109 protein-coding genes and 1 tRNA gene (2 of these 110 running past the window's edge) are annotated in these 111038 nt (G+C 70.5%); 54 read left to right on the top strand and 56 right to left on the bottom strand.

Features of this window, described 5'->3' with window-relative positions:
* The 10 genes from ehuR to doeB all read left to right on the top strand — a co-directional run.
* Positions 1–1231, top strand: partial view of a MocR-like ectoine utilization transcription factor EhuR gene (gene ehuR / locus IEX89_RS02865; RefSeq protein ID WP_188909371.1) — the 3' portion only. Its footprint begins 155 nt before the window's first position; only the last 1231 of its 1386 coding nucleotides appear in the window; its start codon lies beyond the left edge, outside the window; it ends in the stop codon at positions 1229–1231.
* 123 nt (positions 1232–1354) lie between these two features.
* Positions 1355–2155 (top strand): ectoine/hydroxyectoine ABC transporter ATP-binding protein EhuA, encoded by an 801-nt coding sequence (ehuA, locus tag IEX89_RS02870; protein ID WP_280513903.1) that lies wholly within the window; start codon positions 1355–1357, stop codon positions 2153–2155.
* 77 nt (positions 2156–2232) lie between these two features.
* Complete coding sequence (gene ehuB, locus IEX89_RS02875) at positions 2233–3090, top strand: ectoine/hydroxyectoine ABC transporter substrate-binding protein EhuB (RefSeq protein ID WP_188909373.1); 858 nt, start codon at positions 2233–2235, stop codon at positions 3088–3090.
* A gap of 81 nt (positions 3091–3171) precedes the next feature.
* A complete protein-coding gene (gene ehuC / locus IEX89_RS02880) occupies positions 3172–3828 on the top strand; it encodes an ectoine/hydroxyectoine ABC transporter permease subunit EhuC (RefSeq protein WP_188909376.1) in 657 nt (218 codons plus the stop codon).
* A 14-nt stretch (positions 3829–3842) separates the two neighbouring features.
* Complete coding sequence (gene ehuD, locus IEX89_RS02885; protein WP_188909378.1) at positions 3843–4502, top strand: ectoine/hydroxyectoine ABC transporter permease subunit EhuD; 660 nt, start codon at positions 3843–3845, stop codon at positions 4500–4502.
* Complete coding sequence (gene eutA, locus IEX89_RS02890) at positions 4499–5287, top strand: ectoine utilization protein EutA (protein WP_244645073.1); 789 nt, start codon at positions 4499–4501, stop codon at positions 5285–5287. The genes ehuD and eutA overlap by 4 nt, the downstream gene beginning before the upstream one ends.
* The gene (gene eutB, locus IEX89_RS02895) at positions 5284–6273 is read left to right on the top strand and encodes a hydroxyectoine utilization dehydratase EutB (protein ID WP_188909380.1); all 990 of its coding nucleotides are present in this window, start codon (positions 5284–5286) and stop codon (positions 6271–6273) included. The genes eutA and eutB overlap by 4 nt, the downstream gene beginning before the upstream one ends.
* Positions 6273–7265: a cyclodeaminase gene (locus tag IEX89_RS02900; RefSeq protein ID WP_188909382.1), complete on the top strand. Its 993-nt coding sequence runs from the start codon at positions 6273–6275 to the stop codon at positions 7263–7265. The genes eutB and IEX89_RS02900 overlap by 1 nt, the downstream gene beginning before the upstream one ends.
* Positions 7266–7300: 35 nt before the next feature.
* Positions 7301–8482: an ectoine hydrolase DoeA gene (doeA, locus tag IEX89_RS02905; protein ID WP_188909384.1), complete on the top strand. Its 1182-nt coding sequence runs from the start codon at positions 7301–7303 to the stop codon at positions 8480–8482.
* An 8-nt stretch (positions 8483–8490) separates the two neighbouring features.
* Positions 8491–9504 carry a N(2)-acetyl-L-2,4-diaminobutanoate deacetylase DoeB gene (gene doeB / locus IEX89_RS02910; RefSeq protein ID WP_188909386.1) on the top strand — a complete coding sequence of 338 codons (1014 nt, stop codon included), beginning with the start codon at positions 8491–8493 and terminating at the stop codon, positions 9502–9504.
* A 7-nt stretch (positions 9505–9511) separates the two neighbouring features.
* Here the strand turns inward: doeB and argC are convergent, their stop codons facing one another.
* Positions 9512–10432: an N-acetyl-gamma-glutamyl-phosphate reductase gene (gene argC, locus IEX89_RS02915; RefSeq protein ID WP_188909388.1), complete on the bottom strand. Its 921-nt coding sequence runs from the start codon at positions 10430–10432 to the stop codon at positions 9512–9514.
* Between the two features lie 280 nt (positions 10433–10712).
* Here argC and IEX89_RS02920 point away from each other — a divergent pair, with 280 nt between their 5' ends.
* From IEX89_RS02920 to IEX89_RS02930, 3 genes are all read left to right on the top strand, one after another.
* On the top strand, positions 10713–11264 hold the full coding sequence (locus tag IEX89_RS02920) for a hypothetical protein (RefSeq protein WP_188909390.1): 552 nt from the start codon (positions 10713–10715) through the stop codon (positions 11262–11264).
* Between the two features lie 84 nt (positions 11265–11348).
* On the top strand, positions 11349–11624 hold the full coding sequence (locus IEX89_RS02925) for a sulfurtransferase TusA family protein (RefSeq protein WP_188909392.1): 276 nt from the start codon (positions 11349–11351) through the stop codon (positions 11622–11624).
* On the top strand, positions 11621–12154 hold the full coding sequence (locus tag IEX89_RS02930; protein ID WP_188909394.1) for a DUF2478 domain-containing protein: 534 nt from the start codon (positions 11621–11623) through the stop codon (positions 12152–12154). The genes IEX89_RS02925 and IEX89_RS02930 overlap by 4 nt, the downstream gene beginning before the upstream one ends.
* Here the strand turns inward: IEX89_RS02930 and IEX89_RS02935 are convergent.
* On the bottom strand, positions 12151–12828 hold the full coding sequence (locus IEX89_RS02935; protein WP_188909396.1) for a DUF1028 domain-containing protein: 678 nt from the start codon (positions 12826–12828) through the stop codon (positions 12151–12153). The genes IEX89_RS02930 and IEX89_RS02935 overlap by 4 nt on opposite strands.
* Positions 12829–13029: 201 nt before the next feature.
* Here IEX89_RS02935 and IEX89_RS02940 point away from each other — a divergent pair, with 201 nt between their 5' ends.
* The 5 genes from IEX89_RS02940 to IEX89_RS02960 all read left to right on the top strand — a co-directional run bounded on the left by IEX89_RS02940 (position 13030) and on the right by IEX89_RS02960 (position 19571).
* Positions 13030–14607 (top strand): ABC transporter substrate-binding protein, encoded by a 1578-nt coding sequence (locus tag IEX89_RS02940; RefSeq protein ID WP_188909398.1) that lies wholly within the window; start codon positions 13030–13032, stop codon positions 14605–14607.
* Positions 14608–14853: 246 nt separating this feature from the next.
* Positions 14854–15801, top strand: a complete 948-nt coding sequence (locus IEX89_RS02945; RefSeq protein ID WP_188910038.1) for an ABC transporter permease — start codon at positions 14854–14856, stop codon at positions 15799–15801.
* A complete protein-coding gene (locus tag IEX89_RS02950) occupies positions 15798–17768 on the top strand; it encodes a dipeptide/oligopeptide/nickel ABC transporter permease/ATP-binding protein (RefSeq protein WP_188909400.1) in 1971 nt (656 codons plus the stop codon). Before IEX89_RS02945 ends, IEX89_RS02950 begins: the two co-directional genes overlap by 4 nt.
* Complete coding sequence (locus IEX89_RS02955; protein WP_188909409.1) at positions 17765–18766, top strand: ABC transporter ATP-binding protein; 1002 nt, start codon at positions 17765–17767, stop codon at positions 18764–18766. The genes IEX89_RS02950 and IEX89_RS02955 overlap by 4 nt, the downstream gene beginning before the upstream one ends.
* Positions 18753–19571, top strand: a complete 819-nt coding sequence (locus IEX89_RS02960; protein WP_210317569.1) for a FadR/GntR family transcriptional regulator — start codon at positions 18753–18755, stop codon at positions 19569–19571. The genes IEX89_RS02955 and IEX89_RS02960 overlap by 14 nt, the downstream gene beginning before the upstream one ends.
* A 4-nt stretch (positions 19572–19575) precedes the next feature.
* Here IEX89_RS02960 and cysQ read toward each other — a convergent pair whose 3' ends face one another.
* Positions 19576–20370, bottom strand: a complete 795-nt coding sequence (gene cysQ / locus IEX89_RS02965; protein WP_188909411.1) for a 3'(2'),5'-bisphosphate nucleotidase CysQ — start codon at positions 20368–20370, stop codon at positions 19576–19578.
* An 81-nt stretch (positions 20371–20451) separates the two neighbouring features.
* Entirely contained in the window at positions 20452–21756 is a 1305-nt protein-coding gene (locus tag IEX89_RS02970) for a UDP-glucose dehydrogenase family protein (RefSeq protein ID WP_188909413.1), read from the bottom strand.
* A gap of 280 nt (positions 21757–22036) precedes the next feature.
* On the opposite strand from IEX89_RS02970, the gene IEX89_RS02975 reads away from it, so the two are divergent.
* The gene (locus tag IEX89_RS02975; RefSeq protein WP_188909415.1) at positions 22037–23947 is read left to right on the top strand and encodes a PhoX family protein; all 1911 of its coding nucleotides are present in this window, start codon (positions 22037–22039) and stop codon (positions 23945–23947) included.
* Between the two features lie 169 nt (positions 23948–24116).
* Positions 24117–24911: a thymidylate synthase gene (locus IEX89_RS02980; RefSeq protein ID WP_188909417.1), complete on the top strand. Its 795-nt coding sequence runs from the start codon at positions 24117–24119 to the stop codon at positions 24909–24911.
* A 51-nt stretch (positions 24912–24962) separates the two neighbouring features.
* On the opposite strand, the gene hisS is transcribed toward IEX89_RS02980, so the two are convergent.
* Positions 24963–26462 (bottom strand): histidine--tRNA ligase, encoded by a 1500-nt coding sequence (gene hisS, locus IEX89_RS02985; RefSeq protein WP_188909419.1) that lies wholly within the window; start codon positions 26460–26462, stop codon positions 24963–24965.
* Positions 26463–26680: 218 nt separating this feature from the next.
* Positions 26681–31051, bottom strand: a complete 4371-nt coding sequence (locus IEX89_RS02990) for a carbohydrate-binding protein (protein ID WP_188909421.1) — start codon at positions 31049–31051, stop codon at positions 26681–26683.
* A gap of 186 nt (positions 31052–31237) precedes the next feature.
* Between IEX89_RS02990 and IEX89_RS02995 the strand changes: the two genes are divergently transcribed.
* Entirely contained in the window at positions 31238–32044 is an 807-nt protein-coding gene (locus IEX89_RS02995) for an AraC family transcriptional regulator (RefSeq protein ID WP_188909423.1), read from the top strand.
* A gap of 237 nt (positions 32045–32281) precedes the next feature.
* On the opposite strand, the gene IEX89_RS03000 is transcribed toward IEX89_RS02995, so the two are convergent.
* Positions 32282–33466: an MFS transporter gene (locus IEX89_RS03000; RefSeq protein WP_188909425.1), complete on the bottom strand. Its 1185-nt coding sequence runs from the start codon at positions 33464–33466 to the stop codon at positions 32282–32284.
* A gap of 126 nt (positions 33467–33592) precedes the next feature.
* Here IEX89_RS03000 and IEX89_RS03005 point away from each other — a divergent pair, with 126 nt between their 5' ends.
* Complete coding sequence (locus tag IEX89_RS03005) at positions 33593–34138, top strand: TetR/AcrR family transcriptional regulator (RefSeq protein WP_244645087.1); 546 nt, start codon at positions 33593–33595, stop codon at positions 34136–34138.
* A gap of 43 nt (positions 34139–34181) precedes the next feature.
* Here IEX89_RS03005 and serB read toward each other — a convergent pair whose 3' ends face one another.
* A complete protein-coding gene (serB, locus tag IEX89_RS03010; protein WP_188909429.1) occupies positions 34182–35114 on the bottom strand; it encodes a phosphoserine phosphatase SerB in 933 nt (310 codons plus the stop codon).
* Positions 35115–35122: 8 nt separating this feature from the next.
* On the opposite strand from serB, the gene miaA reads away from it, so the two are divergent.
* From miaA to ilvN, 7 genes are all read left to right on the top strand, one after another.
* The gene (gene miaA, locus IEX89_RS03015) at positions 35123–36082 is read left to right on the top strand and encodes a tRNA (adenosine(37)-N6)-dimethylallyltransferase MiaA (protein ID WP_188910042.1); all 960 of its coding nucleotides are present in this window, start codon (positions 35123–35125) and stop codon (positions 36080–36082) included.
* An 82-nt stretch (positions 36083–36164) separates the two neighbouring features.
* On the top strand, positions 36165–37430 hold the full coding sequence (locus IEX89_RS03020; protein ID WP_188909431.1) for a S8 family peptidase: 1266 nt from the start codon (positions 36165–36167) through the stop codon (positions 37428–37430).
* A 10-nt stretch (positions 37431–37440) separates the two neighbouring features.
* A complete protein-coding gene (locus IEX89_RS03025; protein ID WP_188909433.1) occupies positions 37441–37713 on the top strand; it encodes a hypothetical protein in 273 nt (90 codons plus the stop codon).
* 303 nt (positions 37714–38016) lie between these two features.
* Positions 38017–39795 carry an acetolactate synthase 3 large subunit gene (locus IEX89_RS03030; RefSeq protein ID WP_188909436.1) on the top strand — a complete coding sequence of 593 codons (1779 nt, stop codon included), beginning with the start codon at positions 38017–38019 and terminating at the stop codon, positions 39793–39795.
* Positions 39796–39966: 171 nt separating this feature from the next.
* The gene (locus IEX89_RS03035; RefSeq protein WP_188909438.1) at positions 39967–40323 is read left to right on the top strand and encodes an endonuclease domain-containing protein; all 357 of its coding nucleotides are present in this window, start codon (positions 39967–39969) and stop codon (positions 40321–40323) included.
* A 136-nt stretch (positions 40324–40459) separates the two neighbouring features.
* Positions 40460–41146 (top strand): glutathione S-transferase family protein, encoded by a 687-nt coding sequence (locus tag IEX89_RS03040; protein WP_188909439.1) that lies wholly within the window; start codon positions 40460–40462, stop codon positions 41144–41146.
* Positions 41147–41158: 12 nt separating this feature from the next.
* Positions 41159–41698: an acetolactate synthase small subunit gene (ilvN, locus tag IEX89_RS03045; RefSeq protein ID WP_188909448.1), complete on the top strand. Its 540-nt coding sequence runs from the start codon at positions 41159–41161 to the stop codon at positions 41696–41698.
* A gap of 52 nt (positions 41699–41750) precedes the next feature.
* On the opposite strand, the gene map is transcribed toward ilvN, so the two are convergent.
* Complete coding sequence (gene map, locus IEX89_RS03050; RefSeq protein ID WP_188909450.1) at positions 41751–42578, bottom strand: type I methionyl aminopeptidase; 828 nt, start codon at positions 42576–42578, stop codon at positions 41751–41753.
* A gap of 244 nt (positions 42579–42822) precedes the next feature.
* Between map and IEX89_RS03055 the strand changes: the two genes are divergently transcribed.
* Positions 42823–43605, top strand: coding sequence for an FkbM family methyltransferase (locus IEX89_RS03055; RefSeq protein ID WP_244645088.1), 783 nt, complete (start codon positions 42823–42825; stop codon positions 43603–43605).
* Positions 43606–43620: 15 nt separating this feature from the next.
* Here IEX89_RS03055 and IEX89_RS03060 read toward each other — a convergent pair whose 3' ends face one another.
* The gene (locus IEX89_RS03060) at positions 43621–44985 is read right to left on the bottom strand and encodes a TIGR03808 family TAT-translocated repetitive protein (protein WP_188909454.1); all 1365 of its coding nucleotides are present in this window, start codon (positions 44983–44985) and stop codon (positions 43621–43623) included.
* A gap of 102 nt (positions 44986–45087) precedes the next feature.
* Here IEX89_RS03060 and crcB point away from each other — a divergent pair, with 102 nt between their 5' ends.
* The gene (gene crcB / locus IEX89_RS03065) at positions 45088–45462 is read left to right on the top strand and encodes a fluoride efflux transporter CrcB (RefSeq protein WP_188909455.1); all 375 of its coding nucleotides are present in this window, start codon (positions 45088–45090) and stop codon (positions 45460–45462) included.
* 4 nt (positions 45463–45466) lie between these two features.
* Here the strand turns inward: crcB and IEX89_RS03070 are convergent, their stop codons facing one another.
* Together IEX89_RS03070 and IEX89_RS03075 are read right to left on the bottom strand one after the other, a co-directional pair.
* The gene (locus IEX89_RS03070; protein ID WP_188909457.1) at positions 45467–46885 is read right to left on the bottom strand and encodes a histidine kinase; all 1419 of its coding nucleotides are present in this window, start codon (positions 46883–46885) and stop codon (positions 45467–45469) included.
* A 34-nt stretch (positions 46886–46919) separates the two neighbouring features.
* Positions 46920–48212 (bottom strand): adenylosuccinate synthase, encoded by a 1293-nt coding sequence (locus tag IEX89_RS03075; protein ID WP_188909459.1) that lies wholly within the window; start codon positions 48210–48212, stop codon positions 46920–46922.
* Between the two features lie 432 nt (positions 48213–48644).
* On the opposite strand from IEX89_RS03075, the gene IEX89_RS03080 reads away from it, so the two are divergent.
* From IEX89_RS03080 to IEX89_RS03100, 5 genes are all read left to right on the top strand, one after another.
* Positions 48645–50087 carry an FAD-dependent protein gene (locus IEX89_RS03080; RefSeq protein WP_188909461.1) on the top strand — a complete coding sequence of 481 codons (1443 nt, stop codon included), beginning with the start codon at positions 48645–48647 and terminating at the stop codon, positions 50085–50087.
* Entirely contained in the window at positions 50084–51253 is a 1170-nt protein-coding gene (locus IEX89_RS03085) for an MFS transporter (protein WP_188909463.1), read from the top strand. Before IEX89_RS03080 ends, IEX89_RS03085 begins: the two co-directional genes overlap by 4 nt.
* Complete coding sequence (locus IEX89_RS03090) at positions 51243–51899, top strand: HAD family hydrolase (protein WP_188909465.1); 657 nt, start codon at positions 51243–51245, stop codon at positions 51897–51899. Before IEX89_RS03085 ends, IEX89_RS03090 begins: the two co-directional genes overlap by 11 nt.
* Positions 51896–52792, top strand: coding sequence for a phosphoribosyltransferase family protein (locus IEX89_RS03095; RefSeq protein ID WP_210317570.1), 897 nt, complete (start codon positions 51896–51898; stop codon positions 52790–52792). The genes IEX89_RS03090 and IEX89_RS03095 overlap by 4 nt, the downstream gene beginning before the upstream one ends.
* Positions 52793–52865: 73 nt before the next feature.
* Positions 52866–54719 carry an adenine deaminase gene (locus IEX89_RS03100; RefSeq protein WP_188909473.1) on the top strand — a complete coding sequence of 618 codons (1854 nt, stop codon included), beginning with the start codon at positions 52866–52868 and terminating at the stop codon, positions 54717–54719.
* A gap of 102 nt (positions 54720–54821) precedes the next feature.
* Here IEX89_RS03100 and IEX89_RS03105 read toward each other — a convergent pair whose 3' ends face one another.
* Together IEX89_RS03105 and IEX89_RS03110 are read right to left on the bottom strand one after the other, a co-directional pair.
* A complete protein-coding gene (locus IEX89_RS03105) occupies positions 54822–55526 on the bottom strand; it encodes a cold-shock protein (RefSeq protein WP_188909482.1) in 705 nt (234 codons plus the stop codon).
* Between the two features lie 465 nt (positions 55527–55991).
* On the bottom strand, positions 55992–56327 hold the full coding sequence (locus IEX89_RS03110) for a hypothetical protein (protein WP_188909484.1): 336 nt from the start codon (positions 56325–56327) through the stop codon (positions 55992–55994).
* 111 nt (positions 56328–56438) lie between these two features.
* Here IEX89_RS03110 and IEX89_RS03115 point away from each other — a divergent pair, with 111 nt between their 5' ends.
* A complete protein-coding gene (locus IEX89_RS03115; protein ID WP_188909486.1) occupies positions 56439–56957 on the top strand; it encodes a cupredoxin domain-containing protein in 519 nt (172 codons plus the stop codon).
* A gap of 12 nt (positions 56958–56969) precedes the next feature.
* Here IEX89_RS03115 and IEX89_RS03120 read toward each other — a convergent pair whose 3' ends face one another.
* The gene (locus IEX89_RS03120; protein WP_188909488.1) at positions 56970–57404 is read right to left on the bottom strand and encodes a GlcG/HbpS family heme-binding protein; all 435 of its coding nucleotides are present in this window, start codon (positions 57402–57404) and stop codon (positions 56970–56972) included.
* Between the two features lie 207 nt (positions 57405–57611).
* On the opposite strand from IEX89_RS03120, the gene ettA reads away from it, so the two are divergent.
* Positions 57612–59264, top strand: coding sequence for an energy-dependent translational throttle protein EttA (ettA, locus tag IEX89_RS03125; RefSeq protein ID WP_188909490.1), 1653 nt, complete (start codon positions 57612–57614; stop codon positions 59262–59264).
* A 36-nt stretch (positions 59265–59300) separates the two neighbouring features.
* Here ettA and IEX89_RS03130 read toward each other — a convergent pair whose 3' ends face one another.
* Entirely contained in the window at positions 59301–59705 is a 405-nt protein-coding gene (locus tag IEX89_RS03130) for a hypothetical protein (protein WP_188909492.1), read from the bottom strand.
* Positions 59706–59732: 27 nt separating this feature from the next.
* Complete coding sequence (locus IEX89_RS03135) at positions 59733–60029, bottom strand: hypothetical protein (RefSeq protein ID WP_188909494.1); 297 nt, start codon at positions 60027–60029, stop codon at positions 59733–59735.
* A 217-nt stretch (positions 60030–60246) separates the two neighbouring features.
* On the opposite strand from IEX89_RS03135, the gene IEX89_RS03140 reads away from it, so the two are divergent.
* On the top strand, positions 60247–60951 hold the full coding sequence (locus tag IEX89_RS03140) for an SDR family oxidoreductase (protein WP_188909496.1): 705 nt from the start codon (positions 60247–60249) through the stop codon (positions 60949–60951).
* A 24-nt stretch (positions 60952–60975) separates the two neighbouring features.
* On the opposite strand, the gene IEX89_RS03145 is transcribed toward IEX89_RS03140, so the two are convergent.
* On the bottom strand, positions 60976–61359 hold the full coding sequence (locus IEX89_RS03145) for a YraN family protein (protein WP_188909498.1): 384 nt from the start codon (positions 61357–61359) through the stop codon (positions 60976–60978).
* 175 nt (positions 61360–61534) lie between these two features.
* Between IEX89_RS03145 and IEX89_RS03150 the strand changes: the two genes are divergently transcribed.
* From IEX89_RS03150 to IEX89_RS03160, 3 genes are all read left to right on the top strand, one after another.
* A complete protein-coding gene (locus IEX89_RS03150; RefSeq protein ID WP_188909500.1) occupies positions 61535–61990 on the top strand; it encodes a (2Fe-2S)-binding protein in 456 nt (151 codons plus the stop codon).
* Positions 61991–62003: 13 nt separating this feature from the next.
* A complete protein-coding gene (locus tag IEX89_RS03155; RefSeq protein ID WP_188909502.1) occupies positions 62004–64205 on the top strand; it encodes a xanthine dehydrogenase family protein molybdopterin-binding subunit in 2202 nt (733 codons plus the stop codon).
* A gap of 275 nt (positions 64206–64480) precedes the next feature.
* Positions 64481–65878 (top strand): M20/M25/M40 family metallo-hydrolase, encoded by a 1398-nt coding sequence (locus IEX89_RS03160; RefSeq protein WP_188909504.1) that lies wholly within the window; start codon positions 64481–64483, stop codon positions 65876–65878.
* 15 nt (positions 65879–65893) lie between these two features.
* On the opposite strand, the gene IEX89_RS03165 is transcribed toward IEX89_RS03160, so the two are convergent.
* The 6 genes from IEX89_RS03165 to gatC all read right to left on the bottom strand — a co-directional run bounded on the left by IEX89_RS03165 (position 65894) and on the right by gatC (position 70693).
* Positions 65894–66358 (bottom strand): tRNA (cytidine(34)-2'-O)-methyltransferase, encoded by a 465-nt coding sequence (locus tag IEX89_RS03165; protein ID WP_188909506.1) that lies wholly within the window; start codon positions 66356–66358, stop codon positions 65894–65896.
* A gap of 196 nt (positions 66359–66554) precedes the next feature.
* Positions 66555–67934: an outer membrane beta-barrel protein gene (locus IEX89_RS03170; RefSeq protein WP_188909508.1), complete on the bottom strand. Its 1380-nt coding sequence runs from the start codon at positions 67932–67934 to the stop codon at positions 66555–66557.
* Positions 67935–68027: 93 nt separating this feature from the next.
* Positions 68028–68324, bottom strand: coding sequence for a hypothetical protein (locus IEX89_RS03175; RefSeq protein WP_244645074.1), 297 nt, complete (start codon positions 68322–68324; stop codon positions 68028–68030).
* 68 nt (positions 68325–68392) lie between these two features.
* A complete protein-coding gene (locus IEX89_RS03180; RefSeq protein WP_188909510.1) occupies positions 68393–68824 on the bottom strand; it encodes a phosphatidylglycerophosphatase A family protein in 432 nt (143 codons plus the stop codon).
* Positions 68825–68873: 49 nt separating this feature from the next.
* Entirely contained in the window at positions 68874–70355 is a 1482-nt protein-coding gene (gatA, locus tag IEX89_RS03185) for an Asp-tRNA(Asn)/Glu-tRNA(Gln) amidotransferase subunit GatA (RefSeq protein WP_188909512.1), read from the bottom strand.
* A 50-nt stretch (positions 70356–70405) separates the two neighbouring features.
* Entirely contained in the window at positions 70406–70693 is a 288-nt protein-coding gene (gene gatC, locus IEX89_RS03190; RefSeq protein WP_188909514.1) for an Asp-tRNA(Asn)/Glu-tRNA(Gln) amidotransferase subunit GatC, read from the bottom strand.
* 71 nt (positions 70694–70764) lie between these two features.
* Here gatC and IEX89_RS03195 point away from each other — a divergent pair, with 71 nt between their 5' ends.
* Positions 70765–71412 (top strand): helix-turn-helix domain-containing protein, encoded by a 648-nt coding sequence (locus IEX89_RS03195; RefSeq protein ID WP_188909516.1) that lies wholly within the window; start codon positions 70765–70767, stop codon positions 71410–71412.
* A 54-nt stretch (positions 71413–71466) separates the two neighbouring features.
* Here IEX89_RS03195 and IEX89_RS03200 read toward each other — a convergent pair whose 3' ends face one another.
* The 4 genes from IEX89_RS03200 to IEX89_RS03215 form a co-directional block, all read right to left on the bottom strand.
* A complete protein-coding gene (locus tag IEX89_RS03200; RefSeq protein WP_188909519.1) occupies positions 71467–71721 on the bottom strand; it encodes a hypothetical protein in 255 nt (84 codons plus the stop codon).
* 179 nt (positions 71722–71900) lie between these two features.
* Positions 71901–72290 (bottom strand): VOC family protein, encoded by a 390-nt coding sequence (locus tag IEX89_RS03205; protein ID WP_188909521.1) that lies wholly within the window; start codon positions 72288–72290, stop codon positions 71901–71903.
* Between the two features lie 79 nt (positions 72291–72369).
* Positions 72370–72816: a hypothetical protein gene (locus IEX89_RS03210; protein ID WP_188909523.1), complete on the bottom strand. Its 447-nt coding sequence runs from the start codon at positions 72814–72816 to the stop codon at positions 72370–72372.
* A 98-nt stretch (positions 72817–72914) separates the two neighbouring features.
* Positions 72915–73622 carry a metal-dependent hydrolase gene (locus IEX89_RS03215; RefSeq protein ID WP_188909525.1) on the bottom strand — a complete coding sequence of 236 codons (708 nt, stop codon included), beginning with the start codon at positions 73620–73622 and terminating at the stop codon, positions 72915–72917.
* Positions 73623–73759: 137 nt separating this feature from the next.
* Between IEX89_RS03215 and ruvX the strand changes: the two genes are divergently transcribed.
* A complete protein-coding gene (ruvX, locus tag IEX89_RS03220) occupies positions 73760–74266 on the top strand; it encodes a Holliday junction resolvase RuvX (protein WP_188909527.1) in 507 nt (168 codons plus the stop codon).
* Here the strand turns inward: ruvX and IEX89_RS03225 are convergent.
* Positions 74263–74808 carry a flavodoxin domain-containing protein gene (locus IEX89_RS03225; protein WP_188909529.1) on the bottom strand — a complete coding sequence of 182 codons (546 nt, stop codon included), beginning with the start codon at positions 74806–74808 and terminating at the stop codon, positions 74263–74265. The genes ruvX and IEX89_RS03225 overlap by 4 nt on opposite strands.
* Before the next feature lie 148 nt (positions 74809–74956).
* On the opposite strand from IEX89_RS03225, the gene IEX89_RS03230 reads away from it, so the two are divergent.
* On the top strand, positions 74957–75838 hold the full coding sequence (locus IEX89_RS03230) for a MurR/RpiR family transcriptional regulator (RefSeq protein WP_188909531.1): 882 nt from the start codon (positions 74957–74959) through the stop codon (positions 75836–75838).
* Positions 75839–76009: 171 nt separating this feature from the next.
* Entirely contained in the window at positions 76010–76231 is a 222-nt protein-coding gene (locus IEX89_RS03235; protein WP_188909533.1) for a hypothetical protein, read from the top strand.
* A gap of 9 nt (positions 76232–76240) precedes the next feature.
* Here IEX89_RS03235 and IEX89_RS03240 read toward each other — a convergent pair whose 3' ends face one another.
* Positions 76241–77536 (bottom strand): oligosaccharide flippase family protein, encoded by a 1296-nt coding sequence (locus tag IEX89_RS03240; RefSeq protein ID WP_188909535.1) that lies wholly within the window; start codon positions 77534–77536, stop codon positions 76241–76243.
* Between the two features lie 35 nt (positions 77537–77571).
* Positions 77572–78462, bottom strand: a complete 891-nt coding sequence (locus IEX89_RS03245) for an alpha/beta fold hydrolase (RefSeq protein ID WP_188909537.1) — start codon at positions 78460–78462, stop codon at positions 77572–77574.
* A gap of 313 nt (positions 78463–78775) precedes the next feature.
* Between IEX89_RS03245 and IEX89_RS03250 the strand changes: the two genes are divergently transcribed.
* The 5 genes from IEX89_RS03250 (at position 78776) to IEX89_RS03270 (ending at position 83405) form a co-directional block, all read left to right on the top strand.
* On the top strand, positions 78776–79420 hold the full coding sequence (locus tag IEX89_RS03250) for an exopolysaccharide biosynthesis protein (RefSeq protein ID WP_188909539.1): 645 nt from the start codon (positions 78776–78778) through the stop codon (positions 79418–79420).
* A gap of 138 nt (positions 79421–79558) precedes the next feature.
* Positions 79559–79633 (top strand) — tRNA-Asn (locus tag IEX89_RS03255).
* Between the two features lie 125 nt (positions 79634–79758).
* Positions 79759–81216 carry a cryptochrome/photolyase family protein gene (locus tag IEX89_RS03260; RefSeq protein WP_210317571.1) on the top strand — a complete coding sequence of 486 codons (1458 nt, stop codon included), beginning with the start codon at positions 79759–79761 and terminating at the stop codon, positions 81214–81216.
* 12 nt (positions 81217–81228) lie between these two features.
* Positions 81229–82575 (top strand): NAD(P)/FAD-dependent oxidoreductase, encoded by a 1347-nt coding sequence (locus IEX89_RS03265; protein WP_244645075.1) that lies wholly within the window; start codon positions 81229–81231, stop codon positions 82573–82575.
* Positions 82572–83405, top strand: a complete 834-nt coding sequence (locus tag IEX89_RS03270) for a DUF1365 domain-containing protein (RefSeq protein WP_188909542.1) — start codon at positions 82572–82574, stop codon at positions 83403–83405. The genes IEX89_RS03265 and IEX89_RS03270 overlap by 4 nt, the downstream gene beginning before the upstream one ends.
* Here the strand turns inward: IEX89_RS03270 and IEX89_RS03275 are convergent.
* From IEX89_RS03275 to IEX89_RS03365, 19 genes are all read right to left on the bottom strand, one after another.
* Positions 83324–84685 (bottom strand): lyase family protein, encoded by a 1362-nt coding sequence (locus IEX89_RS03275; RefSeq protein WP_188909545.1) that lies wholly within the window; start codon positions 84683–84685, stop codon positions 83324–83326. The two genes, IEX89_RS03270 and IEX89_RS03275, sit on opposite strands and share 82 nt — an antisense overlap.
* Positions 84682–85875: a 4-hydroxybenzoate 3-monooxygenase gene (gene pobA, locus IEX89_RS03280; protein WP_188909547.1), complete on the bottom strand. Its 1194-nt coding sequence runs from the start codon at positions 85873–85875 to the stop codon at positions 84682–84684. Before pobA ends, IEX89_RS03275 begins: the two co-directional genes overlap by 4 nt.
* An 11-nt stretch (positions 85876–85886) precedes the next feature.
* A complete protein-coding gene (gene pcaG / locus IEX89_RS03285) occupies positions 85887–86456 on the bottom strand; it encodes a protocatechuate 3,4-dioxygenase subunit alpha (protein WP_188910053.1) in 570 nt (189 codons plus the stop codon).
* Complete coding sequence (pcaH, locus tag IEX89_RS03290) at positions 86449–87183, bottom strand: protocatechuate 3,4-dioxygenase subunit beta (protein WP_188909549.1); 735 nt, start codon at positions 87181–87183, stop codon at positions 86449–86451. The genes pcaG and pcaH overlap by 8 nt, the downstream gene beginning before the upstream one ends.
* 296 nt (positions 87184–87479) lie before the next feature.
* Complete coding sequence (gene ndk / locus IEX89_RS03295; RefSeq protein WP_188909551.1) at positions 87480–87902, bottom strand: nucleoside-diphosphate kinase; 423 nt, start codon at positions 87900–87902, stop codon at positions 87480–87482.
* A gap of 79 nt (positions 87903–87981) precedes the next feature.
* Entirely contained in the window at positions 87982–88251 is a 270-nt protein-coding gene (locus IEX89_RS03300; RefSeq protein ID WP_188909553.1) for an SEL1-like repeat protein, read from the bottom strand.
* A 278-nt stretch (positions 88252–88529) separates the two neighbouring features.
* Positions 88530–89327, bottom strand: coding sequence for an ABC transporter permease (locus IEX89_RS03305; RefSeq protein WP_188909555.1), 798 nt, complete (start codon positions 89325–89327; stop codon positions 88530–88532).
* 13 nt (positions 89328–89340) lie between these two features.
* Entirely contained in the window at positions 89341–90276 is a 936-nt protein-coding gene (locus tag IEX89_RS03310) for an ABC transporter permease subunit (protein WP_188909558.1), read from the bottom strand.
* A 12-nt stretch (positions 90277–90288) separates the two neighbouring features.
* Positions 90289–91449, bottom strand: a complete 1161-nt coding sequence (locus tag IEX89_RS03315; RefSeq protein ID WP_188909559.1) for an ABC transporter ATP-binding protein — start codon at positions 91447–91449, stop codon at positions 90289–90291.
* Between the two features lie 96 nt (positions 91450–91545).
* Positions 91546–92493 (bottom strand): 4-hydroxy-3-methylbut-2-enyl diphosphate reductase, encoded by a 948-nt coding sequence (gene ispH, locus IEX89_RS03320; protein ID WP_188909570.1) that lies wholly within the window; start codon positions 92491–92493, stop codon positions 91546–91548.
* A complete protein-coding gene (locus IEX89_RS03325; RefSeq protein ID WP_188909572.1) occupies positions 92490–93797 on the bottom strand; it encodes a hydroxysqualene dehydroxylase in 1308 nt (435 codons plus the stop codon). Before IEX89_RS03325 ends, ispH begins: the two co-directional genes overlap by 4 nt.
* Positions 93794–95491: a squalene/phytoene synthase family protein gene (locus tag IEX89_RS03330; RefSeq protein WP_188909574.1), complete on the bottom strand. Its 1698-nt coding sequence runs from the start codon at positions 95489–95491 to the stop codon at positions 93794–93796. Before IEX89_RS03330 ends, IEX89_RS03325 begins: the two co-directional genes overlap by 4 nt.
* Before the next feature lie 4 nt (positions 95492–95495).
* Positions 95496–96614: a glycosyltransferase family 2 protein gene (locus IEX89_RS03335; RefSeq protein WP_244645076.1), complete on the bottom strand. Its 1119-nt coding sequence runs from the start codon at positions 96612–96614 to the stop codon at positions 95496–95498.
* A complete protein-coding gene (locus IEX89_RS03340; protein WP_244645077.1) occupies positions 96611–97471 on the bottom strand; it encodes a lysophospholipid acyltransferase family protein in 861 nt (286 codons plus the stop codon). Before IEX89_RS03340 ends, IEX89_RS03335 begins: the two co-directional genes overlap by 4 nt.
* Positions 97472–97673: 202 nt before the next feature.
* Positions 97674–99209 (bottom strand): phytoene desaturase family protein, encoded by a 1536-nt coding sequence (locus IEX89_RS03345; protein ID WP_244645078.1) that lies wholly within the window; start codon positions 99207–99209, stop codon positions 97674–97676.
* A 48-nt stretch (positions 99210–99257) separates the two neighbouring features.
* Positions 99258–99737 carry a DUF2141 domain-containing protein gene (locus IEX89_RS03350; RefSeq protein WP_244645079.1) on the bottom strand — a complete coding sequence of 160 codons (480 nt, stop codon included), beginning with the start codon at positions 99735–99737 and terminating at the stop codon, positions 99258–99260.
* Between the two features lie 17 nt (positions 99738–99754).
* A complete protein-coding gene (gene crtI / locus IEX89_RS03355; protein ID WP_188910059.1) occupies positions 99755–101302 on the bottom strand; it encodes a phytoene desaturase family protein in 1548 nt (515 codons plus the stop codon).
* Positions 101303–101480: 178 nt separating this feature from the next.
* Entirely contained in the window at positions 101481–102494 is a 1014-nt protein-coding gene (locus tag IEX89_RS03360; protein ID WP_188909580.1) for an alpha/beta fold hydrolase, read from the bottom strand.
* Positions 102495–102612: 118 nt separating this feature from the next.
* Positions 102613–104307 carry an alkaline phosphatase family protein gene (locus tag IEX89_RS03365; RefSeq protein ID WP_188909582.1) on the bottom strand — a complete coding sequence of 565 codons (1695 nt, stop codon included), beginning with the start codon at positions 104305–104307 and terminating at the stop codon, positions 102613–102615.
* Positions 104308–104470: 163 nt separating this feature from the next.
* On the opposite strand from IEX89_RS03365, the gene IEX89_RS03370 reads away from it, so the two are divergent.
* Positions 104471–105151: a 3-oxoacid CoA-transferase subunit A gene (locus tag IEX89_RS03370; protein ID WP_210317575.1), complete on the top strand. Its 681-nt coding sequence runs from the start codon at positions 104471–104473 to the stop codon at positions 105149–105151.
* An 11-nt stretch (positions 105152–105162) separates the two neighbouring features.
* Positions 105163–105801 carry a 3-oxoacid CoA-transferase subunit B gene (locus tag IEX89_RS03375; protein WP_188909586.1) on the top strand — a complete coding sequence of 213 codons (639 nt, stop codon included), beginning with the start codon at positions 105163–105165 and terminating at the stop codon, positions 105799–105801.
* A gap of 10 nt (positions 105802–105811) precedes the next feature.
* Here the strand turns inward: IEX89_RS03375 and IEX89_RS03380 are convergent, their stop codons facing one another.
* Both IEX89_RS03380 and IEX89_RS03385 read right to left on the bottom strand, forming a co-directional pair.
* Entirely contained in the window at positions 105812–106204 is a 393-nt protein-coding gene (locus IEX89_RS03380) for a PIN domain-containing protein (RefSeq protein WP_188909588.1), read from the bottom strand.
* Entirely contained in the window at positions 106201–106434 is a 234-nt protein-coding gene (locus tag IEX89_RS03385; RefSeq protein ID WP_308423806.1) for an AbrB/MazE/SpoVT family DNA-binding domain-containing protein, read from the bottom strand. The genes IEX89_RS03380 and IEX89_RS03385 overlap by 4 nt, the downstream gene beginning before the upstream one ends.
* A gap of 183 nt (positions 106435–106617) precedes the next feature.
* Here IEX89_RS03385 and IEX89_RS03390 point away from each other — a divergent pair, with 183 nt between their 5' ends.
* Positions 106618–107661 (top strand): GMP reductase, encoded by a 1044-nt coding sequence (locus IEX89_RS03390; RefSeq protein WP_188909590.1) that lies wholly within the window; start codon positions 106618–106620, stop codon positions 107659–107661.
* A 52-nt stretch (positions 107662–107713) separates the two neighbouring features.
* Here IEX89_RS03390 and IEX89_RS03395 read toward each other — a convergent pair whose 3' ends face one another.
* The 4 genes from IEX89_RS03395 to IEX89_RS03410 form a co-directional block, all read right to left on the bottom strand.
* Entirely contained in the window at positions 107714–108817 is a 1104-nt protein-coding gene (locus IEX89_RS03395; RefSeq protein WP_188909592.1) for an ABC transporter ATP-binding protein, read from the bottom strand.
* Between the two features lie 135 nt (positions 108818–108952).
* Complete coding sequence (locus IEX89_RS03400) at positions 108953–109783, bottom strand: carbohydrate ABC transporter permease (protein WP_188909594.1); 831 nt, start codon at positions 109781–109783, stop codon at positions 108953–108955.
* On the bottom strand, positions 109780–110712 hold the full coding sequence (locus IEX89_RS03405) for a carbohydrate ABC transporter permease (protein ID WP_188909596.1): 933 nt from the start codon (positions 110710–110712) through the stop codon (positions 109780–109782). Before IEX89_RS03405 ends, IEX89_RS03400 begins: the two co-directional genes overlap by 4 nt.
* A gap of 162 nt (positions 110713–110874) precedes the next feature.
* Positions 110875–111038, bottom strand: partial view of an ABC transporter substrate-binding protein gene (locus IEX89_RS03410; RefSeq protein ID WP_188909598.1) — the final stretch only. It continues 1114 nt past the right edge of the window; only the last 164 of its 1278 coding nucleotides appear in the window; the start codon falls outside the window, past its right edge; the stop codon is at positions 110875–110877.

The following is a 111038-nucleotide window of genomic DNA, read 5'->3' on the forward strand; positions in this document are numbered from 1 at the left end:
TCAGACCGTGAGCCGGGCCTACGAGGACCTCGCCCGGCGCGGGCTCATCGCCGGCGAGACCGGACGCGGCACCTTCGTGCGCAGCCTGCGCCGCGAGCCGGAGCCGCCCTACCTGCCGGAGCGGCTGAACGAGCTCATCGATCTCTCCATCCTCAAGCCCGTCTGCGAGCCGATCCACCTCGAGCGCATGAAGCAGGCGCTCGGGCGCCTCGCGCAGGACGTTCCGGCGAGCGCGCTGCTCTCGTTCCGGCCCAACGTCGTCTTCCCGCGCCACCGCGCCGCCGGCGCCGAATGGCTGCGCGGCTGCGGGCTCGAGATCTCGCCGCTCAACGTCACCGTGACGAACGGTGCCACCGCGGCCCAGACGATCGCGCTGATGAGCACGGCGCCTCCCGGATCGACGATCGCGACGGAGGCGATCGGGCACCACACGCTCACGCCGCTCGCGACGTATCTGGGGCTCAATCTCGTGGGCATCCCCGTCGACGAGGACGGGATGGTGCCCGATGCGCTCGAGCGCGCCTGCGCCGAGCACGACCTGCGCGCCGCCTTCGTCCAGCCCAACGTCATCAACCCCTGCGCCATCCTCATGAGCGAGGCGCGGCGCGCCGAGATCGTCGCCGTGGCCCGCCGGCGCGACATCGCGCTCGTCGAGAACGACGTGCTCGGCCCCTTCGTCGAGCGCCGCCCGCCGCCGCTCGCGCGCCTCGCGCCCGAGCGCACGCTCTACGTCACGAGCTTCACCAAGATCGTCATGCCGGGCCTGCGCATCGGCTACCTCGCGGTGCCCGACCGCTACGTGGCCGCGGCGGCGAACCGGCATCTCGTCACCATGTGGATGGCGACCCCACTGATGGCGGAGATCGCGTCCGACTGGGTCACCGACGGCACGGCCCTCGATCTCGTGCGCTGGCAGCGGCGCACGATCCATGCGAGGCATCGCGTGGTGTCCGAGGCGCTCTCGGGCATCGCCTACCGCTCCCATCCCGAGAGCCTGCACGTCTGGGTGCCGCTGCCGGAGACCCATTCCGAAGCCGCCTTCGTCGCGCATGCGCGGGCGCAGGGCGTCGCCATCGCGCCGGGGCAGAGCTTCCGCATCGGCGAGGCGCCGATCCCGCCCAGCGTGCGCATCTCGCTCGGCTCCACCGACGCGGCGCAATTGCGCACGGGTCTCGCCCAGGTGGCCCACCTGATCCACGCGGCGCCGGAGCCCGCTCTGCTCGCGATCTGAGCGGCGGGCCCGGTTTCTGCGCAGTTCCGACTATATTGTCATGATTTTATTTTGCTGATTGACATGACTTTGCCCGACCGCCACCGTTGAAGCGTCCCATCGCATCTCAGCGAGGCGCCCCCGGTGACCGCACACGCCGCCGTTCCCCCGATCATCGAGGTCGATCGCGTCTCGAAGAGCTTCGGCGACTTCAAGGTGCTCGACGAGCTCTCGTTCTCCGTCGCGCCCGCCGAGAAGCTCGCGCTCATCGGGCCTTCGGGCTCTGGCAAGACGACGATCCTGCGCATCCTGATGACGCTCGAGAGCATCGATTCCGGGCACATCCGCATCGAGGGCGAGGAACTCTACCACATGGAGAAGGGCGGGCGGCTCGTGCCGGCCGACGAGGCGCACCTTCACCGGATGCGCGCGAAGATCGGCATGGTCTTCCAGCTCTTCAACCTGTTCCCGCACATGTGCGTGCTCGACAACGTCACCCTCGCGCCGGTCCTGACCAAGGGCGTCGCCAAGGAGGCGGCGAAGCGCAGGGCGATGGAGCTCCTCGACATGGTGGGCCTCGCCGACAAGGCGAAGGCGATGCCCGCCCAGCTCTCGGGCGGGCAGAAGCAGCGCGTCGCCATCGCCCGGGCGCTCGCGCTCGAGCCGCGCATCATGCTCTTCGACGAGGTCACCTCGGCGCTCGATCCGGAGCTCGTCGAGGAGGTGCTCGCCGTCATGCATCGCCTCGCCCGCGAGACCGACATGACCATGCTCCTCGTCACCCACGAGATGGGCTTCGCGCACGATTTCGCGGACCGGGTGATGTTCTTCGACCGCGGGCGGATCGTCGAGCAGGGCCCGCCCTCCGAGATCTTCACGAACCCGCGCGAGGAGCGCACGCAGGGCTTCCTGCGCAAGATCATCGCCGCCGGGCATCGCATCTGAGGCGCGCGCCGCCGCGTCACGACCGAGCCACCACCACCAAGAAGCAAGCCACCACCAAGAAGAAAGGGAACATCGAGATGACCATCGCCACCCTCACCCGCCGCGCCGCGGCGATCGCGCTGCTGGGCGCGGCCGCGGCCTTCGCGGGCCCCGCGCTCGCGCAGGACGACCCGCGCATCCAGGAGCTGCGCGACCAGGGCTTCGCCCGCATCGCCATCGCCAACGAGCCGCCCTTCACCCAGGTGAACCCGGACGGCACCGTCACCGGCGCCGCGCCCGACGTGGCTCGCGAGATCTTCAAGCGCATGGGCGTCGACGACGTCGTCGCCTCGATCTCGGAATACGGCGCCATGATCCCGGGCTTGCAGGCCGGGCGGTTCGACGCCGTCACGGCGGGCCTGTTCATGCGTCCCGAGCGTTGCGCGGCGGTCGCCTATTCCGAGCCGATCCTGTGCGACGCCGAGGCCTTCGCCGTGAAGGCGGGCAATCCGCTGAACCTCCAGACCTTCGCCGACATCGCGGCGCATCCGAGCGCCACGATCGGCGCGCCGGGCGGCGGCACCGAGGAGCGCCTCGCGCTCGAGGCCGGCGTGCCGCGCGACCGCGTCATCGTCGTGCCCGACGGGCAGAGCGGCATCAACATGCTCCAGGACGGGCGCATCGACGTCTACTCGCTGCCGGTGCTCTCGATCTCGGACCTGCTCAAGCGCGCCGAGGACGAAAACCTCGCCATGGTCGCGCCGGTGGCCGACGCGCCGGTCTATTGCGACGGCGCCGCCTTCCGCCGCCAGGACACGGCTCTGCGCGACGAGTACGACCGCATCCTCGCCGAGATGAAGGAATCGGGCGAGTTCGCCGCGATCATCGAGCCCTACGGCTTCTCCGCCGCAGCCGCCATGAGCACGAGCCGCGAGCAGCTCTGCGCCGGCGGCTGATCCCGCCTCCGTCGCGGCGCGCCTTTTCGTGGCGCGCCGCACACCCGCTCGCGCACCCGTCACCTCGTCGAGACGCCCGCCATGGACTATTCCGGCTACATAGCGCTCATCCTGCAAGGCGCCGTCGTGACGGCTCAGCTGACGGTGATGGGCTGCGCGCTGGCGCTCGTCATGGCCTTCGTCGCGGGGCTGGGGAGGCTGTCGCGGTTCGGCGCCGTCCGGGCGCTGGCGACGGCCTATATCGAGTTCTTCCGCGGCACGTCGGTCTTCGTGCAGCTGTTCTGGGCGTATTTCGTGCTCCCGCTTCTCGGCGTCGAGCTGACCCCGCTCCAGGCGGGCGTCCTCGCGCTCGGTCTCAACGTCGGCGCCTACGGGGCCGAGGTGGTGCGCGGCGCGGTCCAGTCCATCGGCAAGGAGCAGCGCGAGGCCTGCGTCGCCCTGAACCTCACCCGGTTCCAAGCCATGCGCCACGTGGTGCTGCCGCAGGCGATCGTCCCGATGCTGCCGACCTTCGGCAACAACGCCATCGAGCTCTTGAAGGCCACGGCCATCGTCTCGCTGATCTCGATCTCGGACATGACCTTCCAGGCCCAGGTGATGCGCGCCCAGACCGGGAGCACGCTCGTGCCCTTCGCCACCATCATGGTGATCTACTTCCTGTTCGCGCTCGCGATATCCGGCGCGATCAGGGCGCTCGAGCGCCGCCTCACCCGCGGTCTCGACGGCGTGCGGGCCTGAAGGAGGAACGCGCCATGCTCTGGGACTGGTCCTTCGCGATCTCCATCATCCCGACCCTCTGGGAGGGCGTGAAGATCACGATCCTCGCGACGCTGCTCGGCTCGGTGGTCGCCGCGGTGGCGGGCCTCGCCATCGCCCTCCTGCGCCGCTCGACGAGTCTCCTCGTCTGCAAGCCGGTGGCCTTCCTCGCGGAGTTCTTCCGCGGCACGCCGCTCCTCGTGCAGCTCTACGTGCTCTTCTACGTGCTGCCCGACATCGGCATCACGCTCTCGCCGCTGGTCGCGGGCGTGATCGGGCTCGGCGTGCATTACGCCACCTACACGGCGGAGGTCTATCGCGCGGGCATCGACAACGTCGCGCGCGGCCAATGGGAGGCGGCGAAGGCGGTGAACCTCACGGCCTCCCAGACCTGGACGCGCATCATCCTGCCCCAGGCCGTGCCACCGATGATCCCGGCGCTCGCCAACTACTTCATCGCCATGTTCAAGGAGACGCCGCTCCTCTCCGCCATCACGATCCTCGAGCTGATGAATCAGGCGCGCTCCATCGCCAACTTCAACTACCGCTACATCGAGCCGATGACGATGGTGGGCGTGTTCTTCCTCGTGATCAGCCTGATCTCGGTCTTCGGCCTGCGCTGGCTCGAGCGGCGCTACGGGCGGGTCGGCTCGTGAGCGAGACGCCTCCCCCGCCCCGCTTGCTCGACCTGCCGCTCGGCTTCGACGCCGAGCCCGTCGAGAAGCGCATCGGCCTCGTCATCCTAGCGACGGACCATACGACGGAGCCGGACTTCGCGCGCATGGTGGGCGGGCCCGATGTCGGGCTCTACGTGGCGCGCATCGCCTACGCCAACCCGACGACGCCCGCGAACCTGCGGGCCATGCAGCCCGACCTCGCGCGCGCGGCGGCACTCCTCCTGCCCGACGAGCGGCTCGACGCGATCTGCTATTCCTGCACCTCCGCCTCCATCGTCATCGGCGACGAGGCCATCGCGGCCGCGATCCGCGAGGGCAAGCCGGGCGTGCCCGTCGTCACGCCGACGCGCGCGGCGGTGGAGGCGTTGCGGGCGCACGGCGCGCGGCGGATCTCGATCCTCACGCCCTACACGCAGGAGACCTCCGCATCGGTCGCGCCCTATTTCGAGGCCCACGGCTTCACGGTCGAGGCGCTTTCCTGCCTGGGCCTCGACGACGATCGGCGCATGGCGCGGCTCGACGCCGCGACGCTGCGGGAAGCCGCCGCCGCGGCGCTGGCGCCGGGCTCGGACGCGCTCTTCGTCTCGTGCACCGCCTTGCGCTCGGCGGCCGTCGCCGACGAGATCGAGCGTGCGCTGGGCCGGCCGGTCGTCACCTCGAACCTCGCCACCGCCTGGGCCTGCGCCAGGCTCGTCGGCGAGCGCCCGCGCAGCGAGGCGCGGCTCGCGGACCTTCCCCTCCCCGACCCCGCGGCCTTCGCATGAGGGCGCATCCCGGCCTCGCCGAGATCGAGCGCGCCCGCGCGGCCATCGCCGGGCGCGTGCGCCGCACGCCGGCGCGCCTCTCGCCGCGTCTCGCGGAGCGGCTCGGCGTGCCGGTGGTGCTCAAGCACGAGCACGAGCAGATCACCGGCGCCTTCAAGCTGCGCGGGGCGACGAACGCGCTCGCGAACCTCTCCGAGGACGAGCGCGCCCGGGGCGTGGTGACCGTCTCCACCGGCAATCACGGCCGGGCGCTCGCGCATGCCGCCCGCGAGGCGGGCGTGCGCTGCGTCGTCGCCATGTCGCGCCTCGTGCCGGGAAACAAGCGCGACGCCATCGCGGCGCTGGGCGCCGAGATCGCCATCCACGGCGCCTCGCAGGACGAGGCGCAAGAGGAGGTCGACCGGCGCGTGGCCGAGGGGGGCCTCGTCGAGATCCCGCCCTTCGACCATCCGGACGTCATCGCCGGCCAGGGCACGCTCGGGCTCGAGATCGTGGAGGACGTGCCCGACCTCGCGCAGGTGCTGATCCCGCTCTCCGGCGGCGGCCTCGCGGCGGGCGTCGCCGCCGCGGTCAAGGCGAAGCGCCCGCACGCCCGCATCGTCGGCATCACCATGGAGCGTGGCGCCGCCATGCATGCGAGCCTCGCCGCCGGCCGCCCCGTCCTCGTCGAGGAGGCGCCGAGCCTCGCGGATTCGCTGGGCGGCGGCATCGGGCTCGCGAACCGCCACACCTTCCCCATGCTGCGCGACCTCATGGACGAGGTCGTGCTCCTCACCGAGGACGAGATCACGCTCGGCATGGCCTTCTGCCACGTCGCCGAGGGCGTGATGGTGGAAGGCGGCGGCGCCGTCGGGCCAGGAGCGATCCTCGCCGGCAAGGTCCGCCCGATCGGCCCGACGGTGGCGCTGCTCACGGGTGCCAACGTCGATCCAGCGCAGCACGCCCGCATCGTCTCCGATCCCGAGATCCTCGAGAGGCTCGCCTGATGCCCAAGGTCGTCCTCGTCGGCGAGCGCGAGCTGCGCGATCTCGTCCCCCTCGACCGCGCCGCCCTCGACGCCGTGAGGGGCGCCTTCCTCGCGCTGGCCTCGGGCCGCGTGATCATGCCCCCGATCCTGTCCATGGCGATGCCGGAGGTGCACGGCGAGGTCGACGTGAAGACCGCCTTCGTGCCGGGGCTCGACGGCTTCGCCGTGAAGATCTCGCCGGGCTTCTTCGACAATCCGGCGCGGGGACTGCCCTCCGTCAACGGGCTGATGGTCGTCCTCTCCGCGACGACCGGCCTCGTCGAGGCGGTGTTCCTCGACAACGGCTGGCTCACGGACGTGCGCACCGCCGCCGCCGGCGCCGTCGCCGCCGATGCGCTGGCGCGCCCGGACGCGCGGATCGCCACCGTCTTCGGCGCGGGCACCCAGGCGCGCCTCCAGATGCAGGCCCTCGCCCTCGTGCGCGACCTCGACGAGATCCGCGTCTGGGCGCGCGACAGCGTCAAGGCCGCCGCCTGCGCCGCCGACATCGAGGCCGCGACCGGCGTGCGGACCCGCGCCGTGGGCGAGCCGCGTGCGGCGGTGAGCGGCGCGGACATCGTCGTCACGACGACGCCGTCGAGCGCCCCGATCCTCTTCGCCGGCTGGCTCGCGCCGGGCCAGCACGTCACCGCGATGGGCTCGGACGCCGATACGAAGTGCGAGCTCGACCCCGCGATCCTCGCCCGCGCCGACCGGCTCGTCGTCGACAGCCTCGCCCAGAGCCGCCGCCTCGGCGAGCTGCGCGCGGGCGTCGCAGCAGGCGCGATCGCGGCGGACGCAGCCGTCGACGAGCTCGGCTCCGTCCTCGCCGGCACCGCGCCCGGACGCCCCGGCCCGGATGCGGTCACGGTCTGCGACCTCACCGGCACCGGCGCGCAGGACACCGCCATCGCCGCCCTCGCCCGCGCCCGAGCCGATGCGGCGGGCGCGGGCCTCGCCACCGACCTCTGACGAGCCCTCGAGACACGAAACGCCGAGACGAGATCATGACCGACGTCGCCCTGAAGTTCTCCCGCGCCGAATACGCCGCGCGCCTCGCCAAGACCCGCAAGGCGATGGCCGCGCGCGGGCTCGATGCGCTCATCGTCACCGACCCGTCCAACATGGCCTGGCTGACGGGCTACGACGGCTGGTCCTTCTACGTGCACCAATGCGTCGTCGTCGGCCCGGAGGGCGAGCCCGTCTGGTTCGGCCGCGGGCAGGACGCGAACGGGGCGCGGCGCACCGCCTATCTCGCCCACGAGAACATCGTCGGCTACGCGGACCATTACGTGCAGTCCACCGAGCGCCATCCGATGGACTACCTGTGCACCGTGCTCGCGGAGCGCGGCTGGGGCCAGGGCACGATCGGCGTCGAGATGGACAATTACTACTTTTCGGCCCAGGCCTACGTGCGCCTGATGCTCGGCCTGCACGACGTGAAGTTCACCGACGCCACCGCGCTCGTGAACTGGCAGCGGGCGGTCAAGAGCGAGCAGGAGCTGACCTACATGCGCCAGGCGGCGCGGATCGTCGAGCGCATGCACCAGCGCATCCTCGACGTGGTCGAGCCGGGCATGCGCAAGTGCGACCTCGTCGCGGAAATCTGGGACGCCGGCATCCGCGGCACGCCCGAGACCGGCGGCGACTATCCGGCCATCGTGCCGCTGCTGCCGTCGGGCGCGGACGCGTCCGCTCCGCACCTCACCTGGGACGACAAGCCGATGCGGCGCGGCGAGGGCACGTTCTTCGAGATCGCGGGCTGCGTGAACCGCTACCATTGCCCGCTCTCGCGCACGGTGTTCCTGGGCGAGCCGAGCCGCGCCTTCCGCGAGGCGGAGGAGGCGACGCTCGAGGGCATGGAGGCGGGCCTCGCGGCGGCGAAGCCCGGCAACACCTGCGAGGACATCGCCAACGCCTTCTACGCGGTGCTCAAGAAGCACGGCATCGTCAAGGACAACCGCACCGGCTACCCGATCGGCCTGTCCTATCCGCCGGATTGGGGCGAGCGCACGATGAGCCTGCGCCCCGGCGACAAGACGGTGCTCGAGCCCGGCATGACCTTCCATTTCATGACGGGTCTCTGGCTCGAGGACATGGGCCTCGAGATCACCGAGAGCATCGTGATCACGGACAGCGGCGTCGACTGCCTCGCCGACGTCCCCCGCGAGCTGTTCGTGAAGGCCTGAGGCGCGCCATGGCGATCCCCGCTCCCGACCTGCCCCCCTCGCCGATCGTGCCCTCCATCGACCTTCAGGCCGACGGCGTGCGGCACGGGCACCTGCGCCTGCCCTACAGCCGGGACGATTCCGCCTGGGGCTCGGTGATGATCCCGATCTGCGTCATCGCCAACGGCGAGGGCCCCACCGCCCTCCTCACCGGCGCCAATCACGGCGACGAATACGAGGGGCCGATCGCGCTATACGAGCTCGCCCGCACGCTGCGGCCTCAGGACGTGACCGGGCGCGTGATCATCCTGCCGGCGATGAACTACCCCGCCTTCGAGGCGGGCACGCGCACCTCGCCGATCGACAAGGGCAACCTCAACCGCTCCTTCCCCGGCCGGCCCGACGGGACGCCGACGCAGAAGATCGCGGACTACGTCACGCGCGCGCTGGTGCCGCTCGCCGACGTGGTGCTCGACTTCCACTCGGGGGGCAAGACGCTCGACTTCGTCCCCTTCGCCGCGGCCCACCGCCTGCCCGACGGCCGCCAGGAAGCCGCGTGCAAGGCGGCGGTGGAGGCGTTCGGGGCGCCCTATTCCATGACCATGCTGGAGATCGACGCGGTCGGCATGTTCGACACCACCGTCGAGGAGATGGGCAAGGTCTTCGTGACGACCGAGCTCGCCGGCGGCGGCACGGCCTCGGCGCGCACGGTGGAGATCGCGCGCCGCGGCGTCAACGATCTCCTCGTCCATGCCGGCGTGATGCGCGGTGCGGTCGAGCGCCGCGAGACGCGCTGGCTCGACATGCCGTCTGGCGACTGCTTCGCCTTCTCCGAGGAGGCGGGGCTCGTGGCGTTCCGGGTCGATCTCGGCGAGCCGGTACGGGAGGGCGACGTCCTGGCGGAGATATCGCCCATCTCCCGCACCGGTGCCGCGCCGTTCACGGTGCGCGCGGCGATGGACGGCATCCTCGCCGCGCGTCATTTCCCCGGCCTCGTCAAGCCCGGGGACTGCGTCGCCGTGACCGCGCAGATCGTCGGCTGAGACGGCCTCAGGCGAGGCCGAGCATCAGGCGGATGTTCTGCACGGCGGCGCCGGACGCGCCCTTGCCGAGATTGTCGAGGCGCGCGACGAGGAGGGCGTGGCGCATGGCCTCGTTGGCGAAGACGCGCAGCTCCAGCGCGTCCGTGCCGTTGAGCGCCTGCGGCTCGATCCGGGTCTCGCCCGCCGTCGGCAGCACGCTCACGAGCCCGCCTTGCGGATAATAGGCCGAGAGCGCCGCCTCGAGCTCGGCGGCCTTGGGGGCGCCGGGCAGCGCATCGAGGTGGAGCGGCACCGAGACCAGCATGCCCTGCCGGAAATTGCCCACCGACGGCACGAAGATCGGCCGGCGCGAAAGGCCGCTATAGCCCTGCACCTCCGGCACGTGCTTGTGCTCCAGCGTCAGCCCGTAGAGCTCGAAAGCGGGCGCGGTGCCGGCCTCGTAGGCCTCGATCATCTGGCGCCCGCCGCCGGAATACCCGGAGACGGCGTTGATGGTCACGGGGAAGTCCCGCGGCACGAGCCCCGCCTCGACGAGCGGGCGAAGCAGCGCGATGGCGCCCGTGGGGTAGCAACCGGGGTTGGACACCCGTGCCGCGCCCGCGATCGCCTGCGCCTGCCCCGGCGCCATCTCGGCGAAGCCGTAGGTCCAGGCGGGATCGACGCGATAGGCCGTCGAGGCGTCGAGGATCTTGGGCGCGTCGGCCCCCAGCTCGGAGGCGAGCGCGACGGATTCCTTCGCGGCCGCGTCGGGCAGGCAGAGCACGACGAGATCGACGGAGGCCATCATGTCGCGGCGCGCCGCGGGGTCCTTGCGCAGCGCCGGATCGATGGAGCGGACCTCGATCCCGGGCACGTCCGCGAGCTTCTCGCGGATCTCGAGCCCGGTCGTTCCGGCTTCGCCGTCGATGAAGAGCGTGGGTGCGGGCATGGCTGGAACCCCGTTGGCGATGGTCGCAGAAGACGCTGGTCGATGGTGGGTGGAGACACGAAAAAGGCCGCGCATCGGGCGCGGCCTCGCGGGCGTCGGGCACGGCGTGAGCGCGCGCCTATCGCCGCAGCGAGGCGGTGAGCGGACGTCGGGCGCGGGCGCGGATCGTGATCATGGCGCCCTCATGCGCCCGGACGTCGCGCCTGTCAACCTTGGCGGAACCCCGCCGGCCAGCCTCCGTTCCGTTCGCCGAGGATGGAACCGCGAAAGGAGGCCCCGCATGTCCGGGACCGCGAAGAAGACCGACCCGAAGCTCTGGGAGAAGGTGAAGAAGGACGTCACCAAGTCCGACAAGGGCGGGCGCCCCGGCCAGTGGTCGGCGCGCAAGGCGCAGATGGCGACGCAGGAATACAAGTCCCGCGGCGGCGGCTACGAGGGCGAGAAGTCCTCGGACAACCACCTCAAGCAGTGGACCGACGAGGATTGGGGCACGAAGTCCGGCAAGAAGAGCGAGGACACGGGCGAGCGCTACCTGCCGAAGAAGGCGCGCAAGAACCTCTCCAAGGAGGAGTACCAGCGCACCACCCGCAAGAAGCGCGCGGACACGCGCCGTGGCAAGCAGTACTCCGATCAGCCCAAGGACGTGGCGAAGAAGACCGCGCGCCACCGCGACACGGGGCATGCCTCCTCGAAGTCCTCGTCGCGCTCCTCCGCCCGCGGCCGCTCCGGTGGCGAGCCGAGCAAGGCCGAGCTCTACGAGAAGGCGAAGAAGCAGGACATCGCCGGCCGCTCGAAGATGTCGAAGGCCGAGCTGATGAAGGCGGTGGGCTGAGGTTCGGCCTCGGGTCTCGCTCAGGCCCCGCCCGCGTCACCAGCGTGCTTGCGCAGTCGCGGGCGGCGGCTTACCCATCTTTGCATGACCGAGACAGAACTCGACCTGCGCGGCCTGAAATGCCCGCTTCCTGCGCTCAAGACGCGCAAGGCGCTCTCGCGCGCCGAGGCCGGCGCGCTCCTCGTCGTCACCTGCACGGACCCGATGGCGGCGATCGACATCCCGCATCTCCTGAACCAGACCGGGGACGAGCTCCTCGACCGCGAGGCCCGCGCGGGGGAGAACGGGGCACAGCTTCTCGTCTTCCGCATCCGAAAAGCCGCGTCCGCGAGCACCGCATCGACCAAGGCCGGCGCATGAGCGAGCCGACGCCCCGCATCGCCGCCCTCGTCTACGGCCGCAAGGAGCCGGTCTCCGCGCTGATGGAGGGCTTCGCGGCGCGGCTGCGGGCGCGCGGGCTTCGCGTCGCGGGGCTCGTGGAAGCCGATCTCGAGGCGGACGCGTGCCTGCGCGGCGAGATGGCGCTGCGCGATCTCGGCTCGGGCGACGTCGTCTCGATCTGCCAGGACCTGGGGTCCGGCGCCACCGGCTGTCGCGTCGATCCGCGCGGGCTCGCCGAAGCGGGCGCGCGCCTCGCCGCCGGCCTCGCGGCTGCGCCCGATTGCGTCGTCGTCAACAAGTTCGGCAAGCTCGAAGCCGACGGCGAGGGGCTCGCCGACGAGATCGGGCAATGCGTGGCGCAGGGCGTCCCGCTCGTCATCGGCGTGCCCGCGCGCTTCCGCGCGGCGTGGGACGCCTTCGCCGGCGGCCTCGACACGCCGCTGCCCGCGACGGCGTCCGCGCTCGACGCCTGGTGGGCGACGCTCGCGCGCGAGCCGGCTTCGGCTTAAGCATCGCGCGGCCGCTCCGCCCGCTTCTCCGGCTCGGCCAGGGTCGGAATCCCCGACAGGAAGCGCTGAAAGTCCGGCTCCAGCGTCGCGGCGCGGATCGTGCGCAGGCGCGCGATCGGGTCCGCGTCGTCGTCGGCGCGCAGGTCGACGGGCGGGCGGGTTCGCGAGACGATGCGCAGCGCCGCCGAACGGTCTCCCCGCGCGTCGCCGCCCGCGACCGCCCCTTCCGCAAGCGCCGCGAGGAGGCGCTCGGCGAGATCGCCCGTCGCCCGCCGGTAAGCGTCCGCCACCCGCTCCGCCAGATCCACCGTCGCGACCCAGTTCGCCACGACGACGAGCCCCGGCTCGGCCAGCGCGCAGCGGGCCGCGAGGTTGTCGGCGCCGGTGAAATGGGCGACCCTGCCCTCCCGATCGAGCACGGCGAGCTGCCGCGCGGCCGAGCCCGCATCCTCGTGCGCGAGGCGCGCCACGACATCCTCCGGCGTCTCACCGCGCGCGAGCGCCCGCAGGGCGGCCCCGCCCCAGAGCGTCGAGGTGCTCAGACCTTGCGTCGCGACCATGCCGAGGTCGGGCTCGGCATGGAGCACGAAGCCGCCGACGACGGGCGTTCCCGTGGCGACGGCGCCGCCGAGATCGCCGGTCGCCGGATCGCGCGCGAGGATCGAGTAGGTCATGCGATCGCCTCCCTCGTCGATCCGCGAGCCGTGCTTCTGCTCCGATGCCCGCAAATCGATCATGACGCATGCTTGATCGGGCCGAATTTATCAGGATAAATTCAGCCATCAATGCGCGCGCCCGGCAATCGGGGAACGCAGCGCATCCACGGGGGACGTGATCCGGCCGGAGCGAGGCCGCATTCGAAAAGGACGACGACCATGCATCTTCGCCGCACAGGCCTTCTCGCGAGCGCGGCCATCGCCGCGACGCTCATCCTGGCGCCCGCCGCACCGCCGGCCCTCGCCCAGACGCCGCCCGGCGTCCTCGCCATCGGGCAGATCGCGGAGCCGAAGTCCCTCGACCCCGCGGCGGTCACCGCAGCCAACGACTTCCGCATCGTCGTCAATCTCTACGACGGCCTCGTGCGCTACGCCGACGGCTCCTTCGAGATCGAGCCGGCGCTCGCCGAAAGCTGGGAGGTGTCCGAGGACGGCACGGTCTACACCTTCACGCTGCGCGAGGGCGTCACCTTCCACGACGGCACACCGGTGGACGCCGAGGCGATCGTGTTCAATTTCGATCGCATGCTCGACGAGGAGCACCCCTACCACGACACGGGGCCCTTCCCGCTCTCGTTCTTCTTCTCCGCGATCGAGGAGGTCGAGGCGGTGGACGCGCGCACGGTGCGCTTCACGCTCAACGAGCCCTACGCGCCCTTCCTGTCGAACCTCGCCTATCCCACGGGACTGATCGTCTCGCCGACCGCGGTGGCCGAGCACGGCGCCGATTTCGGGCGCAACCCGGTGGGCACCGGCCCCTTCCGCTTCGAGAGCTGGGACGCGAACACCGCCGTCGTCGTGGTTCGCAACGAGGAGTACTGGGACGGCGCGCCGCCGCTCGAAGCCGCGATCTTCCGCCCGATCACGGATGCCAACACCCGCGTCGCGGAGATGCTGTCGGGCGGCATCGACGTGATGGTGGAGGTGCCGCCGGATTCGGTCTCGCGCTTTGCCGAGAGCGAGGATTTCGAGCTCTACGAGCAGGCCGGGCCGCATCTGTGGTTCCTCATCCTCAACGCCAAGGAGCCGCCCTTCGACGACGTGCGCGTGCGCCAGGCGGTGAACTACGCCATCGACAAGGAGACGCTGGTCGAGAACGTGCTGCAGGGCACCGCCGAGGTGGCGTCCGGTCCGATTCCGCCCGCTTTCGCATGGGCTTACAACGAGGAGCTCGAGCCGTATCCGCACGACCCCGAGCGCGCGCGCCAGCTCATCGAGGAGGCCGGCGCCACCGGCTCGACCGTGACGATGTTCGTCACCGAGGGCGGCTCCGGCATGCTCGACCCGGTGCCCATGGGCACGGCCATCCAGGCGGATCTCGAGGAGGTGGGGCTCGACGTCGAGATCGAGACCTACGAGTGGAACACCTTCCTCGCGCAGGTGAACCCGGGCCTCGAGGGCAAGGCCAACATGGCGCAGATGGCCTGGATGACGAACGATCCCGACACCCTGCCCTATCTCGCGCTTCGCTCCGAGGCGATGCCCGACAACGGCGGCTTCAACTCGGGCTACTACTCGAACCCCGAGGTCGACCGCCTGCTCCAGGAGGCGCGCACCGCCACCGACCAGGAGGAGCGCGCGCGCCTCTACAAGGAGATGCAGGAGATCGTCCACGAGGACGCGCCCTGGGCCTTCGTCGCCAACTGGAAGCAGAACGCGGTGACCTCCGCCGCCGTGGACGACTTCGCCCTGCAGCCGTCGTTCTTCCTGCTGCTGCACGACGTGACGAAGGAGTGAGGCGTCACGTTCGCGACGCACGAGACGGACGCCGCCCTCCTCCTTCCCTGTAGGGGAAGGTGGCGCCGGCGTAAGCCGGTGACGGATGGGGCACGCCGCAAGGCGTGTTCCGCGCAGCGGAAGTTCCGGCATCCGCTGCCGCCGTCGCTCTTCGGCTTCGCCGAACGCGCGTCCCGCGCGCCCCATCCGTCTCGGCGCTGCGCGCCGATCCACCTTCCCCTACAGGGAAGGAAAAGGACCGTGGCCATGCACCTCTACATCGCAAAGCGCCTCGCGGCCCTGGTGCCGATCCTGTTCGGGCTCACGCTCGTCGTGTTCTTCATCATGGCGCTGATCCCCGGCGATCCGGCGCTCGCGATCCTGGGCGCCTACGCCACGCCCGAGAACGTGGCGCGGCTCAATGCTCAGCTCGGCCTCGACGAGTCGTTGCCCGTCCAATATCTCACCTGGCTCGGCAACCTGCTCCAGGGCGATCTCGGCCGCTCGTACTCGCTCAACCGCCCGGTGCTCGACGAGGTGCTGGAGCGCTTCTCGGCGACGCTGATCCTCGCGGGGGCGGCGCTCGTCCTGTGCACGATCTTCGGCCTTCTCGCCGGCATCGTCTCCGCCGTGCGCCAATACGGGCTCGCCGACAAGGCGGTGACGCTCCTCGTGCTGGTGGGCATCTCCATGCCCTCCTTCTGGCTGGGCCTCCTGCTCATCCTGTTCTTTGCGGTGGAGCTGCGCTGGCTGCCGGCGTCCGGCATGTACGCGATTTACGGCGGCGGCGACCTGCCCGATCTCCTCTCGCACCTGATCCTCCCCGCCGCGACGCTGGCGGCGGTGGCGACGGGCGTCGTCGCACGGCTCACCCGCTCGGCGATGCTGGAAGTGCTGCGACAGGACTTCATCCGCACCGCCCGCGCCAAGGGCCTGCCGGAGCGGCGCGTGATCTACGTCCACGCCTTCAAGGCGGCGCTCGTCTCGATCATCCCCGTCATCGGCATCCAGGCGGGGTTCGTGCTCGGGGGCGCCGTCTATATCGAGACCGTGTTCCAATGGCCCGGCATCGGGCGCATGCTCGTCCAGGCGATCTCGACGCGCGACATCCTCCTCGTGCAGGGCGGCGTGCTCGTGGTCGCCGCCTCCTACGTCCTCATCAACCTCCTCGTCGACGTGCTCCAGAGCCTGGTCGACCCGCGGGTGAAGGCATGAGCGCGATCTCCACCTCCTCCTCCGCCGGGGACGCGGCGCGCACGCCCGAGAGGCCGAAGCGCCGCTCGTTCCTGCGCCTTCTCCTGCGCAACCGGCTCGCCGGGCTCGGCCTCGTCGTGCTCGCGGCAATCGTCGCAATCGCGATCCTCGCGCCGATCCTGCCGCTCGCCGACCCGAACGCCACGGCACCGGCGAACCGGCTCCTCCCGCCTCTCTCGGAGGGGCACCTGCTCGGCACCGACGAGCTCGGCCGCGACCTCCTCTCGCGGCTCGTCTGGGGCACGCGGCTGTCGCTCTTCATGGGCGTCGCGGCGACCCTCGTCGCGGCCCTTCTCGGCTCGACGATCGGCCTCGTCGCCGGCTATTTCGGCGGGCGGCTCGACAATGCGCTCATGCGCTCGATCGACATGCTGATGGCGTTTCCCTACATCCTGCTCGCGCTCGCCATCGTCGCGGTGCTCGGGCCGGGGCTGCTCAACGCCCTCTACGCCGTCGCCATCGTCAACATCCCCTTCTTCGCCCGCAACATACGCGGCGTGACGGTGGGGCTGTCGCACAAGGACTTCGTGGAGGCCGCGCGCCTGTCCGGCATGGGCCACGGCCGCATCCTCGTCTCCGAGGTCCTGCCCAACGTCATGCCCGTGATCGTCATCACCATGTCGACCACGGTCGGCTGGATGATCCTCGAGACGGCGGGCCTCTCGTTCCTCGGGCTCGGCTCGCAGCCGCCCCAGGCGGATCTCGGCTCGATCCTGGGCGAGGGACGCAAGGTGATGCTCACCGCGCCGCACGTCACGACGATCGCCGGCATCACCATCTTCCTGCTCGTGATGAGCATCAACCTCGTCGGCGACGGCGTGCGCGACGCCCTCGATCCGCGCCTCTCCGCGGGTGCTCTCGCCCGCCCCGCGCCCGTGACGCGCATCGCCCGTGCGAAGAACGCCGACGACGCCGCGCCGCCTGAGGGCTCCCCCGCGCTCGCGGTTCGCCGGCTCTCCACCCGCTTCGAGGTGGGCGAGCGCATCTATCGCGCGGTCAACGACGTCTCCTTCACGATCAGGCGGGGCGAATGCCTCGGGCTCGTGGGCGAGAGCGGCTCGGGCAAGTCCGTCACCGCCCTCTCGCTGCTCGGCCTCGTCCCCTCCCCGCCCGGCGTGATCCGCGCGGGGCGCGTCTGGCGCGAGGGCGAGGACGTGCTCTCGCTCTCGCGCGAAAAGCTGCGCGCGCTGCGCGGCGGGCGCGTCTCCTACATCTTCCAGGACCCGCTCACCACGCTCCACCCGCTCTTCACCGTGGGCGACCAGCTCGTCGAGGCGATCCGCGCCCACCGCCCCGCCTCGCATGCAGAGGCGTGGACGCAAGCCGTGGCGCTCCTCGACCGGGTGCGCATCCCCGCCGCGGCGGACCGCGCCGAGGCGCTGCCGCACGAGCTCTCGGGCGGCATGCGCCAGCGCGTCGCCATCGCCATGGCGCTCGCCAACGAGCCGGACCTGATCATCGCCGACGAGCCCACGACGGCGCTCGACGTCACGGTCCAGGCGCAGATCCTGGCGTTGCTCGACGAGCTGCGCCGGGAGAGCGGGCTCGCCCTCCTGTTCATCACCCACGATTTCGGCGTCGTCTCCCAGCTCTGCGACCGGGTGGCGGTGATGTATGCCGGCAAGATCGTCGAGGAGGGCCCGACGCAGGCCGTCCTGGAGGCGCCGGCGCACCCCTACACGCGCCTGCTGATCGCCTGCGTGCCGATCCTCGGCTCGGGCAAGCGCGCGCTCGACGCCATTCCCGGCCTGCCGCCCGCGGTGGACCGGCTGCCCGACGGCTGCGCCTTCGCCCCGCGCTGCCCGCGCGCGACGGCGGCCTGCAAGGAGGGCGAGATCCCGCCGGTCTCGGTCGCGGACCGCCGCTCCGCGCGCTGCCTCTATGCCGGCGAGGTGATGCGCGCCGCCACCGAAGGGAGCGCGGCATGAACGCGTCGACCGCACCGATCCTGGAAACGAGCGGGCTCGGCAAGACCTTCGGCGGCGGGCGCACGCTGCTGGGCGCCCGCAAGCCGCAGGTCCATGCCGTGCGGGACGTGACGCTCGCCGTCGCGCCGGGCGAGACGCTCGGCGTCGTCGGCGAATCGGGCTGCGGCAAGTCCACCCTCGCGCGCATGCTGGTGGGCCTCGTGCCGCCGACGAGCGGGACCATCGCCCTCGACGGCCAGGCCCTGACGGATGCCGCGAAGGCCGGCCCGCGCGCCTTCGGGCGCACGATCCAATACGTCTTCCAGGATCCGACGAGCGCGCTCAACCCGCGCAAGACCATCCGCCAGATCCTGGAGGCGCCGCTGATCCACCTCATCGAGGCGGACGCGCCCGCGCGCGAGCGGCGCGTCGCCGAGCTGATGGACATCGTCTCGCTGCGCCCGGAATTCCTGGAGCGCTATCCGCACGAATTCTCCGGCGGGCAGGCCCAGCGCATCGGCATCGCCCGCGCGCTCGCCGCCGAGCCGCGGATCGTGGTGCTCGACGAGCCGGTCTCCGCGCTCGACGTGTCGGTGCAGGCGCAGGTGCTGAACCTGCTCTCCGACCTGCGCACGCGGCTGGGGCTCACCTACCTCTTCATCAGTCACGACCTCGCGGTGGTCGAGGCGATCGCGGAGCGGGTGGCCGTGATGTATTTCGGGCGTGTGGTCGAGACCGGACCGGTCGACGAAGTGTTCCGCGCCCCGCGTCACCCCTATACGCGCCTCCTCCTGTCGTCGGCGCCGGCGATCGGCGCGCGTGCCGAGGCCTCGGACGCGCCGCAGGCGGAATTGCCGGACCCGACACGCCCGCCGCCGGGCTGCGCCTTCGCCGGGCGCTGCCCCAACGTCCGGGACGATTGCCGTACGGCGCCTCCGCCGCTCGTCCCGATGGGCCGTGGTCGCGCCGCCGCCTGCCTGCATCCGCTCCCCGCCGAGGGCGCCGATGGCCCCGCCTGACGAGACGCCAGCTCCCCTCGGCCCTCCTCCCCTCGCCCGGCCGCGCGGGCGCACCCGCACCATGCAGGTCGCGGAGACGCTCAAGGACTGGATCCACGAGCGCGGGCTGGAGCCCGGCGATCGCCTGCCGCAGGAGCGCGAGCTCATCGCGCTCTTCAAGGTCAGCCGCGGCACCATGCGCGAGGCGCTCAAGCTGCTCGAGGCGCAAGGCCTGGTGCGCGTGCGCACCGGCCCCTCCGGCGGCGCGCAGGTCGCGGAGCCCTCCGTGGAGCAGGCGGCCGAGCTGCTCGGCAACTACTTCTTCTTCAAAGACCTGACGATCCGCGACATCTACGCGATTCGAAAGCGGCTGGAGCCCGATCTCGCGGCCTCCGTCGCCGAGATCGCGACCGAGGCGGACGTGCGGCACCTGCTCGCGGCGATGACGCTCTACGAAGCGCCCGCCTTCGGGGCGCAGGAGGAGCGCCGGCAATGGATCGCCGAGCTCGAGTTCCACGACGTGCTCGTCTCCCTCGCGCCCGACCCGCTCCTCGCCTTCGTCTGCGGCTTCGCCATCCGGCTCCTCAAGGATCTCGCCGTGTGCCGGACGATCTACGAGCGCCCCTCGCCGGAGCTGCGCCATCGCGGGCGGCTCTACCAGCTCGAGCTCGTCGACGCCTTGCGCGCCCGCGACCCGGAGGCCGCGCGGCGGACCATGAGCGCGCACATGGCCTTCGCGGAGGAGGTGATGGTGGCCGAGGAGGCCGTGGTGCGCCGCGCCTTCCTGCGCGCGCGTCGCGACGCGGCGCCGCCGCGCCTTCCCTGAAGGCTCAGGCGGAGCGTGCGCCCCAGGCGACGAAATCCGGGTTCGCCCACGGCTTCGCGCCGGCCGCCCACGGCCCACCATAGGTGAGCGGCGTGCCGTCGAGACGCTCCACGCGCCCGCCCGCCGCCTCCAGGATCGCGTGGCCGGCGGCCGTGTCCCATTCCATGGTGGGCGCGAGGCGCGGATAGACGTCGGCTTCGCCCGCGGCGAGGAGGCAGAATTTCAACGAGGACCCGCGCGAGGCCCGCTCGCACACGCCCAGCGACGCGAGGAACTCCTCCGTGCGCGGTCCCGCGTGCCGGCGGCTCGCCACCGCGACGGGCGCGGATGCCGGCGTCGTGCGCGCGCGGATCGTGCGCCACGGACCGGGCGCGCCGTCGACGACCTCCGCCTCGCGCGCCCCCTCGCCGACCACGCCCGCGCAGATCCGCCCGAGCGCCGGCGTGTGGATCACGCCGGCGACGGCGCGGCCCTTGTCGACGAGGGCGATGTTGACCGTGTACTCGCCGGTGCCGGCGACGAATTCCTTCGTGCCGTCGAGGGGGTCGATCAGGAAGAAGAGCCCGCTCTGCGCCGGCGCGCGCTCGCCGGCGCTCTCCTCGGAGACGATGGCGATCTCAGGGAAGGCGCGCCCGAGCACGGCGGCGATGGCGGCGTCCGCCGCCTCGTCGGCGGCGGTGACGGGGGACCGATCGGCCTTGAGCCGCACGTCCGTCTCCCCGGAGCTCGCCACGGCGAGGATCGCTCGCCCGCCGGCGAGCGCCGCCTCGATCATCGCCTGCGTCAGCGCCTCGTCCATCCGCTCGACCTCGCAACTCGCTCGCGCATCTGGAACCCTAGCGCCACGAGCCCGGGTTGCAAGGCCGAATCGCCGCGATCCTCAGACGCGCCCGACGCTCGTATAGGAGAAGCCCGCCTCGCGCACCTCCTCGGGGCGGTAGACGTTGCGCAGGTCGACGAAGACCGGCGCGGCCATGATGCGCTTGAGCCGCTCGAGATCGAGCGCACGGAACGCGTCCCACTCCGTCACGAGCACGAGCGCGTCCGCGCCCTCGGCGCAGGAATAGGCGTCGTCTGCGTAGGCGATGCCGTCGAGCACCTTCTTCGCCTGCTCCATCCCCTCGGGATCGTAGGCGACGACGTCCGCCCCGCCGTCCTGCAGCGCCTGCGCGATGGCGATGGAGGGCGCGTCGCGCATGTCGTCGGTGTTGGGCTTGAAGGTGAGGCCGAGCAGCGCCACGCGCTTGCCGCGCACGGCACCGCCGCAGGCGGCGACCACCTTGCGGCCCATGGCGCGCTTGCGCTGGTCGTTCACCGCCGCCACGGTCTCGACGATGCGCACGGGGCACTCGGCGTCCTGGGCGGTCTTGATGAGGGCGAGCGTGTCCTTGGGGAAGCACGAGCCGCCGTAGCCGGGGCCGGCATGCAGGAATTTCGGGCCGATGCGGTTGTCGAGGCCGATGCCGCGCGCGACGTCCTGGACGTTGGCACCCACCTTCTCGCAGAGATCCGCCATCTCGTTGATGAAGGTGATCTTGGTCGCGAGGAAGGCGTTGGCGGCATACTTGGTCAGCTCGGCCGTGCGGCGTGAGGTGACGAGGATGGGCGAATGGTTGAGGTAGAGCGGGCGATAGACCTCGCGCATGACCTCGGCGGCGCGCTCCTCCTCGGCGCCGACCACGATCCGGTCGGGGCGCTTGAAGTCGGTGATGGCCGCGCCCTCGCGCAGGAATTCGGGGTTCGAGACCACCGCGAAATCCGCGTCGGGCCGCTCCTCGCGGATGATGCGCTCGACCTCGTCGCCCGTGCCCACCGGCACCGTCGACTTCGTCACCACGACCGTGAAGCCGCGCATGGCGTGGGCGATCTCGCGGGCGGCGCCGGTGACGTAGGAGAGGTCCGCGTGCCCGTCGCCGCGGCGCGAAGGCGTGCCCACCGCGATGAACACGGCGTCCGCCCGCGCAACCGCCTCGCCGAGGTCGGTCGCGAAGGTAAGTCGGCGCTGCGCCACGTTGCGGCGGACGAGATCCTCGAGGCCCGGCTCGTAGATCGGCATCCGGCCCGCCTCGAGCGCCTCGATCTTCGAGGGGTCCTTGTCGACGCAGCACACCTCGTGGCCGAAATCGGCGAAGCAGGCCCCGGAGACGAGGCCGACATAGCCCGACCCGATCATGGCGACGCGCATGGCGAGATCATCCTTCTCGTGGAGGCGCCCCGCCGGCGCGAGCCGCGGGGCGCGAACGGTGGTAGAAGCGCAAGCGAACCCTGACAAGCCTCCCGGCGCGCAAAGGTTCACCGCTCCTTCGGATCGACCGCGCGAGCCTATCCGTTGCCGGCGACGGAACCGTGACGCGTCCTCGGCTCACGCGCGCGACGAGCCGGCGGGCCGCACCACCCTCGCGAGCGTCATCCAAGCTTCACACGGGCCTCCTACGAAGGGTTCCAACCTGGATGGGAGGTACACCATGACCGATATCGACAAGTCGAAGCTGAGCTGGGACGAGTGGGACGAGCTGCACTTCCCGCGGCCCGCCGAGAGCGGCTTCGACCGCGTCGTCGAGCGCGCGATCTCGCGCCGCGGCTTCCTCGGCGGCGTGCTCGCCTTCGGCTCCGGCGCGGCCGCGATGGCGACGGGTCTCCTCTCGTCCACGTCGGTGCTCGCGCAGGCGGCCTCGCGCTTCGCGTTCACGCCGATCCAGGCGCAGACCGACGGCACCGTGCACGTGCCGGACGGCTATTCCTGGCGCGTCCTCGCGGCCTGGGGCGACCCGCTCGTCTCCGCGGCCGACGGCTACGACGTCACGCAGGGCGGCGGCTCGGTCGAGCATTCCGACCAGGTGTTCGGCGAGAACACGGACGGCATGGAGACCTTCTCCTACCAGGGCCGTCAGCTGATCGCGATCAACCATGAATACGTCAACCCGGACCTGAACCTGCCCGCGCAGAACGAGGGCGTGGCGCAGACGGCGGACGAGGTGATCAAGCTGCAGAACCTGCAGGGCGTCACCGTCATGGAGATCGCCGAGGGCGCGGACGGCTGGGCCGTGGTGAAGGACAGCCCCTTCAACCGCCGCATCCATCATCGCACGCAGATGCGCCTCGCCGGCCCCGCCGCCGGGCACGACCTCCTCAAGACCGAGGCGGACCCGACCGGGACCGTGGTTCTCGGCACGCTCAACAATTGCGGCTCGGGCAAGACCCCCTGGGGCACCTACCTGACCTGCGAGGAGAACTTCAACGGCTATTTCGGCGCCACCGAAGCGCTTTCCGCCGACGAGAAGGTGATCGCCGGCTACCGCCGCTACGGCGTCGGCGACGAGGGCCGCTACCAGTACGAGCTCTTCGACGCGCGCTTCGACACGGCGAAGAACCCCAACGAGCCGCACCGTCACGGCTGGGTCGTCGAGATCGACCCCACCGACCCGACGAGCACGCCCGTGAAGCACACCGGCCTCGGCCGCTTCAAGCACGAGAACGCCGAGGTCGTGCTCGCCCCCGACGGCCGCGTGGTCGTCTACATGGGTGACGACGAGCGCGGCGAGTTCCTCTACAAGTTCGTCTCGAACGGCATCTACACGCCGGGCGGCTCCACCGAGGGTCTCCTCGACGACGGCACGCTCTACGCCGCGCGCTTCGAGGACGACCAGACCGGCGAATGGGTGGCGCTCACCCCCGAGACGACCGGCATGGAGATGGCGGAGATCCTGATCTTCACCCGCATGGCCGCCTCGGCCGTCGGCGCCACGACCATGGACCGCCCGGAATGGATCGCGACGAACCCCGTCGCGGCGGAGGCCTATTGCTGCCTCACCAACAATTCGCGCCGCGGCGTGAAGACCGACGACGGCTCCATCCGCACCAATGCGGGCGGCGACGTGATGGCGGTGAACGCGCCCAACCCGCGCGAGACCAACGAGTACGGGCAGATCGTCCGTTGGCGCCCGGAGGGCGACGACCACGCCTCCGACCGCTTCACGTGGGACCTCTACGTGATGGCCGGCAATCCCACCGTCCATTCCGACGCCTATGCCGGCTCGGCGAACATGAACGCGGGCAACCTGTTCAACTCGCCCGACGGCATGGCGATCGACTCGACCGGGCTCGTCTGGATCCAGACGGACGGCGACGACGACAACGAGGGCGACTTCGCCGGCATGGGCAACAACCAGATGCTCGCGGGCGACCCCGTCACCGGCGAGATCGTGCGCTTCCTCACCGGCCCGAAGGGCTGCGAGGTGACCGGCCTCGCCTGGTCGGCGGACCTGCGCACGATGTTCGTGGGCATCCAGCACCCCGGCAGCGGCTGGCCGAACGGCTCGCCGGAGCGCTCGGCGGTCATCGCGATCAAGCGCGACGACAACGGCCTCGTCGGCTGACGCCGCCGCGAGGGACGAGACGAGGAAAGGGCCGCGGCGGATGCGCTGCGGCTCTTTCTCGTTGGGATGGGGGGAGCCGGTCCGAGCCTGTGAATCACGAGTGGCGCGGGCGTGCGCCGGGCGGGCCGCGGGGTTATGGTCGGCGCCCAGGCCCGCGACGGATCCCGCCATGCACCAGTACCACGACCTCCTCCAGCGCATCCTCGACCACGGCGTCGAGAAGTCCGATCGGACGGGGGTCGGGACGCGGTCCGTGTTCGGGCACCAGATGCGCTTCGATCTCGCCGCGGGCTTTCCGCTGCTCACCACGAAGAAGCTGCACATCCGCTCCATCGTGCACGAGCTGCTCTGGTTTCTCGCCGGCGACACCAACGTGCGCACGCTCCAGGAGAACGGCGTCAGCATCTGGGACGAATGGGCGGACGCCGACGGCGAGCTGGGGCCGGTCTACGGCAAGCAATGGCGCTCCTGGGAGAAGCCCGATGGCGGCACCATCGACCAGATCGCCTGGCTGCTCGGCGAGATCCGCCGCAACCCCGATTCGCGCCGGCTCGTCGTCTCCGCCTGGAACCCGGCCGACCTCGACCGCATGGCGCTCGCGCCCTGTCATTGCCTGTTCCAATTCTACGTGGCGGACGGCAAGCTCTCCTGCCAGCTCTACCAGCGCTCCGCGGACGTGTTCCTGGGCGTGCCCTTCAACATCGCGAGCTACGCGCTCCTCACCCACATGATCGCGCAGGCGACCGGGCTAGGCGTGGGCGATTTCGTCCACACGTTGGGCGACGCGCACCTCTACTCCAACCATCTCGAGCAAGCCCGCACGCAGCTCGAACGAGAGCCGCGCCCCCTCCCCCGCCTCGTGCTGAACCCGAACGTGACGGACCTCTTCGCCTTTCGCTTCGAGGACATCGCCATCGAGGGCTACGACCCCCACCCGGCCATCAAGGCGCCGATCGCGGTGTGACACGGATGTCATCCCGGGTTCGCGTTCGCGGCCCGGGATGACGTCTCTCGCTCAGCGATGCCGCGCGAGGATTTCCCGCACGGCGTCCACCATCGTCGCCTCCGGCACGGACACCTGGGCCGGGCGCGCCGCCTTCCATTCGGCGTTGGTCTCGATCTCGGCGGCGGCCTTGGCGCCCTCGATCAGGTCCTTGATCTGCACCTCGCCGCGCTCGCGCTCGTCCGAGCCCTGGATGACGACGCAGGGGCTCTTGCGGCGATCGGCGTATTTCATCTGCGCCTTCATGCCGGCCGAGCCGAGATACATCTCGGCGCGGATGCCGGCCTCGCGCAGCTGGGCCACGAGGCGCTGGTAGTCGGCGATGCGCTCGCGATCCATGACCATCACCACGACCGGCGCCTGCGGCTGCGCGCTCGCGACGATGGGGCTGCCGACGAGGCGAAGCGCCGAGAGGAGCCGCGAGACGCCGATGGAGAAGCCCGTCGCCGGCACCGGCTCCGAGCGGAAGCGGCCGACGAGCCCGTCGTAGCGCCCTCCCCCGCCGATGGAGCCGAAGCGCACCGGCACGCCGTCCTCGTTCGTCACGGGGAAGGTCAGCTCCGCCTCGAAGACGGGGCCGGTGTAATATTCGAGGCCGCGCACGACGGAGGGGTCGATCTCGACCCGCGTGTCGTAGCCGCCGGCGGCGACGAGCATCGCGATCTCGCGCAGCTCGGCGACGCCCTCGGCGCCCCGCGCCGAGCCGGCGACCACCGCCTCGAGCGCGCCGAAGGTTTCCTCGAGCGTCGCGCGCTTGGCCTCGGAGAACGCGATCACGCGCTCCGCCTGCTCCGGCGCGAGGCCGGCGCCCTTGGTGTAGTCGCCGCTCGGATCCATGCGGCCCGCGCCCAAGAGATCGCGCACGCCGTCCACGCCCACCTTGTCGAGCTTGTCGATGGCGCGCAGCACGACCAGCCGTCGCGCAGCCTCCTCGTCGCCGGCGAGCCCGATCGCCTCCATCACGCCGTCGAGGACCTTGCGATTGTTGACCTTCACCACGTACTGCCCGGCCAGCCCCAGCCGGTCGAGCGTGTCGGCGGCCATCATGCACATCTCGGCATCGGCCGCGACGGAAGCCGAGCCGACCGTGTCCGCGTCGAACTGCATGAACTGACGAAAGCGCCCCGGCCCCGGCTTCTCGTTGCGGAACACCCAGCCCACCCGATACGAGCGGTAGGGCTTCGCCAGCGCCTCGAAATTCTCCGACACGTAGCGCGCGAGCGGCGCGGTGAGGTCGTAGCGCAAGGAGAGCCATTGCTCGTCCTCGTCCTGGAACGAGAACACGCCCTCGTTCGGGCGGTCCTGGTCGGGCAGGAACTTGCCGAGCGCGTCCGTGTACTCGACGAGCGGCGTCTCCACCGCCTCGAAGCCGTAGAGCTCGTAGGCGGCGCGGATCTCGGCGAGCATCCGCTCGGCGGCGGCGAGCTCCCCCGCGCCCCGATCCACGAAGCCCCGCGGCACGCGCGCCTTCAGCCGGTTCGTCTTCGGGTCTGCGCCCTCGCGCTTGGCCATGGTGTCGCTATCCGTGCTCGCATGTGAATTGGCCGCTTGGCGATACCCCGCACGGGGAGCGGGGGCAAGCCGCGAAGGATCGGGCGTGAGCCGCGTGCGCAGAGACACCGAGACAGTGGATAGAGCCATCCGTGCAGCGGCCGCCGCCCGCCGCCAGCGGAACCATGCTGGTCGGCGAGGCGGCGGCCGCATTACGTCACGCTCCTGTCGAACGTCCCTCAGATCATCCCGACATCGGTCGCGGGCGACGTCTCGCCCAACCCGACGATCCTCGTGAAGAGGATGGCGTCGGCGACCACGTGCTCGCCTCCCGCGCCCTCGGTACCGATCGTGACGCGGGCCAGATCGGTTCCGAAGCCGAAGACGCCGAGAGAGTGCCAGTCGTTGAAATTTCGTGTCTGGTCGAGGCTCAGCACGGTCGTCCCGTTCTCGTGCACGATCTCCACGGGCGCGTTGGTCGCATGCTCGCGATCGGGCTGGCCGCCGTTGGTGCGGTTGAACCTGATCGAGACCTCCCACAGACCCGGATCGAGGTCGGCTTCGTAAATGAAACGGACGCCGCTGTCGGTGTCGGCGAAGACGATATCGTCACCGATGATGCCGCCCTGAAACGGCGTCAGCGTCTCGATCGGCACCACGATTCCGTCGACCACGTTCTCGACGGTGAAGCCGAGATCGTCGTTGTCCACCATCACGCGATGGGGGGCCAACGTCTCCGGGCGGATCGCGGAGTAGAGATCGCCGACGATCTGCCCTTCGACCGCGACCCCGTCTCGGATCTCGAGAACCGAACCGAAATTCGGATTGCTCTGGAAGCCGTTCTTCAGGACGGCGATGGAGAAATCGGAGTCGATCGTGACGTATTGGGGGACGAGAGCGCCGTCCGGACCGGTCAGCTGGCCGGACTGGTGCCATGCGCCGAAAATCTCGGTCCTGCCACCGTCACGGGTGATGACATGGGTGCCTTCCTGCTCGGTCTTGAAGCCCAGCACCCAGAGCGTGCCGCCGTTGTTGACGATCTTCGCCTCGAAGGGCGCGTCGGCGAACGAGGGGTGATCGAAGCTGTCGAAATCGCCCTCGATGTTGAGCTGACGGGCCCAGACGTTCTGGCCCTCCTCGACGACCAGTCGCGAGGTGACGACGTTGCGCAGGTAGAGATCGCCAGCCAGGGTCTCGCCCGTGACGGGATCGGTCTCCGCCGTATAGCGCCAGCCGCTGGTGTCCTGCACGGCCAGCGCACGGTCCGACGCATGAGAGACCTCGATCTGCGCCTGCGGCTGGTTGGTGAGCCGACCCCGTAGCCCCTGGATGTGAACCACGTCACCGTCGCCCTCGCCGATGATGATGCGGCCATTGCCCCAGATTTCGCCGCCCAGGCCGATCAGCGTCGTGACCGACCCGTGCAGCGTGACGTCCCCGTTCAGGACGAACACGCCTTCTGGAATGTAGACCGTGCTGGCGCCCGCGGCCGCGGCCGCGTCGATCGCGGCTTGGATGGCGAGGGTATCGTCGTCCGCCGAGAGGTCGCCGAGCGGATTGCCGGTGATGCCGGCCGTCGCGCCGCGCGCTGCGATGGAGACCCAGTCGGACAGGTTTTGCGGCAGGGGCGTGTCGGGGTGCTCCCTCACCTCGAGCCCGAGAGAGGTTTCCGGCGTGCCCTCGAAGAGCGTGTACGCGCCGCCGACATTCTGGATGCCGGTACCGTCACGCCCATGAGCGCCGACCTGCCAGAACTCGTCGATCCGACCGTCGGCCTGGCGCTCCACGATTTGATTGTGGACGAAGGAATTACGATTGAAATGGTACGACAAATCGAAGCCGTCGGAGATCGCGACGTCACGCAGGAAGGTCGAGCCGGAATTCAGGATTGCCGAAGACCGGCCGTTGGCGTCGGTCGTCGGATTGTCGGACGCTTCGATCCTGCTGTCCAGCAGCACGAGGTCTCCGTCCTGGTTGAAACCATTCAGCACGGCACGCGGCGCGTTCAAGAACTCGACTCCACGTGCCGTTATCACCTGCGAATTCAGATTATGAATTCCCACCACCGACTGGTTCGCAAGCGTGATGTCCTCGAAGACATGGCTTCCGGTGCCGCTCGAGAGGAAGATACCGGTGTCGAACCCGTCCACCGTCACGTCCCGGATCAGGTGCGGCCCGTTGTTGACGATCTGCGCGAGATCGATGCCGTATCGCCCGGTTCCATCCTCCGAGCGGATCGTGACGTTGGCGACGGTACCGGTGTTGCTGCTGCTCCAGACGAGCCCCGTCGCCTGGGCATTGCCGGCGCCCAGCGTGATCGTCAGATCGCGCAAGTTGTTGTGGAAGGCGTCGGCGGATCTGTTCGCATTGCCGAAATCGACCACCGCCCCGGTGAAGCCCAGCCCTTCGGCGAAGCGCAGCTCCGTCAGGCCTTCTCCGGCGCCCTGGACGCTGGTCTTGGAGATGAAGCCCTCCCGCTCGCCCGACGGCAGCCGCGATCGGGCCGGGCCGATCGTATCGCTGATGTCGTACACACCGGCGCCGAAGACGACGAAAGTCTGCTCGAAGCCATTGTCCTCTGCATATTCGAACGCCGCCCGGATCGCCGCGGTGTCGTCGATACCGTCGTTCGCGACGGCACCGAAATCCTCCACCCGGACGGCTCCGCTTCCGGCGGGCAGACGTATCTCACCGGGTGCCGGCATCGTGTCGCCGGCGAAGACGCTCGGATCGGACAGCGCCTCGGGTGAAAGCGCCGTGTCGTAGAGCCTGACCGCGTCGATGCTACCGGTGAAGGCGCCCGTCAGATCGTCGGCAGTCCCCGCCGACGAGCGCCACTGGTTCGCCCCGATGACCACCGGCTCCTCGTTCCCGAGGAGGCCGGCGGTGGTGTCGCGATCCTCCGCGATCATCTCGCCGTCTACGTAGAGCCGCAGGCCGGTCGGCCCGAACGTGACGGCGATCTCGTGCTGCGTACCGACGGTCAGCTCGCCGCCGCGAAGGACGGTCTCGGCGTCGGTCGTCTGCAGTCGAACCTCCACGACGCCGTCGACGAGGAAGACGGAGAAGTGACCGCCGTCACCGAAATGCACGGCGTCTTTCGTGAAGATGCCTTGCCGCCCCGCGCCGCTCTCGGAGGTGACGGTCAGCATCAAGGTGCCCGTCTCCAGCGCGAGCGCCTCGTCGTGCGGCAGGATCACGGCATCGGACACGCCGTCGATATCGACGGGGCCGTGCTCGAGGATCAGCGTCCGGTCACCGGCCCGAGCGAAATCCAAAGGCGGCAGGCCGGACAGGAAAGCGACGTCTTCTGGGGGCAGGACGCCGGCCCGGAGCGCAACGTCCCCGATTAGGCCGTGGAACGGCTCGACGACGTCGTCGGCCGCGCCCTGACCCGACGCCCATTGGCTGGCTCCGATCACCAGTGGTTCCAGATTGGTGGCGAGCCCCCCGGTCCAGCCCGATTCGTATGCATGCAGCTCGCCGTCGACGTAGAGCCGGACGCCGTCGTCCCCGAAGCCGATCGTGACATCGTGAGCTTCGCCCAGCGCGAGCTCACGGCTGTGCAGAAAATAGGACGTGTCTCGATCCTGAACCCGCAAGACGACGGTGCCGTTCTGCCACCATGCGGTCAGGTGACCGCCGTCGCCGAAGAAGGAAGCGTCCTTCGAGACGAGCCCCTCGCGCCGCACGACGCTGTCGGCTTGGAAGGTGAACGACAGCGCGCCAGCGCTCAGCGCCATGGCAGGATCGTGCGCGATCACGTCGACACCATCGACGTGCTCGACTTCCAGCACGATCGGATTCGGTGTCGTGGTCTCGATCCGGAAGCGGTCGACGTCGCCGATGCTGGAGGCGTTGCCGTCGAAGACGAAATAGAGATCGTGCTCGCCGCTCAGGCGGCCGAGGTCGACGGTGATGTCGCGGAAGCTGGTCCAACCACCGGTGTTCTCTATTTCCGCGATGGCCAGCAATTCACCGTCCGGCCCGCCGGAGCGGATCTGCACGGTGCCACCCTGGGTGCCAGCGGCGACCGTCAGTGTCAGGCTGTGCTCGGCGAGCGGATCGGCGCCGAAGGACACGGTGTCGTACCGTACCCAGTCGCCGTCCTGCGTGTCGCCGATCTTCCAGCCCATGCCTTGCCGGAAGACGCCCACGCCGCTCGTGGCATCGTAATCCTCGGCCTCGAAGCGCTGCACCGCAGGGTCCGCTACGATCCCGGACTCGATCGAGAAGCGATCGAGATCGGCGATGGAGGTCGCGCTGCCGCGAAACACGACATGGAGGTCGTGGATCCCGGAGATCGCCCCGAGCTCGACGGAGACGTCGAAATACGAGGCGAAGCCGCCCGTGTTGAAGACGTTCTTGTCCGCGATCAATTCGCCGTCGGGGCTGCCCAGACGAAACTCGAGCACTCCGCCCTGAGTGCCGGACGAGACGCGTGCGGTCAGGACATGCAGCGCGCCGGAGGCGCTACCGAAGTCGATCCCTTCGTACGCGACCCAGTCGCCGTTCTGCGTGTTGCCGACCTTGGTGGTGGCACCTTGCGTGAACACGCCGACGCCGAACGCAAGGTCGAATTCCTCAGCCTCGAAATGCTGCGTGACCATATCCAGGACCCATGGTGGTGAGAAGGGGCGGGAATGCCCGTTTGAGCCCTGCACGTTATCAGGAGGCGATCGATGCGACTTGAACAGGATTTACATTTTTAACAATGAGCACTGAAATCGGGAGCACGCCTCTGGACCTCGTCGCCACCTGTACGACATCTGCTGATGGCATCGCGAGGACGGCGGATGAGAGAGACGAAGATCGAATTCTGGAACGCTGGCGAGGCGGGTGCGCTGTTTTGCCATGCCGCTGCGGCACCGCACCAGCACGACAAGCACTTCCACGGCATGGCCAGCGTCATCTCCTTGGTCGAAGGGGAAAAGACGTTTCATATCGGCCGGCGTTCGGTGCACCTCCGCGCTGGTCAGATGGTCGTCGTCAACCCCGGCGAGGTCCACGGCTGTGAGGCGCTCAACGGTGCGCCGTGGGCGCATCGCACCGTCTATGTCGACCCGACACTCCTGCGAGCCGCACGCGGCGTGGCCGAGGAAGCGACCGGACCCGTGCATTTTCCCGAGACGGTGATCGACGATCCGGCGATCTTCTCGGCCTTCCAGGCGATGCACCGCATGGCGGAGGCGGGGAATGACGCCAGAGACTCGATGCTGCTCACGCTCGGTGGCTTCGCCCGGCAAGTCACCGTCGGTCCGCCGCCGGTGCGGCCGACCGGGGCGTCGCGGCGGGTCGCCCTGTGCCAGGAATACATGCACGATATGGTGCGGTCCGGTCTGGGGGCGGAACTCGCCGATTTGGCAGCGCTCGCGGGGGTGACACGGTTCTGCCTGCTGCGGGACTTCAAGGCGGTGTTGCACATGACGCCCGGCGACTACATGCGCAGCCTGCGCGTGGACGCGGCCCGCAGCCTGCTGAACCGACGGCGACGCGCGGCACAGGTCGCGGCTGAGACCGGCTTCGCGGATCAGGCCCACTTGACCCGAGAATTCAAGCGCATCTTCGGCATCACGCCGGGCCGGTACAGCCGCGCTCTCTGACCGTCGTCGGCCGGCATGCCCTCGCCCGAATGCCTGGCAGTGCGATATCCGGGGTCTTCGCGCCGATGAGACGCGACGCGACCGCACCGATTCTGAAAACCTGACGGGGCAGGCCGATAACCTGCATCGGGGATCTCCTGAAGCTCGTGTCGTCGCAAACCCAAGCTTCCGGGATCCCCGATTCCTTTCAAGCCCCAGCGTCTCACTTCTGTTCGACCCTAGACACACGGGGGTCGGTCAGGCCGGCCGCCCCGCGGGCGCGGCGACGCCCGCGAAGGTCCGCCGCGGCAAGAGGCACGGCACGAGCGTCAGTACCGCGACCAGGACGAAGACGCCCTCGCGCCCGAGCGCCGGCGACAGCGCGCCGCCGGCGAGCGGGCCGATCATGGCGCCGAAGGTGAAGATCAGGAACGTCGCCCCGAACCCGGCCGAGGGGCGCTCCGGGAAGACGCGCAGGCTCCACACGCCCAGAAGCCCCGTGACGAAGATGAATGCGGCTCCGAACACGGCCCCCGAGACGACGATCGCCCCCCCCGAGCCAGGGGCGATTCCGATCAGCAGGCACGCGCCCGCGATCGCCGCGAGCGTGCCGCGCGTGACGAAAGGAAGCCCGCGGCGGTTCACCGCGTCCCCCGTCAGCGCTCCGACGAAGCCGGATATGCCGGTGAGCGCCCAGAACGCGATCTCCGGACGTGCGAAGCCGCCGAGCGTACCGCCCGCCTCGAAGATCGTGGCGATGGAGAACGTCCAGTACACCGCCGTGGTCAGACCGGCGACGAAGGCGCTGGCGTACAACGGCATCGCCGCCGGCCGCACGAGATCCACGAGCGCGAAGCGCGGCGCCTCGGCATTGCCGCGCCCGGGGGGAAAGGGCGGCGCCAGCGCGATGGCACCCGCTCCGAACAGGACGGATGCCAGCGCGAATGCACCCCAGGCATGCTGCCAGAGCTCGGCGGGCACGAGAGCGAACGGCGCCGCGAGGAGCACGCCGGCCCCGGTGCCCGAATTCATGATCGCGAAGAGCCGGTTTCGCGCCTCCTCGCGCGCGACGATCGAGACCCAGTCGGACAGAGCCGGGAAGACCAGCCCCGGGCTCGCCCCGGCGAGCGCGACGCCGAGCGCGAGAACGGCGAGCCCCTCCGCGAGAGCCACGATCGCCGCCCCTCCGGCGGCCGCCGCCACCCCGAGCGCGATCGGCAGGCGAGGCCCGAAGCGGCCGGACGCCCACGCCGCGGCGACCGTGGCGAGCACGTAGGATGCGTAGGAGCCGCTCGCGATCAGCCCCTGGGTCGGCTCGTCCAGCGAGAAGGTCTCCGCGATGCGGGGCAGGAACAGGCCGTAGCCGTAACGCGCGATCCCGAATGACACGCCGACGAGCGCCAGCCCGGAGGCCGCCGCCCACACCAGGGAGTATGATCGCATTTTCGCCTCGATTCGAATATACAGCTTTGTATATCCAAGTCGGTGCCACGGGTCCATGTTCCGAGGCTTATCTGTAATTTATTTGCAGCTCGGCCAGAGTAATAGAGCATCTGGAAGGTGACCGCCATGATCGAAAGCCGGCAAGCCATCGTCGAGCGATCGAACGACCTCTTCTACGAGGCCGGCTTCGTCGGCGTCAGCATCGAGGCCGTGCTCGACGCATCCGGCCTGTCCCGTGGGACGTTCTACAAGCATTTCAGCGGCAAGCACGACGTCGCGCTGGCCGTGCTGGAGTATCGCGGCACGAAGTTCGAAGGCGCGCTCGCGGAGGCGCTCGCCGACGCGGCGGATACGCGCGCTGTGGCCGTAGCCTTGTTCCGGGTACTACGCGAGTGGCAGCGCCGCCACGGAGCGAGAGGCTGCCTCTTCCAGACGGCGGCCTCCGAATACGGGCGCCGGCATGCCGACGTGTTCCGCTTGGCGAGCGATCACAAGATCCGCGTGCGCGGCCTCGTCGAGGTCGCGCTCCACCGCGCCGGTGCAACGGACTATCGCCGCGCGGCGGACGAGCTGCTGCTCCTGTTCGAGGGTGCCGTCGCGCTCGGCCAATTCCACGACCACGAGCGCCAGATCGATGCGGCCGAACGTGCGGCCGCGGCGCTCTTGGCCTAGGGGGTCGGGACGCAGCCGCGATCCGGGCGGGAGAGGACGTTCCTCACCCCTCCACGATCTCCCCGTCCCCATAGCCCTGCACATACAAGAGCGCCCTGAGATCCCCATGGTCGATCCGCGCCGCGGCCGCTTCGGCGACCGCGGGCTTGGCGTGGAAGGCGACGCCCAGGCCCGCTTCGCCCAGCATGGCGAGGTCGTTGGCGCCGTCGCCCACCGCCATGGTCTCGGCGTCGTCGAGGCCGTGCGCGTCGCGCAGCGCGACGAGGGTGGCGTATTTCGCCGCGCGCCCGAGGATCGGCTCCTCGACGCGCCCGACGAGCTTGCCGTCCTCCACGAGGAGGACGTTGGCACGGTGCTCGTGAAAGCCGATCATCTCGGAGACCGGCCCCGTGAACAGCGTGAAGCCGCCGGAGACGAGGCAGGTGTAGGCGCCGTTCGCGCGCATGGTGCGCACGAGGGCGCTGCCGCCCGGCGTCAGCGTGATGCGCTCGGCCACGATCTCGGGCACGATGCTCGCGGAGAGCCCCGCGAGCAGCGCGACGCGCTCCCGCAGAGCCGGCTCGAAGGGCAATTCGCCCCGCATGGCGCGCTCGGTGATCTCGGCGACCTGCGGCTTGAGGCCGACGTAATCGGCGAGCTCGTCGATGCATTCCTGCTCGATCATGGTCGAATCCATGTCGGCGAGGAAGAGCTTCTTGCGCCGATGGCGCACCGGCTGGACGACGACGTCGATGCGCGCGGCGTCGGCGTCGATCGCATCGGCGATGGCGTTGCGATAGTCGGAGAGGAGCACCGCCTCGCCGAGCGGCGCGACGTTCGGATCATCCAGCCTGCCAGGCGAGAACAGGAGATCCACGGCGCGCCGATCGGAGAGCGTGCGCGCCTCCCCGCCGGGGAGCACCGACATGGCGCGGTCCACGTGCGGCGTCTCGAGGCTGGAGCCGGGCGCGGCGACGAGGGTTGCGACATGCGTCATGGCGTGCGATCCGCGGGGTTCTTCGAAGGAGGCTTCAGGCCGTGAGGGCCCTTCTCATCGCAGGACCGACCGCGTCCGGCAAGTCGGCGCTGGCGCTCGACGTCGCGCGGCGGCGGGACGGCGTCGTGATCAACGCCGATTCGATGCAGGTCTATCGCGACCTGCGCGTCCTCACCGCCCGACCGACGGCGGAGGAGGAGGCGGCGGCGCCGCATCGGCTCTACGGATACGTGGACGGCGCCGTGAACCATTCCGTCGCCCGCTGGCTCGCGGACGCCGCCGCGACCCTGGCCGAGGTCGAGGCGGCGGGGAAGCTGCCGATCTTCTGCGGCGGCACGGGGCTCTACTTCAAGGCGCTGACGGAGGGGCTCTCCGATATACCGCCCGTTGCCGAGGACGTCCGCGCCGCAGTACGAGCGGAATGCGAGGGCCGCGAGACGCCGGACCTCCACGCGCGCCTCGCCGCCCGCGACCCCGCCGGCGCCGCGCGGCTGCGCCCGTCCGACCGGCTGCGCGTGATGCGCGCGCTCGAGGTGCACGCGGCGACGGGGCGCTCCATCGTGGAGTTCTGGGACGCGCGCGTGCCGGGCCCCCTCGCCTCGGCCGACGCCGAGGGCGCGGTACGCAAGATCTTCCTCGCGCCGGAGCGCGCCCTGGTGCGCGCGCGCATCGACGCGCGCTTCCTCGCGATGCTGGAGGACGGCGCCCTCGACGAGGTCCGCACGCTCGCCGCCCGCCGCCTCGACCCGATGTTGCCCGTGATGCGCGCCCACGGCGTGCCGGGGCTGATCGCGGCGCTGGAGGGGCGCGCGACGATGGCCGAGGCGATCGCCAAGGGCCAAGCGGACACGCGCGCCTACGCCAAGCGGCAGGAGACGTGGTTCCGCAATTCGATGCCGGGGTGGGAGTGGGTGGCGCCGGGTATTGCGCACAATGACATTCTGGATATAGATAACGGCGTGGTTTGACTCAACTTCGAGTGGGCTGATGGCAGGCGATGCGGCAGGCGGCGGGAGTTCTTGGGAGCCGTCACGGACGGGGACACGGACGATGACGTCGGGCAGGTCTCCGGACGGGCGCGAAGACGGCGGCGCGTTCGCGCCGAAGCGCTTCAAGATCATGTTTCCGAACGCGCAGGCATTCGACGCCGCAACGGCTATAGAGACACCAGGGACGACACTGGTTCGCAGCCGGAAGCGCGCAGTCTTGAGCGTCGACCTGGATCCGAGAGCGATCGAACGCGGCGCGGATCGGCGAATCGGCGCTTTGGTCGAGCGTTTCGGAGCTCGGATCGTCGAGGACTTCCGATACGACATGGAGCCGGTCGGACCATTCGGACACGAGCTCTTCGAGCCCGAGGACGAAAAATCCCCGTCGCTCGACAACGTCTTGGACCGAATCGGCGCTCGAGAGGCATGGCGTCACGGTCGCGGCAGCGGCGTGATCATCGCCGTCGTGGACACGGGCATCGACGGTACGCGTCCGGAGTTCTCCCCGAGCCGCCGTAGAGGTGCCTGGCAGACCGAGCAGGACGAACCCTGGACCGATTGGGACGGTCACGGGACGATGTGCGCCGCAATTGCCGCGGGTTCGCGCGCCGACGGCGGCCTGTTCGACGGGGTAGCCCCTGAAGCGATGATCGTCGCCTGCAAGACAAGTTTCTACGACGGCGAGTTGGCGGCCATATACGACTATCTGGCGGAGCTCGCGACATCGGGCGAGACAGTGATCGCGACGAACAGCTTCGGGTTCAACACAGGCACTATGCCGACCTTGCCGCCCGGTGAGGAGTTTACCCAATCCCTCGATGATGCGATAGCCGCCGGGGTGATCCCGTTCTTCAGTGCCGGCAACAACCATGCTCTCGCCGGAGGGCGCCCGGACGCCTGTTCACCAACCTCGATCTGGCTACACAAATCCTGGTCGAGCGTCATGAGTGTCGGCACCACTGATCTCGACGATCGTATGTGGTACTACTCGAGCCGCGGGCCGGGACAATTCTTCGGCGCCCCCGAAACGAACGCCAAGCCCGACGTGGTCGCTCCGACCCCGAAGCGAGGGCGTATCCTCTACGGCGATCGAGTGCAGACGCTCCGGGACGGATGGGGATCCAGTGGCGCATGCCCGCAGGCCGCTGGACTGGCCGCTCTGCTGCACAGCGCCTCTCGCAACTTATCGCGCGATCGGACGTTCGACCTCATCAGGCGCTCGGCGCGCGACCTGAGCCTGGCCTTCGAATGCCAGGGTCATGGTTCCATCGATTGCGCTGCTGCGATGAATGCGGTCTTGGCCTCGTCGAAAAGCGCGATAAGTTAAGGAGCTGTACATGCCTTTCGGCTGGAATGGCAAGCGATCGAGCGGAACGGCGGTCCCCATGGCGGAGCCTGTGGATACGAGATACAAGATAAAGGCGCAAACGCTAGACGATTTCGTCAAGGTGCGCGACTTCGTTCGCTCGCATGCGCGTGTTTACGTCACGAACGAACGGCGCCTATCGCTGTCGGTAGATCATCTCTCAGACGACGACAAGAGCACGGTCGAGCGCCTCGGCGCGGAAGTGCTACCGGAGCTCCGATACGATCTCGAACGATTGCCCTGATCTCCGCTCACTTTCCGTGTTGACCCGGCCCGCGGCTTCCCCTAACGTCTCGCGCACGAAACGCGACGAGATCCGCATCCCATGCGCAAGATCATTCTCGTAATTGGAGCGCCATCGACGGAGCGGGGCTGACCCCCGCACGATCCGGCGATGGCGCACGAGGGCCCCCTGCAGGGCCCTTTTTTATTGCGCGTTTTCGCCGGCTCCCCCGACACCGACACGAGCTTCGAGACCGACCCGACACCCACCGCGGCCCGATCGCGGGAACCAGACACCCAAGCAGACGAACCGAGGACGAGTGCAATGAGCGAGATGATGACCGGGGCCGAGATGGTCGTCCGCGCCCTCCAGGACCAGGGCGTCGAGCATATCTTCGGATATCCCGGCGGCGCGGTGCTGCCGATCTACGACGCGCTCTTCCATCAGGACACGATCGAGCACGTGCTCGTGCGCCACGAGCAGGGCGCCGTCCACGCGGCGGAGGGCTATGCCCGCTCCTCGGGCAAGGTCGGCGTCGTCCTCGTGACCTCGGGCCCCGGCGCCACGAACGCCGTGACCGGCCTCACCGACGCGCTGATGGATTCTGTCCCGCTCGTGTGCATCACCGGGCAGGTGCCCACGCATCTCATCGGCTCCGACGCGTTCCAGGAATGCGACACGGTCGGCATCACTCGCCATTGCACGAAGCACAACTACCTCGTGAAGGACATTGCGGACCTGCCGCGCATCCTGCACGAGGCGTTCTACGTCGCCGCCAACGGCCGCCCGGGCCCGGTCGTCATCGACCTGCCCAAGGACATCCAGTTCAAGTCGGGCCTCTACGCCCGGCCGCGCGACAACCAGCACAAGACCTACCGCCCGAAGGTGAAGGGCGACATGGACAAGATCCGCCAGGCCATCGAGCTGATGGCGGCGGCGAAGAAGCCCGTCTTCTACACCGGCGGCGGCATCATCAATGCCGGCCCGCACGCCTCCGAGCTGCTGCGCGAGCTGGTGCGGCTCACGGGCTTTCCCGTCACCTCGACGCTGATGGGGCTCGGCGCCTATCCGGCGTCCGACGAGCAGTTCCTCGGCATGCTGGGCATGCACGGCACCTACGAGGCGAACCTCGCCATGCACGGGTGCGACCTGCTCATCAATATCGGCGCGCGCTTCGACGACCGCATCACCGGGCGCCTCGACGCGTTCTCCCCGCATTCGCGCAAGATCCACGTCGACATCGACCCGTCCTCCATCAACAAGAACGTCAAGGTCGATCTCGGCATCATCGGCGATTGCGGCCACGTGCTCGAGGACATGGTGCGCCTGTGGCGCTCGATGTCGCCCACCGTCGACAAGGACGCGCTGAAGTCCTGGTGGGGCCAGATCGGCGAGTGGCGCGCGCGCAAGTGCCTCGCCTTCCGCAATTCCGACAGCGTGATCAAGCCGCAATTCGCCATCCAGCGCCTCTACGAGGCCTCGAAGCGCACCGGGCGCGACACGTTCGTCACGACCGAGGTCGGCCAGCACCAGATGTGGGCGGCGCAATATTTCGGCTTCGACGCACCCAACCGCTGGATGACTTCCGGCGGCCTCGGCACCATGGGCTACGGCCTGCCCGCGGCCATCGGCACGCAGCTCGCCCATCGCGACGGGCTCGTGATCGACATCGCCGGCGAGGCCTCGATCCTCATGAACATCCAGGAGATGTCCACCGCCGTGCAATATCGCCTGCCGGTGAAGATCTTCATCCTCAACAACGAGTACATGGGCATGGTGCGCCAGTGGCAGGAGCTGCTGCACGGCGGGCGCTACTCCCAGTCCTACTCGGAATCGCTGCCGGACTTCGTCAAGCTGGCCGAGGCCTACGGGGCCGTGGGCATGCGCTGCGACGACCCGGCGAAGCTCGACGGCGCCATCGAGGAGATGCTCGCGGTGGACCGCCCGGTCATCTTCGACTGCCTCGTCGACAAGGCCGAGAACTGCTTCCCGATGATCCCCTCGGGCAAGGCCCACAACGAGATGCTGCTCAACGACTATCTCGGCGAGACCGGCACCGACATCGGCTCCGTCATCGACGAGAAGGGCAAGATGCTGGTGTGACGGCGACTCGTCTCCCCTCTCCCGAATGGGAGAGGGGTCGGGGGTGAGGGTGAACGGCTGGAGGGCTCGCTGCGTCGTCGGCCAGCGCACCGACTACCTGGAAGACCAATAATTTGGTTGTGTTTTCGTGCGTTCCCGATCCAAGATCTCGACGGATCACGGGAGCAGGCGATGACCTCGGAGCAACGGCAATTCGCACGGCATCTGCGCAAGCATGGAACGAAGGCCGAGGACGTGCTGTGGCAAGCTCTCCGCGGCCGGCGGCTCGACGATCTGAAGTTCAGGCGGCAAGCGCCGGTGCTGACCTACACTGTCGGTTTTCTCTGTGCCGAGCGAAAGCTGGTCGTGGAGATCGATGGAAAGCAGCACGATTGGTATTCAGAATACGACCAGCACAGGACGCGGGAGATCGAGGCTCAAGGCCTTCTCGTGATCCGCGCAACGAACGCCGAGGTTCTCACCGACCTTGACGTCGTGCTGAACAGAGTCAGGGACGCAGCGAGTCCCTTTTCCCGGCTGGGAGAGTAGCGGGTGCGAGGGTGAGCGGCGGCCGGGCTCGCATGGCGCGAGACACCGCCTTCATCACGCTTCCCCTACTTTCCGATGCCGCACTCCCTCACCCCCGGCCCCTCTCCCATTCGGGAGAGGGGGGAAGGCCAGCGCCATGAAGCTCGTCATCGGCAACAAGCTCTATTCCTCCTGGTCGCTCCGGCCATGGATCCTGATGCGGCACTACGGCCTCGCCTTCGAGGAGGCGCTCGTGCCCCTCGATCGGCCGGACACGAAGGCGCGCATCCTCGCGCATTCGCCCGCGGGCAAGGTCCCCGTCCTGATCGACGGCGAGGCGACGGTATGGGAATCGCTCGCGATCCTCGACCATCTCGCCGATCGCCATCCGGACCTGCCGATCTGGCCGCGGGACGTGGCCGCGCGGGCCCATGCGCGCGCCATCGCGGCGGAGATGCATGCCGGCTTCCAGCGGCTTCGCGCCGCCCTGCCGATGAACCTCGGCAAGAGCTACGCGCACGTCGATCGCGGCGAGGGCGTCGCCGCCGACGTGGCGCGGGTCGTCGCGATCTGGCGCGACGCGCGCAGCCGCTTCGGCGCCGGCGGTCCCTACCTCTTCGGCGCGGATTTCGGCGCCGCGGACGCGATGTACGCCCCCGTCGTGACCCGGCTCGACACCTATTCCTGGCCCGTCGACCCGGACATCCGCGCCTATATGGACGCGGTCCTGGCACTGCCGGCTTTCGTGGAATGGCGCGAGGCCGCGCTCGAGGAGGAATGGGTGCTCGCCCACGACGAGGTGGACGAGGAGCCGATCGCGGTCTATCGCAGGCGCGGCGTGTAACGAGGGCGTGAGATGAAGACGCATTATCCCGATCAAACCATCGTAGAGGCCGTGAACCGGCACACGCTCGCGGTCATCGTCGACAACGAGCCCGGCGTGCTCGCGCGCATATCCGGCCTGTTCTCCGGGCGCGGCTACAATATCGAGAGCCTCACGGTGTCCGAGACGCAGCACGAGACGCACGTCTCGCGCATCACCATCGTGACGGCGGGCACGGCGGCCGTGATCGAGCAGATCAAGGCGCAGCTCGAGCGGCTCGTCCCGGTCCACCGAGTCGACGACCTCACCGTGCGCGGCGAGGCGCTGGAGCGCGAGCTGTGCCTCGTGAAGGTGGTGGGCGACGGCGAGCATCGGGTCGAGGCCTTGCGGCTCGCCTCCGCCTTCGGCGCGCGCACGCTCGACGCGACGCTCTCGTCCTTCGTGTTCGAGCTCACCGGCGCGTCCGAGGACATCGAGCGCTTCGTCAAGCTGATGGCGGGAGTGGGCCTCGTGGAGGTCGCGCGCACCGGCATCGCCGCCATGACCCGCGGCGCGGGCACGCTCGACGGCTGAGACGCCACGGCGGGCGCCCGTCGCCGCGCCCTCCCCGCTCGCTCGCGAAAATTCAGCCCATATAGGGCGGCTTGTCCCAGCCGCTCGGCGAAAGCGTGAAGATCTCGCAGCCGGTCTCCGTCACGCCCACCGTATGCTCGAACTGGGCGGAGAGCGAGCGGTCGCGGGTCACCGCGGTCCAGCCGTCGCCGAGCACCTTCACGTGCGGGCGCCCGAGATTGATCATCGGCTCGATCGTGAAGATCATTCCGGGCTCCAGCGGCACGTCGTAGGCCGGCTCCACGAAATGCAGGATGGTGGGCGCCTCGTGGAAGGCGCGCCCGACGCCGTGGCCGCAGAAGTCCCGCACGACCGAGCAGCGCTCGCCCTCGGCATAGGCCTGGATGGCGGCGCCGATGGCGTTCGTCGTCGCGCCGGGCTTCACCGCCGCGATGCCGCGCATCAGCGATTCCCAGGTGATCTCGCACAGCCGCTCGGCCTTGCGGGAGACCGGGCCGACATAGAACATCCGGCTCGAATCGCCGTGCCAGCCGTCGACGATGAGGGTGACGTCGATGTTGACGATGTCCCCTTCCCGCAGCGGCTTGTCGTTGGGGATGCCGTGGCAGACCACGTGGTTGATCGACGTGCAGATCGACTTCGGATAGCCGCGGTAGAACAGGGGCGCGGGATAGGCGCCATGGTCCATGGCAAACTCGAAGGCTATTCTGTCGAGCGCTTCCGTGGTCACGCCGGGCTTCACGTGCTCGACCATGAGATCGAGCGCCTTCGCCGTCAGCTGGCCGGCACGGCGCATGGCCTCGAAGCCTTCGGGGCCGTGGATCGGCGGCCGGCGGTGCCCGGTGCGGGTCTCGATCTGGTCGGTGCTGTCCAGCGTCATCGTGCTCTCGTTCGTGTCGTGCGAGACAATAATCGAGGAGCGCTCTCGCGCAAACCACCCCGCACGCGCCCCTCGCCTGCGCGCGCGGCAGCCCCCGCGTCCGGCCCGGCGCGACGGCCGCGCTTGCTCCGCGGCGGCGCGGATGGCAGGAAGGCCGCTCTTCCGGCGGCGCTCCGGAACACATACGAGGTCGAGACACGTGACGAACGAGCCCGCACCCTACGGCGCCCATTCTCCCGACGGCATGGTGCGCTGGCTGATCGAGCGCACGCGCGCCGCCGGCGACGGCTGGCTGTCGAAGCGCGTCTCCTTCCTGCTGCGCCGCCTCGCGGTCAAGCGCCTCGCCGGGCGCCCCGTGGACATCGAGACGCTCGGCGCCAAGTTCCGGCTCTACCCCTACAACAACGTCTGCGAGAAACGTATCCTGTTCACGCCGCAATATTTCGACGGGCTGGAGCGGGAGATCCTGGCGCGGCACATCGGGCCGGGCTTCACCTTCATCGACATCGGCGCCAATATCGGCGCCTACGCCCTCTTCGTCGCGGCCCGCGCGGGCAACGACGCGCGCATCCTGTGCGTCGAGCCGCAGCCCGACGTCTTCGACCGCCTCGTCTACAATGTCCGCCTCAACCCGTTCGCCACGGTCAAGGCGATCGACTGCGCCGTGGCGGACAAGGCGGGCGAGCTGACGCTCTTCCTCGAGCCGTCGAATTCCGGCGAGACGTCGATGAAGATCGTCGGCTCGGGCGGCGCCAGCGCCATCCGCGTGCCGGCGACGACGCTCCTCGACCTCGTGCGCCGCGAGGGCTTCACCAGGATCGACGCCGTGAAGCTCGACGTGGAGGGCGCGGAGGACGTGATCCTCGAGCCCTTCCTGCGCGAGGCGCCGCGCGACCTCTGGCCGCGCCTGATGATCGTCGAGGACGGCTCCGGCCGCTGGCAGGTGGATCTCGCCCGCATCGTCCAGGATGCCGGCTACCGCATCGTCGCGAAGACGAAGCTCAACTTCGTCTTCGAGCGCGACTGAGGCCGGCCGGCGTCTCTAACCGACCGCGTTGCTCGCGATCGTCAGGTGCGCCCACGCGTCGGCGCCCTCGCGGGCGAGGTCGCCGGTGGCGGTCTCGTCCCAGCGGTGGCCGAGGATCGCGGCGCGGCGGGCGCCGGTGATCAGGTTGGACGCGATCAGGACCGGGCCGACGCCCTCGACCACGCTCACCACGATGCCGACGCCGCACTCGCGCAGCACGTTGCCCGTCGCCGCCACGTTGCGCAGGTACGGCCCCCAGCCCAGGCGCAGGCCCTCGTCCGGCACGCCGTCGATCACGTTGCCCGAGATCGCCGCGTCCGCCTCCGCGAAGATGCCGTAGCTGCGCGCCTCCTGGCCGCCCTCGACCGCGGGGCGGCGAAAGAGGTTGCGCACGACGTTGCCGGTGATGGCCGCCATGCGCCCGCCCTCGTTCAGGTTCGTCGAGACGATGCCGTGCGCCGCCCCGTCGACGAGGTTCGACGCGATCACCGCGCCCTCGAAGCCGAACTCGGTGAAGAGCGCCACCTCGCCGCAATCCTGCGCGCGGTTCGAGACGATCTGGATGCCGTCGCCGCCGTTGTTGCGCACGGCCGAGAAGTCGCACGCGCTGATCACGTTGTCGGCGACGAGCACGCCGCCGGCGCGAAAGACGTTGATGCCGTTGCCGTTCTCGCCCGTCCCGCCCGAGGCGGCGCGGATGCGCGCGACGCGGTTGGCGATCACCTGCGCGCCGTCCGTGCCCTTCTGCGAGCGCCAGATCTGGATGCCGTTGTCGAGGCAGTCGGTGATTGTGTTCTCGGCCACCGCGAGACCGGTCGCGTCGAGCGAGAACAGGCCGACGCGCGCGCCCGCGACGACACAGCCGCGCACCCGCCCGCCGCTGCGCTCGAGCCGGATCGCCGGCCCCGGCGCGCCGGCGAAAGCGACGTCCTCGACGAGGAGATCGCCCACGTCCACGGCCGAGAGCAGCGGCGCGTCGCCGACGCCCGCTCCGAGCCCCTCGATCGTCATGCCCACGACCCGCGCCGCGCCGACGCCGGAGGCGGAGACCGCCGGTCCGCCGCTCGCCTGGCGCAGCCGCGCGCTGCGGGGCCCGACGAGAACGCCGCCGGCGGGCAGCCGCAGGCCCGTCACGGGGTAGTCGCCCGGCGCGAGCGCCAGCGGCCGCCCCGCGGCGGCTGCGGCATCGAGCGCCTGCTGCAGCGCGCCGGTGCGCTCCGAGCCGTCCCCGCGCACGCCGAAGCTCTCCGCGGAGATCGCCGCGGCGTATGCCGACCCGCCGGCCACGAGCGCGCTGCCGGCGAGCGCGGCGCCGAGGATCGTGCGGCGGTCCGGGCGAGGCGGCAAAGGCGGGGTCGAGGGGTCGAGCGGCGAGGCCATGGCTGATCTCCAGTCGGGAGACCCTCGCACGGCGGCGGTTGACGTGGGGTTTGCACGAGGCGAGACAGGGCGCGCGATCAAACCGCGCGAGGTCCGCTGCCCGTGTCCGCTCTCACGATCTTCGTCGGCGCCGGCCTCGGCGGCGTGCTGCGCTGGCTCGTCGGGCTCGCGGCGCTCAGGGCCTTCGGGCCGGGCTTTCCGTGGGGCACGCTGGCCGTGAACGTCGCGGGCTCGCTGGCCATGGGGCTCGTGGCGAGCCTCGTCGTCGCGCGGATGCCGTCGGAGACGTTGCGGCTCTTCCTGATGACGGGCCTGCTCGGCGGCTTCACCACGTTCTCGGCCTTCTCGCTGGACGCGGCCGCGCTCGTGGAACGCGGCCAGCTCGGGCCGGCGGCGTTCTACGTCCTCGCGTCGGTGGGGCTTTCGCTGGCGGCGATCGCGCTGGGGCTCGTCCTCGGGCGCGCGATCGCCGGCTGACGGCTCAGTTGCCGCCGGCGCTCACCGTGCTCTCGCTCCATTCCGCGAACGCCTCGTCGAGGATGCGATCGCCCGACGCACCCTTCTCGAAGGAGAGGATCGCGCGCTGGCCCGACGCGAGGCGTACCGGCAGGTCGATCCAGTTGCGGTCCGTCATCAGCACGGTGTTGCGCTCGATGTCCCGCGGAAGGCTCGAGAGGCCGATGAGGAACAGGTTGTCGCGCACGGGCACGGGAAGGCCGGCCACCGGCGCGCCGCGGATCGTCTCCTCGTCCTTCAGCTGGAGCAGGCCGATGTCGCGGATGCGGCGCGATTCCATGTCGCCGGTCTCGAAGGAGAGGTCGATCGTGTGCGAGGCCGGCAGCGTCGGATCGAGGTTGCGGCGAATGAGCATGACGAGCCGCAGGCGCGGATCGGGGATCTCCACCGTCACGCGCACGACCGGCTCGCCCTGCCCGCCGGGCTCGAGTGTCCAAACCGCGCGGCCCGCGGCGGCGCGCGGCTCGCCCTGCGGGTTGAGCGGATCCTCCTCGTAGAGCACCGCGCGCTGCGCCACTGCGATGGTGCCGTCGTCGGTGGTCGCGAGGGACGCCTGCGACGTCGTCTCTGGCGCGGCCGCCACGACGGGCGCCTCGCCGCCGACGCGATCGACGATCTTGCCGTCGTCCACCGGCGGCGGGGCCGTCTCGGAGCCCGGCGCTTCCGCCACGATCTCGACGGGCTCCTCGCTCAACGAGAGCGCGGTCGCGGCGATGGCGCCGATCACGGCGGCGACGATGCCGGCGATGATGGCGATGCGCGCGCGGCCCCCGCCCGAGCCGCCCTTGCCGTTGCGCGCGTCGATGCGCGGGCGCGCGCGGGTCTCCGGCGGAGGCGGCGGTGCCGCGGCGACGAAGCCGTCGTCCTCGTCGGCGCGCTCCTCCTCGGGCGGGGTCTCGCCGTAGGCGGGACGCCGGCGCGGCTCGGGGATGGTGAAGTTCTGCGCCTCGACGGGCGCCGCCTCGTCCACGGGCTGCGCCTCCGGCCAGGCCCGCGCGGCGGGCGGCGGGGCGGGCTCGGGATAGGGCTCGTCCGCGCCGTACGCGTCCTGCTCGCGATAGGGCTCCGGATACGGCTCGGGCTCCGGGTAGGCCGTGGACTCGGGATACGGCTCGGGCTCGGGATAGGCGTCGTACGCGCCCGGCGCCGGCTCTGCGTCGGGCTCCGGCGCGGGGGGCGCGTAATCGGCCTCCACCCGCGCGATGGCCGCGTCGAGCGCTTCGCCCTCGCGGTCGATGTCCTCGTCCGAGAGCGGCGGGTCGAGGGAGCGCAGCTGCGCCATCAGCGCCGAGCGCGCGCGATCGTAGACCGCGCTCCGCGTGGACGGAGACGGGTCGGGGAGCCCCTGCACGGCGCGGGCGATCAGCGGATAATAATCGGCCATCGGGCGAATGACTGTCCTGAAGGGGCGCGCGCCGTCAAGCCTCGAACGGGTTCGTCACCAGGATGGTGTCGTCGCGCTCGGGGCTCGTCGAGAGGAGCGCGACCGGCGCGCCGATCAGCTCCTCGATGAAGCGCACGTACTTGACCGCCTGGGCGGGAAGGTCCGCCCAGGAGCGCGCGCCGGCCGTGGAGCCCGACCAGCCCTCGAATTCCTGGTAGATCGGCTCGATACGCGCCTGCGCGTCCTGCGCCGCAGGGAAATGGTCGATCGTGTCGCCATCAAGGCGGTAGCCCACGCAGACCTTGATCGTCTCGAAGCCGTCGAGCACGTCGAGCTTGGTCAGCGCGATGCCGTCGATGCCCGACGTGCGGACCGTTTGCCGCACCAGCATGGCGTCGAACCAGCCGCAGCGGCGCTTGCGGCCCGTCACGGTGCCGAACTCGCGCCCGCGCTCGCCGATGCGCTCGCCCACCTCGTCGAAGAGCTCGGTGGGGAACGGCCCCTCCCCCACGCGCGTCGTGTAGGCCTTGGCGATGCCGAGCACGTAGCCCACCGCGCTGGGGCCGAGGCCGGAGCCCGTCGCGGCCTGGCCGGCCACCGTGTTCGAGGAGGTCACGAACGGATAGGTGCCGTGGTCGACGTCGAGCAGCGCGCCCTGCGCGCCCTCGAACAGGATGCGCTTGCCGGCGCGGCGCTGCTCGTCGAGGAGCCGCCAGGTCGCGTCGATGTAGGGCAGCACCTTGGGCGCGATGCTCGACAATTCCTCGTAGATCGTCTCCACCGCGTATTCGGCGAGCCCGAAGCCGCGGCGCAGCGCGTTGTGATGTGTGAGCAGCCGCTCGATCTTGGGACGAAGCCGCTCGAGATCGGCGAGATCGTTCAACCGGATGGCGCGCCGGCCGGCCTTGTCCTCGTAGGCGGGGCCGATGCCGCGCTTGGTCGTGCCGATCTTGGTGCCCGGACCGCCCTCCTCGCGCAGCGCGTCGAGCTCGCGGTGGATGGAGAGGATCAGCGTCGCGTTGTCGGCGATGCGCAGGTTCTCGCGCGAGATGGCGACGCCCTGGCCCTGAAGCCGCTCGATCTCGGCCGCGAGCGCGTGCGGATCGACGACGACGCCGTTGCCGATGACCGACAGCGTGCCCTTGCGCACGACGCCCGACGGCAGCAGCGAGAGCTTGTAGACCGTCTCGCCGATGACGAGCGTGTGGCCGGCATTGTGCCCGCCCTGGAAGCGCACCACGACCTCCGCCTGGCTCGACAGCCAATCGACGATCTTGCCCTTGCCCTCGTCGCCCCACTGGGCGCCCACGACGACCACGTTCGACATCGCTCTCGCTCCCCGCTGCGGGGCCCCTCTCGACGCTCGCGGCCACGCTCCGCGGCGCGCAAACGAAAAGCCCCGGCGCAGAGGCCGGGGCGGGTATTTGGCTTGCGAGGTCTTGTGGGGGATTGCGCGGCGGGGGTCAAGGGGCGCCCCAGAGCCGATCCAGGTCGTCGTCGCTCCCCCGCTCGTGCTCGAGATGCGCTCCCGCACGCATCCTAAGCAGGTGACGGGTGCGGCAATTCGTCCACACAACCGACGAGCGCAAGCCTTCAAGCTTGGCGGATAGACGGCTTCGTCGAGCTTTCTCGAGAAATTGGCCGGCAAATCGATCTCTCGTCCTGAGCTCTTCCGCGAACGAAGCGCTTGTGTCGGTTCAAGCGATCATGTAGGCACCCTCGTGGATTGTGCGACTATGGAAAAGCACGCGAGGAACAGATGTCCTTTGATTGCATCGTGATCGGCGCCGGTCCTGCCGGCCTGTTTTTCGCGGATCGCTTCATGACCGCCGCACCTTTTGCGACGATCGCCGTCGTGGATGCGGGCGTGCCGGTGGGCAGGCGATCGTGCCCTCTCGTCGATTCGGGTTCGTGCTCGCAATGCCGGACGTGCCTCGCCGTTTATGGCGGTGGCGGAGCCGGCATGTATTCCGATGGAAAGCTTTCGGCCTACCCGGCGGGCAGCGGCCTTGCGGCGCACCTCGGTAGCGAGGAGCGAACGATCGCGCTCAACAGCGAAGTCCTCGAGACTATAACGGGCGCCGAGAGCGGCAGCATCAGAGCCACGCGCGCTCGCGACGCGAGCGGTTCGGAGCTGGCGCACAGCGCGCAGGCGGCCGATATCGACCTGAAGTCCTACGATGTCGCCCATCTCGGCAGCGAAGGAATTCAGGACTTCTGCATCCGCTACGAAGACGCGCTCGTGTCACGTGGGGTGGACTTCCGGTGGCGCCACCGCGCCATGGCCGTCGAGCGAAACGACGGCGGATTTCAGCTGCGGGTCGAGCATCCGAGCCAGGGCCTCAGCGTGCTCCAGGCGCGGCAGATCGTATTCGCCACGGGTAAAGCCTCGGGAACCGCGCTGCGATCCATGCTCGCGGCTCTCGGCGTGAGCAGTCGCTTCAACGCGATCGAGCTGGGCGTACGGGTGGAGGTGCCCCGCGACGCCGTCACGCCGATCAGCGCCTGCCACCTTGACGCGAAGATCAAGATGACGGGCGAGGACGGGTGCGAGATGCGCACGTTCTGCATGTGCGACGGCGGCTATCTCGTCAGCTGCTATTACGACGGCTTCGGCCAAGGGAAGCGGATCTGCACGATCAGCGGCTATTCGCTTCGCGATCACAAGTCGGATACCTCGAACTTCGGCCTGTTGGTGCGCAAACGCTTTCCCGCACATGTCGACCCCATCGCCATGCAGATCCCGATCATCCAGGCGATCAACTTGGCCTCGGGTCACGGCGGCACCGTGGTTCAGCGGCTGGAGGACTTTCTGGCTCGGCGCCCGACGAGCGAGGAGAGGCTCGCCACCAATTCCGTGCGCACGACGCTCGCCTCGTCGCGGCCCTTCGACCTGAACTGGCTGCTTCCCGGCTATGTCGTCGAGAACGTCCGAGCCGCGATCGAGCGCCTGGGAGCGTTGAGCCCGAAGATCGCGGAAGGCGACACGCTGCTGCACGCGCCGGTATGGGAGCTGGTCAACGACAAGCCTCAAGTGGACGATCATTTCGAGACGAACGTCCCCGGCGTCTACGTGATCGGCGATGCGACCGGCATCGCGCGCGGCATCGTTCAAGGGGCGTCGATCGGGATCGTGGCGGCCGAGCGCGCGGCGGCACGCGCCGTGAACGCGGGCGCGCACTACAGGAGCGCGGTTTCGTGAGCGTCGCGCAATTCGCCTTCTCCGCAGCGCTCTACCTCGCTGGCGTCGGCGCTGCAGGGCAGATCTCGAAGGTCGCGACGCTTCTCGACGCGCGCTTCCTCTCCGCCGGCTACAGCCTCTCCGAAGCGACGGGGTTGCTCACGACGATCAGCGTCGCTTCGGCGGTGCTGGGTCTCGCGGCCGGCACCGCGGCCGCGGCGTTCGGCATACGGCGTGCCTTCCTCGCATGTGCGTTCCTGTCCCTCGGAGCGGGCTGGGCGCTGTCGTTGCCGCTCGAGCCCGATGCCCTCCTCGCCGTCCGGGTCGTGGAAAGCGTCGGGCATCTGGGGCTGGTCACGACGGTGCCCGCGCTCATGCTCGCCTATCTGCCGGTGCATGTGCATGAGCGGGCGCTCGCTTTCTGGTCGACGTTCTTCGGCGCGGCCTTCGCCCTGAGCGCGCTGGGCTTCCTCCTGCTCGGCGCCGAGAACGCGCTCTTGCTGGAGCGACTGCACCTCGCCCTCTTCCTGCCTGGCGTGGCCGTCGTGATCGCATTCCCGCCGCCGGGCGAACCGTCGCGGATGCCGCGCTCGATCTCCGCAGCGCTCGCTCCGGTACGACGGATCGGTCCGGCGGCATGGTTGCTCGCGGCAATGTTCCTCGTCCATGCCGGCCTCTTCACGACGGTGCTGTCGATGGCTCCACGCATGATGAGCCTGGATCTCGCCGTCGCCGAGGAGCACGCGATACGAGCGGCGCCGCTCTTCCCGTTGGTCGCCCTTGCAAGCGCTGCCGCCGCGTCGCTGGCGGGCCCGCGCCTCGCGCGGCATCGGCTGGAGGCGGGACTATGCGCGATCCTGATCGGCTTCGTGGGAGCATACGTGGTCGCGACGAGCGCCGTGCCGCTCGCATTCTGCGTCGCCTTCGCAGGCCTCGGCATGGTGCAGGCACACATCTTCGGATCGGTCTCGCTGACGGCGTCCAGCGGAGAGGACATTTCCGTAGCCAACGGGCTGCTGGCCATGCTCGGCAATATCGGCAACATCGCCATCCCGTTCATGATCGCGCTTCTGTTCGACGCCACCGGTCAGCACTGGCTCGGGATCGCGGCCGCCGTATGCGGCGCTCTGGTCTGGCTCGTGTCGCGACGCTTCGAGGCCGAGCGGAGGCTCCGCCATGCGCTATAAGGTCGTGTCGCTGGATTTCGATCACACGTTGACGGATGGCGTGACCGCGATCGAGCACTACGCAGCCGCCGTGGGCCGGCTGGATCTCGTGCGCGTCGCCGAAGCGGAATTTCGGGCCGGAACGCTGACGACGCGCGAGTTCTCGGACCGCACGGCGCACATTTTCGCCGGAGCAGGGCGCGCGGATGTCGATGCCGTCGCCGGACGGATCGCCCTTCTTTCGGGCGTCGACGAGCTCGTTCGCGAGCTGACCTCGCGCGGCCTGGTGGTCGTCGTCAATTCCGTAGGGTACCGCGCGCTGCTGCACACGTTTCAGCGCCGCACCGGCTGCCGGGACGTGTCGGGCGTGGACCTCGTTCTCGACGGCGACACCTACACCGGCGCGGTCGAGCGCTACTTCGCCTTGGAGGACAAGATCGCGTTCGCCGCGAACGCGGCCGGAAGCATAGGGTGCAGCCTCGAAGAGGTCGTGGCTGTCGGCGACGGGCTATCGGATATGCAGCTCTTCGCGGCAGTGGGGCGCTCTATCGCGTTCAACGCCGATCCCGTGACCAAAGCCTCCGCAGACGTGAGCGTGGATGGTGGAGATGTTTCTCCGCTTCGCACGGCGTTGCTGGACGAGATCTTCGGAAAGGTGGAAGCATGACGCGCGAGACCAGCCGCACAATCGCCGAGTGGGCCACGACGGCATTCGGCCCCGCACGCGCGGAAGCGCTGGTCGCCCGAGCGGCGACCGAGATGGACGAGCTGCGGGAGAGCCTCTCGCAGGGCGATTTCGATTCTATCGCATCGGAAGCCGCGGACGTGGCGATCCTCCTCCACCGCATCGCGCACGACCATGGCCACGACCTCTCCGACGCGGTCGATGCGAAGATGGCCCGCAATCGTCTGCGTCGGTGGGAACCGAGCGGCGACGGGACGGGGCGGCACGTGGCGGAGCCGGCGGTCGCCGCAAGCGCCGCACCGGCTGTCAGCGGGGCGAAGTCCGCACCGGTCGAGACCGGCGAGGCCCGCCTGGGAGACGTGCTCTTCGACGCAAAGCGGATTTCGATACGCGTGCGCGAGCTCGCCGCAGCCATCGAGCGCGATCTCGAGGGCGACATCCTGATCGTCGGGGTGCTCAAGGGAGCAGGCTTCTTCACGAGCGATCTAGCGCGCGCGCTGCGCAATCCGGCACACCTCGCCTTCGTCGGCGTCTCGAGCTACGGCATGAACGGCTCAGCCCGCGGCGAGCCACGGCTGACCTCGGACGTGGACGTCCCAGTCGCCGGCCGAAAGATCCTCCTCGTCGAGGACCTCGTGGACACGGGTGGAACGCTCTCACGGCTCGTCGACACGTTCCGGCAGCGTGGGGCCGCCGATATCCGGACCGCCGTTCTGCTGGATCTGGTGCAGTCGCGCCCCAATCGACGCCTCACGCCCGATTACGTAGGCTTCGAGACGTCGGCGACGTGGGTCTCCGGCTACGGGATCGATTACAAGGAAAAGTACCGAAATCTCCCGGACATCCACGAGGTGGTCCTGCCGAGCAAGGCGTAAGCCGCAGGAATAACTCGGGCTTCCCACCCTGCGCGCCCTCGGCTACCGTCGGGCGGTCTCTCAGGAGCCTCCCATGCCCGCCCCCACCGATCGCCTCACCCGCTTCTCCGTCCCGCCGCTCGCGCAGAGCACGCGGCGCCTCGCCGATGTCGCCGCGGGGCGGGCGGCGGCGGATCTCGTGATCTGCGGGGCGCGGGTGCTCTCCACCTATACCGATCGCATCCTGCCCGAGCGCGAGCTGTGGATCGCGGGCGGGCGCGTGGCGGCGGTGAAGCCCAACGGCGCGCACAAGGCGCTCGCGGACGCGCCGGGCGAGGTCTACGACGCCAATGGCGGCATCCTCGCGCCGGGGCTCGTCGACCCGCACATCCACATCGAATCGTCGATGGTCACGGCCTGCGCCTATGCCGAGGCCGCGCTCCTCAACGGCACGACGACGATCTTCTGCGACAGCCACGAGATCGGCAACGTCATGGACGTGGCCGGCGTCGAGGCGATGCTGGAGGACGCGCGCCAGGCGCCGCTCTCGATCTTCCTCACCGTGCCCTCGACGGTGCCGGCGACCTCGCCGCAGCTCGAGACCGCCGGCGGGGACCTGACGGCGGAGAAGATCGGCGCGCTGTTCGATCGCTGGCCGGAGGCGGTGGCGCTCGGCGAGAAGATGGACTTCGTGCAGGTGGCGCAGGGAGACGCGCGCTCGCACGCGATCCTCGCCGCCGCGCTCTCGCGGGGCCGGCCGGTCTCCGGGCACATCTACGGGCGGGAGTTCGTGGCGGCCTACGCGGCGTCCGGCGTCACGGACACGCACGAGGCGATCGACCGCGACATCGCCGACGACCTGCTCGACGCGGGCGTCTGGATCTTCCTGCGCGGCGGCCCGCCCACGACGCCGTGGCATTCGCTGCCCGAAGCGATCAAGACCATCACGGAGCTCGGCGCCTCCAACAAGCGCGTGTGCGTGTGCACCGACGATCGCGACGCCGACGACCTCATGCTGTTCGGCATGGACTGGGTGACGCGCCAGGCCTGGAAGGCCGGCATGACCCGCGAGCAGGCCTGGGCCATGGGCTCGCTGCATCCCGCCACGCGCTTCCACCAGGACGGGGAGATCGGGGCGCTCGGCGGCGGGCGCCGCGCGGACGTCGTGCTGCTCAACGACGCGCTCGAGGTGCGCAACACCTGGTTCGGCGGCACGCTGGTCGTCGAGGACGCCAAGGTCACGCCCGTGCTGGACGCGGCCTTGTCGGATCGCTGGGTCTACCCGAAGGCGGCCTATGCCACCGTGAAGATCGCGGGCGACCCGCCCCTCGTCCCGGCGCCGCCGAGGACGCCCTGCGTGGCCAACACCCTGCGCACGGCGCTGCCCGGCATCGTCGTCCTGCACGAGCGCGTGGCGCTGAAATCCGGCGAGACCTGGGACGAGATCATCCGCGAGAGCGGCGAGGATCTCTGCTTCGTCGCCGTGATCGAGCGTCACGGGCTCTCGGGCGGCGGCGAGAGCCGGGTGGCGCACGGGCTCCTGAAGGATTTCGGCCTGAAATCCGGGGCCGTCGCCTCCTCCGTGGGCCACGATTCGCACAACGTCATCGTGGCCGGCACCAACGAGGCGGACATGCGCGTCGCGCTCGATACGCTACGCGAGGCGCAGGGCGGGGTGTGCGTCGTCGACGGGGGCGCCGTGAAGGCCTTCGTGGCGCTGCCCATCGCGGGGCTGCTCTCCGACAAGCGCGTGACGGAGGTCGCCGAGGAGACGCGGGTGCTCAAGGAGGTCTGGGCGCAGGCGGGCTGCACCATTCCCTACATGGGCTTCAACCTCATCCCGCTCTCGGTGATCCCGGAGATCCGCATCACGGACAAGGGCCTCGTCCTCGTGCCGCAGATGACCATCGTCGAGCCTTTCGAGGATGCGCGCGCGGCGGCCGAATAGGCCGCCCGTCGCAGGGCCGATACGGAAAAGAGAAAGGGCGGGCTCCGGAGAGCCCGCCCTTCTCGTATCGACAGACCGGTGCGTGGACCGGGTTGGGGACGCTCAAGCGTCGCCGAGCTCGATCGTGGCGGCCTCGCGGCCCTTCATGCCGTCGACCACGCCCATGCGGACGGGCTGGCCCTCGATCAGGTCCGGCAGGTTGGCGCGCATCAGCACCGAGCGGTGGATGAACACGTCCTTGCCGCCGTCCTCGGCCACGATGAAGCCGAAGCCCTTGGTCGGGTTGTACCACTTGACCGTGCCGGCGAGCTCGGTCGTCGGGCCCGTGTGGCGCGGTGCGCCGCCGCCGGCGCCGAAGCCGGGACGCGGCGGGCGACGAGCGCCCGGACCGCCGGGGCCGGCGCCGAAGCCGCCGCCGCCCATGCGGGGAGCCGGCGCCTCGGCCGTGGAGGTGTCCACCGAGATCACTTCCGTGACCTGGGGGCCCTTCTGGCCTTGCGCCGTGCGCACCTCGAGCCGGGTGCCCGGCTGAAGGTCGCTGTAGCCGGCGGCCTCGACCGCGCGGATGTGCAGGAAGGCGTCGCCGGAGCCGTCCGCGACCTCGACGAAGCCGAAGCCCTTCTCGGAGTTGAACCACTTCACGACGGCGTCGACGGCCGGCCCGCCGACGGGGCGCGGCGCCATAGGAGCGCCGCCGCCGAAGGAGCCGCGTTCCGCGCGCGGCTCGAAGAAGTCAGCGCGACGCTGACCAAAATCATCATCGAACCCACGACGGCCCGAATCGCGGAACTCTCGACCTCGACCCATGTATTCTCTCGCTCTCGCGCTCTTGCAGCTGACGGTGAACGCCCACACACACGTGCTTCGGGACACGAGCTGATCACGACGAGGCGCATCGAGCCGGCCCAGAAACAAGCACCCCTTCAGACCGGTCTCTTGGCTCTTCTGGCGTATCGCATAGAATTGCTTGTAAAGCGGTCATCGAGGCGGTTTTTCTCCGCCTTCGCATGCGAGAGTGCCCAAAAACCCTGAGCTTGTAAAGACACCGCCACGCAAAAAGGGCCGCTCCGCCGCGATTTCCGGGCGGGCGGAGGCGTTCGACGTGCAACGATAACAAACGTCGCGAGCCGCGTCTCGGCTCGAACCGGGTCTAAACCGCGCAGGCAGGCTCGATCCACAGCGTAGATATGCACATCTGCGACGCGTCGTGCCCCGCTCGGCGCCTCGTGCCGACGGGCGGCGCCCCGTGTGCCGATCGTGCTGCGCCGCGCATCAGCGCTCCGGGGGAATGTCCGGCTTGCCGCCCGAGGCGGAGCCGCCGCGCGGGCGCATCAGAGTCTCGCCGATCTCGCCCGAGCGCCGCGCCTCCGCGGGCGTCGGACGATCGCCGAGGCCTGGCGTGTCGAGCCCCGTCTGCGTGGTCGAGCCGGTGAAGAGCGGCATCGCGTCGATCACGGTGTCGGAGCGCGGCAGGTCGGGCGTCGTCGGCGTGCCGGTCTCGGCGGAGCGTCCGTCCGCGGCCGGCGGATCGTCGGCGAGCGCAGCCGGGGTCAGCACAGGCGCGGTGAGCAGGAGCGCGGCGAGGGCCGCGAGCGGGGGGCGGGTCATCGAGCGTCTCATGGGATGCGAACGCGGGCCGCGCGGCGACGTTCCGGAACGGCCCGTCCGCGCCGGGCGTTCGCCCCGCGTGATCACCGCTCGATTTGCAGGAGCCATTTCATGTCGAACACCGACGACGCGACCCGCGCGACCGCCCTCCCCCTCGCCCCGCGCCTGCGCATCCGCCATGCGGTGCTGGCCGCCTTCACGCTCGCTTGCTTCGCCGCCGCGCCTGGCGCGAAGGCGCAGCCGCAGCCCGGCGAGCCGACGGCGCAGGGCCCTCTCGCCGATCCCGCCCAGGCGGTGGCGGTGGAGATCGCCATGCGCGTCGAGGGCGGCTCCCTCGTCTGCAATCCCGATCTCGCTCGCCTGCCGGCGAACGAGGAGCTGACGCTGCAACTCGTCAACGGCACGGATGCGGTCGGCGTCTTCGCCGCGCCCGACTTCGTCGCCGCGAGCACGGTGGCGAGCCTCGTCGACGTCGAGGAGGACCGCGACGCCGGCGCCTTCGCCGTGCCCGCCGGGGTGACGGGACAGATCGTCCTCACCTCGCCCTCCGACCCGGGCGAGTACGCCTTCGCCTGCGCGCCCGCGGGCGAGGCGGCGAGCGCGCAGGGCATCCTCGTGGTGGAAGAGTGACGCGCCGGGCGCTCAGGCGCCCGTGACCGCCTCGAGCCCGGCGGCGCCGATGCCCGCCACGGCGGCGACCTCGTCGTTGTCGGACGTGTCTCCCGAGATGCCGACGGCGCCCACGAGCGCGCCGTCCGCACCCTTCACCAGCACCCCGCCGGGCACCGGCACGAAGGGCCCGCCGACGACGCCGCCGAGGGCGCCGATGAAGTGCGGGCGCTCGAGCGCCATGCCGTTGATGGTGCGCGAGGGCACGCCGAGCGCCAGCGCCGCGTTGGCCTTGCCCATGGCGATCTCGCCGCGCTTGAGCGAGGTGCCGTCCTCCGCCTCGAACGCCTTGAGCGCGCCGCGCGCGTCGTAGACCGCCACCGCGAGCGGCTTGAAGCCGTGCTCGCGTGCGCTCGCGAGCGCTGCCTCGACGATGGTGCGGGCCTGGGTGCGGGTCATGTCGGCCATCTCGTGTCCCTCCTCTCGGATCGGTCGTCTGGTTCGGCGCCGTCATACGCGATGCGGCGCGGCGCGCGAAGCGGGGCTCGCGGCAAAGGTCCTTCGCCCCGCACCAGGAACCGCGCAGGCGTCCCCGCCCGCCTTGCCGCCGCCACCCTGCCCTGGTAAGCCTCTCGCCCACGTCCCCGACATCACACGCGACAGGATTTCCCGGCCGTGGCTCGACAGTTCATCTATCACATGCGCGGTCTCTCGAAGACCTATTCCGGCGGCAAGAAGGTTCTGGACAATGTCCACCTGTCCTTCTACCCGGACGCGAAGATCGGCGTCCTCGGCCCCAACGGCGCCGGCAAGTCGACGCTCCTCAAGATCATGGCCGGCTTCGACAAGGAGTGGAACGGCGAGGCGTGGGTCGCCGACGGCGCCAAGGTCGGCTACCTGCCCCAGGAGCCGCAGCTCGACCCGGCCAAGACCGTGCGCCAGAACGTCGAGGAAGGCGTCGCCGCCCAGAAGGCGATCCTCGAGCGCTACAACGAGCTCGCCATGAATTATTCCGAGGAGACCGCCGACGAGATGACGGCGCTCCAGGACGAGATCGAGGCGAAGGGCCTGTGGGATCTCGACAGCAAGGTCGACCAGGCGATGGACGCCCTGCGCTGCCCGCCCGACGATGCCGACGTCGGCGCGCTGTCGGGCGGCGAGCGCCGCCGCGTGGCTCTGTGCAAGCTGCTGCTGGACCAGCCCGACCTGCTCCTCCTCGACGAGCCGACGAACCATCTCGACGCCGAGACCGTCTCGTGGCTCGAAGGGCATCTGCGCACCTATCCGGGCGCGATCCTCATCGTCACCCACGATCGCTACTTCCTCGACAACGTCACGGGCTGGATCCTCGAGCTCGACCGCGGCCGCGGCATCCCCTACGAGGGCAACTACACCTCCTGGCTCGAGCAGAAGCAGAAGCGGCTCATGCAGGAATCGCGCGAGGACGAGGCGCGCCAGCGCACGATCGAGCGCGAGCGCGAGTGGGTCTCCGCCTCGCAGAAGGCCCGCCAGACCAAGTCCAAGGCCCGTATCGCCCGCTACGAGGAGCTCGTCGCGAAGTCTCAGGAGAAGGGTCCCGCGAGCGCGCAGATCATCATCCCGATCGCCGAGCGCCTGGGCCAGAACGTCATCGACGCCGAGGGCCTCACCAAGGGCTACGGCGATCGCCTGCTGATCGACGACCTCTCCTTCAAGCTGCCTCCCGGCGGCATCGTCGGCGTGATCGGGCCCAACGGCGCGGGCAAGACCACGCTGTTTCGCATGATCACCGGCCAGGAGACGCCCGACGGCGGCACCATCGCGGTCGGCGAGACGGTGAAGCTCGGCTATGTCGACCAGTCGCGTGACACGCTCGACGCCAACAAGACCGTCTGGGAGGAGATCTCGGGCGGCAACGACATCATCTATCTCGGCAAGCGCGAGATGAATTCCCGCGCCTATTGCGCCGCCTTCAACTTCAAGGGCGGCGACCAGCAGAAGAAGGTCGGCGTCCTCTCCGGCGGCGAGCGCAACCGCGTGCACCTCGCCAAGATCCTGAAGTCGGGCGCCAACGTGCTGCTGCTCGACGAGCCGACGAACGACCTCGACGTCGACACGCTGCGCGCGCTGGAAGACGCGCTCGAGGATTATGCCGGCTGCGCCGTCATCATCAGCCACGATCGCTGGTTCCTCGACCGCATCGCCACCCACATCCTCTCCTTCGAGGGCGAGAGCCACGTCGAGTGGTTCGAGGGCAACTTCCAGGACTACGAGGAAGACAAGAAGCGCCGGCTCGGGATCGACAGCACGATCCCGCACCGGATCAAGTACAAGAAGTTCTCGCGCTGAGGCGGCGAAGGGGCGGATCGGAGCGAGGCGAATGCCTCACCAGTCGATCCGTCCCTCGCACCCCTCGCTCTGCCATTGCGAGCGCAGCCGCTCCGTCGCCTGCCGCGCGCTGGCGATTCCCTGCTGCAGCTCGCTGATACGCGACCGAACGGAGCGGAGCGAGCCGTCGACGGACGCACGCTCGCTGCTCACGCCGTCGCGATCACGCTTTTCAGCCTCGAGCTCCATCAAGAGTGTCGCACGCCGCTGACCGTCGGCGTTCCACAGCTGGCTTTCGAGCTGCGAAATACGCGTCTCGTGCGCATTCAGCTGGTTCGTGAGCTCGCTATGCCGCGACGTCAGCTGGCTGCGCCGCGACTCCGCACTCTCCAGCTCCCGACTGCGCTCGTTCAGCTTGCTCTCCGCGTCCCGATAGCTCCACTTCAGATCGTTGCAGCTCATGATGACCTCCCGTTCGAGCGGGTCGGCTCAGTCCCAGTAGCCGAGCACCGATTGCCGCCAGAGGCGGAATTGCTTCTCGCGGCTGCCTCGCTGGACCTCCAGCGTGCGTTCGTTGATCGCGCGGATGGCCGCGTTGGTCTCGCGTCGGATGCGCAGCATCGCGGCCGCGGGGTCCTCCTCGGGGCGGGAGGGCGCCGTGCCGGCTCCGCGCATCCGAGCGATCGTCGCATTGGTCTCCTGGAGGATGCGTTGGCGCTCCTCGGCGGACTTCCGGCGCTGCTCGGCAGCCCAGCCGGGGCGCTTCCCGAAATCTGCGAAGCTCATCGTGCGTGCTCCCGCTCATGGGATCGATCGCGATGCCGCAACGTCGAGAGGGCGTCACCCTGGATGGCGGCTCATGACCTCGGACTGTATGAACTAATTACCAACATACAACGCATAATTCGAAATAGCAAAGAATGATTCGTCTGCACTTCCGAAAGCAGGTGACCGCCGCCGATCCGGCGCTATGCTCCCGCCCGATCGAATCGGGGAGCAGGCGATGGACCGGACCATCCTCATCACCGGCGTGGGCCGCGGCATCGGGCGCGGGCTCGCGGAAGCGTATCTGCGAGCCGGCGCGACAGTCGTCGGCACGATGCGGGACGCGACGCGGGCGCCCGCAACGTTCGCCGACGCGCTGGGCTCCGGCCGGCTCCTCCTCGTCGAGGCCGACGCGCGCGACGCAGACAGCCTCGCCGCCGCCGCGGAGACGATCCGCACGCGGGCGGTGGACGTCCTCATCGCCTGCGCCGGCATCATGGGCGAGCGCACGGCCGACACGCTCGGCTCCGCGCCGTCCGCATACTGGGAAGTCTTCGACGTCAACGTCATGGGCGTCCTGCGGACGGTGCAGGCCTTCCAACCCGCGCTGACCCGCGCAGTCGCCGCCCGCGGCGAGGCGAAGGTGCTCGTGATCTCGAGCCAGATGGGCGCGGGGACGAACCCGAAGTCGAATGCGATGCCCTACCGCGTCTCCAAGGCGGCCGTGAACACGCTCGCGCGCGGCCTCGCCACCGACCTCGCGCCGCAGCGCATCCATCTCGCCAGCTGTCATCCCGGCTGGGTGCGCACCGACATGGGCGGCACCGGCGCCGACATCGACGTGGACGAGAGCGTCGCGGGGCTCATGGCTCTCGTCGATGGCCTGGACGCCGCCAAAGCCGGCGGGTTTTGGAACTACGACGGGACGCGGCTGGCGTTCTGAGGACGGCTGCACCACCGGCCACGCTCACACCTCCATCACCCCTTCCACATGCTCCGGCCAAGCGCCGCGCCCGATATAGACCGCGTCCACCCGGAACGACCAGCCCTCGTCCGCCCAGCGGTTGCGGGCGCGCCAGGCGCGGATCGCGCGCCCGAGGCGGCGGCGCTTCTCGGGAGTGACGGCGACGCGGGCGTCGTCGATTGCGGCGCGCGCCTTCACCTCCACGAAGAGGACGACGCGGCCGCGCCGTACGACGAGGTCGATCTCGCCGCCGCGCACCCGCCAGCGCCGCGCCACCGGTCGCCAGCCCTTCAGCATGAGCGCGAAGAGCGCGCGCCATTCGGCGAGCGCGCCGTGCGCGAGCGCCCGGCGGCGCTTCTGCCGGCGCAGATGGAGGTCGTGGTCCATGCGGGAGGTGCCTCCACTCGCGAAGGCGCGTGAGCCAGTCGACGGATGCGAGCGACAAACCCGCTTCTTTGTCAAGCTTCGACCGGTCTGCCCTCGGGAACTCGATCGCCCCCCTGGCCATGGCGACATACGCGCCATACCTCTAGGGCACGGCATGCAGCCGACAGAGGACCCGATGATCCGCTTTCAGCTCAACGGGCGCGAGGCCGCGCTCGACGTCGATCCCGACATGCCGCTGCTGTGGGCGCTGCGCGACCATGCCGGGCTCACCGGCACGAAGTTCGGCTGCGGCATCGCCCAGTGCGGCGCCTGCACGGTCCATCTCGACGGCGCGCCGATCCGCTCGTGCGTCACCCCGCTCTCGGCCGTGGACGGTGCCTCGATCACCACGATCGAGGGTGTCGAGGGGCCGGTCGCCGAGGCGGTGAAGGCGGCCTGGCGCGATCTCGACGTCGTTCAGTGCGGCTATTGCCAGTCCGGCCAGATCATGTCGGCCATCGGCCTCCTGACGCAGACGTCCGCCCCCACCGACGCGGACGTCGTCGCTGCCATGGACGGCAATCTCTGCCGCTGCGGCACGTATCAGCGTATCCGCGCGGCGATCGCCGACGCGTCGACGCGGCTCGGCTGAGGAAGGCGCGACCATGCTGTTTTCCCCCGCCTCCCCCCTTCCCGCTTCACCGGCGCTCACGCGCCGGGGCGTCCTCGCCGGCGGCCTGACGCTCGGCCTCGCCCTCGCCCTCGGCGGTAAGCGCGCCCGCGCCGCCGGCCCCGTCGGCACGTTCGATCCGCCGGCCACGCCCAACGCCTTCGTGACGATCGCGCCCGACGACAGCGTCACGGTCACCGTGAAGCACCTCGACATGGGCCAGGGCGTCTCCACGGGCCTTCCCACCTTCGTCGCCGACGAGCTCGACGCCGATTGGTCGCAGATGCGCTTCGCCTTCGCGCCCGCGGACGCCGCGACCTACGCCAACCTCGCCTGGGGCCCGGTGCAGGGCACCGGCGGCTCGACGGCGACCGCGAATTCCTGGATGCAGCTGCGCAAGGCCGGCGCCGCCATGCGGGCCATGCTCGTCTCCGCGGCAGCGGCCGAATGGGGCGTGCCGGAGAGCGAGATCACCGTCGCGCGCGGGCGCATCCGTCACGAGGCGTCCGGCCGAGAGGCCGGCTTCGGCGCCTTCGCGCAGGCCGCCGCGGCCCTCCCGGTGCCCGCCGAGCCGCGGCTGAAGGCGCCCGCGCAGTGGATCTACATCGGCAAGGAGGGCGTGCCGCGCCTCGACACGCCGAGCAAGACGGACGGTAGCGCCACCTATTCCCTCGACGTGCGCGTGCCCGGCATGCTCACCGCGGTCGTCGCGCATCCGCCGCTCTTCGGCGCCCGGGTCGCGCGCGTCGATGCCGAGGCCGCGCGCGCGGTTCCCGGCGTGGAGGACGTGGTGGAGATCCCCACCGGCGTCGCCGTCGTCGCGCGCGACACCTGGTCGGCCATGAAGGGGCGCGACGCCCTCGTCGTCGAGTGGGACGACGCCCGCGCCGAGACGCGCTCGACCCAGGCGCTCGTCGCGGACGCCCGCGCCGTCTTCGAGCGGCCGGGCACCACCGCCTTCGCGAGCGGAGACGCAGCCGGCGCCCTCGCCGGCGCGGCGCGCACGATCGAGGTGGAGCACGTCTTCCCCTATCTGGCGCACGCGACGATGGAGCCGATGAACGGCACCATCGCCCGGCGCGAGGACGGCGGCTACGAGGCCTGGGGCGCGTTCCAGATCCAGACCATCGACCAGGCGAGCGTCGCCGCCATCATGGGCACGACGCCCGATCGGGTGCGGCTGAACACGCTCTTCGCCGGCGGCTCCTTCGGCCGCCGCGCCGTGCCGGGCGCGGACTGGATCTCGGAGGCCGCCCACATCCTGAAGGCGACGGGCGAGCGCGCGCCGATCCACCTCGTCTGGACGCGCGAGGACGACATGCGCGCGGGGCATTACCGCCCGCTCGTCGTGCATCGCGTCCGCGCCGGCCTCGACGATGCGGGCCGCATCGTCGGCTGGGAGCATCGCATCGCCGGCAAGTCCATCATGAAGGGCACGCCCTTCGAGGCGCTCATAATGGCCGACGGCGTCGACGCGACGAGCGTCGAGGGCGCGCGCGCCATGCCGTATGCGATCGGCGCGCGGCGGCTGACCGTGCACGACACCCGCGAGCTCGTCCCCGTGCTCTGGTGGCGCTCCGTGGGTCATACCCACACCGCCCACGCCATCGAGACGCTGATCGACGAGCTCGCCCACGCCGCCGGGCGGGACCCCGTCGACTACCGCCTCTCGCTGCTCGAGGAGGGCTCGCGCGAGGCGGCGGTGCTGCGCCGGGCGGCCGAGGAAGCCGGCTGGTCCGGCCCCGGCGAGGGGAACGGCCGCGGTCGCGGCGTCTCGGTTCACACGTCCTTCGGGACGGCGGTCGCCATGGTGGCGGACGTCGTCGTCGAGGGCGAGGAGATCCGCGTGCCGCGCATCGTCTGCGCAGTGGAATGCGGCGTGCCGGTCAACCCGGACGTGATCCGCGCCCAGGTCGAGGGCTCGGTCGGCTTCGCGCTGGCGACCGTGCTGCGCGAGCAGGTGACGCTCGCCGACGGCGCCGTGGTCGAGACCAATCTCGACACCTACCGTCCCACGCGCTTCTCCGAGATGCCGCGGGTCGAGGTGCACATCCTGCCCTCCGAGAACCCGCCTTCCGGCATCGGCGAGCCGGCGGTGCCGACGCTCGCGCCGGCCATCGCCAACGCCGTCTTCGCCGCGACCGGCGAGCGCCTGCGCTCGCTGCCGCTCGACCTCTCGGCAGGGCGAGGCGCCTGACGGGTCGGGCAAGTAAGCGGTCGAGGACCGGGAACCCGGCGCCGCGCGGGACGTTTGTTGCGCAGTCCCGAGTAGACTCTCTTCAGGGTGACCTCCAAGGAAGAGCTCTTCCAGCCCGGCCTCGCGCCGGGCTCTTTTTTTGGCGCGCCGAGCGCGAAAACACCCGATCCCGTCGGGGGCACGAGCGCGGGGCGGGCTCTTGCTCACGCTCCCCGAACGCGCGACATCTCTTCTCACGCATTCCATGGATCCTCGACCGAGAAGACGAAACGCCCATGCCCTCTCCCCATCTCGACGCCGTCCTCGCCCGCATCGACGCCGATCTCGACGCCTCGCTCGATCGGCTCTTTTCGTGGCTGCGCATTCCCTCGATCTCGACCGACCCGGCCTATGCCGAGCATTGCGCGGCGGCGGCGCGGTTCATCGCGGAGGATCTCGCCTCGCTCGGCGTGTCGGCGCAGGTGCGCGACGTCCCGGGCGCGCATCCGGCGGTCGTCGGCCGCGTCGACGGGCCGGCCGGGACGCCGCACGCGCTGTTCTACGGGCATTACGACGTCCAGCCCGTCGACCCGCTCGACCTGTGGGAGAGCCCGCCCTTCGAGCCCGTGCGCAAGACGCTGCCCGACGGTCGCGAGGCGATCGTCGCGCGCGGCGCCTGCGACGACAAGGGCCAGGTGATGACCTTCGTCGAGGCCTGCCGCGCCTGGAAGGCCGTCACCGGCTCGCTGCCCATCGGCCTCACGTTCCTGGTCGAGGGCGAAGAGGAGAACGGCTCGAAGGGCCTGCCCGCGTTCGTCGCCTCCATTCGCGACGAGCTCGCCGCCGACCTCGCGCTCGTGTGCGACACGACGCAATGGGACCCGCGCACCCCGGCCGTCACCGCGACGCTGCGCGGGCTCGCCTATGTCGAGGTGTTCGTGCGCGCCGCCGATCGCGACCTGCATTCGGGCCTCTTCGGCGGGGCGGCGGCGAACCCGATCCACATCCTCTCGCGCATCGTCGCCGATCTCCACGACGAGACCGGCCGCATCACGCTGGAGGGCTTCTACGACGGCGTCTCCGAGCCGCCGCCGGAGGTGCGCGCCCGCTGGGAGGCGCTCGGGCTCACGAGCGAGCAGCTGCTCGGGCCCATCGGCCTGAAGGAGCCCGTGGGCGAGCGCGACCGGATGATCATCGAGATGGTCCAGTCGCGCCCCACCTGCGACGTCAACGGCATCGTCGGCGGCTATATCGGCCAGGGCACGAAGACCGTGATCCCGGCCGAGGCGTCCGCCAAGGTCTCGTTCCGCCTCGTCGGCGACCAGGACCCGGATGCGGTCTGCGCCGCGATGGAGAAGCACGTGGCGGCGCGGGTGCCGGGGGACTGCACCTTCGAGATCGTGCGCCACAAGGGCTCGCGCGCCATCGCCCTGCCCTACGACATGCCCGCGCTGGCCAAGGCCGAGGCGGCGCTCGCGGCGGAATGGCCGAGCGCGCCGGTCGTCATCGGCTCCGGCGGCTCGATCCCCGTCGTCGGCGACTTCAAGCGCACGCTCGGCCTCGATTCGCTGCTCGTCGGCTTCGGGCTGGACGACGACCGGGTGCATTCGCCCAACGAGAAGTACGACCTCACGAGCTTCCACAAGGGCATCCGCTCCTGGGCGCGGATCCTGGCCGAGCTCGCCGAGGGCTGAGGGAGACGGGCGCGCTCACGTCTCCGGCGTGGGCCAGCCCGCCTGGCGGCAGGCTTCGCCGAGCAGTATCGCCGCGGAGACCGCGACGTTGAGCGAGCGGAAGCCAGGGCGCATGGGAATGACGACCCGCGCGTCCGCCGCCGCGTGCACACTCTCCGGCACGCCGGCCGATTCGCGCCCGACGAGGATCGCGTCCTCCCCCGTGAAGGCGAAGTCCGTGTAGCGGGTCTCGCCGGCCGTCGTCGCCAGGACGAGGCGGATGGAACGGGCGCGCCGCCATTCCTCGAAGGTGCTCCAGGAGCGGTGGCGGACGATCTCGACGCGGTCGAGGTAGTCCATGCCCGCGCGGCGGAAGTTGCGGTCGGACACGTCGAAGCCCGCCGGCTCGACGATGTCCACCGCGACGCCGAGGCAGGCGGCGAGGCGCACCATGGTGCCGGTGTTCTGCGGGATGTCGGGTTGGTAGAGGACGAGGCGCATGCCCCCTTCTCGTCGATCCGGCGCGCGCGGGCAATCGGACGCCGCAGGATACGGGCGTGGAAGGCGAGCCCGGCATCGACGGTGGCGAAGGTGCCCTTCATCGGCGGGTCTCCTTCCGCCGCGGCCGCCAGGCGGCCGGCGGGCCGCCTGGAACAACGTGCCCGTCGATATCGGACGGTCGCACCCGCGAACACGCTCAGCGGGCGATACGCAGGCCCACCAGCGCCACGTCGGCGACGTAGTCCGCACCCGCACTCGTCGAGTCGAGGCGCTCGTGCGTGTAGCGCCCGGTGACGGCGAGGCTGCGGTTGAGCCGCCATTCCAGGCCCGCGCTCGCCGTGATCAGCTCCTCGGTGAGCCCCGCGCCGTCGTAATCCGTCTGGGCGAAGGTCAGCGCCGCGTCGAGGATCAGGTTGCGGCGGGCGGCATGCGCGATGGCGAGGCTCGCGCGCTGCGTGCGCGCCGTGCGGGCGTCGGCGACGTTGGTGTCGGCGAGCGCGCTCTCGCCGGCGAGCGTGACGGTGGTGAGCGGCGTCGGCGTCCAGACGAGGCGCGCCTGCGCCACCGCGCCGTCGACGGTGCCGCGGGCGTCGTCGTCGTAGTCGCGCGTCTGCCAGCCGGCGGAGACCTCGCCGACGACGAGGCGCGTGAGGCCGATCTGCGTCCCCACGCGCCCGGTGAGGCCAACAGAATCGCGCGCGGTGCCCAACTCGTCGTAGCGCCGCTCGTCGATCTCGGCCTCCACGAAGGGCACGAGGCGCGGCGAAAGCTCGTAGCCGAGCCGCAGGGCGGCGGCGGTCTGCGTGAGATCGTCGCCCGAGCGGTCGATCGTGGTGCCGTCCACGCGCGTCGCGTCGGCGTTGATCGTGCGCGCGATGCCGCCGCGCAGCCCCACCGCGAGCAGGCCGAGACGCGTGTCGAAGGCGGCGTTCGCGGCGAGTGTCGAGGTCTGCGGGCCGTCGCGCAGGTCTCCGGGCAGCTCGGGCGAGCCGACGCGCTCCGTCGCCGTCGCCGCGGTGCCCGTCAGCGTCAGCGCGCTCTCGCGGCCGATGTCGATGCGCAGAGCGAGGCTCGCGTCTCCCGAAACCCGCGGCTCGGGATCGCCGCCACGATAGGCGTCGATCTGGCCCCGCGCCGCGCCGGTGAGCGCGTGGCGCGACCAGCCGCTCTCGAGGCTCAGCGCGCCCTCCGTGCGCGAGAGCGCGCGCGCCTCGGCGCCGGTCTCCACGCGGTTCGGGTTGCTGTCCCAGCCGAGCGACTGCGTCAGCGAGGGGCGAAGTGTGAAGGCGCCGACGCGGATGCCGAGCGGCGCGTAGGGGTCGCTCGCATCGATCGCCGCGGTCGGCGTCGCCGCCGGGGCGGGCGGCGGCGGGGCGAGGCGCGTCACCGGCACCTGCACCTCGGCGCGCACGGGCGCGAACACGGCTTCGTCCCGTGCCGGGCGCAGGACGGGGGGCTCGTCCTCGACGAAGAGCACCTCCTGCGCACGCACGTCGGGCGTCCACCACGTCAGCGCGGCCGCAGCGCATGTCGCGGCGAGCGTGGAGGCGCGGAGACGGGCGGCGACGCGAGACACGGGATGGCGAGGCTCCGGAAGCGGGCAGCGGGCCCGCGGCTCATGGTTTCCGGAGTATGAACGCGCCTGGTTAAGGAGGCGTTGAGGCGCGCCTCACGCCCGCTGCGTCATGCGCCGGATGCCGAAGGCCGCGCTCGACCAGACGAGCGCGGCGATGGTGCGTACCGGCAGGAGCGAGGGATGCTCGCCGCCCACCGGCGCGATCCAGGGCAGGCCCACGGCCGTGATCGCCCACGCCGCCAGCACCGCCGCCATGAGCGCGGCGATGACGGCGACGACGAGCTTGCCCGCCTGGTCCGCCTTCCAGCCGAGATAGCCGGCGACGGCGATCAGGATCGGATCGAAGGCGGCCATGAGCCAGATTGCGGTGGCGACGGACGGGGTTTCCACGGGTGCGGCTCCGGGCGGGCTGAGTTCGGACGTGACGCGGTCCTAGCAGCCCACGCCGGCCGTGGCCATCATCCCAGCCGTCGCAGGACGAGACGGCCGAGCAGCGCGAGGACGACGGCGAGCCCCGCCGCGGCGATGTCGTCCAGCATCACCCCGAACGCGCCGGGGATGCTCTCGGCGAGGCTCACCGGCCAGGGCTTGAGGCGGTCGATCGCCACGTAGGCGACGAGCACCGCCGCCGCGATCGAGGGGCGCTTCGGGCGCAGCACGAACAGGACGAGGGCGGCGCCCGCGACCTCGTCGACCACGATGCGGCCGTCGTCGACGAGACCGGTCGCGGCGCTCCAGGCGGCGCTGGCCCACAGGCCCATCGCGAAGAGCGCCGCGCCGATCGCGGCGCGCGTCCACGGCGCGAGGCGCTGCGCCCACCAGAGGAAGGGCGCCGTCATGCCGACGGCGAGCGCCACGCGCGCCGTGCCGGCATGGCCGAGCCACAGCACGGTGGCGATCGCCTCGGCGATCGTCGCCTGGAGCGTTCCGCCCAGGGCCTCAGCTCCACCAGGGCTGCGGATAGGTGACGCGCCCGGCGGCCTCCTCGATGACGCGCCCGGTGGCGAACAGCGTCTCCTCGTCGAAGGCGCGGCCGATGAGCTGCAGGCCGAGGGGCAAGCCCTGCGCGTCGAAGCCGGCGGGCACCGAGATGCCCGGCAGGCCGGCCATGTTCACCGTCACTGTGAAGATATCGTTGAGGTACATCTCCACGGGGTCGCCCGAGCCCTTCTCGCCGATGCCGAAGGCGGCGGACGGCGTCGCGGGGGTGAGGATCGCGTCGACGCCGGCGGAATAGGCCTCCTCGAAGTCGCGCTTGATGAGCGTGCGGATCTTCTGGGCGCGCAGGTAATAGGCGTCGTAATAGCCCGCCGAGAGCACGTAGGTGCCGATCATCACGCGGCGCTTGACCTCGCGGCCGAAGCCCTCGGCGCGGGTCTTCTCGTACATGTCGACGATGTCCCGGCCGGGCACGCGCAGGCCGTAGCGCACGCCGTCGTAGCGCGCGAGGTTGGAGGAGGCCTCGGCCGGCGCGACGATGTAGTAGGCCGGCAGCGCATATTTCGTGTGCGGGAGCGAGATCTCGACCATCTCGGCGCCGGCGGCCTTCAGCCAGTCCTGGCCCTGCTGCCAGAGGCTCTCGATCTCGGCCGGCATGCCGTCGACGCGGTATTCCTTGGGGATGCCGATCTTGAGCCCCTTCACCCCGCGCGAGACCGCGGCGCGGTAGTCCGGCACGGGGATGTCGGCGCAGGTCGTGTCCTTGGCGTCGGGGCCCGACATGGCCTGGAGCATCATCGCCGCGTCCTCGACGGTCTTGGCGATGGGGCCGGCCTGATCGAGCGAGGAGGCGAAGGCGACGATGCCCCAGCGCGAGCAGCGCCCATAGGTCGGCTTGATGCCCACCGTGCCGGTGAAGGCCGCGGGCTGGCGGATCGAGCCGCCGGTATCCGTCGCCGTCGCGGCGAGCGCGATGCGCGCGGAGACCGCCGCCGCCGAGCCGCCGGACGAGCCGCCGGGGACGAGCTTCGCGTCCGAGCCGTCGCGGCGCCAGGGCGAGACCACCGGCCCGAAGGCGCTCGTCTCGTTGGAGGAGCCCATGGCGAACTCGTCGCAATTGATCTTGCCGAGCATCACGGCGCCCGCCCGCCAGAGATTGGCGGTGACGGTCGATTCGTAGCGCGGCGCGAACTCGCCGAGGATCTTCGAGCAGGCGGTGGAGCGCACGCCCTCGGTGCAGAACAGGTCCTTCACGCCGATGGGCAGGCCCTCGAGCGGCCCGCCCTCGCCCTTTGCGAGGCGCGCGTCGGAGGCGTCCGCCATGGCGAGCGCCTTCTCGGGCGTCTCGAGCACGTAGGCATTGAGCGCGCGCGCCTCGCCCATGGCGTCGAGATGGGCCTGCGTCAGCTCGCGGGCGGTAAACGACTTCGTCTCCAGCCCGGCGCGGGCCTCGGCGAGGGTGAGGTCGGTGAGATCGGTCACGGGCGTGCTCTCGGATGCGGCGGCGACGACGGAGGCGGCGGCTGAACGGTTTACTCGACGACCTTGGGAACCATGAAGAAATCGTCCTCGGTCGCGGGCGCGTTGGCGACGATGTCCGCCGCCTTGTCGCCGTCGGTGACGCCGTCCTCGCGGGTCTTGATGCGCATGGGCGTCACCGACGTCATCGGCTCGACGCCCTCCACGTTCACCTCGGAGAGCTGCTCGACGAAGGCGAGGATCGCGTTCAGCTCGCCTTGGAGATGCGGAACGTCGTCCTCGGTCACGGCGATGCGGGCCAGGCGCGCGATGCGCCTCACGGTGTCGGTGTCGACGGACATGTCGTGTGTTCCAAGCCGGCTGGAGGTCGGGTCGAGCGGGCTATATCATCGCGGCGACGAAAGGGGCAACCATGGCCGCAGGCGAGCCCGTGATCATCGGGGAATGGGAGGCGGCGCCGCAGGCGGACGGCGTCGCGACGATCCTGCCCGACGGCTGCATCGATCTCGTCCTCGTCGCGCGGCCGGGCGCGCCGCTCGCGGCCCACGCCTCCGCCCTCATGGCGGGCCCGACGCCGGTCGCGATCCGGGCCGGCGAGCGCCTCCACGGCCTGCGGCTCGCGCCCGGCTGGCGCATCGACACCGCCGCGCTCGCCGCGATCCTGGCCCGCGCCGACGACGATCCCGCCGCCATCCGCGCGCGGCTGCCGGACTGGGCGATCGCGCCCGGACGCCTCGAGGACGCCCTCGCCTGCCTCCGCGAGGCGCGCGACGTCTCCGCCGCGGCCGCGTGCGCCGGCGTACGCCTTCGGACGCTGCAGCGCCTCGTCCTCGCGGAGACCGGCCGCACGCCGGATTTCTGGCGCCGTCTCGCCCGCGCCCGCCGTGCCGGACGCGCGCTCGCCGAAGGGCAGACGCCGACGAACGCGGCCTACGGCAACGACTTCGCCGACCAGCCTCACCTGACGCGCGAGCTCGTCCGCTTCTTCGGCACCACCCCCGCCCGCCTCGCCCGCGACGAACGGCTGGCCGAGCAGGTGCGCGCGACGGGTTATGGGTGAGCGGTGGGGCGGTGGCCGGCCAAGATCACGGAGCGCTCCTGTGAGGTGGTCGACTCAAGCCACCTCGTGAGCGTTAGCAAACTGCTCTTCCGAAATCCAGACGCGCATACGCCCCGATACTGATTCCCGCGGAAGCTCTATGAGAACGAGGCCCTCGCGCCGGGTGACGAGCGGACCGACGTCGAGCGTCTCGCCGTGGATGAGGCTCGTGTCGACGATGACCTCCTCGGTGCCGTCTCGCGTGACGATTCGAACGACGGCTTCGGACGGTCCAGGCCCTTTCATAAGTTGCTCGCACTTCAACAGCATCGCCCTCGCTCCTCGCTGCGGTCTTTCGATTCGGTGGAACGCTCGCATCACGACCTTCACCCCGACGATGATCGCGCCGACGTGGCCGAGACTTGTAAGACGAACGAATCTCGGGTTGCGACTCTAGTTCCGGCGTCGTCCGCGCGAAAGCCCGTTGCGCTGCCTCGCACACAGGTCACTCAGGGCTGAGCCGGCACCGGCGAGCAGATCTCCACCAGGTACCCGTCCGGGTCCTTCACGTAGGAGGTCACCTGCCCCCATTCCTCGCGGCGGGGCGGCTGGCTCGCTGTGGCGCCGGCCTCGACGGCGCGGGCGTAGGCCGCGTCGACGTCGGTCGTCTCGAAGGCGATCTCGAAGGTGGGGCGTGCCGGGTCCGGCGCGGCCGGGTCCTTGCCGAGCGAGCGCATGAGGCTGCGCGAGGAGAAGGAGAGCGTCGTCTCGCCGGTGGCGAGCTCGCCGTAATCGCCGGACGGGTGGAGCATGCCGCGGGTAAGCCCGAAGGCGCGCTCGTAGAAGGCGAGCGTCTCGGCGACGTTCTCGACGTAGAGGATGGTGTACTTGAGCTTCATGAGGGTCGCTCCCTGTGCTGCGGATGCCCGACCCTGCCTCGCCGGGCGCCCGCCGTCTTGAAGGATCGCGACAGGCGGCTCAGCGATCGAGCGCGGCGATGGCGTGGCCCTTCTCGGGGAGCGGGACCGGCGCCTCGATCACGTCCCGCTCCGGCGGCGGCAGGACCTGATCGCCCAGCACGTGCACGGAGAGGACGATGAGGATCGCGGTGAGGATCACGATGCGCACGCGCTCGTCCGCCGCCGCCTCGCGCAGGCGCTGCGCCCAGACGGGCGGCTCGTCGTCGGGCGCGAATTCGTAGCCGCCCGTCACGGCGGGAACGACGGGCGCGAGCCGAATCGGCGGGCGCGGACGCGGGCCGACGAGATCGCGCGCCGAGATCACCGCGGCTCCGGCGCGCCGACGCGCGACGAGGCTGTCCGGTGAGAGATCGAGCACCGGCCGCACGACGTCCGTCGCCGGCACCGCGCGGCGCGGCTCGACGGGTTCGTTCTCGCGGGTGATGCCGATCGGATCGTCCGGCACGGGTGCCTCGTCGCGTGGTTAAGGATCTCTTAACGCGCGACCCTGCCAGAGTCGTTCGCGGCCCGGAAGCGCGGGCCGGGAACATGGTTAACGGGCGTTCACTCTCCGATCCGGACGGGCATGCCCTTGTGGGGCACGATCACCTGTATGTCGCTGCCCTGCATCTGCGCGACGAAGGCGTCCGCGGTCTGGTCGATGATGGGGAAGGATCCGTAATGGCACGGGATCGCCGCCTTGGCCTTGGGGAAATAGCGCTTCATGGCGAGCGCCGCGCTCTTCGCGCCCATCGTGAAGCGGTCGCCCACGGGCACCATCACGACGTCGGGCTCGTGGAGCTCGGCGATGAGCGCCATGTCGGAGAAGATGTCGGTGTCGCCCATATGGTAGACGACGGGCTCGCCCGGCGCCTTGACGATCAAGCCGGCGGCGCTGCCGAGCGGGAAGGTCACGCCCTGCTCGACCAGGCCGGCGGAATGGTCGGCGCGCACCATGCTGACCTCGAAGCCGCCGACGTCCACCGTGCCGCCGATGTTCATCGGGCTGAAATTCGCCAGCCCTTGCGTGGCGAGATACATGCACAGATCGTAGTTGGTGACGACCGTCGCGCCGCTCTCCTCGGCGATGGCGAGGGTGTCGCCGACATGATCGCCGTGCGCATGGGTGACGAGCACGTGCGTCACGCCCGCGGACGCCTGCGCGACGTCGCCCTCGAAGCCGGGATTGCCGGTCAGGAACGGGTCGATGAGGACGACGGCGTCCTCGAACTCGAGCCGGAAGGCGGAATGTCCGAACCAGATGATCTTCATGAGTCGCGCTCCCTCGTCGTTTGTCCTAGAACGCGCGGGCCCGGCGGATGCTCCGCCCCGCGAGCCCGGACGACCAGGATGATTCGCGACCGCGACGATAGCGCCCGTCCCGGCCCGCCGCCATGCGGGGGCCGCCGATGAGCGCGGAGCTCGAGACGCTGTCCGCGACGCTCCCCGCCCGCGGGCGCCTGATGGGCGTCGATCTGGGCACCAAGACGATCGGCCTCGCGCTGTCGGACCCCGCCCGCCGCATCGCGAGCCCGCTCGAGACCATCCGGCGCGTCAAGTTCGGGCCCGACGCCGCGCGGATGGTCGAGATCGTCCGGCGCGAGGAGGTCGTGGCCATCGTCATGGGCCTGCCGCTCAACATGGACGGCTCGTCCGGCCCGCGCGTGCAGGCGACGCGCGCCTTCATGCGCAACCTCGCCCCCCTCGTCCCCTGCCCCATCGTGCCCTGGGACGAGCGGCTCTCCACCGTCGCCGTCACGCGCATGCTGATCGAGGCGGACGCCTCGCGCGCCCGGCGCGGCGAGGTCGTCGACAAGGTCGCCGCAGCCTACATCCTGCAGGGCGCCCTCGATCGCCTGGAGGCGATCGCGGCCCGCATGGAGGGCGACGACGGGTACGAGACCGACGACGCTTAGGCGCCGGGCGCAGCCGCCGCGAGGGTCTCCTCGACGAAGGCGTCCAACGCGTCCCAGTCGGTATATTCGCGGTCGGCGCCCGCCTGCACGTGCTCGCCCCGGCGATAGGCGACGTAGCGCATGGCCCAGCTCTTCAGGAAATCGTAGCGCGTGAAGCGGAAAGCGCCGGCGGCGTGGTGCAGGCGTGGCGCCCGCCACCCGGTCTCGTGCCGGAAGCCCTCGACGCAGCGCGCGAGCCCGGCCCAGTCCTCCGGATCGTCGCCCGCGGCCGAGAGCGAGACCGAGACGAAGGCGCTGGCGCTCGCGTTCAAGGCCGCCGCGTGCCGGCGCGCATAGTCGACGAGCGGCGCCTGGTAGCGCCCGACATGGACCGAGCCGGCGAGGATCGCGAGGTCGAAGGCCGCCGGGTCGTCTCCCGGTCCGGCCGCACTGGCGTCGAGCAGCGTCGCCTCGTGCCCGAGATCGCCCACGCGAGCCGCGATCCGCTCCGCGATCTTGCGCGTCTGCCCCTCCGTCGTGCCGTAGACGACGAGAACTCGCATGGCCTCACCTCCCGCCCCTGTCGATCCGCATCCTCCGTTTCGCGGAGAATTAGGAGCGGAGTCCTCCACCTTCCCATCCGGGAGAGCACGAAGGCCGCGCGCTGTTTCAGGCGTTGAACCGCGTGTTTCAACGCGCTAGGCGTGGAGCATGCGCACCTCGCCCGTCACCGACCTGATCCGCGCGCGCTACGACGCGCTGCCCCCGCAGCTGAAGGCGGCCGCACGGTTCGTCCTGGAGAACCCGCGGGAGGTGGCGCTCCTCTCCACGCGGGAGCAGGCGGCGCGCGCGGGCGTGTCGCCGGCGGCGCTGACGCGGCTCGCGCAGCGGCTCGATCTCGACGGCTACGACGCGCTGCGCCGCATTCATGCCGAGGCGCTGCGAGAGCCGACCTCCGACGGCTTCGCCGGCCGCGCGGAGGCGCTCGTCGCGGATCGCGAGAGCGCGGACGATGCGCGCTTCGTCGCGGGCTTCGTCGGGGCCATGGGCGAGGACCTGGCCTCGCTCGCGGAGCCGGGCTCGGCGGAGGCGCTGGCGCAAGCGGCGGACGCGATCGTGCGGGCGCGCAGCCTGCGCTGCTACGGCCTGCGCTCGAGCTTCGCCGTCGCCTATGCCGCGTCCTACGTGATGGGCATCGTCGGCGTGCGCACCGAGCTCGTCGATTCGCCCGGCGGCACCGGGCTCGATCGGCTGCGCGACCTCTCGCGGGAAGACGCGCTCCTCGCCGTCTCGGTTCGCCCCTACGCGCGCCCGGTGCGCCAGGCGCTGGCCTTTGCGCGGGAGCGCGGCGCGACGACGATCGCCGTGACCGACGATCCCGTCTCGCCCGTGGCGCGCCTCGCGGACATCGTCGTGCGCGTGCGAATCGAGACGCCCTCCTTCTTCCACGCGATGACGCCCGCCTTCTCGGCGGTGGAGTGCCTCGCGGCGCTGGTGGCGCGCCGGATGGGGGCCGCCGCCCCCGAGGCCGCCGGCCGCGCGGACGCGCATCTCGCGGCCTTCGGCGTGTACGAGCCGCCCGAGCGCGGCTGACGCGTCCCACGTGCCGAAGGGTCGCGGCGCTCCGACGGATCGCGGTAACGACCCGTTAACCGCTCCGGCCCTTTTTCGAGGGAGCGGGCGCGAATGCCACGCCGTTCAAGCGCGGTTCAGCCGCCGCGGGCGAGCGTCCCGGCATTGTTCCGCGTTGTGAAGGGTCCGTACATGGCCACCGCCCAGACCACGATCTCCGTCGCCGCCGAGGCCCCGCGCCGGGGTCGGGCCGGCGCGCTCACGCGCGCGCTCGGCCTGGCGCTCGCGCCGATGCTGCTGTTCCTGTCGATTCCCGTGGGTCTCGCCGGCGGCTTCGTGCTGGCCTGGTGCCTTCTCGTAGCGAGCCTCGTCCTCGTGACCCTCGACGCCGCCCTCTTCGGCCGCGCGCGCTGAGAGCGCCGCTCACGCGAGCGCGCGGCGCAGCACGAAGGCGAGCGCCAGCGCCTCGAACACCATGCCCGCCGAGAGCGCGATCGCGGCGCCCACGGGCCCGTGCAGGGGCGCGAGCCAGAAGGCGAGGAGCGTCGCGACGAACGCCGTCGCGACGTAGACGAGGGCGCATTCGCGCTCCTTGCCGATCATGTTCAGCACCCTCTCCGCGGGCCCCACGGCTGCGAGGATCACGGCGCCCGCGGCGACGATCGCCATGGCGGGCCAGGCGGCGACGAAGGCCTCGCCGAAGAGCCCCAGCACGAACGGCCCCAGCGCCACCAGCGCCGCGGCGAAGGCGACGGAGGGCACGAAGGTCGCGAGGCAGGCCCGCACCACCATGCGCCGCAAGGCCGCGCGGTCACCCGCGACGTGGAGCGCGCTCACCCGGTGCGCCACCGCGTTCGACACGGCGTAGGCGACGAACTGGACGAGCGCGAGGCTCTTCACCGCGGCGAAGTAGATGCCGACCTCCTCGGCCGGGCGCGTCAGGGACAGCGCGATCACGTCGACGCTCGTCGCGACGAGCGCGCCGATGTCCCCCACGACGATGGGCGAGACGACGAGGCCCCAGGAGCGCAGGTGATAGCGCCGCTCGCCCGCGGGCACGACGGCACGGATGCGCGGGGCGACGATCGCCGTCTGAACGAGGAGCGCGACGAGCGCCGCCACGAGCATTGCGAGGATCACGACGCTCGCGTCGAGGCCCACCCCGAGCCCCGCCGCGCCGAGCACCAAGCCCAGCGCGAGGACGGGGCGCAGCAGAAAATTGGGGCCGAGCGCCACGACGGGCCAGTCGAACGCCTTGGCGATGCCCTCCTGCGCGAGAAGCACGGCGACGAAGGGCAGCATGACGAAGGCTAGCGAGAGCACCGGGTCCGCGTTCCAGGTCATCGCCGAGCCGATCGCACCGATCACGCAGCCTAGCAGCAAGGGCGCGAGGCGGGCCGCGCGCATGAAGCCGCGCAACGAGGCGAGATCGCCCTCCACCCGGTAATGCGCGACGAAGCGCTGCGCCGCGGTGTCGAGGCCGAGCACCGCGATCGCGACGACGACGCCGAGCACGGTGATCGCGGCCGCCACCTCGCCGTAGGCCTCCTCGCCGACGAGGCGGGCGAGGACGATCTGCGTGAGGAAGGCGAGCGCTGCGGCGCTCACGCGGATGGCGAAGGCCCACAGCGCGAAGCCGCCGCCCGCGGCCGCGATCCTCCGGCCCGCGCCGATCGCGTTCGCAGAGAACCGTCCGAGGATGCCGACCGCGCCCGTCATGGGCGCGGTCGTAGAGGATCCGCGTTCAGATCCGGTTACCGGGCGGTGCCGACGCGCCGCGCCCACGCCTGGAGGACGGCGTCGAAGGCCTCCGGTTCCTCCAGCATCGGCGTGTGGCCGCTGCCCTCCAGCACGCGCACCTCGAGATCGCGCGCGTGGCCGCGATACGGCTCCCAGGTCTCCGGCGGCGCCACCGCGTAGTCGTGCGCGCCCAGCACGAGGAGGATCGGCGCCGGGATCGCCCGAAGATGCGCCGCGGTGTCGATCGCCGCGAAGGCCTCGCCCCAGAGCGCGTCGACGACGCGCATGTCGGTGCGCACGCCCTCCCAGAGCGGCGCGGCGTCGAAGCCGGGATCGGCCCACATCCGCGCCCGCAGCGCGAGGCACAGGGCGACGAAGCGCCTGTCCGGATCGCGGGCGATGGCGTCCGCGAGGCCCGCCATGTCGGCCTCGAAGCGCGCCTTGCGGGCCGGCGCCACCAGCTCCGCCCAGCGCCGCTCCGCCATCGCCATGTGCGCGGGCGCGTGCGACGGCCCCGCGGCGACGAGGACGACGCCGGAGATTCGCTCCGGGTGCCGCGCCGCGTAGGCCAGCGCCATGTAGGCGTGGCCGGAATGGCCGAGAATCATCGCCCGCTCGACGCCGATCTCGGCGCGCATGGCCTCGATGTCGGCGACGATCCTGTCGAGATCGACGGGCTCCTCCGCCGCGCCCTCCGAGAGGGGCGCGAAGCCGCGATGGTCGAGGAAGACGAGGCGGTGGCGCCGCCGCAGAGCGGGCGAGAGGACGCGCGGATAGTAGAGCGCGCTTCCGGGAACGAGAATCGGCGGCCCCTCGCCCTCGATGGTCCAGGCGAGGCGACGGGCGCCGACGGCGAGAACGCCGCTGCGCCCGTCCGGCGCGCGGGTGTCGTTGGTCATGCTCATGATGGAACGTGCTCCTGCACGGGAAGACGGACCCGATCGCGGTCGCGACCGAGCCTGCGCGCGGGTGCCGTCCTCGGGAGGGCACCCGGTATCGTCCTCTCCCGTCGCTAGAACACGCGCGGCATGGCGGCCTCCGGAGCAGGCGTCGCCGGACGCCTCGCTGCATGTCGTCTGTACAACGGGCGCGGGGCGGCTGCGAGTCTCGCTCCTGCAACACCCGCGCGCGGCGCGGCCGCACGCGATGGACAGGCCGGGCGCGCGGCGCTAGGAGCGGAAGACCCGTCCCTCGCTCCGATCTCGCCAGGCCGCCGCCATGTCCCACGCCGAATCCGCGCATCCGGGGCAGACGCCCCCGCACGAGCCCCAACACGAGCCCGCCTCCGCCATCCTCGCCCGGGTGGGCGAGACGGCGCCGGGCGAGCGCATCCCGCTCGGCGACCTCGTCGACGCGCTGGGAGAGCGCACCTTCGGGCTCGTGATGCTGGTCCTCGCCCTGCCCTGCGCGATCCCCTTCCTCTACGGGGTGCCGCAGATCGTCTCCGTGCCGATGGTGTTCGTCGCGGCGCAGCTCGTCATCGGCAGGCGGGCTTTGTGGCTGCCGCAGGGCCTCCGCGCGCGAGCGTTCGCCAAGGCGGACTACATGGCCATGATCGACCGTGCACGGCCATGGCTCGTGCGTTTCGAGCATCTCTCGCGCCCTCGGCTCGGCTTCCTGGCGAGCGGCGCCGCGGAGCGCGTCGTCGGGCTCGCCATGCTCGTCGCGTCGCTGTCCATCGCCGTGCCCCTGCCGCTGACGAACACGGTGCCGGGCATCGGCGTCGCCATCATCGCGGTGGGCCTCATCGAGCGCGACGGCCTTCTCGTGCTCGGCGGCGCGCTCGTTGCGCTCGTGTGGATCGGCTTCCTCGTCTTCGCCGGCGCGACGGTGATCGACGTCGTCCTCGGCCTCTTCGCCTGACGGAAGGCCGGCTCGGGGATCGTCCGCGGGCGAATGCACGATCTTTCGCCGTCTCGCGAATATGGGGGCTTGCATCGCCGGGGCGAGGCCGATATATCGCCTCTCACCGACGGGCGGACGCCGCCCGAGCCATGGTATTCCGGCGTGGCGCAGCGGTAGCGCAGCGGACTGTTAATCCGTTGGTCGTAGGTTCGAATCCTACCGCCGGAGCCATCCTCCTCGAAAATCGAACAATATTCCAAGCGCCTGCGTCTCGTCGCCGCGCGTGAGACCCGGTTCATTCCCGCACCGAAGCTTCGTATGTAGGGACGGTGAGTGTCCGACTACGGAGGATCGACGTGCCGGGACCCGCGCTCGTCTGGTTTCGCGAGGATCTGCGCGTCGGCGACAATCCGGCGCTGACGCACGCCGTCGAGACCGGCGCGCCGGTCCTGTGCCTCTATCTCTTCGACGAGGAGAGCCCCGAGGTGCGCCCGCTCGGCGGCGCCTCGCGCTGGTTCCTGCACGGCTCGCTGACCGTTCTCGCCGAGCGCCTCGCGGCGATCGGGGGCGAGCTCCTCGTCATGCGCGGCGCAGCCCGCACGGTGATTCCCCGCGTGGTCGAAGCGTCGGGCGCATCGCACGTCCTCTGGAATCGCCGATACGGCGCCGAGCGCGAGATCGACGCCGAGATCAAGGCGCGGCTCAAGGAGGCCGGCGTCGAGGCCCGCAGCTGCAAGGCGCGGCTCCTCTACGAGCCCGGCGAGGTGACCACGAAGACCGGCGGGCTCTACAAGGTCTTCACGCCCTATCGCAACGCCACCCTCGCCTACGATCCGCCCCCGCCGCCCCTCCCGGCGCCGGAGCGGATCGAGAAGGGCTCGTGGCCGGCCGCGATCCGTGCCGAGGCCATCGCCATCGCCGATCTCGATCTCGAGCCGACGAAGCCGGACTGGGCCGCAGGCCTGCGCGAGACCTGGACCCGCGGCGAGGCGGGGGCGCAGGCCCGTCTCGCGTCCTTCCTCGACGGGCCGCTCTCCGGCTATGCCGGCTCGCGCAACCGCCCGGACCTCGAGACGACCTCGATGCTCTCGGCCCATCTGCGCTTCGGCGACGTCTCGCCGCGGCAGATCGTCCACGCCGCGCTGCACGCGCGCGACGCCGGGCGCATCCCGGCGGAAGACTACGACATGCTGCGCTCGGAGCTCGGCTGGCGGGACTTCTCCCACCAGCTGCTCTTCGCCCAACCCGACATCGCGCGCACCAACATGATGCGCAGCTACGACGCGTTCCCCTGGCGACAGGACGAGGCCGCGCTCGCCGCCTGGCAGCGCGGGCGCACGGGCTATCCCTTCGTCGATGCCGGCATGCGCCAGCTCTGGACGACGGGCTTCATGCACAACCGCGTGCGGATGGTCGTCGGCTCGTTCCTGGTCAAGCACCTGCTGCTCGACTGGCGGCTCGGCGAGGACTGGTTCTGGGACACGCTCTGCGACGCCGATCCCGCGAACAACGCCGCCTCCTGGCAATGGGTCGCGGGCTCGGGCGCGGACGCCTCGCCCTATTACCGCGTGTTCAACCCCGTGACGCAGGGCGAGAAGTTCGACCCTGCGGGCGATTACGTCCGGCGCTGGGTGCCGGAGCTGGCGGGTCTGCCGAATACGTATGTCCACCGACCCTGGGACGCGTCGCGGAACGTGCTAGAGAGGGCGAACGTCACGCTCGGACGGAGCTATCCGCTCCCGATCGTGGATCACGACGAGGGTCGGCGCCGCGCGCTCGATGCCCTCGCCCAGATGAAGAAGAATGCGGCGTAGGCGGGAAGACGGGTGAGTTCGAAGGTGGGCGCGCGGACGGGATCGTCCGGCAGGAACATCGCTGTCATCGGGTCGGGGATCGCCGGCAACGGCGCCGCCTGGGCGCTCGCTGCGGCCTCCGACCATGCGGTGACGGTCTACGAGGCCGAGACCCGGGCCGGCGGCCACGCCGCGACGGTGGACATCGATTATGACGGCGTGCCGATCGCGGTCGATACCGGCTTCATCGTCTACAACGAGCCGAACTACCCGAACCTCACGCGGCTCTTCGCGCATCTCGGCGTCGCGACGCAGCCCTCCGACATGAGCTTCTCGGTGTCGCGCTGGGACGACGAGCGCGGCGTCGAGCTCGCCTGGACCTCGCGGGCGGCGGACCTGCTGGGCGGGCGCCTGCCGATCGCTGCGAACGTGCCCTCCCCCGTCCATCTGCGGGTGCTGCGCGACATCGTGCGCTTCAACCGCCGCGGCGCGGCCGATCTCGAGGCCGGGCGCCTGGGCGGGCTCACGCTCGGCGAGTATCTCGCCCGCGAGCGCTATTCGCAGCGCTTTCGCGAGGATTACGTCGTCGCCATGGGCTCGGCCATCTGGTCGATGCCGCCCGGCGACATTCTCGCCTTCCCGGCGGCGACCTTCCTCGCCTTCTTCGCCAATCACCGCCTCCTGCGCCTCGATCGCCCCACCTGGCGCACCGTGACCGGCGGCAGCCGCGCCTATGTGCGCGCGCTCACCGCGCCCTTCGCCGAGCGCCTGCGGCTCGGCACGCCCGTGACGCGTATCGCCCGCGAGGACGAGGGCGTGCGGGTCGTGACGGCCGACGGTGCGTCCACGCTCTACGACGAGGTCGTCCTCGCTTGCCATTGCGACCAGGCGGCGGCGCTCCTCGCCGACGCGACGCCGGCGGAGCGCGCCATGCTGGGCGCGATCCGCTATCGCGACAACGCCGTGTGGCTCCACCGCGACGAGAGCCTGATGCCGCGCGCCCGCAGCGCCTGGGCCGCGTGGAACGTCGTCAAGCGGCCGGGCGACGAGGTCTGCGTCACCTATTGGATGAACGCGCTCCAGGGGCTCGACCCGGCGCGCCCGCTCTTCGTCTCGCTCAACCCGCCGCGCCCGCCGCGCGAGGGCACGGTCTTCGCGCGCACGGACTACGCGCATCCCCAGTTCGACCAGTCGGCCGTTGCCGCGCAGGCCGCGCTCGCGGGGCTCCAGGGCAAGGACCGCGTCTGGTTCTGCGGCGCCTGGACGAAATACGGCTTCCACGAGGACGGCCTGCATTCCGGCCTCGCCGTCGCGGAGGCCTTGGGCGCCGTCGCGCCCTGGCGCGTGGCGCCGCGCGACTTCGGGACGGCCGCGGCATGAGCGCCGCCGGCGATCGGGGCGAGGATCGCCGCCCGCCGCCGGCCTGCCTCTACGTCGGCTCCGTGATGCACGCGCGCCTGCGCCCGAAGCCGCACCGCTTCCGCTACCGCGTCTTCACGCTCCTGGTCGATCTCGATCGGCTGGAGGAGACCGACCGGCTCTCGCCGCTCTTCTCCGTGGGGCGGATGAACCTCGTCTCGTTTCGCGCGCGGGATCACGGCGGTCGCGGCGCGCAGCCCCTCGCCGACTGGGCGCGTGACACCTTCGCCGCGCACGGGATCGCGGTGGCGCGCGTGCGCCTCCTCGCCTACCCGCGGATATTCGGCTTCGCCTTCAACCCGATCGCGCTGTTCTACGGCTATGGCGCCGAGGGCGCCCTCGCCGGAGTGATCGCGGAGGTCCGCAACACGTTCGGCGAGCGCCACCATTACGTCCTTCCCGCCGGGCCCGAACGGGCTCGGGCGCAGAAGGCGCTGCACGTCTCGCCTTTTCTGTCGATGGAGCACGTCTACCGCTTCGCGCTGCCGGCGCCGGATGCGCGCGCCAACGTCTCGATCGTGGAGCGCGACGCATCGGGCCCGGTGCTCACCGCGCTCCTCTCGGGCGAGCGGCGGGCGCTGACGACGGGCGGGCTCCTCGCCGCCCTCGCGCGCACGCCGCTGATGACGCTCAAGGTCGTCGCCGCGATCCACTGGGAAGCGCTGCGGCTCCTCGCCAAGGGCGTGCCGGTCCACCGGCACCCGCGGTCTCAGCCGACGGGGAGGGCGGCCCGCGCCGCGCTCGCGGCGGCCGAAGCGCGCGGCACGAAGGACGCGGCCGCATCGAGATAGGGCGCGAGGTCGAAGGCGCCCGTGAGCGCCGCGCGCGCTTGCCCATCGCACCGCTCGCCGAGCGCGTCCTCCAGCGACGCGGCCCCCGCCCGTACCGCATCCGCCGCCTCGGCCACGAGCCGATGCGCCGCCTCGGCACCGAGGTGCGGCACGAGCGCCGCCGCGGCGGCGTCGGCGAAGAGGAGGCCGCGCGTCGCATCGAGGTTGCGCGCCATCGCCGCCTCGTCGACGACGAGCCCCTCGGCGAGGAGCCGCGCCTGCGCGAGCGCCCCCGAGGCGAGGCCGAGAAGGGCCGGCAGCGCATGCCATTCCGCGTGCCAGGCGCCGGCGGGACGCTCGTGGGCGGCGACCATGCTCTCGATGAGCGTCGACGCATGGCCGCGGGACGCGCTCGCCGCGGCGAGGATCACGGTGCAGGCGACGGGGTTTCGCTTGTGCGGCATGGCGGAGGAGCCGCCCCGCCCCGGCAGGTGCGGCTCGCCGACCTCGCCGACCTCCGTCGAGGCGAGATGGGCGACGTCGCCTGCCAGCTTGGCGAGCGCGCCCACGAGCCGAGCGAGCCAGCCGCCGAGGCGCGCGATGCCGTCTCGCCGCGTGTGGGCGGCGATGGGCGCGGCGGCGAGGCCGATCTCGGCGGCGAAGGCGTCCGCCACTTCCGGCGCGCGCGCTCCGAATGCGGGGAGCGTCCCCGCCGGCCCCGCGAGCGAGGCGACGCATGCGCCCGCGCGCACGTCCGGGAGCTCGCGCGCCACCTCGGCGATGCCCACCGCCCAGACCGCCGCCTTGAAGCCGAAGGAGACGGGCGTCGCGTGCTGGCCGTAGGTGCGTCCCGCGCAGGGCGTGCGCGCGTGCCGCTCGGCCAGCGCGACGAGGCCCGCGAGGATGGCGTCGCAATCCGCCGCGACGAGCGCCAGCGCCCGCGAGAGCGCCAGCGCCTGCGCGGTGTCGAGGAGATCCTGCGTCGTCGCGCCCTCGTGCACCCGCGCCGCGACGTCGGCCGGGAGATGCGCGCGAAGCGCCTTCAGGAAGGGGATCGACGGGACGCCGGAGAGCGCCGTCGCCTCGCCCAGCGCCGCGAGATCGAAGGCGTCCGGCGAGATTGCGGCGATTGCATCTGCGACGTGGCCCGGCACGAGGCCGAGGCGCGCCTGCGCGCGCGCGAGCGCGGTTTCCACCGCGATCATGTCGGCGATCCGCGCCCGATCGGCGAAGAGTGCGCGCATCGCGTCGGTCGCGAAGAGCGGACCCGTCAGCGCCGAGTCGAGCGCGCCGAACGTCATTGCGGCCCCCGGTCCAGCGGGAGCCCGACATAGTTCTCCGCGAGCGTCGTCATCGCCGCGCGGGAGGTGGTGACGTAGTCGAGCTCCGCCAGCTGCCGGCGGCGGTCGAAGGCGCTGGCGTCGTCGAACGTGTGGAGCATCTGCGTCATCCACCACGAGAAGCGCTGCACCGCCCAGATCCGCCTCAGGCAGGTGTCCGAATAGGCCTCGAGCGCGCGCTCGCGGCCGCTCGCATAATAGATCTCCAGCGCCCGCGCGAGAACCTGCACGTCGCCCACCGCGAGGTTCATGCCCTTGGCGCCGGTGGGCGGGACGATGTGGGCGGCGTCGCCCGCCAGGAACAGGCGGCCGTGGCGCATGGGCTCGGCGACGAAGCTGCGCATGGCGGTGACGCCCTTCTGGACGATCTCGCCCTCCTCGAGCCGCCAGCCCTCGCCGCCGGCGAGGCGCACCTGCAGCTCCTCCCAGATGCGCTCGTCCGGCCAGAGCGCCACGTCCTCGTCGGGCGGGCATTGCAGGTAGAGCCGGCTGATCTCGGGCGAGCGCATGGAGAGGAGCGCGAAGCCGCGATCGTGGCGGGCGTAGATCAGCTCCTCGGAGGCCGGCGGCGTCCGCGCCAGGATGCCGAGCCAGCCGAACGGATAGACCCGCTCGTAGACGCGCAGCACGTCGGCGGGGATCGCCGCGCGCGAGATGCCGTGGAAGCCGTCGCAGCCGGCGACGAAGTCGCAGGCGATCGTGCGCGCCCGGCCCTCGTGCGTGTAGTGGATCTTCGGTTCGCTGCCCTCGATCCCCTCGATGCGGGTGTCCGCGACCTCGAAGACGATCTCGCCGCCGGCCGCGAGCCGGGCGGCGACGAGGTCCTTCACCACCTCGTGCTGGCCGTAGACCATCACCGACTTGCCGACGAGGTCCTGGAAGTCGATGCGGCGCGCCTCGCCGGCGAATTTCAGGATCGTGCCGTGATGGAGCAGCCCCTCCGCGTCCATGCGCGTGCCGACGCCCGTTTCGCGCAGGACGTCGACGGTGCCCTGCTCCAGCACGCCCGCGCGGATGCGGCCCTCGATATGGGCGCGGCTGCGGGCCTCGATCACGATGGAGGAGATCCCCGCCAGATGCAGGAGATGCGACAGGAGAAGACCCGCGGGCCCCGCGCCGACGATGCCGACCTTGACGTGACGCTCGGCCATCGCGGGCCTCCTCAGATCTCGAAGAACACGGTCTCGCCCTCGCCTTGCAGGCGGATGTCGAAGGCGTAGGCGTCGGGCGCCGTGCGTCGCGCGAGGAGCGTGGCGCGCCGCTCGGCGGGAACGCGGGCGAGGACGGGATCCGTCTCGTTGGCGGGCTCGTCCTCGAAATAGAGGCGCGTCGCGAGCCGGTTAAGGAGGCCGCGCGCGAAGACCGAGACGGCGATGTGCGGGGCGTGCGCCGAGCCGTCGGCGCCGGGGACGGGACCGGGCTTCACGGTGGTGAAGGCAAAGCGCCCGTGCGCATCCGTCTCTGCCCGGCCGAAGCCACGGAAGGCGGCGTTGGCCGCGTGGTCCGGGTAACGCCCCTCACCGTCCGCTTGCCAGATCTCGATCATGGCGTCCGGCACCGCCTCGCCCGCGCCGTCGATCACGCGCCCCTCGATGCGGATGCGCGTGCCCGCGGCGTCCGCGGTCGCGACCTCCGACGAGGCGATCCCGCGCGTGCCGTAGGCCTCGGGCGTCAGGCAATAGGCGAAGAAGGGGCCGACCGTCTGAGACGGCGTGATCCCGCGCTCAGTCATCATGCGGGTCCTCCATCGGCGTCGCCGCACGCCCGCGCAGCACGATGTCGAAACGGTAGCCGAGCGCCCATTCCGGCTTCGTCGTCTCTATCTCGAAGTCCGAGACGAGCCGCACGCGGGCGGCCGCGTCGGGGATCGCCTGGTAGATCGGGTCGAGCGCGAGCAGCGGGTCGCCGGGGAAGTACATCTGCGTCACGAGCCGCGTGAGGAAGCTCGGGCCGAAGAGCGAAAAATGGATGTGCGCCGGGCGCCAGGCGTTGTGGTGATTGCGCCAGGGATAGGCCCCGGGCTTGATCGTGGTGAACGTGTAAGCCCCGCTCGCGTCGGTGACGACGCGCCCGGCGCCCGTGAAGTTCGGGTCGAGCGGCGCGTCGTGGCGATCGTTCGCGTGGACGTAGCGCCCCGCGGAATTCGCCTGCCAGATCTCGATCAGCGTGTGGGGCACGGGCCGCCCGTCCTCGTCGAGGACGCGGCCGGTGACGACGATGCGCTCGCCGAGCGGCGCGCCGTCGTGGCGGGTGGTCAGATCGTTCTCGCCCGGAGCGACGCTCTCGTGGCCGTAGACGGGGCCGGTCAGCTCCGTGAGCGTGTGGGGAAGGATCACCAGCGGCTTGCGGGGCGCGCGCAGGCGCGTCGAGGCATAGGCGGGCGCGTCGTTCGGCGGGTGCGCGGCGAGGCTCTCCCGCGGATAGGCACGACGCTCGACGCCGGCCGGCGGCTGCGACATGGCACGTCCCTCCTCGCGCCCCGCACGACGGAGAGGGCCCGCGGCGAGGTCATTCGTATGCGAACGATCTTCGCGCGGGACGAGCCGGTTGTCAAAGACGAGAGGAAGTTGCCGAGAGCCGCCGACGATCTCCCCTCTCCCTCGTGGAGAGGGGTCGGGGGTGTGGGGCGTCGGAGGCTCTCGAACGAGTGGTCAGGGGCGCCTCGGGACGGCATCGACGTCGGCGATGATCCTGCACGCCCCACACCCCCAGCCCCTCTCCACGGGGGAGAGGGGAGCAGGTCGCAGCTCTAGAGTCAGCCGACGATCTCGTTGCCGGCGAAGAATTGGGCGATCTCGACGGCGGCCGTCTCGGGCGCGTCGGAGCCGTGGACGGTGTTCTCGCCGACCGAGAGGGCGAACTTCTTGCGGATGGTGCCCTCGGCGGCGTTGGCCGGGTTCGTGGCGCCCATGACCTCGCGGTACTTGGCGATGGCGTTCTCGCCCTCGAGCACCTGCACGACGACGGGGCCCGACGTCATGAACTCGACGAGCTCGCCGAAGAAGGGGCGCTCGGAGTGCACGGCGTAGAACGTCTCCGCCTGCGCGCGGGTCATCTGGATGCGCTTTTGCGCGACGATGCGCAGCCCGGCTTCCTCGATGACGGCGTTCACGGCGCCGGTGAGGTTGCGCTTGGTCGCGTCGGGCTTGATGATGGAGAAGGTGCGCTCGGTGGCCATGTGATGTCCGCTCTCTCGAAGGATGCGTGGGAGATGGCGGGCTTATAGCCGCGCGCCCCCGCACCCTCAAGCGGCGTCGTCACGCAGCGTGGAGAAACATCCGCGCGGCGCGCTGGGCGGCGGCGATCTCGTCGGCGCTCATCTCCTGCGCGAGCTCGGCCCGGCGTGCCACGGCGGCCTTGCAGCCCTTGGCGACGGCGATGTTGAGCCACTTGTGCGCGGCCACGAGATCGAGCGGCACGGAGCGGCCGACCGCATGCATGAGGCCGAGCTCCAGATAAGCCTCGCCGGTATCGAGATCCGGGACGAGGGCGGCGATGTCGGCGGCACCGAGATCGAGACGAGCCATGGTCTTGCTCCCTGTCGAACTTGCGTTGTTGAAGGGAAGCTTGCCGGCACCGAGTGAAATCTCGTCTAAAATTCGAGGTGAATCCGCGCGTAACTTGGATGACCGGATGTAAAGGTGAATGCCGGGTGAAGCGGGGATCTAGCGCGCATCCTCCCCGGAGGGGAGGAGTCCGCCCGAAGCGCGGGCGGTGGGGGCGTTGCGAGAGTTCTGCACACCGGCCCGCCCCGCCCCACCCTCCGACCCTCGGGTCGTCGTCCACCCCTGCGGGGAGGACGACGCTACCCGGCCTGGCGCATCATCACGGAGCGCTTCGTCACCAGCGCGGCGACGATGACGCCCGTCGTCACGAGGAGGATGAGGATCGTGGAGGCGGCGTTGATCTCGGGCGTCACGCCCAGCCGCACGGAGGAGTAGATGCGCATGGGCAGCGTCGTCGCGCCGGGGCCCGACGCGAAGCTCGCGATGACGAGATCGTCGAGCGAGAGCGTGAAGGCGAGGAGGAAGCCCGCCAGCACCGCGGGCGCGATGACGGGCAGCGTCACCGAGACGAAGGTTCGCCAGGGCGTCGCGCCGAGATCCATCGCCGCCTCCTCCAGAGAGCGGTCGAAGGCGACGAGGCGGGCCTGCACCACGACTGTGACGAAGCACATCGTGAAGGTGACGTGGGCGAGCGTCACGGTCCAGAAGCCGCGGTCGAGGTCGATCGAGACGAAGAGCAGCAGGAGCGAGAGCCCCGTGATCACCTCCGGCATCACCATCGGCGCGTAGACCATGCCGGTGAACAGCGCCCGCCCGCGGAAGCGGCCGTAGCGGGTGAGCGAGATCGCCGCCATCGTGCCGAGCACGGTGGCGAGGATCGCGGTGACGAAGGCGACGCGCACCGTCACCCAGGCGGCGTCGAGCAGCGGCTCGTTCTCGAGCAGCGCGAAATACCATTGCGTCGAGAACCCGCCCCACACCGACACCAGCCGCGAGGCGTTGAAGGAGTAGAGGATCAGGATCAGGATCGGGATGTAGAGGAAGGCGAAGCCCAGCGTCAGCGAGACCACGTTGAAGGGGGACAGGCGGCCTCTCATTGCGTCCCTCCTCTCATCGGCTCTCCTCCATCCGCCTGGCTTCCGCCTCGCGGAACAGCACGATCGGCACGACGAGCACCACCAGCATCACGATCGCCACCGCCGAGGCGAGGGGCCAGTCGCGGTTCGAGAAGAACTCGCTCCACAGGATACGCCCGATCATCAGCGTGTCCGAGCCGCCGAGCAGGTCGGGAATGACGAACTCGCCCACCGCCGGGATGAAGCACAGGAGCGAGCCCGCGACGATGCCCGGCCAGGAGAGCGGCACCGTGATCGTCCAGAACGCCTTCAGCGGCGTCGAGCCGAGATCCTGCGCCGCCTCGATCAGCGTGTCGTCCATGCGCTCGAGCGTGGCGTAGAGCGGCAGCACCATGAAGGGCAGGTAGGTGTAGACGATGCCGATATGGACCGCGATCTCGGTGTTGAGGATCGTCAGCGGCGCGTCGATCACGCCGATGGACACGAGGAAGCCGTTGAGCAGGCCCTCCGGGCGCAGGATGCCGATCCAGGCGTAGACGCGGATGAGGAAGCTCGTCCAGAACGGCAGGATCACCGCCGCCACCAGGATGCCGCGCAGCCCGTCGGGCGCCTTCGCCATGGCGTAGGCGATGGGATAGCCGACGAGGAGCAGCATCAAGGTCGAGGACGCGGCGATGCGCAGCGAGGAGCCCAGCGCCGCCACGTAGAGGTCGTCCGAGGCGATGAAGGCGAAATTGTCGAACGAGAGCTCGCCCAGGAAGGCGACGAAGCCCGCCCAGCCGCCGGCGAGGTCGAGCGTCGGGCCGTAGGGCGGCTGCGCCAGCTCCGGGTAGGAGAGCGCGATCTTGAGAACGATCAGCACCGGCAGCGCGAAGAAGGCGCCGAGCCACAGGTAGGGCGCGCCGATCACGAGCTTGCGGCCGAGCCCGCGGCGGCGCGGCTCGTCGCGGCGGAGCGTGTGGCGTGCCATCCCCTCCCCTCCTCAGCTCGAGAGGATCACGGCGGCGTCCGGCAGGAAGCCGATGAAGACGCGCTCTTCCAGATCGATCGGCCGCTCGACGAAGCGCGTCGTGTTCGCCCGCGTGACGCGCAGGATGCGCCCGTCGTCGAGGCGGATGCGGTAGACCGTCCAGTCCCCGAGATAGCCGATGTCCCAGACCTCGCCCTCGAAGGCGTTCTCCCCCTCCGGCCGCTCGCGCGAGACGGTCATCTTCTCCGGGCGCACGGCGACGGCGACCGCCTGGCCGGGGTCGAGGCTCTCGTCGGGATCGTCCACGGCCAGCGGGCCGGCCGCGCCCGGCGCCGCGATGCGCCAGAGCCCCGAGGGCTCGCGGCCGGTCACCGTGCCGTCGACGATGTTCACGTCGCCCACGAAATCCGCGACGAAGCGGTTTCTCGGCTGCTCGTAGATCTCGCCGGGCGTCGCCACCTGCACGAGCCGCCCGGCATCCATCACGGCGATGCGGTCGGCCATGGTCATGGCCTCCTCCTGGTCGTGCGTGACCATGATGAAGGTGGTGCCGAGCTCGATCTGGATGTCCATCAGCTCGAACTGCGTCTCCTCGCGCAGCTTCTTGTCCAGCGCGCCGAGCGGCTCGTCGAGGAGGAGCACCTTGGGCTTCTTGGCGAGCGCCCGGGCGAGCGCCACGCGCTGACGCTGGCCGCCCGACAGCTGATGCGGCTTGCGTGCCGCGAAGCGCTCCATCTGCACCAGCTTGAGCATCTCCGCCACGCGCGCGGCGATGACGTCCTTGGGCAGGCCCTCCTGCTTGAGCCCGAAGGCGACGTTCTTCTCCACGCTCATGTGCGGGAAGAGCGCGTAGGACTGGAACATCATGTTGACCGGCCGCTCGTAGGGCGGCACGCCGGCGAGATCCTCGCCGCCGAGCAGGATGCGCCCGCCGCTCGGTTCCTCGAAGCCCGCGAGCATGCGCATGAGCGTGGACTTGCCGCAGCCGGACGGGCCGAGCAGACAGAAGAACTCGTTCTCGTAGACGTCGAGCGTCACGGAATCGACCGCGACGGCGTCGGAGAAGCGCTTCGTCACGCCCTCGAAGCGGATGAGCGGGCGCGCGCTCGGATCGTTCCAGGGCGCGAAGGACTGGCGCACCGCGCCGATGGCGCGGGAGGACTTGTCGACCACGGGCAATTCATCGGCCCCCCGGCGAGGTGGTTCGGCTCGGCGCCCCCTTAGGGCAATGAAAGCGCCACCGCAAGCGGCGCACGCGCTCCGCGCCCCTCAGCGCCGCGCCAGCGCGCCGAGATCGACGGGGGCGAAACGCGTGGTCTCGATCGCGGTGGTCACCTCCTCCACAGCGAGGTCGCGCCAGGCCGAGAGCCGCGCCAGCGTCTCGCGCACGAGCACCTCCGGCGCCGACGCGCCCGCGGTGAGGCCGATCGTGCCCACGCCGTCGAGGAAGCTCTCCTCGAGCTCGCGCGCCTCGGCGATCATGCGGGCCGGTCGCCCGAGCAGCGTCGCGAGCTCCTTGAGCCGCGTGGCGTTGGAGGAATTCGGCGCGCCGCACACCACGATGCGCTCCGCCCGCGAGGACAGCGCCCGCACGGCGGCCTGGCGGTTCTGGGTGGCGTAGCAGATCGTCTTCACGTCTGGCCCGACGATGGACGGAAAGCGCTGCTTGAGGACGGCGATGATCTCGCGGGTGTCGTCCACCGACAGCGTCGTCTGCGTGACGTAGGCGAGGCGCTCCGGGTCCGCGGGCGCGAGCGCCGCCGCCTCCTCGATGGAGCCGACGACGTGCACGCTCCCGTCGATGCGCCCGAGGATGCCCTCGACCTCGGCATGGCCGACATGCCCGATGACGACGAGCGCCCTCCCCTCGGCCGCGTGCCTGCGCCCTTCGAGATGGACGCGGCGCACCAGCGGGCAGGTGGCGTCGACGACGTCGAGCCCGCGCTCCGACGCCTGGCGCTCCACCGCGCGGGAGACGCCGTGGGCGGAGAAGATGGTGACGGCGCCGTCGGGGATCTCCGCCACCTCATCCACGAAGACGACGCCCTTCGCCGCGAGCTCGGAGACGACGCGGCCGTTGTGCACGATCTCGTGGCGGACGTAGACCGGGCGATCGGTCCCCGCGCGGGCCGCCTCCACCGCGTCGATGGCGCGCTCGACGCCCGCGCAGAAGCCGCGGGGGGCGGCGAGAAGGACGGTGAGCGGCGGCTTCGTCATGGGGCGCTTCCGCGCATATCCGCAGCGGCCCGGCCGGCGCGCGCCGATGCTCTGGCGGGCGGGCGAAGTCCTCGCAGAAGATCGCGCGCGGCGTCCTCGCCGGAGATCACGGCGGCCTCGATCGTGGCCGGCAGCGGCGTGAGCCAGTCCCCCGCCAGCCGCAGGTTGGCGAAAGGCAGGCGCGGGCGCGGCGTCTCGAAGCCGGCGGCCTGGCGTATGGTCGCTCGCTTCTCCTTCACCACGCGGTGCTCCCCCGGCTCCCCGATCGCGACGCCCGCCTCCCGCAGCGCGGGGGCGACCTCGTCCCAGATACGGGCGGAAAGCGCCTCCGGATCGTCCGCCACCGACGAACCCGCAGCCGAGACGGTCACCGAGACATGGTCGGCGCGCGCCAGCGCCCAATGGGAGAGCGCGTGCCGCAAGCCAACGAAGCGCGGACGCGCGGGGCCGGCGACGCGGAAATGCGCGTTCACGATCGGCTCGTAGGCGTCGGGAACCGCGATGCCGGAAAAGAGCCGCGCGATCTCGGCGGGGGGCAGCGCGAGGATCACCGCGTCGCCCGCGCCGAGCGGGATCGTGCGATCCGCCATGACGAGCCCGCTCGCGCGCCCGTCGCGCCCGTCGAGGGCGCGCAGCCGCGAGCCGGTGGCGATCCGCGCGCCGCCGCGTGCGAGCGCGTCGAGGGCGGGCGCGACGAGATCCGGCCCGAGCCCGCGCTCCGCCACGTAGAGCCGCGCGCCACCCGGGCGCAGGACGCGGCGCATGGCGCGGCCGAGGCGTCGCGCCGAGGCGATCTCGATGGGCGTGTTGAGCACCGCGACCGTGAGCGGCTCGACGAAGCTCTCCGCGATGGCGCGGCCCGCGAACAGCGCGCCGATCGGCGTGTCCGGCAGCGGCGCGACGAGGCGCGCGAGGCGTGGCAGGTCGGCGAAGCCGAGCCCGTCCGGGCGCAGGTCCGGCTTCAGCCAAGCGAGCGGGTGGAGCCCCACGCGCCCGAGCCGCCTCGTCGCGGCGTCGTAGACCGGCAGGCCGTCGGGCTCCGGCTCGATCCAGCCGCCTCGCGCGCCGATGCTCTCCAGGAGCGCGAGGGCGCGCGGGTTGGCGCCCAGAAGCGCATGCGTGCCGTTGTCGTGGGTGAAGCCACCCTCGTCGCCGCCCTTGGGCGAGACGGTCCGGCAGCGCCCGCCCGCCTGCGGGGCGGCCTCGTGGAGATGGACCTCCGCGCCGGCCCGCATCCCCGCGAGCGCGGCGGCGAGGCCGGCGACGCCCGCGCCGACGACGTGGAGGCGCGCGCGCTCGCTCATCCGCCTCCCCCGGCGGGGCGCATCCCTCCCCCGGCGGGGCGCATGACGGAAAGCAGCAGGCGCGCCTTCTCGGGCTTGGTCAGGCGCATGCGCGGACCGCGCGGAGCGTCGAAGCCGCGGGCGCGGAGCTTTTCGAACAGGCGGCGATAGCCCTCCATCATCACGATGGCGGGCTTCAGCGCCCGCCGGTCGAGGTGGTCGAGCATGGCGTCGGCCTCGGCGAAGCCGGCGCGCGCCTCCTCGGCGAGCGTCTCGCAGGCCTCGGCGAACCGCGGATCGGCGACCATGCTTTGGGCAGGGCCGTCCTCGATGCCCAGCGCCGCGAGGCGCGTGAGCGGGACGTAGACGCGCTCGATCTCGGCGTCCTCGTCGACGTCCCGCAGGACGTTGACGATCTGCAGCGTGCGCCCGAGGACGAGGGCGAAGTCGTGCGCCTGCGGCGCGCCGAAGATGCGCACGGAGAGGACGCCCACCGCCCCCGCCACGCGGCGGCAATAGAGGTCGAAAGCCGCCTCGTCGGGGATGCGCACGCGCTTCTCGCCGTCGCTCTCCATGCCGTCTAGGAGCGCGTGGAATTCCGCCCGCGGCAGATCGTAGGCGAGCATCGCGCGGGCGAGCTCGCGCCCTATGGGCCCCGTGGGCGAGCCGGGCAGCGCGTCGATCTCGCGCCGCCAGGCGTCGAGGAAGGCGCGCTTCTCGGAGAGCGGCGCGGCGCCGTCGGCGATGTCGTCGATGACACGGCAGAAGGCGTAGAGCGCGTAGTTCGCCCGCCGCCGCGGCGCCGCCTGCGCCGCCATGCCGAGCTTGAAGGACGAGCCCGAGACGGACACGATCCGCTGCACCACCGCCGGGTCGCTCGATCTCCCGCGGCGCGCCAGAGCCGCCGGAACGCCTGCGAAGGCGCGGGCGAAGTCCCGCTTCCCCAGCGCGACGCGGCCGGCGATCGGGTCCTGCGCCCGCAGCCGCGCGAGATGGCGCCGCGCCAGAGCGAGCGTCACCGCGCTCTCGGCGGCCAGGCGGCGCGAGCGCACGCGCTCGGGCAGGCTCGCGGCGCGCGCGAGCAGGTCCTCGACACGGTCGAGGGCGGCGTCGAGGACGGGGCGACGCGCGGCGCCGTTCTCGGGCGCGAAGAAGGCGGCCTCGCCGCCGGCCTCCGCCATCCAGGGGACGGGCAGGTAGACGCGATCGAGCGCCGCGCGATCCTTAGCGAGGTCCTGGAGGTGGTTGAGGATCTGGAGCGCCGTGCACAACGCGTCCGCCGGCGCCTGCGCGCTCGCGCCTTCGCCGTGGAGACGCAGGAGGAAGCGCCCGACCGGGTCGGCGGAGCGCCGGCAATAGTCCAGGAGCTCGGCCCAATCGGCGTAGCGGCTCTTCACCGCGTCCTGGCGGAAGGCGTCGAGCAGGGTCGCCGCCTCGTCGAGGCCAGCGCCGAAGCGGCGATCCGCCGCATGGAGCGCGGCGGCCGACGGCTCGCCGGGATCGCCGGATCGCAGCGCCCGCTCCATCGCGTCGAGGCGCGCGAGCTTCGCCTCGGCACCGAGATCGGGCGAATCGGCGACGTCGTCGGCGGCCCGCACGAAGCGGTAGAAGGCGAGCACCGGCGCGCGCAGGGGCCGCGCAATCAACCGCGAGGCGACGGGGAAGCTCTCGTCCCGGTGGGTCTTCGACGGATAGGGAGCGGCGGCGGTCGTCATGCGCTCATTGTGCCGGATAGACGCGCCCCTTCCAACCGGCGCCGCTCCCACGCCCGAGCTTCAGGAGCGACGCCCATTGGATCGCGAGCCCCACCGCCACCGTCGCCGGGTGGAGCGGCACCGTCCACCAGTTCTCCCCCGTCGCGCGGGTAATCGCGGCGCGGATGCCGAGCGAGAGCGCGAGGGCGCCGAGCGCCGGCGCCATCGGCGCGAGGCCGGCCAGCGCGAGGAGGACGAGGAGCGGCGGCAGCACGTGGCCGAAGCCGAGCAGCACCGTCCACACCGGCAGCTGTCCCCAGGACGCCATGCCCTCGTGGGCGTTCTTGATGAACCCCGCCCAGGCCTGATCGAAGGTCTCGTACATGCGGCAGGTGGCGAGCTCGGAGCCGAGCACCACGTCCGTCATGCGGCCGTGATCGCGCAGGCGCCGCGCGAGCTGGATGCCGTCGTGCAGGAGATGGCGAATCGACGCGTGGCCGCCGATGGCGTCGTAGGCCTCCCGCGAGAACAGCATCGTCTGCCCGCAGGCGGCGCCGAGCCCGCGATCGGGCCGCGTGCGCATCATCGGGACGGGCAGGTAGCCGAGCATCAGGAAGTTGATCATCGGCACGGTGAGAAGCTCGCCCCAGCCCTTCATCACCTGGCGCGGGACGGCGCTGACCAGCCCGAGCCCCCGCTCCTCCTGGTAGGTCGCGAGCGAGGCGGCGGCGCGGGGCGCGAGGCGCACGTCGGCGTCGACGAAGAGGAGATGCGTGCCGCGCGCGGCGTCCGCGAGCCGCTGGCAGGCGTGGACCTTTCCGGTCCAGCCCTGCGGCAGCGGCGGCGCGGTCTCGAGCCGCACGCGGGGATCGCGCGCGGCGAGCGCACCGACGATCTCGGCCGTGCGATCGGTCGAGCCGTCGTCCATGACCACGACCTCGACCTCGACGCCCTCCGAGGCGAGCGCGCTCTCGACGCAGGCGGCGATGTTGCCCTCCTCGTTTCGCGCGGGAACAAGGACGGAGACCTGCGTCCCCGCGCTCGCCTGCCGGAAGGGCGGCGTGCGCATGGCGCCGAGATTGACGGCGCCCAGCAGAGCCGCGAGGGCGGCGAAGGCGAAGGCGAGAATGGCGATCAGCGTCACGGCCGGTCGTCTCCAGCGTCGATGGTCGGCCGGCGCCCGTGCGCGGCCTCGTAGCGCTCGCCCTTCATCGCCGCGAGCGCGCGCTTCCACAATCCGTAGATACCGCCCACACCGGCCTCGCCGGAGAGCACGGTCTCGAACCGGGCGGGATCGCGGCTCATGACGTCCGACGACAGGCGGTCGAGCACGCCCGTCAGGCGCTCTTCCAGATGGGTGCGGCGCGCCTCGCGGTCCAGGGCCAGCAGGTCCGCCCCGGTCTCCCCGTCCCCGAAGGCGACGAACGCCTCCGCCCCGCGCTGCTCCCAGAACTGGTATTCCATCGCCATCGGCACGAAGAGCGCGTGCGGCGCGATCTCGGGAAGCCGCGCCACGCCCGCCCGCAGGCCGACGGGGCGCGTGCGCACGTCCATGAAGCGCCCCTGCGCAGCGAGGAAGATCACCGCGTCGTCCCGCGAGAGGATGTCGGCGGAGGCCGCGAGGAAATGCGCCGCGCCCTTTGGGCTCTCCAGATCGATGCCGTAGGCGCCGATGCGCTTCATGAAGCCGTAGGCCTCGAGCATCTCCGCGTCGATCGGCGCGTAGGACTGGCGCTGCGGGAAGAACTTGTCCGCCGCGATCATGTAGGTGGCGGCGTCCCACCAGGCGGGATGGTTCGTGTAGAGCACCACCGGCACCCCGTCCGGCACGCGCGGCGCGCCCCAGGGGGCGAGCCGAAGCGCATTCATGTGCTTTACGAAATAGCGCCGGAAGTAGAGCGTGAAGAACTTCAGCCGGCGCGGATCGCGCAAGGCGGTGGGGCGCTCGGACGCAGGCAGGCGCGCGGCGAGGCGGGCGGCCTTGGCGCGAGGGTCAGCCATGCGCGCCCTCTCTCCTTCCCTGTAGGGGAAGGTGGATCGGCGGCGCAGCCGACGAGACGGATGGGGCACGCCGGGGGGCGTGCTCGGCGAAGCCGAACCGGGCGAGGCGCGTCCCGACCAGGACGGACCCCACCCCGCGCTCGCTTCGCGAGCTTTCCCCTCCCCTACAGGGAGGGAGAGACGCGCCGTCCTCCATCGCTCCTCACGACGCCTTGGCGAGGTCGCCGCCGCGGGCGTCCTGGTCGAGGGCGTCGGCGGCGATCCAGCCCGACATCATCACCATCGGCATGCCGGGGCCGGGATGCGCGGCGCCGCCGGCGAGGTAGAGCCCCTCGATGTCGCGCGAGCGGTTGCCCGGCTTGAACGCGCCGAGGAACTTGCCGTGGCTCGCCAGGCCGTAGATCGCGCCGTTGAGCACCTTGTAGCGATCGTGGATGTCCTGCGGCGTGAGGTGGCGCTCCACCACGATCCGCTCCTCGATGTCGGGCATGCCACCGGTGCGCTTGAGCTTGTCGATGATCTTCTCGCGATAGGGCGCGAACATCTTCGACCAGTCGTGATGCGGGCGCAGGTAGGGCGTGTGGACCAGGACGTAGAGCGCCTCGCCGCCCTCCGGCGCCACCGACGGGTCCGTCGCGGCCGGCGCCGCGAGATAGGCGGTCGGGTCCGGCGCGGGCTCGCCCTTGTCGTAGATCCAGTGGAACTCCTCCTCCGGATCGCGCGAGAAGACGAAGTCGTGGTGCGCCAGGTGATCGTAGCGCTTGTTCAGGCCGAGATAGAGAACCACGCCCGAGCAGGCGGGCTCGAAGCCCTTCTTGTCGTAGCGCCGGCCGACGTCGCCGCCGACGAGCTCGCGATAGGTGCGGATCGAATCCATGTTGGAGACGACCTTCTCGAAGCGCTCCGTCTCGCCGGACGCGGTCTTCACCCCGGCGATGCGCTTGCCCTGGAGCTCGAGCCCGACGATGTCGGTCGAGGGGCGCAAGCTGGCGCCGAGGTCTGTCGCGAGCTTGGCGAGACCCTCGGCGACCGCGCGGGTGCCGCCCATCGGATACCAGACGCCCTCGGCCACCTGCATGTGGGCGATCGAGCACAGCACCGCCGGCGCTCCGTAGGGATTCGAGCCCACGTATTGCGTGAAGTGGTCGAGCATCTGCGAGAGCCGCTCGTCCTTCACGTGCGAGCGGATGGTGCCCGCGACGGAGGCGCCCATGCGCAGCGCCATGACGTCGCGCAGCGTGTTGGGATCGAAGTTCTTCTTGACGTTGATCGTGTCGAACAGGTCCTCCACCGGCTTCCAGAAGAAGAACCGCTCGGAAATCTCGTGCAGGTTCTTCGACTTGGCGATGAAGCGCTCGTAGCCCTCGCCGGCGCCGACACCCGGCGCGAAGGCGTTCATGTCCGCCTTCATCTGCTCCACGCTCTCGCACAGGTCGAAATGCGTCCCGTCCTCGAAGAAGCAGCGCCATTGCGGGTCGAGCCGCACGAGATCCATGTACTCGGACACCTGCTTGCCGGCCTCGGCGAAGATGCGGTGGAGCACGCGCGGCACGGTGAGGATCGTCGGGCCCATGTCGAAGCGGAAGCCGTCCTCGTGCAGCACCGCCGCCTTGCCGCCCACCCACGCGTTCTTGTCGAAGAGCGTCACCTCGTGGCCCCGCGCCGCGAGCACGCAGGCGCTCGCGAGACCGCCGAGCCCCCCGCCGATCACCGCCACCTTCTTGGAAGACCCACTCACGTCACGCTCCTGTCGTTGTCGCATCCGTCGCTCGTAGGGGGACGACGTTCACTGGTTCTGGCGCTGGATCGCCCGCTCCACCGCATCCCGGTCGTCGAGCGGGAGCCTGTCGAGGCGCACCGCCACGCTCCCGCCCGAGGGCGGCAGGTCGAAGGCGGCGCCGCGGAAGGTCGGCGGGCCGTAGCGGCCCACGTCGTTGGAGAAGCCGTAGGGCTCGCTCGGCAATTGCCACACGAGGATCGGCTGCATGTCGAGGGAACCGTTGGCGTTGACGTCCTGGTAGGCCGCCACCGCCCAGCGCCCCGGCTGCACGCCCTCGAAGCGGAAGGTCACGTCCCCGCCGCTGGCCCGCTGGAACTTGCCGATCGGGCAGGTGTCGCGGTCGAGATCGCGGTCGCACAGCCCCACGAACACGGGCCCAGCGCCGGCGGCCACGCCGCTGACGCGCACCTCGAGCGTCGCCGCCGTCGAGGCGACGGCGCCCGTCGCGAGGAGGAGCGCAGCGAGCGAGAGTGTCCGAATCTGCACGGGATGTCCTTTCGCCATCAGGCGCCGGCCGGCGCCGTGGCCGCCCGGCGGAAGAGGGAGCGCCCCGGCCGCGCCCGCGCGGCGGCGAGATCGTCGAGGACGAGCTTGGTCGTGATGCGCGCGCCCTCGTAGATCACGGGCAGGCCCGATCCGGGATGGGTCCCGCCGCCGACGAGGTAGACGCCTTTGCCGAAGCGGTTGTGGGGGCGGAAGTAGAGCATCTGGCCGAGATCGTGGGCGAGGTTGAAGGTCGCCCCCTCGTTCACGGCGTACTCGTCCTCCCAGCCCGACGGCGTGATCATCCGCTCGTAGCGGATGCGGCTCTCGATATCGGTCAGCCCCAGCACCTTCAGCCGGTCCAACACCTTGGCCCGGAAGGCCGGCGCCTCGCGCGCCCAGTCGGTGCCCGAGCGCAGGTTCGGCACCGGCACGAGGACGTAGAGGCTCGAATGACCGGCGGGCGCCATGGTCGGGTCCGTGCGCGCCGCGTGCTGGACGTAGAAGGACGGCTTCGTGGGAAGCCGGCAGGAGGAGATCTCCTCGATGTTGTTCTTGTAGTCGTCCGACAGCAGGATCGTGTGGTGCTCGAGGTCGCCCAGATCGCCCTCCAGGCCGAGATAGAGCATGAAGGTCGAGCAGGAGATGCGCGCCCGGTCGAGCTTCTTGTCGGGCCAGCGCGGGCGATGCGCCTCGGGAATGAGCCGGCGCGCCGCGTGAGCGAAGTCGCCGTTGACGACGACGGCGTCCGCCGCCTTGCGCTCGCCGTTCACGAGAACGCCGACCGCCTTGTCGCCCTCGTAGAGGATCTCGTCGACGGGCGTGTCGAGCGCGATGGTCACGCCCATCTTCTCGCAGAGCTTCGCCATGGCTTCCGAGACCGCGCCGCAGCCGCCCATCGGGTGGAAGACGCCGTGCTCGTATTCGAGGAAGGAGAGGATCGTGAACAGGCTCGGGCACTGGAAGGGCGACATGCCCAGATATTTCGTCTGGAACGAGAAGGCGAGCCGGACGCGCGGGTCCTTGAAATAGCGCCTGAGATCGCCGTCGACGCTGGAGAAGGGCCGCATCATCGGCAGCGCCTGCAGCATCGAGGGCGCGATCACGTCGAGCGGGCTGCCGAAGGGCTGCTCCAGGATCGGGCGGAAGAGCTCGAGCTTCTTGCGGTTCTCCTCCATGAAGCGCGCGACGTTGCGCGCATCGTCCGGAGCGATGGTCGCGATCTCGGCGGCCATGCGGGCGATGTCGGGCGTGGCCTTGATGTCGCCGCCGCCCTCGAAGACGACGTGGTATTGCGGATCGAGCCGCACGAGGTCGACGTGGTCCGCCAGCCGCTCGCCGCAGGCCTCGAAGATCTCCGCCAGGATGCGCGGATAGAGGAAGAAGGTCGGCCCGATGTCGAACTTGTAGCCGCCGGGCGCCGTCACCGTGCGGGTACGCCCGCCCACGACGCCGTCCTTCTCGTAGATCGTGACGTGCGCGCCCTGCTTGGCGAGGAGGAGCGCCGCGGCGAGCCCGCCCGGGCCCGCGCCGACGATCGCGATGCGCGCGCCCTTCGCCTCTTCCATGCCCGCGGACGCGTCACGCACGTCGGCGAGCTCCGCCGCCGCGTTCTCGCCGTGCCCGAACTCGGACGTCAGACCCTCCGGGTACCTCATCGTTGCTCCTACCCCCGACGCTACGCCGATCGACTGTGCGGTCTTTTCGCCGGCACCTCAACACTTACGCTGCGACGCACGCGTGGGATCACTCCGCCGCGCGCCGTGGCCTCCCCTCGTCCGGTGCCCGGCCCTCGGCGCGGGAAGCGACGGAATCGATGGCGGCGACGATGTCGTCGTGAGCGAAATAGTGGATCATGTGGCCCAGACCAGGGAGGAAGGCGACGCTCGCCCCCTCGATCTCCGCGGCGAGACGTCCCGTATGGAGCGAACCGTCGATCGCCGCGTCCTGCGATCCGTGCAGGAGCGCCACGGGCACGGCGCAGGACGCGTAATCCTCCGCGAGATCCTCGGCGGACGCGCTCATCGCCGCGAGCTCGGCGGAGGCCGCGCGCATCTGCTCGGGGCGCTCGGCATAGGCGAACGGGTAGTCGCGCAGCATGCGCTCGGGAATCGGACGGGGGTGGAAGAGCCGCGGGTAGAGCTTTGGCGCCATGCGCCGCATGGTCTGCACGCCGAGCGTCCAGCGCAGGGCGGGCCCGATCACGGGGGCGGCCGGCAGGCCCATCAGCGCGACGTCCCCGCGCTCCTGGGGATAGTAGTACCCGGACATCAGCACCGCACCGGCGACGTCCGCCCGCGGATCGAGCGCCATGGCGAGCGAGGCGAGCGCGCCCCAGGAATGCCCGACGACGAGCGGACGTTCGACGCCGATCGTATCGAGGAAGCGCGACAGCAGCACCGCCTGATCCTGAGGCGTGTAGGAGCGTCCGGACGGCCGCGTCGAATGGCCGTAGCCGGGCCTGTCGGGCACGATGCAGCGATAGCGTGTCGCACAGGCGTCGACGAGGCCCGAGACGAGGAGGTCCTCCAGGCACGCGCCGTTGCCGTGGACGAAGAGAATCGGCGGGGCGTCGAGGGGGCCGCGCTCCACGTAATGCAGCCGCACGCCGTCGACCTCGACGAAGCGGCCGATCGGCGGATGCATCTCGCTGGTGACGCGCCGCGCGTGGATCCAGGAATAGAGCGCGGCTCCGCCCGCGGCGAGCGCGAGCGCCCCGAGGGCTGCGCCCGCGATGCGGGACGGGTCCGTCTCGGCCATGGGTGCGATGTCTCCGGTGATGGTCCGCCGACGCGGGACCGCGGCGACGTGAGAGGGTACGCGACAACCATCCGCGAAGCCCATCCGTTCCTGCCGAGCCTCGCGGCTCGCGAGCCCGTCACGGCGCGTTCACGGGTGCCGCGGCGTGCTCCGCCCCCTCGCCGCCGGCCTGCCACCCGCGCAGCAGCGCCGGGCGCAGCGCGTCGATGCGCGGCAGGGCCACGTCGCCGAGCGCGGGTGCCGGCGGCGGCGCGATCCCGGCCGCGAAGCCGAGCGCCTCCAGGGGCTCGAGAAGGGCCGCATCGGGTGCGAGGACGTGGACCGGGACGGCGCGCGAGGCGTCCTCCCCCGTGATCAGGGGCGCGGGCTGATGATCGCCCATGACGATGACGATCGTGCCCGGGTCGACGCGCTCCGCCACGAAGGCCGCGACGGCGTCGAGCGAATGCGCGATGGAGCGGGCGTATTGTACGCGAACCGCGTCGGGATCGCGCCAGACCTCGCGGGGCGCGGGGGCGTCGTCGGTCCAGCGCCGGTAGATTTCGCCGTCGCCGAGCGCGTCCCAGGGCACCACCTCGGGCACCGGCAGCCAGGGCGCGTGGCTCGAGATCAACCCCGCGACCGCGAAGACGGGCGGGCGCGCGCCACCGTCGAGCTCGGCCCGCGCCAGGTGGTCCAGCGCGAACTGATCGGGCACGATGCCCCAATAGAAGTGCGGGCCCGCATAGCCCATGTCCTTCGCCTCGTAGGTCGCGTCGTAGCCGAGCAGCTGGCCCTCGGGCCAGGGCATGGTGATCGCCGGCATGGATTGCACGGTGCGATAGCCGGCGCGGGCGAAGTCGTCGACGAGGGTGCGCGGGTCCTCCGCGAGGAAGAGCGCGTAGAGCGTCTGGTCGTCGATGAAGCGGCCCGACGACACGCTCGCATGGTTGAGCCAGGACTGCCCGCCCGCGGACGCCGCGACCATGCGCCCGGAGCGCATTGCGAGGCCCGCCTCCCGCGCCGCCTCGCCGAGGCCCACGAGCGCGGGCGCGACGACCCGCTCGTAGGCCGGCGCGTCGAGGGCGGTCACGCCGTAGCTCTCGACGAAGATCAGGAGGACGTCGCGCCCGTCGAGCGCGCGGAACAGAGCCGAGTCCGCGATGCCGTCGGCGGAATCCTCGGCGAGCTTTTCGCGGAAGACCGCACGGCGCGCGAGCGCGACCGACACGCCCTCCACCTGCTGCGATATGGCGAGGCTCGCGGAGGCGCCCACCGGCCGCCAGCCGGGAAGGCCCTCGAGGAAGGCCTTCTGGCCGGCGAAGACGAGGAGCGCGCCCGCGCCGAGGCCCATCATCGCGCGCCGCGGGACGGGCTGCGCGAAGAAGCCGGCGAGCCGCGACAAGCCGAAGGCGAAGAGCACGTGCAGCGCGACGAGCGCGACGATCAGCGCGGCGACGGCGCCCCACGCCCGAAGCGGCCCGAGCAGCGTGCGCGCGACGTCCATCGTCGCCGGCAGGAGCGAGACGTCGAGGAAGAGGTTGAGCGGGCGGTCGACGACGGAGCGGGCGAGGAAGTCGCCGAGCCGCACCGCGACGAGGAGGACGAGGAGCGCCGCGAGGGCGTGGATCACGGCCCGCGGCACCCGACGAAACCGCGCCTGGACGAGTGCGAGGACGGCGAGCACCGCCCCCACCTCCAGCGAAAAGCCGAGATGGAAGGCTCCCAGCAGCGCATCCGCGAAGGGCGGCAGGTTGACCGCGAGGCTCGCGGCGAACCAGGCTGCGGCGAGAAGCGCGGCCGCGCCGAGCGGCGATGTGGAGATCCGCCCCATCCCGTTCCTCCCGCCCCCGGATGCCTCGCGTCTTCGCGTCTTCTACGGGGTAGAGGGGTAATCGGATGGGAGCAAGGGTGGGTCCACCATCGGGCTTTGCCCCGGCGCTGAAATTCGCTATGCGAACATCCGTGCGCGTGAATTGGGAGGCGAGACCCTCATGATCGACAAGATCGTCCCGACGCTGGAGGCGGCGGTGGCGGGCATTCCGGACGGGGCGACGGTTCTCGTCGGCGGGTTCGGCACGGCCGGCATGCCCTTCGCGCTCATCGACGCGCTGATCGCGCAGGGTGCGGGCGATCTCACGATCGTCTCCAACAACGCGGGCAACGCCGATACCGGCCTCGCCGCGCTCCTGGCTACGGGGCGGGTGCGCAAGGTGATCTGCTCCTTTCCCCGCCAGCACGACAGCTGGGTGTTCGACGGCCTCTACCGCTCGGGCGAGATCGAGCTCGAGGTCGTGCCGCAGGGCAATCTCGCCGAGCGCATCCGCGCGGCCGGTGCCGGCATCGGCGCCTTCTTCACGCCGACCGGCTACGGCACGCTGCTGGCCGAGGGCAAGGAGACGCGTCGCATCGACGGGCGCGACTACGTGCTCGAATACCCGATCCACGCCGACGTCGCGCTGATCAAGGCGAAGACGGCCGACCGGCACGGCAACCTCGTCTACAACAAGACGGCGCGCAATTTCGGGCCGATCATGGCGAGCGCCGCCAAGCTCTCCATCGCGCAGGTCTCGGAGGTCGTTCCGCTCGGCGCGCTGGACCCCGAGAGCGTCGTCACCCCCGGCATCTTCGTGTCGCGCGTCGTCGTCGCGCACGAAGAGACGCCCCCGTCCTGGTGAGGAGCGGCATCATGAACAAGCTCGACCGCAACGCCATGGCGGCCCGCGTCGCCCGCGACATCCCCGACGGCGCCTACGTCAATCTCGGCATCGGCCTGCCGACCCTCGTCGCCGACCATCTGCCGGAGGGGCGCGAAATCGTGCTCCACACCGAGAACGGGCTCCTCGGCATGGGCCCGCGCCCCGCGGCGGGCCAGGAGGATCCCGAGCTGATCAACGCCGGCAAGCAGCCGGTGACGACCCTGCCCGGCGCCGCCTTCTTCCACCATGCGGATTCGTTCGCGATGATGCGCGGCGGGCACCTCGACATCTGCGTACTGGGCGCCTTCGAGGTGTCGATCGCGGGCGATCTCGCCAACTGGCACACGGGCAAGCCCGACGCGATCCCGGCTGTGGGCGGCGCCATGGACCTCGCCATCGGCGCCAAGCGCGTCTTCGTGCTGATGGAGGCGCTGACCAAAGACGGCCGCCCCAAGCTCGTGCGCGAATGCGCCTACCCCCTCACCGGCAAGGCCTGCGTCTCGCGCGTCTACACCGACCTCGCCACGTTCGAGATCACGCCGGACGGCGTGCTCGCGCGGGACCTGGTGGAGGGGCTGACGCTCGGGGATCTCGAGGGGATGATGGGGGTGGAGCTGCGCGCGGGGTGAAAAGCTCGGCTCAGACGAACGGATTGCGGATCTCCAGCGTGCCGAGAACCCGTCCGTGCTGCATGTCTTCCGAGTACATCACGTCACAACCATCCTGTATCGCCGCAGCAAGAAGCAGCGAGTCATAAAACGAGAAGCCGTTAGCGCGGGCGAGCATCACTCCCAAGCGATGCGTTTCAAGTGTTATTGGCAGCGGGTCCCCGAGCATCTTCATCACGTCTTCGACAATATCGATAATCTCGTCCCAATCGAGCCCACGCTTACGTCGCAAGACATTAGATAACTCGTTCAGTACCTGCACGCTGATGCTTCCGCCGCTGAGCATTAGAGACCGAGCGGTATCGCCTTTGCGCCCCTCTCGTTGAGCATAGACGAGAATATTTGTGTCGAAGAAAGCTTTCACCGCTTGTTCGCTTCTTCACGATCGAAAATGTAATCTTCGGGCATAGTCAATCGACGTTCGGCCATACGGGTGAAAGCCGTCATGCGATCGTCCGCCTTTTGAAGCACGAGCTTTTCGCGAGTTGCCGCGACGATCTCGACTTCATCTCCCGGCTTCAGCCTCAACTCTTCAACGATAGCTTTGGGAAGACGAACACCCAAGCTATCGCCCCACTTTGAGATGCGCATCATACACCCCCTGACAGTATCATGGAAAAGATATCATGGGAGCACGCAGACGTCCACACCCGCATTGTCCCACCCCGCGGCATGCGCTAGTCTGAGCCGAAATCCGAACAGCCGCAGAGCCTGTGCGTGGGTTTCCTCCAGGAACCACGGCCGGGCGCCTGCGCGTGCGCTCACGGGAGGTCCGACATGCGCATCGAGAACGACCCGAAGCTCGACTTCAAGGACGTGCTGATCCGCCCCAAGCGCTCGACGCTGGCCTCGCGCTCCGAGGTGGACGTGACGCGTACGCTGCGCTTCATGCATACCGGGCGCACCTGGACGGGCTTTCCCCTCGTCGCCGCCAACATGGACGTGACGGGCACGATGGCGATGGCCGGCGCGTTGCATCGGCACGGCGCCATGGTCGCGCTCCACAAGCATTATCCCGCGGACGCGCTCGCCGACTTCTTCGCCGGCCCGGCCTCCGCCAACACCTTCTACTCGCTCGGAACCACCGAGGCCGACTGGGAGAAGCTCGCCGCCGTCAAGAGCCGCGCGCCGGTGCACTTCCTGTGCATCGACGTCGCCAACGGCTACACCGAGCGCTTCGTCGAGATCGTCGAGCGCGCCCGCGCCGAGAACCCGGACGCCGTGATCATGGCCGGCAACGTCGTCACCGGGGACATGACCGAGGCGCTGATCCTGGCGGGCGCCGACATCGTCAAGGTCGGCATCGGCCCGGGCTCGGTGTGCACCACGCGCAAGATGACGGGCGTCGGATACCCGCAGCTCTCCGCGGTAATCGAATGCGCGGACGCCGCGCACGGGCTCAAGGGTCTCGTCTGCGCAGACGGCGGCTGCACGGTGCCGGGCGACGTCGCCAAGGCCTACGGCGCGGGGGCGGATTTCGTGATGCTCGGCGGCATGCTCGCCGGCCACGACGAATGCGAGGGCGAGATCGTGCGCGAGAGCGTGGACGGCGTGGAGCAGCCGGCGAAGATGATCTTCTACGGCATGTCCTCGGACACGGCGATGAAGAAGTATGCCGGCGGCGTCGCCGCCTACCGCGCCTCCGAAGGCAAGACCGTGGAGGTGCCCTATCGCGGCGGCGTCGACGCGACGATGCAGGAGATCATGGGCGGCGTGCGCTCGATGATGACCTATATCGGCGCCACCAAGCTGAAGGAGGTGCCCAAGCGCACCACCTTCGTCATGGTCGGCGCCCAGCTGAACACCGTCTTCGGCGGCTGACGACGCGAGCGTGCGAGGCCCCGTCCCGCGGGGCCTCGCGTGTCGCTCGCGATCAGGCGGCCTGTGCGGCGATGATGCGCGGGACGGCCGAGCCCTTCTCGTCGAAGACGTGGCAGAGTGCACCGTCGAAGCCGAGCGTGACCTCGTCGCCCTCCTTCTGCGGCGCGTCGCCCGGGATCTTCGCCGTGACGAGGGAGCGGTCGGCCAGGCGCACGTGCAGCAGGTAGGCCTCGCCGAGCTGCTCGATGACGTCGATCTTGCCCGTCACCATGGATTCGGCGGGCTCGAGCACGATGTGCTCCGGGCGGATGCCGAGCGTGACCTTCTGACCGCTCTTCACGCGCGCCCCGTCGACCTTCGCCACCGCGCGCCCGCCGCCCGGCAGGCCCATCGTGACCGTGTCGCCGGTCGCGCTGTCGACCGTCGTCTCGATGAAGTTCATCCGCGGCGAGCCGATGAAGCCCGCGACGAAGAGGTTGCGCGGGTTGTGGTAGAGCTCGAGCGGGTGGCCGACCTGCTCGACGTTGCCGGCGTTGAGCACGACGATCTTGTCGGCCAGCGTCATCGCCTCGACCTGGTCGTGCGTGACGTAGATCATCGTCACGCCCATGTCCTTGTGGAGCTTGGCGATCTCGATGCGCATCTGGACGCGCAAAGCCGCGTCGAGGTTCGAAAGCGGCTCGTCGAAGAGGAACACCTTGGGCTCGCGCACGATGGCGCGGCCGATGGCGACGCGCTGGCGCTGGCCGCCGGAGAGGTTCTTCGGCAGCCGGTCGAGGAGCGGCGTCAGCTCCAGGATGTCGGCCGCCTGCTCCACCGCCTTGCGGATCTCCTCCTTGGAGGATTTCGCGAGCTCGAGCCCGAAGGCCATGTTCTCGTAGACGGTCATGTGCGGGTAGAGCGCGTAGGACTGGAACACCATCGAGATGCCCCGTTCCTTCGGCGAGAACGAGTTCACGCGCTTGCCGCCGATCATGAGATCGCCGTCCGAGATGTCCTCGAGCCCGGCGATCAGCCGCAGCAGCGTGGACTTGCCGCAGCCGGAGGGACCGACGAAGACGACGAACTCGCCATCCCGGATGTCGAGATCGACCGCGTGGATGATCTCCACGTTTCCGAAGCGCTTCACGACCTTCTTGAGCACGACCTCCGCCATCGCCTCGTCTCCTGTTTTCTCGGGCGCTCGGGGGCGCGCCCGTCTCGTTTCTCTACGCTACGCTCACGCGTGTTCGGCGCGAAGCGGGGTGACGCGGCGCGCAGGGCCCAGGGCCCCGCGCGCGCGAATCTCGGCTCAGCCCTTCACCGCGCCGGCGGTGAGGCCGGAGACGATGCGACGCTGGAAGATCAGGACGAGCACCACGACGGGCACGGTCACCGTGACCGAGGCGGCCATGATGTTGCCCCAGGGCAGCTCGAACTGCGTCGCGCCGGTGAGGAGCGCGATGGCGACCGGCACCGTGCGCTGCTCGGTCGAGAGCGTGAAGGTGAGCGCGAACAGGAACTCGTTCCAGGCGACGATGAAGGCGAGGAGCCCCGTCGTCACCATCGCCGGCCACATCAGCGGCAGGAAGATCCGGCTCACGACCACCCAGGGCGACGCGCCGTCGACGAAGGCGGCCTCCTCCAGCTCCTTCGGCAGCTCCCGCATGAACGTGGTGAGCACCCACACCGTGAAGGGCAGCGTCAGGATCATGTTCGAGAGGATGAGGCTCCACAGGCTGTTGTAGATGCCGAAGGCGCGCACGAGCTCGAACATGCCCGACAGCACCGCGACCTGCGGGAACATCGACACCGAGAGGATCGTCAGCAGGAGCAGCCCGCGCCCGCGGAAGGTCACCCGGCCGAGCGCGTAGGCCGCCGTCACGCCCAGGAAGAGCGATATCGCCACCACGGACACCGCCACGACGACGGAGTTGAGGATGTTGCGGCCGAAGGGCTGGCCGGTGAAGACCGAGACGTAGTTCGCGATGCTGACCGAATCCGGCCACACCGACGAGGAGAAGAGCGCTTGGCCGGAGCGCAGGCTCGAGACGATCGCGTAGTAGAACGGGAAGATCGCGAAGATCACGATCGCCACGATCAGGAGCCAGAAGCCGGCCTTGGCGTACCAGGGCGTTCTCATCGCGGATCCTCCCCGAGACGCACGCGCCCGACCATCAACGTGACGATGATGAGAAGCGCGATGATGAGGAACAGGAGGGTGGACGCGGCCGAGCCGTAGCCGACCTGCTGGAAGTCGACGAGCTGCTGTCGCGCGTAGACGGACATGGAGGCCGTGTCGCGCGAGTTCGACGTGAGCACGTAGATCAGGTCGAAGATGCGCAGCGCGTCGAGCGCGCGGAAGATGATCGCCACCATCAGCGCCGGGCGGATGAGCGGCAGCGTCACCTTGAAGAAGACCTTGATCGGGTTGATGCCGTCGACCCGCGCCGCCTCGTAGCAGTCGGACGGGAGCATCTGCAGGGCGGCGAGGATGAGGAGCGCCATGAACGGCGTCGTCTTCCACACGTCGACCATGACCACCGCCCACAGCGCCGTGTCGGGCGACGCGGTCCAGGCGACGGGCTGCGAGATGATGCCGATCCCCATGAGGATGGCGTTGAGCACGCCGAACTGGTCGTGCAGCATCCAGCCCCACATCTGGGCCGACACGATGGTCGGGATCGCCCAGGGGATCAGGATCGCGGCGCGCAGCATGCCGCGGCCGGGGAAAGCGGCGTTGAGGGTGAGCGCCACGATCATGCCGAGGATCAGCTCGAGACCCACCGAGACGACGGTGAACCAGATCGTGTTGTAGACCGCGCGCCACCAATCGGGATCGACGATGACGCCGTACCACTCGCCTTCGTAGTACTCGATGAAATTCGCGAAGCCGATGAAGTCGTAATCCGAAAGGTTCGAAAGCGTCGCGTCTGTGAAGCTGAAATAGATCGTCCGAACCAGCGGCCACCCGGCGACGAGCGCGAGCACGACCAGCATCGGCGAGAGGAACAGCCAGGCGGAGCGCACCCGTGCGCGGGTCAGCTCCGAGGATTTCGCGGACATCGCCATGAGACGGCCTTTCCGTGTCTCCCCGTTGCGCGGCGGCCTTGTTCTTGCCGCTCGAAGCGCGAGGACGCGAGACGACAGGGGGCGCAGGGCGCGCGCGCCGCCCGAGAGGTGGGCATCGGGCGGCGCGGACGTCTCACGCTCCCGGCGGGAGCGTCGCGCGGATCACCAGCCGCGGCGGCTCATGCGGTTGAGCGAGGACTCGAGGTCCGCGAGCGCCTGCTCGGCGGTGGCAGCACCGGTGAGCACGTTGTGGGAGGCCTCCCAGAATTCCGCGGACACGCGGTTGTAGCTCTCGCCGGTCGGACGCGAGGGACGCGCCACCGCGT

This window comes from Salinarimonas ramus (assembly GCF_014645695.1).
GTDB lineage: Bacteria > Pseudomonadota > Alphaproteobacteria > Rhizobiales > Beijerinckiaceae > Salinarimonas > Salinarimonas ramus.

Coding starts and splice junctions, on each gene's coding strand:
- ehuB (WP_188909373.1), top strand. CDS start 2,233: ATGACCATCGCCACCCTCACCCGCCGCGCCGCGGCGATCGCGCTGCTG.
- ehuC (WP_188909376.1), top strand. CDS start 3,172: ATGGACTATTCCGGCTACATAGCGCTCATCCTGCAAGGCGCCGTCGTG.
- ehuD (WP_188909378.1), top strand. CDS start 3,843: ATGCTCTGGGACTGGTCCTTCGCGATCTCCATCATCCCGACCCTCTGG.
- eutB (WP_188909380.1), top strand. CDS start 5,284: ATGAGGGCGCATCCCGGCCTCGCCGAGATCGAGCGCGCCCGCGCGGCC.
- IEX89_RS02900 (WP_188909382.1), top strand. CDS start 6,273: ATGCCCAAGGTCGTCCTCGTCGGCGAGCGCGAGCTGCGCGATCTCGTC.
- doeA (WP_188909384.1), top strand. CDS start 7,301: ATGACCGACGTCGCCCTGAAGTTCTCCCGCGCCGAATACGCCGCGCGC.
- doeB (WP_188909386.1), top strand. CDS start 8,491: ATGGCGATCCCCGCTCCCGACCTGCCCCCCTCGCCGATCGTGCCCTCC.
- argC (WP_188909388.1), bottom strand. CDS start 10,432: ATGCCCGCACCCACGCTCTTCATCGACGGCGAAGCCGGAACGACCGGG.
- IEX89_RS02920 (WP_188909390.1), top strand. CDS start 10,713: ATGTCCGGGACCGCGAAGAAGACCGACCCGAAGCTCTGGGAGAAGGTG.
- IEX89_RS02925 (WP_188909392.1), top strand. CDS start 11,349: ATGACCGAGACAGAACTCGACCTGCGCGGCCTGAAATGCCCGCTTCCT.
- IEX89_RS02930 (WP_188909394.1), top strand. CDS start 11,621: ATGAGCGAGCCGACGCCCCGCATCGCCGCCCTCGTCTACGGCCGCAAG.
- IEX89_RS02935 (WP_188909396.1), bottom strand. CDS start 12,828: ATGACCTACTCGATCCTCGCGCGCGATCCGGCGACCGGCGATCTCGGC.
- IEX89_RS02940 (WP_188909398.1), top strand. CDS start 13,030: ATGCATCTTCGCCGCACAGGCCTTCTCGCGAGCGCGGCCATCGCCGCG.
- IEX89_RS02945 (WP_188910038.1), top strand. CDS start 14,854: ATGCACCTCTACATCGCAAAGCGCCTCGCGGCCCTGGTGCCGATCCTG.
- IEX89_RS02950 (WP_188909400.1), top strand. CDS start 15,798: ATGAGCGCGATCTCCACCTCCTCCTCCGCCGGGGACGCGGCGCGCACG.
- IEX89_RS02955 (WP_188909409.1), top strand. CDS start 17,765: ATGAACGCGTCGACCGCACCGATCCTGGAAACGAGCGGGCTCGGCAAG.
- IEX89_RS02960 (WP_210317569.1), top strand. CDS start 18,753: ATGGCCCCGCCTGACGAGACGCCAGCTCCCCTCGGCCCTCCTCCCCTC.
- cysQ (WP_188909411.1), bottom strand. CDS start 20,370: ATGGACGAGGCGCTGACGCAGGCGATGATCGAGGCGGCGCTCGCCGGC.
- IEX89_RS02970 (WP_188909413.1), bottom strand. CDS start 21,756: ATGCGCGTCGCCATGATCGGGTCGGGCTATGTCGGCCTCGTCTCCGGG.
- IEX89_RS02975 (WP_188909415.1), top strand. CDS start 22,037: ATGACCGATATCGACAAGTCGAAGCTGAGCTGGGACGAGTGGGACGAG.
- IEX89_RS02980 (WP_188909417.1), top strand. CDS start 24,117: ATGCACCAGTACCACGACCTCCTCCAGCGCATCCTCGACCACGGCGTC.
- hisS (WP_188909419.1), bottom strand. CDS start 26,462: ATGGCCAAGCGCGAGGGCGCAGACCCGAAGACGAACCGGCTGAAGGCG.
- IEX89_RS02990 (WP_188909421.1), bottom strand. CDS start 31,051: ATGGTCACGCAGCATTTCGAGGCTGAGGAATTCGACCTTGCGTTCGGC.
- IEX89_RS02995 (WP_188909423.1), top strand. CDS start 31,238: ATGAGAGAGACGAAGATCGAATTCTGGAACGCTGGCGAGGCGGGTGCG.
- IEX89_RS03000 (WP_188909425.1), bottom strand. CDS start 33,466: ATGCGATCATACTCCCTGGTGTGGGCGGCGGCCTCCGGGCTGGCGCTC.
- IEX89_RS03005 (WP_244645087.1), top strand. CDS start 33,593: ATGATCGAAAGCCGGCAAGCCATCGTCGAGCGATCGAACGACCTCTTC.
- serB (WP_188909429.1), bottom strand. CDS start 35,114: ATGACGCATGTCGCAACCCTCGTCGCCGCGCCCGGCTCCAGCCTCGAG.
- IEX89_RS03020 (WP_188909431.1), top strand. CDS start 36,165: ATGACGTCGGGCAGGTCTCCGGACGGGCGCGAAGACGGCGGCGCGTTC.
- IEX89_RS03025 (WP_188909433.1), top strand. CDS start 37,441: ATGCCTTTCGGCTGGAATGGCAAGCGATCGAGCGGAACGGCGGTCCCC.
- IEX89_RS03030 (WP_188909436.1), top strand. CDS start 38,017: ATGAGCGAGATGATGACCGGGGCCGAGATGGTCGTCCGCGCCCTCCAG.
- IEX89_RS03035 (WP_188909438.1), top strand. CDS start 39,967: ATGACCTCGGAGCAACGGCAATTCGCACGGCATCTGCGCAAGCATGGA.
- IEX89_RS03040 (WP_188909439.1), top strand. CDS start 40,460: ATGAAGCTCGTCATCGGCAACAAGCTCTATTCCTCCTGGTCGCTCCGG.
- ilvN (WP_188909448.1), top strand. CDS start 41,159: ATGAAGACGCATTATCCCGATCAAACCATCGTAGAGGCCGTGAACCGG.
- map (WP_188909450.1), bottom strand. CDS start 42,578: ATGACGCTGGACAGCACCGACCAGATCGAGACCCGCACCGGGCACCGC.
- IEX89_RS03055 (WP_244645088.1), top strand. CDS start 42,823: ATGGTGCGCTGGCTGATCGAGCGCACGCGCGCCGCCGGCGACGGCTGG.
- IEX89_RS03060 (WP_188909454.1), bottom strand. CDS start 44,985: ATGGCCTCGCCGCTCGACCCCTCGACCCCGCCTTTGCCGCCTCGCCCG.
- IEX89_RS03070 (WP_188909457.1), bottom strand. CDS start 46,885: ATGGCCGATTATTATCCGCTGATCGCCCGCGCCGTGCAGGGGCTCCCC.
- IEX89_RS03075 (WP_188909459.1), bottom strand. CDS start 48,212: ATGTCGAACGTGGTCGTCGTGGGCGCCCAGTGGGGCGACGAGGGCAAG.
- IEX89_RS03080 (WP_188909461.1), top strand. CDS start 48,645: ATGTCCTTTGATTGCATCGTGATCGGCGCCGGTCCTGCCGGCCTGTTT.
- IEX89_RS03090 (WP_188909465.1), top strand. CDS start 51,243: ATGCGCTATAAGGTCGTGTCGCTGGATTTCGATCACACGTTGACGGAT.
- IEX89_RS03095 (WP_210317570.1), top strand. CDS start 51,896: ATGACGCGCGAGACCAGCCGCACAATCGCCGAGTGGGCCACGACGGCA.
- IEX89_RS03100 (WP_188909473.1), top strand. CDS start 52,866: ATGCCCGCCCCCACCGATCGCCTCACCCGCTTCTCCGTCCCGCCGCTC.
- IEX89_RS03105 (WP_188909482.1), bottom strand. CDS start 55,526: ATGGGTCGAGGTCGAGAGTTCCGCGATTCGGGCCGTCGTGGGTTCGAT.
- IEX89_RS03110 (WP_188909484.1), bottom strand. CDS start 56,327: ATGACCCGCCCCCCGCTCGCGGCCCTCGCCGCGCTCCTGCTCACCGCG.
- IEX89_RS03115 (WP_188909486.1), top strand. CDS start 56,439: ATGTCGAACACCGACGACGCGACCCGCGCGACCGCCCTCCCCCTCGCC.
- IEX89_RS03120 (WP_188909488.1), bottom strand. CDS start 57,404: ATGGCCGACATGACCCGCACCCAGGCCCGCACCATCGTCGAGGCAGCG.
- IEX89_RS03130 (WP_188909492.1), bottom strand. CDS start 59,705: ATGAGCTGCAACGATCTGAAGTGGAGCTATCGGGACGCGGAGAGCAAG.
- IEX89_RS03135 (WP_188909494.1), bottom strand. CDS start 60,029: ATGAGCTTCGCAGATTTCGGGAAGCGCCCCGGCTGGGCTGCCGAGCAG.
- IEX89_RS03140 (WP_188909496.1), top strand. CDS start 60,247: ATGGACCGGACCATCCTCATCACCGGCGTGGGCCGCGGCATCGGGCGC.
- IEX89_RS03145 (WP_188909498.1), bottom strand. CDS start 61,359: ATGGACCACGACCTCCATCTGCGCCGGCAGAAGCGCCGCCGGGCGCTC.
- IEX89_RS03150 (WP_188909500.1), top strand. CDS start 61,535: ATGATCCGCTTTCAGCTCAACGGGCGCGAGGCCGCGCTCGACGTCGAT.
- IEX89_RS03155 (WP_188909502.1), top strand. CDS start 62,004: ATGCTGTTTTCCCCCGCCTCCCCCCTTCCCGCTTCACCGGCGCTCACG.
- IEX89_RS03160 (WP_188909504.1), top strand. CDS start 64,481: ATGCCCTCTCCCCATCTCGACGCCGTCCTCGCCCGCATCGACGCCGAT.
- IEX89_RS03165 (WP_188909506.1), bottom strand. CDS start 66,358: ATGCGCCTCGTCCTCTACCAACCCGACATCCCGCAGAACACCGGCACC.
- gatC (WP_188909514.1), bottom strand. CDS start 70,693: ATGTCCGTCGACACCGACACCGTGAGGCGCATCGCGCGCCTGGCCCGC.
- IEX89_RS03195 (WP_188909516.1), top strand. CDS start 70,765: ATGGCCGCAGGCGAGCCCGTGATCATCGGGGAATGGGAGGCGGCGCCG.
- IEX89_RS03200 (WP_188909519.1), bottom strand. CDS start 71,721: ATGCTGTTGAAGTGCGAGCAACTTATGAAAGGGCCTGGACCGTCCGAA.
- IEX89_RS03205 (WP_188909521.1), bottom strand. CDS start 72,290: ATGAAGCTCAAGTACACCATCCTCTACGTCGAGAACGTCGCCGAGACG.
- IEX89_RS03215 (WP_188909525.1), bottom strand. CDS start 73,622: ATGAAGATCATCTGGTTCGGACATTCCGCCTTCCGGCTCGAGTTCGAG.
- ruvX (WP_188909527.1), top strand. CDS start 73,760: ATGAGCGCGGAGCTCGAGACGCTGTCCGCGACGCTCCCCGCCCGCGGG.
- IEX89_RS03225 (WP_188909529.1), bottom strand. CDS start 74,808: ATGCGAGTTCTCGTCGTCTACGGCACGACGGAGGGGCAGACGCGCAAG.
- IEX89_RS03230 (WP_188909531.1), top strand. CDS start 74,957: ATGCGCACCTCGCCCGTCACCGACCTGATCCGCGCGCGCTACGACGCG.
- IEX89_RS03235 (WP_188909533.1), top strand. CDS start 76,010: ATGGCCACCGCCCAGACCACGATCTCCGTCGCCGCCGAGGCCCCGCGC.
- IEX89_RS03240 (WP_188909535.1), bottom strand. CDS start 77,536: ATGACGGGCGCGGTCGGCATCCTCGGACGGTTCTCTGCGAACGCGATC.
- IEX89_RS03245 (WP_188909537.1), bottom strand. CDS start 78,462: ATGAGCATGACCAACGACACCCGCGCGCCGGACGGGCGCAGCGGCGTT.
- IEX89_RS03250 (WP_188909539.1), top strand. CDS start 78,776: ATGTCCCACGCCGAATCCGCGCATCCGGGGCAGACGCCCCCGCACGAG.
- IEX89_RS03270 (WP_188909542.1), top strand. CDS start 82,572: ATGAGCGCCGCCGGCGATCGGGGCGAGGATCGCCGCCCGCCGCCGGCC.
- IEX89_RS03275 (WP_188909545.1), bottom strand. CDS start 84,685: ATGACGTTCGGCGCGCTCGACTCGGCGCTGACGGGTCCGCTCTTCGCG.
- pobA (WP_188909547.1), bottom strand. CDS start 85,875: ATGGCCGAGCGTCACGTCAAGGTCGGCATCGTCGGCGCGGGGCCCGCG.
- pcaG (WP_188910053.1), bottom strand. CDS start 86,456: ATGACTGAGCGCGGGATCACGCCGTCTCAGACGGTCGGCCCCTTCTTC.
- pcaH (WP_188909549.1), bottom strand. CDS start 87,183: ATGTCGCAGCCGCCGGCCGGCGTCGAGCGTCGTGCCTATCCGCGGGAG.
- ndk (WP_188909551.1), bottom strand. CDS start 87,902: ATGGCCACCGAGCGCACCTTCTCCATCATCAAGCCCGACGCGACCAAG.
- IEX89_RS03300 (WP_188909553.1), bottom strand. CDS start 88,251: ATGGCTCGTCTCGATCTCGGTGCCGCCGACATCGCCGCCCTCGTCCCG.
- IEX89_RS03305 (WP_188909555.1), bottom strand. CDS start 89,327: ATGAGAGGCCGCCTGTCCCCCTTCAACGTGGTCTCGCTGACGCTGGGC.
- IEX89_RS03310 (WP_188909558.1), bottom strand. CDS start 90,276: ATGGCACGCCACACGCTCCGCCGCGACGAGCCGCGCCGCCGCGGGCTC.
- ispH (WP_188909570.1), bottom strand. CDS start 92,493: ATGACGAAGCCGCCGCTCACCGTCCTTCTCGCCGCCCCCCGCGGCTTC.
- IEX89_RS03325 (WP_188909572.1), bottom strand. CDS start 93,797: ATGAGCGAGCGCGCGCGCCTCCACGTCGTCGGCGCGGGCGTCGCCGGC.
- IEX89_RS03330 (WP_188909574.1), bottom strand. CDS start 95,491: ATGACGACCGCCGCCGCTCCCTATCCGTCGAAGACCCACCGGGACGAG.
- IEX89_RS03340 (WP_244645077.1), bottom strand. CDS start 97,471: ATGGCTGACCCTCGCGCCAAGGCCGCCCGCCTCGCCGCGCGCCTGCCT.
- crtI (WP_188910059.1), bottom strand. CDS start 101,302: ATGGAAGAGGCGAAGGGCGCGCGCATCGCGATCGTCGGCGCGGGCCCG.
- IEX89_RS03360 (WP_188909580.1), bottom strand. CDS start 102,494: ATGGCCGAGACGGACCCGTCCCGCATCGCGGGCGCAGCCCTCGGGGCG.
- IEX89_RS03365 (WP_188909582.1), bottom strand. CDS start 104,307: ATGGGGCGGATCTCCACATCGCCGCTCGGCGCGGCCGCGCTTCTCGCC.
- IEX89_RS03375 (WP_188909586.1), top strand. CDS start 105,163: ATGAACAAGCTCGACCGCAACGCCATGGCGGCCCGCGTCGCCCGCGAC.
- IEX89_RS03385 (WP_308423806.1), bottom strand. CDS start 106,434: ATGATGCGCATCTCAAAGTGGGGCGATAGCTTGGGTGTTCGTCTTCCC.
- IEX89_RS03390 (WP_188909590.1), top strand. CDS start 106,618: ATGCGCATCGAGAACGACCCGAAGCTCGACTTCAAGGACGTGCTGATC.
- IEX89_RS03395 (WP_188909592.1), bottom strand. CDS start 108,817: ATGGCGGAGGTCGTGCTCAAGAAGGTCGTGAAGCGCTTCGGAAACGTG.
- IEX89_RS03400 (WP_188909594.1), bottom strand. CDS start 109,783: ATGAGAACGCCCTGGTACGCCAAGGCCGGCTTCTGGCTCCTGATCGTG.
- IEX89_RS03405 (WP_188909596.1), bottom strand. CDS start 110,712: ATGGCGATGTCCGCGAAATCCTCGGAGCTGACCCGCGCACGGGTGCGC.